Origin of the sequence: Bacteroides sp. CACC 737, assembly GCF_013874375.1 — a bacterium.
Classification (GTDB): Bacteria; Bacteroidota; Bacteroidia; order Bacteroidales; family Bacteroidaceae; genus Bacteroides; species Bacteroides uniformis.
Genome location: NZ_CP059408.1, coordinates 2938633 through 3053975 on the forward strand (window position 1 = coordinate 2938633; position 115343 = coordinate 3053975).

Here is a 115343-nt window from a genome sequence, read left to right on the forward strand (position 1 = left end):
CCATCACTCTTCGTTGAGACCATCCGCTCCAAATAAGGTATTGCGTGTTGTTATGCACGAACGTTGACGCATGTATTCCCCAGTTCCAATCTATATTGGAAATAATCGGTCCCTTTTGCTTGAATTCTCCTGTCATTGGTGTCTCTGCATCATTTTCAAGCACAAATATCTGATGGTTGTCGGTATTACCGTCATCCGCGGCATAATATATATACCATTTATTATTAATCCTATGTATCTCCGGTGCCCATAAGTTGTGCCTTCCCACATCTTCTTTCGGTCTCCACACTTCTTTGCATAAAGAATTTCCCATGTCTGTTATATCATCGGCTTCCCATAGCAATATCCTATCGTTCGTTTCATGCGTATAGTAATATTTTCCTTTATAAAAAATAGCTTGCGGATTATGCCCTGAGGATAGAATGGGATTTTGAAACGTGTTCGAAACGCAATCATTATTTTCTGAAACTTTATGCAGGCATGAAGTCACACTGCATATCACCATGATTATAGCAAAGACTAAACTTTTACGCATATCAAGATTAGATTTAATGAAATGAGTTGCTATCAATATCAAAAGACGCACACAAAAGTAATAAAAAACGTATAAATAGGGCTTTTTGAACAGTTTTTTTCTTTTATAAATCAGTATATGGCTTTACATGTTGATTCTTTGGGGAATATTTGTAGTCGAGAAATCCTTATGTGGAAATTGAAAAGACTTTCAATATGATTAATACCATTTTAAAACAATCAAGAACAATGAAAAAACTTATCGTTGTCGCCATATTCCTATTGATGGCGCAGTTTGGTAATGCTGAGACTTTACCCAGAAAAGAGTATCCTCGCCCTCAGTTCGAACGCGAGCAGTGGATTAACCTGAACGGTACATGGACTTTCGATTTCGACTTCGGGCAATCGGGAGAAAACCGCCAGTTATACAATTCCGAACATCTAGGCAAGGATATAACCGTGCCGTTTTGTCCCGAGAGCAAATTGTCAGGTGTAACACACACCGATTTCATCAATTGCATGTGGTATCAAAGAAAGATTTCAATACCGGAAAACTGGAAGGATAAAAAGATATTCTTGAACTTCGGTGCGATAGACTATTGGTCCGAGATTTACATTGACGGAAAAAGCGTGCAGGAACACTGGGGAGGCAGTTCTTCTTTTTCCGTAGATTTGACACGCTTTGTCACTCCGGGAAACACGCACAACCTTGTAGTCCATGTGAAGGACAATTTGCGCTCTGGAAAGCAAACCGGAGGAAAGCAATGCTCCCGATACCACTCCGAGGGATGTTCATACACTCGTGTTACAGGCATTTGGCAAACAGTTTGGCTTGAAGCGGTAGATAAAAACGGACTGAAATCGTCTGTCGTACGTCCCGACATAGACCAAAACCAACTTTCAATACTCCCAGAGTTCCATAACGAATCGGACAACATCTTGGAAGTGGTACTTAAAGACGAAGACAAAATCATAGCAAGAAAAGAAGTAAAATGCTCTAACTCGGCATGTATAGTACTTCCGGTGAAGAAGCCGAAATTATGGTCACCGGAATCTCCATTTTTGTACGACCTAATTTATAGGGTAAAAGACATGTCGGGTAACATAGTGGACGAAGTTCATTCATACGCGGGAATGAGAAAGGTACATACGGCAAACGGCATATTTTACCTCAACAACCAGCCTTACTTCCAACGTCTCGTACTTGACCAGGGATACTATCCCGACGGTATATGGACAGCTCCGTCCGACGAAGCACTCAAGAATGACATCATGCTTGGAAAAAGCGCAGGTTTCAATGGCGCCCGTCTTCACCAAAAGGTATTCGAAGAAAGATACTATTACTGGGCAGACAAATTAGGCTACATCACATGGGGCGAAAGCGCAAGTTGGGGAATGGACATCAATGACGAACTTGCCGTGCGAAACTTCATCAGCGAATGGAGCGACATAGTAGCCCGCGACCGTAACCATCCGTCTCTTGTCACATGGACTCCATTCAACGAGACATGGGGAAGCAGGGAAAGTACTTATCCGCGCCTGATTCGCGATGTGTATAATGTCACCAAAAGCATGGATGCCACACGGCCTATAAATGACGCCAGTGGCGATGACCACATACTTACCGACATCTGGAGTGTGCACAACTACACACAGGAGGGAAACAAATTGGAAGAACAGTTAGAGTTCAAAGACGGAAAAGAGCCATATCGCAATGCCAATAAGAATTTCTTGGCTGTGTACGAAGGACAACCGTATATGGTAGATGAGTTCGGAGGAATCGGATGGATGAAAGCCGAAGAACGTAAAAACTCGTGGGGATACGGCAACATCCCGCAAACAGAAGAAGAGTTTTACAAACGCCTTGACTCACAAATAAAGGCGCTGAAAAACTCAAAACATGTAGTAGGTTTTTGTTATACACAACTTACCGATGTGGAACAGGAAAAGAACGGAGTTTATTATTATGATCGCACTCCTAAACTGGACATGAAGCGTATCAAATCCATATTTGAACAGATACCTTCGTCACATACCAACCTTAAATAACGTGGGTTCGAAATAAAATCAAAAAATAGCAAGTTGTCCGTCATTGACAAAATTTACGTCAATGACGGACTTCTTTTCAAAAAAGCAGTATGCCGCCGACAAGGAGTTGGCTATAAAGTTATTGAATGAACGATGTCTTGAGTGTTCAATCTGTGCGATGTTTTTCAGTTCGTCATTGCCCATTTCAACCAAGGTGCTTTTTCTGAGCAGAATCTTGTCAGCAATACTCATCAGTGAGTTCCTCATATTATTTTTAACTTTAGTAACAAACTGTATGCCATTCAGGAAAAGATTTTCAAACAGAGCCTGACCTATATATCCCTTGTCTGCACATAGTTTTCCTTTGATGTTTTCCAGAAACTTACCCTGTTTCAACGGTTCCCGGTAATCCACGTTTCCAGGCGTGAACATGAAATTGAGGATCTCTCCTTTGTCATTGATTATCAGATGCAGCTTGAATCTGAAGAACCATCCTATAAAACATCTTCCACGCTCGGCAAGCCCTTCAAATGTCTTATGAATCAAGATTCTTTAGTTACGGCATACACGTAAGGGAGTGGAGTCAACGAAACTGATGCCGGTACAGGTTCCCAGCAGGACTTTTTTTGATGAAGATGGTCATGGGAAGCAATACTTCCTTCTCCAGTTCTATAAAACGGTTAGTATAAGAAACATGACGCGGAAAAAAGGTGTTTCAGATGTTTACAGACATACTCCTTGTAGTAATGCTTGAAACAACGGAAACCACCGGAGTGAAACAGGATTAGAATAACCATAATCTCTGCATCACTCATACGGTTGGGGTTGTTACGATGCTTGGTCTTCTTATCCTCAATCATATATTTTTCCTGTTGAAATGTAAATTCCTTGCAAAAATCATCGGCCATACCTGGAAACATAGTGGTAATCGTTTAAATGTTATAATTGAGCACTATAATTTAATACTTTTATCGCTATGTTTCTAATTATAAGTGAAAGATATTTATTCTTATATCGAACTCACGTTAAATTAAGGCTCGCTTAGCTATTTAGGTTACAAAAAGTATATTTTAAGTGTTACGACATCCAAGTGTCGTATACTTAAAAACAGTAAAAAAGAAAAGAAGAAGAAATAGAGAGGAGGGAAGATTAAAACAAGGTTTTCACTCCTCTCAAAGCCGTAAATAGCCGGGACATAAATCTTTAGCTGCTAATTGCATGTTGGGAAAGCAGAAATCCTCAACCTCATAGCTCCCATCGGCACAAGTTCAATATCATCAACCTGCTCCGACCTTGCCGACCACTCATCCGGCAGTACACCGCAAAGTTTGTATTCATCTACCGACCAATCTGGAACGATTCTTCCTTTTGCTTGAAAAATCAGAGGCACATTCTCTGAAGTGAATGGATTAACCTTCGGTTCCAATTTTCTGTGTTCCTTCAACATAACCCCTGAATTGATTTGCAAGGCATAGTTCCACGGAGTTTCCGGATAGATTTCGTATGAAGGCCATTTTTCCACATCCGCTCCTTCTTGCCACTGGGAATCCCAAATAACCGTTTCCGTACTATTCTTTTTTACATATTTTTCTCCTATTTTCAACGACAAAGTCAAAGGACCGTAATCTACACTGACACTGTTTTTATTTACTTGCCATGTTCTATAAGATATTTCCATCGGGAAGTCCGCTTCTATACAATCTCCGTTTTCCCACTCGCGTTGAATCCGTAAATATTCTCCTTCTGCAAAATCGGCATTTATTTTTTTTCCGTTTACTTTCACTTCCGCAGCTTTCGTCCAACTTGGTATACGAATATAAAAGGGGAAAGCTACCGTTTTATTGCTCTCTATTGTAAATGAGATGTGAGAATCGAACGGATAATCTGTCCGCTCTTTAATGAGCACCGTTTCACAATCACTCACTTTCACCGTTACATCACAACTGTTATAAAGGACGGCTGCCACTCCATTGTCTGGTGTAGCCATCATCAAATGTTCCACGTAATAGGGCCATGCGAAGCCATGATTGTGCTGGCAGCAGCGGCTACTGAACGGATTCATGGCCAAAAATGGACCGGCATTGTCAATGCCGGGCTTATGATTTTCGCTATCGCTCATCACCATGTTTGGTGAGGTAATATAACGAAGCGACCTCATATCCGGCATAAATGCAGCCGGAAAACTATTGAAAGCCACATCTTCACAATTCTCTGCCCAATAAGTATCTCCGGTAATCAAAAGCATAATTTCATCCGAAGCCATCTGCTCGGCAAAGCCACAGGTTTCAGTTCCTTGACGAGGGTCAAAGAACCCCATGCGGGCATTTTCATCTGCCCCGAACATTCCACCGGGTACCTGTCCAAATGTACGTCGAATTAAACTCTGTACATTATAGCTTGCCGACAAATACTTCCTTTCACCATTGAACAGGTAGTAAGTGGCCGGTTCACGAAAGCACTGGGCAACATTCACATTATGCCAGTTCGGGAGTTCGGTTGATTTTGTCCAATCTGCCGTATTTCGATGCAACTTTTCTGCCAATTTCAGCAAGTCTTTATCACCAGTACGGTTGTAAAGCCAAACTACACTCCAGAGATTATCACCACCACGACTGTTTTCCCAATAAGACGACAAGAACTTTTCATCCGGCACGCTCAGTTGATAGTGGAAATAACGGGTCATGAAATCAATGACTCGCTCGTCCGAAGAGTATTCATAATAAGATTGAAGAATCCATAATGCTACCATATTTGACCAAAAATCCTGAGAGCCGTTCACTTCGATATAGGGACCAAAATTCCCGTCTGCACGTTGGCTGCCCAGAATCGCTTCAATCCATGTCTTCGCCTCCTTCAACATTCTTTCATCTTCCAGCAAATAGGCCACTTCGGCATATCCCCGCAGCCAATAAGGGACTTCTTCCCAGCCCCATTTACCACCGGACTTCAGCCACGCATTGTCTTCTTTCTGCAGCCAAGCACTGATTTCGCCTAAATGTCCGTTCAGACCATCGCGTTGTAATTCCAGCATGGTTCGTACCCAACCTTCGGGACGAATGCTGCCGACTGGTAGTTTGATGAACCGCATGGGCTGTAGCGGCGCACGGTTACTGACATAATTTATATTAACTTTCTCTGTGGGAATGACATTGAGCATTTGGGCTTCATCATAGGATGTTACTGAAGAACAAGAGGCCGCACATAATACCAATGCAAGGATATATGATTTATTCATTTACTATTTTCATTAAAAACAAAACTCTATTTTTCTATGTCGCTATCACAACTAATAACACTTATTATCTGTCAGAATACGTTCATGCCAGACGAACCCAAAGAAGGGGAAAAAGGGCAAAACCGGCACCCTCTTCCCCCCTATTCAACAATCTTTATCTGACAAGACAATTATTTCAAGCGGAATACCTCGGAATAGATTCCTTGGTCAGAACCTTTAGGCCATATACAGATACGACCGAACAAAGTCCCTCTTTTCAGAGCCGTCTGAAACATTTGATGATTCGTATAATCTTTTGTAGCAAAAGTATATGTTTTCCCAGTTTCATCGTAACTGCCCATGTTATCCATTTCATCGTAACGGTCCACATTGTGTTCGCCGTCACTCAAGAATTGGGTAGTGCCCAACATAACAAACACACGGTCAATGCCTGTGCCTGCAATCTTGTTCACCGTAAACGAAGCATTCACTTTGTTGCCGTCCAAACTCATTTGCGCATTGTCCACCAAGTAATAAGGAGTCACCTCCACATCCACTTCCGCATGTCCGCGCAGGCTTACTTCTATCGTGTCGCGTCCGGCAGGGCTCCAAGGACCGTTTCCGTCCTTGGTAATCAGTTGGTACTGACCATCGAAAATACATACGGAGAACTCACCGTTCTGGTTGACGAATACTTCTACCGGATCGTGCTTCGCATAGCCACGCTGGTACAGTTGCAATCTCACCGCCTCGTTTCCGCACAGTTGCAAAGGTTCGCCTTTATAAACCACTCTTCCTCTGATAAAAGAAGTAGGTTCATCATAATTATCCTTCATACAGCTCGTAAGAGTCAAAGCCGTCAAAAGAATAGCTGAAAAAACTTTAGATATCGTTTTCATGTTCTTTGTTTCTTCTTTTTAAAGTTATTGATAGGGATTCTTCACCAACTTCGGATTGTTGTTTATCCAACCATTGTCTATTTCAGAATAGTACTGCACATCGGTACATTTCAATGGACGACGCCACAAATCCAATTTCTGCATGTCTTTCTCAATGAACGCCCATTTACCATTATTCACATCGCCCGGAGCCACTACACGGTAAGGCCACAAGCCCAGACGCTTTGATGTACGCGTATCTTCGCTTCCAGTCCAAATCTTGTCTGCTTCCATCCAGCGTTTCAGATTCCACCAGCGACCTCCTTCGAAGGCCAACTCTACACGATACTCGTGCATGATTCGTTCGTGGTCAATCATTGTCAAAGGCAATACACCTGCACGTGAACGAACCTCATTGATGTATTTCAATGCTTCCGTGTCACTATTATTGCGCGACAGCTCCCAGCTTGCTTCGGCAGCAATCAGATAAGCTTCGGCAATACGGAAATAAACATTCCACATAGCTGATCCTCTACCGATGGTACCTGCCGACGGAGTGGCATCCAAGTACTTGCGTACATAAAATCCTGTACGGTTTATCTCGCGCTCGTTTCCTCCGAACGGACCGTTATTGGCTGTAATCAGGTTGCCGCTATCATCGTGCGAATTGCGTGCACCTGTCAGTTCAACCCAGTTTCCATTCTCTTTCCTCAACTGTCCGGCTTGCATTTCAATCACTTTGCTGTCGAAAGTACTGCCCGGTACGATGATGGAGCCCATCAAACGCGGATCTCGTTCAAGGAAAAGTTCAGTGGGATCATCGAAGAAACGTGGATTATCCGGTGTACCAACTTCGAACGGCACGGTCGTTCCTCTCTGTTCTTCGGGAGCGTTTATCGGTTCGAATGCCTCTACCAAATTCAGAAGTACAGAGAGACGGTCGCTTCCGGTATCCTGCTCAATGCTTTTGGGCAGATTGTTTTTCGTAAATCCGTGAGTTTGTCCCGGTGACACGTAGTCGCGTGTCCAGATAACTTCCGTATTGCCGTCTTTCTGGCACACGGCCTTGTAGAAGTTGTCGGCATAAGCCTGCGGTGTATTGTCTTTGGCACGCATCAGAGTGTACGGACCATTCTCAATCACCTCCTTGGCAGCAGCCAAAGCTGTTTCATAATAATCCTTGGCACGCGAAGCCGGAATGCCGACCTCACCACCAGCAGTACGCAACTGAGGATGTGCTTCTACCGTGTTGTAAGTAGCAAGTGAAGCTGCAGTCAGCGCCGCACGAGCCTCAAGCATCTTCGCTACCCAATAGTTGGCGCGTGCAGAATTTCTATTGGTATCCTTAGTAAGCATCCGGGCTGCTTCCTGGCATTCTGAAATGACATAGTCATAAAGAGCCTCTTCCGTAGAACGGGGCACTTGCAGTGTCGTGATGTCCATGCCGGGCGTATAGTCGAATACCTGGTCGCCTACAATGGGCACACCGCCCAAAGTACGTCCCATACAGAAATAGAGCCATGCGCGGATGTAGCGCACTTCACCCATGTAAGCCGTCTTGGTCGCCTCATCCACAGCGGCAGAGGGCTTGATAGCTTCCAAGAACTGGTTCAGGTCGTGCACCAGCGTATAATCATAATTGCGCCACTTGTTGCGATCGATATTCTGGTCATCGTTCGTATCATAATGAATCACCTCATCCAGCATAGTCCACTGATCCCAATCATCGATGCGCTGGCCGATGGTCACCCGACCGTAAAAGTTGGCCAATACCGATTTCACCAGTTCAGGGTCACCGAAAGTCTGATCCTGTGTCAGCAACGTATCGGGCTTCGTATCCAGGAAACCGCTACAACTGCTCATTGACAACATTGCAGCAACCGCGGCTGCAAACAAATATCTTTTTTTCATTGCTTACTTAAAATTTAAGATTAACACCAAGGTTTATCACTCTCATCGGCGGATAGTCCAAACCGTTATCCGAAACACATTCCGGATCCATTACCGACAGATTGGAGAGGGTCAGCAGATTGGTACCCGAAACAAACACACGCAGGTTGCTGATACCGCTACGTCCCAGCCAATTCTTGGGTAGCGTATAGCCGAACTCCAGGTTACGGAGCTTGATATAGCGCACATTGTGTAGCCAGAAGGTACTTTTGTCGTAAGCACTGGTTTCGTCCGAATTCAGACGGAGCATCGGATATTTGCCCGGAATCAATTCACTGTTGGCATCCCAGATGTCGGACAGATGCCAGGCATCTTTCAACACTTCATCGGGGCTATTACCATCGTTTTGGAAGGGACGGGCCGTCTCATAGCATTGCTGCCACGAAGTCATTCCCGAACCGGTCCAGTCCATGGCAAGGTCGAAACCTTTCCAGGAAGCCGCTAAATTGATACCGAAGTTCAGGGTTGGCGTACTGTCTACACGATAACCGATGGGACGTTCGTCCAGATAGTTGATAACACCGTCATTATTCTGGTCTTTGTACTTGATATCGCCCGGAACTACTGTACGGTTACCTTTGCGGTCGTTGTCAATAGGATAGTTAGCAATTTCTTCCCAGCTATTGAAGCGGCCCACAGCCTCATATCCCCAGTTCACATAGCCCACACGATGCCAGATGCTGTTGCGATATTCATCCCATGAATTGCTGAAACGGGGTTTATACTGTTCCCAATCCCAGAAGCGCGAATAAGTGACATTGGCTCCCACACTGTAGTTGAAATCGTTGATATGGTCGGTCCAACCGATTGAAGCATCGAAACCACGGTGCATATCCGAACGCAAATTTTCTTTCGGCAAGCCAAAGCCCACTTCACTCGGAATCAATACATCGTAACGAGATTCGGAGATACCTTCGCGAATACGACGGAAGTAATCAAGCTGCACGTTCAGACGATTGTTAAAGAAACCAAGGTCGATACCGAGGTCCAGAATCTTGGAAGTCATCCATGACAAAGTCTGGTTAGGCAAGCCACGAGTAGACGTACCTACCACCCAGTTGCCATCAAGCACAGCACCGCCACTGTTATAGTTATAACCCGGCAAGAAATCGAAGGCAGAATAGTCGGCCACAGCATCATCACCCACTTCACCATACGAACCGCGCAACTTGAAGTTGGTAACGATATTACCTATTTTACTCTCTTTCCAGAAGTTTTCTTCCGAAACACGCCATCCCAAAGAGGCAGAGGGGAAGAAGCCCCAACGATGTCCCGGACGGAATTTCCACGAACCGTCCCAACGGCCAATCAGTTCTATCAAGTACCTGTCGGCATAGTTATAGTTGATACGTCCCAAATATCCCATACGGGCCTCCGTGCGGTCGCCATCATCATTGAACTCTACAAGTTCCTTCAAGCGAATCAAATCCATACTGTTGGAAACCGGCGTAGAGTGGAGCCACATGCGGGGACGCTTGCGCTGGCTGGCCTCGAAACCTGCCACGGCCACAATGGAGTGATCGCCAAACTTGCGGTCAAAGTTCAACTGAAAGTTAGAGAACTGATCTTCCACTTTTTCGCGGTTGCGTTCACGGTAAGGGTTAGCCATGCGGTCAGTCACGTAATACGAATCACTATTTTCGTCGTAACCATACAGTTCATAAGTATATTCCTGGTTATCCAGTTCATTATAAGCATAGTAGTAGCCCAACATTCCCTTGAACTTCAGCCCTTTCAAAATTTCATACTCAGCTGTACCATTCAATTGAATCACCCGCCATACATCGGAAACCTTACCGGTAGTTTCGTAATTCAAGATAGCAAAATTTGTTTCGGCCTGGTCTGATACCTTTTGCGGATAGTTAGGATTATCATTGGCAAACGGACGTTTGGTTGGCTGATTCTTCATCGTAGCGAAACGCGGCAACCAAGTATCATCAGCTCCAGGAACTCCCGGATGACGGCGGTCTTCAATACGTCCGTTCATGCTTGCACCCACTTTGAGGCGCTCGTTTACATTCATCTCAATGTTCATCTGGGCATTGGTACGACGGAAACCACCGTAGTTGCGGATGGTGGCATCCTGGTTGATGTGAGACACGGCTACATAGTAATTTGCCTTATCCGTACCGCCCGAGAAGCTTGTATTGACATAATATTGCGGAGCAGATACCCAGATATAATCGCTCCAATTCCATCCTTGGTAGTTACGCTCCGTACCTGCCATCCATTTGTCATACTCTTCCTTGTTATAACGGCGGTCGCCTCCGGTACGTCCCGAAAAAGTTTCTGCTGTAGTATAGGCATGTACATAGTCCTTCACACCGGCAGGGCTGATGAACTTGGAGTTCTTCTGCCAACCGTAATAAGCGTTCACCGAAACAGTATTCTTCGAGTTGCGTACCCCCTTCTTGGTAGTCACCACCACCACGCCATTGGCAGCACGTACACCGTATAGAGCTGCCGATGCATCCTTCAGTACAGAAACAGACTCGATATCGTTGAAGTCCATCTGGCTGAACTGTCCTGAGTCAGAGATGACACCATCAATCACGAAGAGCGGAGTACCCATGTTACGAATCTGCAAAGCAGTTTCGGCACCGGGACGTCCATCTTGCTGGCGTGTATTCACACCAGCAATCTTACCTACCAACGCACCACCTGCTGTAACGGCCGAAGATCGCGCAATGTCCTCCGAACGTACCGAAGAGACTGCACCGGTCAGCGTAGCTTTCTTCTGCGCCATACCAAAACCGGTAATTACAACTTCGTCCAGTACTTCCGTGTCTTCTTTCAATGTCACAGTTACCTTATTGGAAGCCCCAACGGTCACTTTTTGGGCCTTGTACCCGATGAACGAGATTTCAAGAGTCGCATCGGTTGCCACGGTCAGTGAGAATTCTCCATTGACATCGGTAATTGTTCCTGTTGTGCTCCCCACAGCTTTGACATTGGCCCCAATGATGGGTTCTCCATTTACATCCACTACGACTCCCTTTACGGTGCGCTGTTGTTGGACCAAATTCATTGCCAGTACAATTTCTTCAGACGGATTGTCCGCTGTAGCATAAACGAATGTACTTGGCAAAAAAGAAAATGCAGCCATACATAAGGATATGTTCCACATTCTCCTACTACTTGCTAAATAAACTAAATGCTCTTTTCTAGACATAGTACATTTTTTAATTAATAAGGTTATATTATCAAAATATAGCAAAAGTTTCGCTTGTAAAGTTGCTTTCTTCTATTAGTAGTATTGCAAATCAACAATAAACGACAGAAAAAACAGGGAAGTCATTGGTCAATAAACAACATAAACTGTTCTCCGATTCATTTATGGCATTCATAGAACAGGATTTGCTATTTTTTGGTATTCTTTTTTTGTGTTATTTTCAAAGAAGGGCTTTTCTTGTGATAATAACTCTTCTATGAATGCCGACACTCACATAAATAATCGCGGCTATATAGATTTTGGCGCACGCATTGACAAATTAAGATACACTACAAAAACATCTACAAGGAATATATGAACACATTTTGAATAGAAATTACTTTTTTTTGATTAACCTTTATTTATGAGCGAGTCGTGCGATGGCTACATTTGCATTGTCGAGGAATCAGGCATATCAACCTGACGAAAATAGGTATTGCGTATATAAGAATTAAGTTTATTGTCATTAGTTTAAAGAAGATAATTATGAAGAAAAGTACAACATTAACCATGCTAATGCTGACGGTTTTTTGTCAGATTAATGCTACTGACTTGTTTACCCCTGTACAAAAGACAGATTTGCGTTTGCCTTCTGTGCCATTAATTACATCAGACCCATATTTTTCTATATGGTCGCCATACGATAACTTGAACGAAGGTGTGACCAAGCACTGGACCAACGATGAAAAATCGTTGATAGGGGCAGTTCGCGTAGATGGCAAGGTATATCGTTTTATGGGAAAACAAAATTTGCAGGCTTTGCTGCCCATGGCCGGAAGCGAAGCTTGGGAAGGCGACTACACATTCCAACAGCCCGATGGAAATTGGACGAACATAGATTACTCTGCTTCAGGATGGAAAAAAGGAAAAGGGGCATTCGGCACAAACGATCAACCGGTAGCAAGAACCAAATGGGAAACCGAAGACATCTGGGTGAGACGCGAATTTACACTGAATGATGTGGATGAAAAAGCTCCGATATATATAAAGTATTCGCACGATGATGTTTTCGAGCTTTACCTTAACGGTGAAAGGCTGGTGTCAACCGGATATACTTGGAAAAACAACGTACTGCTGGAACTTACAAGCGAGACAAAGAAAAAACTGCGTAACGGAAAGAACGTGATTGCAGCGCACTGTCACAACACCACGGGCGGGGCTTATGTGGATTTCGGCATTTTCACTCCAGCCGACGATGCAGCAGCTTTCGAGAACTTAGCAGTGCAGAAATCGGTAGATGTATTGCCCACACAGACTTATTACACGTTTGCATGCGGTCCGGTAGAACTTGACATTGTATTCACTGCTCCGGTGATGATTGACGATTTGGATTTGATTTCTACTCCTATCAACTACATATCATATCAGGCAAAGTCCATTGACAAGAAGGAACACGATGTACAAGTGTACATAGAAACCACACCACAGTTGAGCATAAACGAAATGACACAGCCCACCAAGGCACAGGTGATAAAGCACAACGGAATGAATTACATTCAAGCAGGAAGCATTGACCAACCTGTCACAGAAAGGAAAGGAGACCTGATATGTATAGACTGGGGATATGCGTACATGGTCGGAAACAGTAATGCAAACATCAACGTAAGCTTGGGCGACTACAATGCCATGAAAGCTTCGTTTGCCAAGGAAGGAGAACTACTTCCGTCGAAAGGGGAAGTAATAACCAGAAAAGCCGACAAGATGCCGGCAATGGCATACTGTGATGATCTGGGCAATGTATCTGTCAAAGGAAAGAGCGGGTTCATGATGCTGGGTTACGATGATGTTTATTCCATAGAATATATGTACGAACGCCACATGGCATACTGGAGGCACGGCGGGAAAGTTACAATCTTCGATGCTTTTGAGCGCGCAAGAGACAATTATAACAACGTTATGGAACGATGCCGAGACTTCGATGCCATGATAATGAACGATGCCGAGAAGGCGGGAGGCAAGAAATATGCCGAAATATGTGCCGCCTCTTACAGGCAGGTCATAACGGCACACAAGCTGTTCACCGACAAGGAGGGAAACTTGATGTTTTTCTCTAAAGAAAACAACAGTAACGGATGTATTAACACAGTGGACCTTACTTACCCGTCGGCGCCGCTATTTCTGGCATACAATCCCGAGCTGCAAAAGGCCATGATGACTAGTATTTTCGAATACAGTGCATCAGGAAGATGGAATAAACCGTTTGCCGCACACGACCTTGGTACATATCCTATCGCCAACGGACAAGTCTATGGAGGTGATATGCCGATAGAGGAAAGTGGAAACATGGTGATACTTACTGCTGCAATTGCAAAGGCTGAAGGCAATGCAAACTATGCCAAAAAATATTGGGACCTACTTACTATATGGACTGACTATTTGGTGGAATACGGACAAGACCCCGAGAACCAACTTTGCACGGATGATTTTGCAGGACACTGGGCACATAACGCCAATCTTGCAGTGAAAGCTATCATGGGAGTGGCCGCTTATAGCGAAATGGCAAAGATGCTGAGTATGAACAAAGTAGCCAAGGAATATGCCGAAATTGCTAAGAAGATGGCTGTGAAATGGGAGGAAATGGCCCGAGAGGGCGACCACTATCGCCTTGCTTTCGACCGCAAGGATACTTGGAGCCAGAAATACAATATGGTATGGGACAAGATGTGGGGACTTAAATTATTTCCTAACAATGTGATAGAAAAAGAAATAAACTATTACCTGACCAAACAGAACGAATTCGGCCTTCCACTGGACAGCCGCAAGGAATACACAAAGTCCGACTGGGTAATGTGGACCGCCGCCATGGCTTCAGACATGGACACTTTCCAGAAATTCTCAAATCCTATCTATAAATATATTGACGAAACCGCTACACGAGTGCCTATCAGCGATTGGCACCACACCGAAGGCGGATTGTGGGTTGGCTTCCGTGCACGTTCGGTAATAGGAGGATATTGGATGAAGGTTTTGATGGACAAGATGCTTGAAAATAAGTAAAAGAAATTAGTATATTTGAGATAAAAAGATTCACAGGATAACAATAATTAACGCATCATTTACGGCACTCTGGCTGGACTTCAAACTTCTAGCCAAAGTGCTGTATCTAATTTTCAAACTCTTATCATTATGAAATCATCAGTATTATCCGTGTTCGTTTTGGGGGCATTAATGGCTTGCACAGGCAACAAAAAGGAAGAATTACAAATGACGGCTTCGGGACTGCAACCCGAAAACTTCAAAGCCGTAGTGGATGGTAAAAATACAGGGTTATACACACTCAAAAATAAAAACGACATGGAAGTATGTGTCACCAACTTTGGTGGACGTATCGTTTCTATAATGGTTCCGGACAAGGACGGAAATATGCGCGATGTAGTTTTGGGATTTGAATCCATAAAAGATTACATAGATTATCCCTCTGATTTTGGAGCAAGCATAGGCAGGTATGCCAACAGAATCGGTAACGGACAGTTTTCTTTGGACGGAGTGAAATACCAGTTGCCACAAAACAACTACGGTCACTGTCTGCATGGCGGATTTAAAGGCTTCCAATACGTGATATATGATGTCATGAAGGTTTCGGACAATGAAATCAAACTCTCATATCTCGCGAAAGACATGGAAGAGGGATTTCCGGGAAACGTGACATGTACCGTATCAATGACTCTGACGAACGACAACGCCATAAACATAAATTACGAAGCCGAGACTGACAAGCCTACTATCATAAACATGACAAACCACTCTTACTTCAATCTTGACGGAAAACCGGAGAAGGGTAACAGTGACTATCTGATGATGGTAAACGCCAGTAACTACACTCCTATAGACAGCACATTTATGACGACTGGAGAAATTTTGCCTGTGGAGGGAACACCCTTCGACTTCAGAAAACCAGTAAGGCTGGGCGACAAGCTGATCGAGGAGTGCGAACAACTGAAGAACGGACACGGGATAGACCATAACTGGATACTTGACACCGAGGGCAATTTGAACACGGCGTGCGCATCACTGGAATCTACAGAAAGTGGAATAAAACTGGAGGTGTTTACCAATGAACCTGGAATACAAGTTTACACGGGCAATTTCCTGGACGGAACACAAATCGGCAAGAAAGGGATTAAGTATAACTGCCGTGCTGCCGTATGTCTTGAAACACAAAAATATCCAGATACTCCAAACAAACCCGAATGGCCGTCGTGCATCTTACGCCCGGGAGAAAAATACAACAGCAACACGATATTCAAATTCTCAGTGAACAAATAACATTTGACATGAAAAAAGGAAAGAGGCTAATTTTACTGGGCTTTATAGCGGGCATTTATACGTTTGCTTTTTCTTCTTGCCAGGAAGACAAAGCGATAAAAGAAATATGGCAGGCTTACGATGGCTTTAACCAGTGTCTGCTTGATGAAAATAAATACATATATAAGACCAACACATCATACTCTGAAGCCAAAGACCGGTGGAACGGAGCGGCAGCCATCTGGTGCCAGCCTATCTATTGGGACATGGCCATGAATGCATACAAACTTGCCTGCAAGACCAAGAACAGCAAAAGGAAAGAAAACTTGTTGAAATTGAACCGCAGAATCTTCGAAGGCAACAAGAAACATTATGCCGGTTTCGACTTCCATGACAACAATGAGAATACGGGCTGGTTCATATACGATGACATACAGTGGTGGACAATAACCTTGGCGCGTGCATATCAACTGTTTGGCGAAAAAGAGTACCTTGACTTATCGGAAGCCAGTTTCAGCCGAGTATGGTACGGTTCCGAAAAGGTTGGCGATACAGGGTCTTATGACCCTAAGAGAAGCGGGATGTTCTGGCAATGGCATCCTATAAGAAACCCTAAGCCCAACGACAGTGAGCGCGATGGGAAAATGGCGTGCATAAACTTTCCAACGGTAGTGGCAGCCATGACTCTTTACAACTGCGTGCCAGATGACAGGCAAGAGCCAAAGGCAGATGTAAAGAGACCTCTCTACCAAACCAAAGCACAATATTTGGAGAAAGCCAAAGAAATATACGCATGGGGAACAGAAAATTTACTGGATGCCAAAACCGGAAGGGTAGCTGATAGCAAGCACGGCACAAGCGACTCGCCCAATTGGAAGGCACACATCTACAACCAAGCTACTTTCATAGGAGCATCGGTACTTCTGTATCAAGCCACCGATGAGAAGTCGTATTTAGATAACGCCATACTCGTTGCCAACTATTCCATAAAGACCATGTCGGCCCCAAAAGGGATACTTCCTTTTGAGAATGGGATAGAACAGGGCATTTACACGGCAATATTCGCACAATACATGGCCATGCTGGTTTACGATTGTGGGCAATCGCAATACCTGCCATTCTTGAAACACACCATAAACATAGGATGGAACAATAGGGATGAACAAAGGAACATCTGCGGTGGGGAATATGATGTGAAGGTGAACCCTACCGATACGATAGACAGTTACTCTGCATCAGGCATTCCGGCACTAATGTTGCTGTTCGGCAAATAAAGCCGATAGCGAAATACAGGGTACTTTTATAAGGTAGAAGTAAACAGGTAAAATTGCAAATCCTTTAAAATAGATTTGCAATCTTACCTGTTTTTTAATGAATATTTTTATAACTTTGCTGGTATAAATAAAATACAATGACAGTGCCTTAAAAACATTCTTAGTATTATGCACATAAAATACCATACAAACACTATTGGAAGACGAACGGAAAACGTATTAATGGTCATATTTTTGTTTTGTTGCGTGGTGTCTAGTCTGAATGCGCAGGATTACAGGAACTACATAATAAATATTTATCAAGACAAAGACGGACTGCCGCATAATTCGACAAAGTGCCTCTTGCAAGACAAGTTTGGTTTCGTGTGGATAGGTACAAGAAACGGTTTGTGCTGTTTCGATGGTAAAAGGAACATTCCACTGAAGATTTCGGATAACAACTTAGGAAACGTTTCTATACACTCCCTCTTTGAAGACAAATTAGGCAGGATATGGATGGGCACTGACTACGGGGTATACGTTTATGACAGAATCGGCACCCTTGAGAAGTTCGACAAAATAACCAGATACAGCGTTTCCATAAGCAGCGAGGTAAGTAAAATCGTACAATTGGACAGCAATAAAATACTTGTCGCCACAATGGGACAGGGATATTTCGTGTACAATGTTGACAGTGATGTGCTTGAACAGTACAATTCACACTACTCGTTCATCTTGGACGTATATACCGATGGGAAAGATTTATATTTGACCACCTTGCAGGAACAGTTCTTACACTTTGACCTCAACGGTAAGCTTGCAGACGCTTACAATTTCTCGGAAAATCGCCTGAACCTTGAGACTCCTTTGCTAACGAACAGGTTCATCTGCAAAGGGAAAAATTCGCTCTGGATAGGAGGAGGCGACACAAACGACTTGTTTGAGTTTTATCCGCAATCGGGAGATATTGTGCATCATAAACTGGAAAATGCGACCTTCAAGTCTGTAAAATGCATCATTCCGCTCGGTAACGAAGAACTGCTGTTAGGGACAAACAAAGGATTGTATATATTCACTCCCCACGATGAGGCGATTTCTGAATTTGAATATTCAGAGAAAGTGAGCATTTATAATCTGGACATAAACGAATTGGTAAAAGACAATGAGGGGGGGATATGGGTGCTAACAGAACATTCGGGGGTGATGCACATAAGCCCTAGAAATAAGCGATTCTACAATCACAACATACCAGGTAACTACATGGTAAATGCTTTCTGTCAAGGCATGGAGGACAACACTATATTAGTAGGTTCGCAGAATGGATTGTACAAATACGACATAGAGAAAAATCTACTGGAAGAATCCCCTTCAGGGACGAACCTGAAATATGACATACGCTCGCTATGCAGGAATAATAATGAATTGTGGATAGGAACATTGTCGGACGGAGTGATTGTTATGGACCTTACAACTGGGAAAACAAAGCACTACGTTAGTTCATTTAACTCACCAAACACCATCACCAGCAATAATATAAAAAAGATATTAAGGACTAAAGGTGGAGACATCATAATAGGCACCAATTGGGGCGTGTGCTATTATGACAAAAAACACGATAACTTCAGGACTGAAACAATCTTGGGAGCTATGATGGCTATAGCCGATATATATGAGGATGGCAAAAATAATATCTGGTTTGCCACAGATAACGGAGGAGTGTACAGGCACAACCTTAACACCCAAACATGGAGATACTACAAACATAATCCGGAAAATCCTTATTCCTTGCCTAATAATTCTGTAATAAAAATCTTCGAGGACAAGGAAGGTAAACTCATATTAAGTACGAACGGAAACGGGCTTTGCTTGTTTGACTATGATAAGGATGGCTTTATCGGGGAATATGGCAGGGGACATGGGTTGCATTCAAATATAGTGGTGAACTCCATGGAGCAGGACATGGAAGGAAAGTTGTGGCTTTCCACCAATTCTGAATTGTGTTGTCTCAATACGAACGACAGCTTAAATCATACCCATTTCACATCATTGGATGGATTGCAGAGGAATTTCTTCTGCGAAAGTGCATCGTACACCACAAAAAACGGAACTTTGATGTTTGGTGGAAGCAATGGATTCAACGTGTTTAATCCATTGAATTTCAAGCAAAACAAATTTATTCCTCCTGTTTACATCACTGACATTAATTTCTTAAAAGTCAAGGAAAATGCCGAAAAAGAAAAGATAATCGGTAATGATAAACCTTTATATTTGTCTGGGAAAATAAGAATACCACATTCGTACAATAGCTTCACTGTGCATTTTGCATCTTTAAGTTATGTGGAGCCTGAAAAGAATTTGTTTTCATATAAAATGGAGGGGCTGGACAAATCGTGGATGAATCAGACGAAGAGCAACTCCGTAACGTACACCAACCTCGCTCCCGGAAAGTATTGCTTGTACGTGAAAGGCTCGAATAACGACCAAGTATGGAACGACAAGGTTGCCAAGCTGCAAATCATCATTACTCCACCCTGGTATTTATCAGTATGGGCATATTGCGCTTATTCTATTTTGACAATATCCATGCTGACGTATTTGTTGATTAAGCGAGACAGGCACCTCAAGAAAAGGTACAACTTGCGCATGGAAAGGTTCAAGGAAGAGAAGGAAAGGGAATTGTACAAAAACAAAATCAATTTCTTCATAAACTTGATACACGAAATAAAGACTCCGCTCACGTTGATTAAACTTCCGCTGGACAACTTGATGAAAGACTCTGCGGTCAACAGCAAGGAGAGAGAGTATCTTTCAGTAATGAGCAGGAACGTAAACTATTTGATTGGGGTGACAAATGAGCTGCTCGATTTTCAGAAGATTGAATCGGGGGAAATGAAACTTAATTTTGAAACCACCGATATAGGTTCACTTATCAAAGTGACTTATGAACAGTTTATAGGGATAGCGGAAATAAAGAACATCAATCTACAGAACGATGTGGGCGCAGATTTCCAGCACGAAATACGGGTCGATAAGGATAAAATAAGGAAAATACTGGTAAATCTCCTTAGCAATGCCATGAAATATGCGGAAAAGAGTGTCGTGTTATCATCGAATGTTGATGGCGATTATGTCAATATCTATGTTGCCGATGACGGACCGGGCATAGACAACCAAGAAAAAGAGAAGGTATTTCAGGTCTTCTATCAGTCGAAAGGGGAAAAGCACCAGCCCGGCACAGGCATAGGGCTTGCTTATGCGCGTACGTTGGCGGAAAACCATCATGGGAAACTCTATGTGCAGGACAACGAGCAGGGTGGAACAACATTTGTTTTATCACTGCCTTTATACAAAAACGAACTGATACCAGAAGATGAAAGGCTTGAAGTCCTATCAGATTCTGCAATGATGAATGATAAAGAAGCTATTTCCGATGATGACGTACTGCTGCAACAGAACCACATAGTCCTGCTGGTTGAAGACAATCCGGACTTGCTGAAAATGGAATCGGCAAATTTGAAGAAGTGGTTTAAGATACTGAAGGCAAAGAACGGGGAACAAGCTCTTAAAATAATAGACAATCACGATGTGGACATTATAGTAAGCGACGTGATGATGCCTGTCATGGATGGATTGGAATTATGTCAGAGGGTTAAGGACAACATAGAATATTCGCATATTCCCGTCATCTTGCTTACGGCAAAGACATTGCCTGAGTCGAAGACCGAAGGCTTTTGCCACGGAGCGGATGCGTATGTGGAAAAACCGTTCACGATATTGCAATTATGTATGCAAATAAGGAACTTGCTGAGGCTACGCCGTTCCTTGCAGAAACGTATACAACCGTTGGCTAACATAGAAAATAATCTACATCCAACAGAAGCTTTCTTCTCCAATAAAGATATGGAATTTCTTAAAATGCTGAAAGAAAACATTAGCAACCAGTTGTCAGACGAAAACTTCTCAATAGATTCTTTGACTGCGATAATGAACATGAGCCGTTCTAATTTCTACAGGAAGCTTAAGGCTCTTACAGGTATGTCTCCCAACGAATATTTGAAGAATTGCAGGTTGAATAGGGCCGCCGAGTTGTTAAAAGAAGGATACCGCATAACGGAAATCTTTGAGCAAACAGGATTCTGTTCCTCATCTTATTTCGCCAAATGCTTCAAAGCTAAGTTTGGCGTACTTCCCAAAGATTTTCAGAATAATAAAGAGGTATCATAGTAATCACAGGTTACATCAAGGAAAAAATAACCACATTTTTATGACTTTATGACAGAATTAAGAATCAAAAGTTTGATATGATTTTCATACCTAAATTGACGAAGGACCAACAATGATTGAATTCGCTTTCATCGTAAGCACCTGAATAATAACGCCTTATACTTTCATTTTCCTCCTTACTTTTGCTGCAAAAAATAATGTCTATGATGCAGCGACGTAAACACATGATGAGCAGAGAAAAATTTATCTTCGTTCTTTTCCGTTAGCAACAGAGTGAAGTGGAGACGTGTTCATTTTCTACAACCGTTTCCGGACCAAGATAAAATTGCTCCATGCCGAACCGGGAGGTCTGGTCCTTTATGAAAAGCTGCTTGAAGAAGGCACCTTCAAGATACCCGCCTATGATCCTACCACCCATTCTTACCCCACGACCTGGAGTGACCTGATCGTTATGGTGGAAGGCATCAATGAAGATGTCAGTAAAGGCAGGCAGAGACGGCTTTCCAATTTGAAAAAGTATTGGTAAACGGTTGTAAACAAACAGCTTGAAGGCTTGTTTTTCTTGTAGCTTTTCGCTATCTTTATATCATCAAAAAAGATATTGAATGGCAAAAGAAGATGCAATCGGACAAGCTGTGGAATACTCAATGGAACAGCTGCTGGATATCAACCGCAAACAGAGTGAGATCATCTCAGCCCAGGTAAGGACCATAGAAGAACTCCGGGGTACGATCGTTGAGTTGAACGCCTCCCTGGCATGGCTGAAGAGAAAGATGTTTGGAAAGATGAGTGAGAAATGCAAACCTGCCGATAACGGAGCCCCGAAGCTCCCTTTTGACTATGCGACCTGGAACAGATAGAGGCGGCAATCGAAGAGACCCGGAGCAGGGCGACAGAACAAATTACCGTCCCCCCAGTCCCAGGCCACCAATAAAACGCCACACCGTAACCGGGTCGCCATGGATAACCTTCCCGATTGTAACAGTCGTCATCGAACCGGAGAATGTCGATTTAAGCAGATACGTCAAGATAGGCGAGGAACATACCAGGACCCTTGAGATGAAACCCGGCTACCTCTATGTGAAAGACACAGTACGTCTCACATACGCCCTGAAGAATGAAATGGAGGCCGTTGATAACGGAGAAAAGGCTGTAATAACCGCTCCCATGCCACTGACACCCATATATAAAGGTATGCCCAGAGCTTCCATGCTCGCTGAGGTCCTTTTACAGACAGATTCTCCGTCTGCCTCATCCAAGGGAAATGTGTAAGTATGCTCGGCATTCACAACCAATTTGTCAACAGCTATCTCCGAAACGTCAATGATGTGATAACTCTTACCGAACACGATTTTCGGACTGAACTCATCAGAGAACAGCATACCCTTACATACCTTTTCTTGATTGTGAATTTTGAGAGTAATCTCATCCTGCTTCAGATTGAAAGCTATCTTCACCTTGAACCAATGCCTCCGCCTTACTGACAGGCAAGGCTATCAACACGCACTTCCCCTCCTAGTTCAGACGGAACAAGATGTCATCGCCACAAAAATCAAAGAAAAGATTGAAAATCTGTCCTTCGTCAGCTCCCTTAACCCGCAACACATAGCCGATACTCTCGGTAGAATACAGCGCCATGTTGAACTCCAAGTCAAAGTAGTCTTTGAAAGAGGAACAACTGTGGGCAAACACATCATAGGATGTTCTTTCGTCAATAGAGCTGGCTGCGCCACGAAATCTCAATCCGTATACGGAAACTATTTGGGTAGTGCAAAAGCTAATTATTAAAATAATATATCTATATAAATGTATCATTAGGTTTTCATTTAAGGTTATGCAATACCATCATAAAACATTAGCCAACATTTATTAAGAAATGAAGGGAAGATTGATATGCAATATATAAAACATTAATAAACGAATAATATTTTGCTTAAATAAAGTAAGTTCCTATACAGCTATTATAAAAGCCTAAAAGTCCGTATCATCTCCGCTCCTATAGAGGCGGAAGATGTACGGACTAGATGAGAAGTAGATACGGAGATGTTATGAAGACTACATGGAAAAGTTATGACGCAGGTACTCCCGTCACAATTCCCCGACCATGTGTCCCTATATAGACCCGCCCATATTCCTGCATGTCACCGCAGATATGCAATACCAGGCCATATTGATGGACATCATCATTGATACGTACCCAAGAGTTCGCCGCATCGTCAGAACGGAAGAAACCGTATTGCCCGTTGACTACGCCTATCAGATAGATGGCAGGATAATCATTGCCCGACTTTGCCTTGCCGAAACCAAAAGCATAGATGGTACGTACCTTATCCAAAGCACGGAAATCAAATTTTTCTGAAGCAGCAGAGCGGTACAAACCATCATAAGCTGCAATCCACAAATCTTTTTCATGACCGGGAGTAGCGTAGATACGGTCTTGTCCTCCACGCGGATCTCCTCTTCGTACGGCGGTACCGGCATTACCCCGTTGGAACCGTTTAACAGTTAAATTCAATGTGTCGGCATGAAAAGTCGCCCCACCATCCTCGCTGCTATACAATATTTCGGCCACAGCATCTACAGCATAAAAACGTTGGGGGTTCACCTTGTCTGCAATGACGCGGATATTCTTAGGCAAACCACGGCAAGATAGCCAAGAAGCCCCCTTATCACGGGTCAGATAAGCCTCCGAGCGGTCGGGTGTCCAAATCCAAGAAGAGCCGTCTGCTGCCACGGCGATATGCCCATTACGAGACTTTTCCGTCGGAACAGTGGCACACATAGTCCAGTGCCTGCCCCCATCTTCTGAATATGAAATGGTCTTTGCACCCGGCTGATGGCCGAACAGTGTACCAACTCTGACTATCAAATCCTGCTTCAGCCAGGCACCCGTCACTCCATTCGTATTTCCGAAATGAGGATTGGCATGGCTGCCCAACGAATCGGGCCGATTGAGGTCGAAATGCGTAAAGCCACCATAATCACCGATACCGGAAATCAGACGCGCCCCTTTTTCGGGAGCATAGAGTTCGAGAGGCACGGTCTCTTCGATACCGGCAGACATGATACTCCATTTCACCGGTTCCCCACGTTCCACGGCAGAGAGGTTGAAAGTTTCCCAACCGCCGAAACCGGTGGTAAACATGGCATGTTCAGCGTCGGTAGGGTCTATCTCTATGTCGAACATCCAGTGTAGGGGCGCTACCTTTGTATAGGGAGCTTTGGAATAATCATACTCATATCCCGTCTTGAAAATCGGTTTCCAGCTCTTGCCACCGTCAGTCGTACGGAACATCTCATCACTTTTATAACCGTGCTTGCCCCCTAGACTGTGTGTACTGGCAATCAGATGCTTCGGATTACGAGAATCTACAGATACGGCTGCATAGCCAAATCCTGCCTTTTCGCCACCTGGCAGTCTGACGGGAGAAATGTCTGTCCATTTGCCTTTACGGATATCGTATTTCCACACACCTCCATCCCCCATCTGGCTTGGACCGGGAGTATCCCCATACGTCAGAATCAATTGCCCGTCACCGGTCAAGACCATATGCGTGGGGCGATACTGCACCGGCTGCCCCTCAACCGGCTGCCAGCTTTCACCATAGTCGTGGCTCACGAACAGATTTTCCCTTCCCATCAATGAAGCCGCCACATAAATGTCACGGGTACCACACCCATCTTGAGTACCTTGTACATCGTAGACTATGCAGACAATGCCACTACCGCGATTCCCCCATGCAGCACGGTCGGCAGGATTGAACTTCTCGGAGACATCCGGGAAAGACACCACCCGTGCCCAGCTCTGCCCCTTATCCATACTGCGCCACAAACCATGCAAACGGGTTCCCATATAAATGATATTCCCATTCTGCGGGTCCACCATCATCCGTTCCCCATTACCACGCCCGTTCTCGTTGCCGCCCATCGTAAAGGGCACATCGACACGGGCAAAGGTTCTGCCGCCATCATAAGAACAAAGTATGGCCCCATTGGAGCTACTGGTATACGTACCGCAGGCAATATACACGTTCTGCGGATTCTGCGGGTCGATGGCAATGCTCTCCACCCCCTGCAGATTGCTTTCATCCAGACTTATCCAGTCCAGCAAGGGCGTCCACTGGTTGGAAGCAGCGTCCCACCGGTAGGCTCCTCCCATATCGGTGCGGCAATAACGGACACCGGGAGCTTCTGGGTGAAAAACAATACCGTCCACAAAGCCTCCTCCCACTATCGGTACACTCTTCCATTCGTAAGAAACGGAATTCACCGGAGATATATCTTGAGCAAGCATCGGCATGCCGCCCAGCATCAAACTTATTCCTGCTAAAAACAACTGTCTTTTCATAAGCATCAGAGTTCTAAAACAAACGTTCTTGATATTTTCTTCAAAGATAGGAATATTTCATTGATATTTCAGACTGAAACTTTTGCTACAGTGCACATATAATCCTAACAACCAACGTTTTAATAAAAGCAAGAAACTAAATCAAGCCATAAAAAGATTAAAACGGCACCTATCACAGTTCTTCTCGCTAACAGTTTTTGTAACAACAATGCAACATATATGACACAAAAACACAACACGCATGTCCGAACTTTGTCACCGACAAATCATTCGACAACAACAGATTATGAAAAAAAGTGCATTGACAGTACTAATTGCCCTGATGCCGCTGGCCGCAATTGCTCAAACGCCCTCCATCAACGAGGACGGAAAAAAGATTGAAAAGGAGAAGATGGAAACCAAAGACTACCTACCGGAAGTCCACGGAACCATCCGCGCCAAATACGAATATCAGACCACCATGGGTGCAGGACGTTTCGAAGTACGCAATGCCCGCATCAGCGTGACGGGTAACGTATTGCCTAGCGTAGCCTACAAAGCCGAGATAGACCTCTCCGACGAAGGTCAAATCAAGATGCTGGATGCCTACGCCCGGCTTTTCCCGACAAAAGGACTGACAGTCACCGCCGGACAAATGCGCGTCCCCTTCACCATCGACGCCCACCGCTCACCGCACCAGCAATACTTCCCCAACCGCTCGTTCATCGCCAAGCAAGTGGGCAATGTACGGGACGTGGGGTTCACAGTAGGATATACCCTGCCTACCGGTGTACCTATCACTGTGGAAGGAGGACTTTTCAACGGTTCCGGACTGACTAACCAGAAAGAATGGCACAAGGAAGTGAACTACTCCGCCAAAGCCCAATTTCTCTTCACCAAAGGACTGAACCTAACACTGAGCGTGCAGAGCATCCAGCCGGAAGAAGTACGTATGCAATCCTACGACATCGGTGCCTACTATGAAACCGGCCGTTTCCATATCGAAGGCGAATATTTGTACAAGCAATATTCCGACAACGCTTTCAAAGATGTACACGCTGTCAACACCTTCATCAACTACGATCTGCCGTTACGGAAAGTATTCAACAAAATGTCTTTCCTGCTGCGCTACGACATGATGACCGACCAGAGCGACGCCAAAACCGCCGATGAAGAAACCGGCAGATTGACGGTGACCGACTACAAACGCCAACGCCTAACGGGCGGCATCACCTTCAGCCTCAGCAAAGCATTCCGCACAGACCTCCGGTTGAATTACGAGAAATACTTCTATGCCAAAAACAGCATAGCGAAGGAGTCGGAACAAGACAAAGTAGTATTGGAATTGATGGTACGCTTCTGATATTTCTTGGCTTCCCCTTGTTTCTTTCATTCCAAAAATGTATATTTGGAATAAATTATTCCGAGCTATGGCAAATCCAATCATACCCGGTATACCGCAGACTGAACAAGACTTATTGTATAGTAAACTGAATGCATACAATCAAGGGAGAGCCTCTTATAAGGAAGTAGGGGCCTATCTTATCGTACTGCCCCGGCCTGAGTATCTCCAATATACTTTGTGGATTTACTCTCCACTGCCCGGGAGACAGTCCATCTTCTACATTTGCGACCTTTCCACCGACATTCACGAAACGTTGCGGATGGCAAGCACGCTATGCTTCTACTCACCGCGCAGCCTGCTGCTTGTGGAGTACAATGCCAAAAGAATGCAGAGCAAAGGGGACGACATTATCTCCATAGGCAAATACCACGGACATTTCCTGCACGAAATTCTCCGTATAGACCCTGCCTATCTTACGTGGATAGCCTTCAAATTCCAGCCACGCATCCCCAAGCAGGAACGTTTCGTACAGATTGCCAAGATTTACCATTCAGTCCACCTCGACATACAACGAAGAAAAACGTACCAAACCACCGGCGGACGTTTCCTGGGGAAGGAAGGGGAAAAAGTGGAGAACCTGACACTGACCGTACTCAGCGTGCGACAGGAAGACAACCCCTACAAGACGCAGCTCAAAGGGACCACTCCTTATTTCTATGTACGCCAAGTGTTGAAACTGAAAGACTCCATCGGCAACTTCGTCAGCATCCGGCTGAATGCACGCACGGCAAGCCGGAAATCATGCCAGCTGCCCGCCGTGGAACATGCCTACCAGATGGGAGAAGTAATGAAGATAGCATCGGCACGCATCGCGCGTACCTATATAATAGGAAGTACGAAATACACCCGATTGACACATGTAAAGTTACACGTCCCTACCGGGTAAAAGATTTTCTATCAGATACGAACCACACGCTGCATACGGCTGCTTTCCCAGGCTGCCTCAATCAAGCGGATGACTCCGACCACCTCGCGGGCATCGCTCTGCAAAGGTTCGCCGTGGTGGATATGCCGATAGATATTCTCATAAAAAGCTGCATAATCACCGGGAAGACTTGGATAGGGTTCATAAACAATTCTACCGTCTTTTTCCGTATAAAGCAGTCCCCAAGAGGATTTGTCCTCCTCGCCCCAGTGCGAAGTGCCGGGCAATACGCCCTCGGTCAAGGCGGCTTCCTGCGGGTCGAAACCATATTTCACGTAAGAACCTTCCCTACCGTGGAGGACGAAACGGGGTTCGCTCGCACACATCAGATAGCTGGATTTCAGCGTTATCTTCACTTCGGGCGCCTTTGAGGGACGTAGCAAATGGATGATGAAATAGTCGTCTACCTTGCTGTCCTTGCGCAACGTGGCAATATCTGCAAAGACGGCTTCGGGCATACCGAACAGCTGCACAGCCTGGTCTATGACGTGGGCACCCAGGTTATAGGTCAAGCCGCCCCCATCTTGTCCGGTTTCCTTCCAAGTATTCGGCTTGATAAAATTACGATAACGGGGGAAGGTGGATTCAAACTCCACCAGATGCCCCAGCAAGCCTTTGGACAGTATTTGCTTAACTGTCAGGAAATCGCAGTCCCACCGGCGGTTCTGGTAAACGCTCAAGGTCAGCCCCCGGCTTGCGGCAAATGCCACAAGTTCCTCAGCTTCTGCCACGGTGGTGGTGAAAGGCTTCTCCACAACCACATGCTTACCTGCTTCGAGGGCGCGGCGGGCATACTCATAATGAGTGCTGTCCGGCGTGTTGATGACAACCAAATCCAGCTCTTCCACTTCGATAAGTTCCTCAAAACTCCGCACAATACAAGCGTCGGGATACTTCTCCCGAGAGAGTTCCTTACTGCGCTCCGTAACGGCAGTCAATTCAAAATGAGGGTTAGTGGAGATGAAAGGGGCATGGAAAACACGTCCCGACATTCCGTAAGCGGCTAATCCGGTCCTTATCTTGTCCATATCGTTCTTTTTAAGTTCACCATTATTCCGTCACCAACGGACGCTTACGCCAATCGTCCTTCATATAGCTGTCGGGGTAGACCGTCTTATCAATAATTTCGCCACCTTTCAGACGAATCCAGGTGGTGAAAGTACGGGCACCTTCCTTCATCAAAATGACACGTGCACCGTTGGACAAATGGTTGTACTCGGTATTACCACCGGTGAAACGGCCGTAAGCCAGCAGGATACCTTTCCACATTACGGCATAATCGTTGTCATGATCGTGCCCGACAAACATACCCATCACATCACCAGCCTCTTTCATGGCAGTGAACATGCCCGTATTCAGTTCCGGAGCGCAAGCCTTTTCCATGCGGGTACCTATCAGTATGGCGTTCTCGTCGGAAGCGGCTTCGTTATATTCCGGCAAAGGAATATGGAAAAATGCTAGTGCAGGCAAAGGTTGCCCACCGTTCTTTGCTTTATAAGTGGCACTCTGCTGGCGGTACCAGTTCACCTGGTCGAAAGTGAGCCAGTCGTACCCCTTTACGTCGGGTAGTTTGGAGTAGGAATGGGAATCCAGACAGTAAAGCAGGGCTGCATCCTTCTTGCCGTCCGAGGATTTCAGTGTGAGGACATAGTCGGGAGATTCTACTCCGCCACGGTCGGGCTGGATATTGAAAGGCATGGAACGGATAACGTCATAAAGCTCAGCACGTGTTTTTCCCTGCTCGTTGTCGTGGTTGCCAAAGGTTACGACAAAAGGAATCTTACGGTCCGTAGCATAGGAAAGCACCTTGCGCATGGCTGTATCGGCAGGTGCGGCATAAACCACATCGCCGGTAAAGACTACTAAATCGGGGCACTCAGCATCAAGCACCTCGCCAATACGCTTCAAAGCAATATCCGAAGCCGGATTGCCATACTTGAAGTGGATGTCTGTAAACTGGACGATTTTAAACTCTCCGTTCTTGTTGAACTGCAAAGGCGATACTTGTGCCGGGCAGAACAAGGAGGATAAAAGTGCCAGACAAAAGGCCAAGGAGATTTTCTTCATATAAGTGGATGATTAAATTGAGTTGATATTATTATTCCTTCACTATCAATACAGTGGCATAGGCGGATATACCTTCCTCCCTGCCCGTAAAGCCGAGTTTCTCCGTGGTGGTGGCCTTGATGGAGATGGCATCCTCGTCTATTCCCATCACCGCGGCAAGCGTACGCTGCATTTCGGGAATATAGGCCTTCAACTTAGGCCGCTCAGCGCAGATGGTGGCATCAATGTTACCTACCGAATAGCCTTTGGTAGCTATCAATTCTATTGTTTTCTTTAGCAGAATCTTGCTGTCTATGTTCTTAAACTCACCGGCAGTATCAGGAAAATGATAGCCGATGTCACGCATATTCGCCGCTCCCAGCAATGCGTCACAGATAGTATGGATGAGCACGTCCGCATCCGAGTGCCCCAACAATCCCTTTTCATGTTCCAGGCGGATACCGCCCAGCCAAAGTTCGCGCCCTGCCACCAGTTGATGGACATCAAAGCCAAAACCTACACGTATCTTCATATCGTTGCTTCTTTAAGTTGACACGAAAGTACGGAAAAAAAGCGAGGTAACAAGAAAAAACAAGACGAAGATAATCAGCGAATATTGAAGTCAAGTACTTTCCCTTCCCCAAGATAACCCTGCAAGTGCTGTCCGATGCTGACGGGAGCGACTCCCGCGGGTGTTCCCGTGAACAGCAAGTCACCGATTTTCAAGGTCATGAAGCGGCTGACATAGGCAATGATATCATCTACCCGGAACAACATGTCCGCTGTATGGCCACGTTGAACCTCCTTATCATCAATCGTCAGACGAAAGTCCAGATTCTGTACATTGCCGCCCACCTGTTCCAAAGGAACAAAGGTACCGATAGCTGCCGAATTGTCGAAACCTTTGCAAAGCTCCCACGGATTACCCGCCTCACGGAACTTACGTTGCAAGTCGCGTGCCGTGAAGTCGATGCCCACCGTCACCGCATCGTAATAGCGATGGGCAAAGCGAGGAGCAATATTCTTGCCCAAACGGCAGATGCGTACCACCACTTCCGCCTCATAATGCACTTCGTTGGAAAAGTCGGGGATAAAGAAAGGTTTGCCATCTTTCAGTATAGCTGAATCGGGTTTCAAAAAAATAACCGGTTCCTTATTCTCGTGTGTATGTCCCAGCTCTTTGTTGTGCAGAGCATAGTTCATTCCTACAGCAATAATCTTCATTACTTGATTTCGTTAAAGTTTAGTCTGTTAAACATCACGGCCAGATGGGCATAAAGGGAAGTGTTCTGCACGACAATGTTCTCGGGAACGCGGATACGGAACGGGGTGAAGTTCCATACGGCCTTGATACCACCCTCTACCATGGAATCCGTTATCTGCTGGGCTATTTCGATAGGTACCGTCAGCACGCCTATATTGACATCGTACTCCTGCATCTTCTGCTTGAACTCATCCGAATGATAGATGGGGATGCCGCTCAATGTCGTACCCACCAATTCAAGCTTCACATCAAAAGCAGCCACTATCTCCAAACCGAAATGGCTCAGACCCGAGTCGCGCAGCAAAGCACCTCCCAAGCTTCCAACACCGAACAGAAATGCTTTGTGTATATTGGTAAATCCCAGGAAATCCTCCAGTACAGCTATCAGCGTGTCCACCTCATATCCCACACGCGTACGGCCCGAGATATTAACATACGAAAGGTCTTTGGCAATCTGTGAAGCATCAATATTGATTTCCTTGGAAATCTGGGTGGATGATACGAATCGTTCCCCCTTTTGTTTCAGCAACTTTACATTGGAAAGGTACCACGGAAGCCGGCGCAAAGTAGGTTCCGGCACCTTCATGGTTTCTTTTTTCTGTAACGGACTGCTCATAGTTTCTTATTTAAGTTCTCAATATTGCGATTGACAAAAGTAGTGCTTTTTTTCTAATCAGTAACACGGATGCAACAAAAGCTTAACATAATTTCTAATTGCATAATTCCACATAATATCGTACTTTTGGGAAGTTTTTTAAAAAAAAGTATGAAGAATAATGATTGGAAAGAACGGTTGAATATAGTCTATTCCACCAACCCGGACTACAAATATGAGATGAATGACGATGAGGAGCAAGCTACCCTCCCCCCTGCACAACAACGCTTGCGCGTGCAGCTGGACCGCAAGAACCGGGGCGGCAAAGTCGTCACTCTTGTCACCGGTTTCGTGGGCACCGACAATGGCCTGAAAGAACTGGGCAAATTGCTGAAAAGTAAATGTGGAGTGGGTGGAAGTGCCAAAGATGGAGAAATCATTGTGCAGGGCGACTTCAAACAGCGTGTCATTGACCTGCTGAAAGCTGAAGGATACACGCAAACTAAGCCCGTAGGATAAACCAAACCATCATCCGTCTCACTGCAACTGTAGAGGCATAAAAAAAGTGACCGTTTAGGAATTCAACTCCATATACGGCCACTTCTTTTTATAGAATCGTTTCTAAGCGGAATTATTCAGCGCGCAAAGTAAAACGCTTGAAGTCAACAACCTTCAATTCAGGATCAGCTTCTTTCAAGACTTCTCTAACTGTCTTCTTGCCATCCATGATGTCTTCCTGGTTCAGCAAGCAAACTTCTTTCAAGAACTTGCCAAGACGACCCTTAGCAATATTCTGAATCATTTGTTCAGGCAGATGTGCAGCCTTCTCAGCAGAAACAGTAGCAATGATTTCCTTTGCCTTTGCCACGTCTTCAGCAGTAATCCAGCCCTTGGCCATGTTGCTTTCCATGTGGTCTTCGCTGTCCACGTGAGCCGGGTTGATACCAGCCTTCTTCAAAGCGGCCTCAACAGCCTTCTGTACCTGTTCAGCTTTTGTCTTCTCTATAGCAACATCTATTTCCTTCTGCTTGATTTCTTCAGATACACCATCTTCGTCTACCGCAATCGGATTCATGGCAGCAATCTGCATGGCAATCTGCTTAGCCAGTCCTTCTTCAACAGCCTTGTTGAAAGCAACAATAGTGCAGAGACCGTTTCTGTTCATGTGGTTATAAACCACAGTGCTTGCGCCTTCTACAGTCATGTAACCATCCAGCTCCATCTTCTCGCCAGTGATACCGCTACGGTCTGTTACAGCATCCTGTACAGTACCGTTGCCCATCGGCAGAGCTTTTACTTCGTCCAGAGTCTTGCACTTGTTAGCTACGGCAAGGTCCAGAATGTCCTGAGTCAGTTTCACGAAATCAGCATTCTGAGCCACGAAGTCAGTTTCGCACTTCAAAGCGATGATAACGGCAAAGTCACCCGTAGTCTTAGCCAGCACACAGCCTTCAGAAGCCTCGCGATCTGAACGCTTAGCTGCAACAGCTTGTCCCTTCTTACGGATAATTTCCATTGCCTTGTCGAAATCGCCTTCAGCTTCAGTCAAAGCATTCTTGCAATCCATCATACCAGCACCGGTCATCTTGCGGAGCTTGGTTATATCAGCCATACTTACAGCCATAATATCTTTTTATTTTAATTGTTAATAATATCCTTATAAAGTAATTGAGAGTTGAGAATAGAGAATTGAGAATTGCCGTAAAGTAACTCTCAACTTTCAATTCTCAACTCTCAACAGTATGATTAAGCCTCTTCTTCCTTCATGAAAGCAGCAGCCTTAGCGGCATTGATTGCTTCCTCGTCGGACTTGTCGAGTCTTGCTTTTGTAGCTTTCTTCTTGCCTTTGTTGGCAGGAGCTTCACCGGCAGCTTCCATGTCTACCTTTTCGGCCTTACGTTCTTCCAGACCTTCCTGCATAGCAGCACAGCAGGCATCAAGAATAACTTCTACTGACTTAGTAGCGTCATCATTTGCCGGGATTACGAAATCGATATTCGTAGGATCAGAGTTTGTATCAACGATACCGAATACTGGAATACCCAAACGGTTAGCTTCACGAACTGCGATATTTTCCTTCATTACGTCGATAACGAACAGAGCAGACGGCAGACGAGTCAGGTCAGCAATAGAGCCCAAAGTCTTGTCCAACTTTGCACGTTGACGTGAAATCTGAAGAATTTCTCTCTTGGAGAGGTTTGAATAGGTACCGTCGCTTGTCAGCTTGTCGATGGTAGCCATCTTCTTGACAGCCTTACGGATAGTCGGGAAGTTAGTCAACATACCACCCGGCCAACGCTCGATTACATAAGGCATATTTACAGATGCAGCCTTATCGGCAACCACCTGCTTAGCTTGTTTTTTAGTAGCAACAAACAGGACTTTCTTTCCTGATTTAGCGATTTGCTTCAAAGCTTCAGCAGCTTCGTCAATTTTAGCAACCGTCTTGTTGAGGTCAATGATATGAATACCATTGCGCTCCATGAAGATGTAAGGAGCCATTGCGGGGTTCCACTTTCTTTTCAAGTGACCGAAGTGGCAACCGGCTTCCAATAATGTATCAAAATTTGTTCTAGACATTTTCTTTTAAATTAATCGTTTACTTTCTTTTTTGTTTCTTCTAAACCAACCGCCGGGTAGTCTGAATCTGAAGAGTCCCGGTAGTTTAGATACTAAACGCTTTTTCAGTTGAGAGTTGAGAGGTGAAAGTCGAGAATTAAGCAACTTGTCCGCCCCAACCGTTCTCCAACTCTTAACGTTTACTGAACTGGAATCTACGACGTGCTTTCGGTTGTCCCGGTTTCTTACGTTCAACAGAACGAGGATCACGAGTCATGAAGCCTTCAGAACGGAGAGCAGCCTTGTCCTCAGCATTGATTTTCACCAGTGCGCGGGCAATTGCCAAACGCAAAGCCTGAGACTGTCCAGTGAAACCACCACCGCAGAGGTTCACTTTGATATCGTACTTTTCAGCAACACCCAGCTTGTTCAACGGCTGTTTAACTACATACTGAAGAATGCTTGATGGAAAGTACTCTGCGAGGTCTCTCTTATTAATAGTAATCTTTCCGGTACCTTCGCTTACGAAAATACGTGCAATTGCACTTTTACGTCTGCCTAATGCATTTACTACTTCCATTATCTCTTATTTAAGTATGTTAATATCAATCATTTTCGGGTTCTGAGCATCGTGTTTGTGCTCGCTACCGGCATATACATACATATTGCCCAGCAATTTTGCGCCCAACTTGTTCTTAGGCAACATACCCTTTACTACTTTTCTCAGTAACTTGTCATCACCGTTCGGTTTTGCCTGCAAACGGGCAGGAGTGATTTCTCTCTGGCCGCCGGGATAACCTGTATATGACAGATATACCTTGTCATTCCACTTGTTACCGGTTAATTTTACTTTGTCGGCGTTGATAATGATTACATTATCGCCACAATCTACGTGAGGGGTAAAGTTAGGTTTATACTTTCCTCTCAACAGTTTCGCAACTTTTGCGCCCAGACGGCCCAATACCTGGTCTGTAGCGTCAACAATGACCCATTCTTTAGTCACTGTAGCTTTGTTTGCAGAAATGGTCTTGTAACTTAAAGTATCCACTCTTAATTGTTTTTTAAAATGTTACTACTAAAATGTTTTTCTTCACCGCAAGCCAGTCATCCCGGACAATGGAAGATTAACTCGCTATGAATTAAATGCTTATCCTTTCGAGATAATAATCGGCTTGCAAAGGTACGGTTTTTCTTAGAACTGGCAAAAGTTTTCCACTTTTTTTTAGAGAGCCACTTGGCTGATATACAACAGACAAAGTTATCCTGCGGAGAAAGGGAAGAATCTCCGCAGAACAACTCTTTATGATGCGGCCTTCATCGGTCGATGCCGTCATAGAAGGCTTTCAAAGCTGCATGAGAAAGAAACGGGAAAGAGAAAGAAATATCAACGGACAAGGTCTTCGGGGAATTTTGCAGGCATGCCCACCCGCTTCCATGTTTCATGGAACCATGTATTCAGTTCATTACCATTCAAGTCCTTAGCTATAAAATACTTCAGGTACATTACCCCGTCGTCCCCTATTTCAAACTCCAGTATATTGTCTTTATGGTCCAACATGGGCAAATGGATGTTTTTCTCAATGCTTTCCTTATAGGAATTATCCGTCAGCTGCTGATAAGTCCCATATCCAGTGATGATGGCATCTTTGCCTGGAATAATTGTAAAATTGACAATACGGCCGTCATCACTCAGCACTTTAAAGGTGTTACTCGGTTTCAATATCCCGGGAACATCCGGGATTTCAGACACATAATGACATAACTGCCAAATTCCTGCCAGTTCCGCAGGCCTAAACTCTGCGCTCTCCTGCGCATTGGCTCCCGCTACCGCAAGCAGCACCGCTGCCAGCATGGTAAAGAAATAGTTCCGTTTCATATTCGTATGATGTTGGTTAACGTTATGTCGTTCCGTTAGACACAAATATAAAGATTTATTTTGAGATTATAACATTTTTAGATATAAAAAAACCGCACAAACAACAGAATGTTTGTGCGGATGATTTTATCCAGTTTGTATATTCCAAAACCTAGAACTCGGCGTTACGCGGCGTACGTGGGAACGGTATAACATCACGAATATTCGTCATGCCCGTCACGAACAGCAACAAACGCTCAAAGCCCAAACCAAATCCGGAGTGGGGACATGTACCGAACTTGCGGGTATCGAGATACCACCACATATCCTTCATCGGAATGTGAAGTTCGTCAATACGCGTCATCAGCTTGTTGTAATCCGATTCACGTTCGGAACCGCCAATGATTTCCCCAATCTTCGGGAAGAGCACATCCATGGCACGCACGGTCTTGCCGTCTTCGTTCTGCTTCATATAGAACGCTTTGATTTCCTTCGGATAGTCAGTCAGGATAACCGGACGCTTGAAGTGGTCTTCCACCAGATAGCGCTCGTGTTCGGAAGCCAAGTCAACTCCCCAGTACACCGGGAATTCAAACTTATGTCCTTTGGCAACAGCCTCTTCCAGTATCTTGATACCTTCCGTATAGGGCAGGCGCACGAAGTTTTCTTTCAAGACACCTTGCAGACGTTCAATCAATCCCTTATCAAACATGTCATTGAGGAACTTCACATCGTCGGCACAGTTGTCCAAAGCCCACTGCACACAATACTTGATGAAGTCTTCCGCCAGGTCCATATTGTCCGCAATATCATTGAACGCCACTTCCGGCTCAATCATCCAGAACTCTGCCAAGTGGCGGGGAGTATTGGAATTCTCGGCACGGAACGTAGGACCGAATGTATAGATGGCTCCCAATGCAGTAGCGGCAAGTTCGCCTTCCAACTGTCCGGAAACCGTCAGGCTGGCCTGCTTTCCAAAGAAGTCATCATCGTAAATAATGGAACCATTCTCGTCCTTCTTCAAGTCATACAGATTCTTTGTAGTTACCTGGAACATCTGGCCTGCGCCTTCGCAGTCGGAAGCCGTGATGATCGGAGTATGAAAATAGAAGAACCCTCTGTCATGAAAGAACTTGTGGATGGCAATCGCCATATTATGACGAATACGGAACACAGCCCCGAACGTATTGGTACGGGGACGCAGATGGGCTATCTCACGGAGGAACTCCATGGAATGACCTTTCTTCTGCAACGGATACGTGTTATCGCAAGTTCCCAGCACTTCGATTTCGCGGGCCTGCACTTCGGCCTTCTGACCGGAACCGACAGATTCTGTCAGCACACCGTTTACGCTCAAACAAGCACCGGTAGTAATCTCTTTCAGCATCTCCTCATCGAAGTTACCCAAGTCTACTACAATCTGCACATTATTTATTGTAGAACCGTCATTCAGCGCGATAAAGTTTACTTGCTTACTACCTCTGCGGGTACGAACCCAGCCCTTCACGTTGACCATAGCGCCAAAATCTTCACGCTTCAGCAGGTCAACAATCTTTGTTCTACTAATCTTTTCCATAAAACAGTTATTATACCTTATTATATATTACTCAAAAGAACCCATGCGCAGGAAGTTCACCTCTTGTTCCGTGAGGTAACGCCATTCGCCGCGGCGCAGGCCTTTCTTGGTTAAACCGGCAAAATACACACGGTCCAGTTTCATCACCTTGTATCCCAGCGATTCGAAGATACGACGCACGATACGATTCTTGCCGGAGTGGATTTCAATACCGACATCATCTTTCTTGAAGTCATCCGTATAGCTGATGGCATCTGCATGGATTTCCCCATCATCCAGTTGAATGCCGGCTGCAATCTGCTCCATATCGGCTTTTGTCAGGTTCTTGTCCAAATGCACATGATATATCTTCTTCTTCAGATACTTGGGATGCGTCAGCTTGGAAGCCAGGTCACCATCATTTGTCAGCAGCAACACACCTGTAGTATTACGGTCCAGACGACCTACCGGATAAATGCGTTCGTTGCAAGCGCCTTTCACCAAATCCATCACCGTGCGACGTGCTTGGGGGTCATCCGAAGTAGTCACAGTATCCTTCGGCTTGTTCAGCAGGACGTAAATCTTACGTTCTATGCTGACCGTCTGGTCGTGGAACTTCACTTCATCACCGCGTTTAATCTTGGTTCCCAATTCCGTCACGACCTCTCCGTTTACAGAAACAACTCCGGCAGTGATGAATTCATCAGCCTCGCGACGGGAACAAACACCGGCATTGGCCAGAAATTTGTTCAGACGGATAGGCTCGTTCGGGTCCACAAACTGCTCCTTATACTCTATCTGTTTCTTCTTGCTGTACTTAGCATTGGGGTCATAATCGGCCGAACGACGGACAGGACGACTATAGCTATCTCTGTTACCATATCCGCCAGGCCTTCCACCACCCGAATTGAAGCGTGGACGATAAGGACGATCACCACCCTCATTATTGTAGCGAGGACGCTGCAGACGGTCGCCATCTTCACTGTTATAGCGCGGACGATAGGGACGGTCTGTATTATAAGAACGGTCGCTGTTGTAGGAGCGGTCGCCGTTATAAGGACGTTGCGGACGGTCACCACCCTCATTGCCATAACGCGGGCGCTGCGGACGGTCACTATTATAAGGGCGTTGCGGACGGTCGCCACCTTCGCTGTTATAGCGCGGACGGTAAGGACGGTCACCCGAATTGTTTCCATAAGGGCGTTGCGGACGGTCGCCGCCTTCGCTGTTATAGCGCGGACGATAGGGACGGTCGCCATTATCGTTATTGTAACGAGGACGCTGCGGACGGTCACCATTGTCCGCACCAGGATTAAAGCGCGGGCGATAAGGGCGGTCACTGTTATAAGGACGCTGCGGGCGGTCCCCGTTTTCACTGTTAAATCTGGGGCGATAAGGACGGTCGCCATTATCACGGTTGTAAGACGGACGGCTGTAGCCACCTTCCTTGTTAAATTGGTTACCATCGCGGCCGGCACCTGAGTTCTCCTCTGCGGAAGAAGCATCACGCCAAGTTTCGTTTTCTGTACTCATTGTTTTTTATTCGAATAAAATTAAACCTTGGCCTCACGGCCATTCATTGTCTCTATTATACCTTGAATTTTATATGTTTCTATAACAATTGCCGGAGTAAAAAGTTGAAATTCCTCCGGTACACTTCTGTGGTTGCTTAAATTCCCGTATAAGTATGGGGGGTAATCACCCGCAATTCTTTCTTTATCTCTTCACTTACATTCAGTCCCTCTATAAATTCCTTGATAGACGCTTCCGTAATGGCCTGATTGGTACGGGTCAACGCTTTCAACGCTTCATAAGGATGCGGATAGGCCTCGCGGCGCAGAATGGTCTGGATAGCCTCGGCCACCACGCTCCAGCAATTGTCCAGGTCACGGTAGATGGCCGGTTCGTTCAACAGCAACTTACGCAAACCCTTCAAAGAACTTTGTATGGCAATAATGATATGCCCGAACGGCATACCCACATTGCGGAGCACGGTAGAGTCCGTCAAGTCACGCTGCAAACGGGAAACCGGCAGTTTTACCGCCAAGTGCTCAAGAATAGCATTCGCCATGCCCAGGTTTCCTTCCGCATTTTCAAAGTCAATCGGGTTCACCTTGTGCGGCATCGCGCTGGAGCCCACCTCACCGGCTTTAATCTTCTGCTTGAAATATTCCATAGAGATATATTGCCAGAAGTCACGGTTCATATCAATCATCACCGTATTGATGCGCTTCATGGCATCAAAGATGGCAGACAGATTATCGTAATTGGATATCTGGGTAGTATACTCCTCGCGTTCCAAGCCAAGCTTTTCGGAAACGAACTTATTGCCGAATGCCTTCCAGTCATATTCCGGATAAGCCACATGATGGGCATTGTAATTACCCGTAGCGCCACCGAACTTTGCTGTCACCGGACAAGCCTTCAGCGTTGCCAACTGGCGTTCCAGACGGTAGACAAACACCATTACCTCCTTGCCCAAACGGGTAGGCGAAGCCGGTTGTCCGTGTGTCTTGGCAAGCATGGGGATAGCGGCCCACTCTTCCGCATAAGCACGGAGCTGCGCTATCAGTTCCTCTATTTGAGGATAGTACACCTGCTCCAACGCCTCCTTTACAGACAAAGGAACAGACGTATTGTTGATATCTTGTGAAGTCAGGCCAAAATGGATGAACTCCTTATAGTCGTCCATACCACCCAACTTGTCAAACTCTTCTTTCAAGAAATACTCCACAGCCTTCACATCATGGTTCGTCACGCTCTCAATATCCTTGATGCGTTGCGCGTCGGCTTCGGAGAAGTTACGGTAAATGTTTCTCAAGGTTTCGAAAACGCCCTTATCCACCCCTTTCAGTTGCGGCAAAGGCAGCTCACACAGCGTGATAAAGTATTCTATTTCAACTTGTACACGGTATTTAATCAGTGCAAATTCTGAAAAATAGGCAGCCAAAACATCCGTTTTGCCTCTGTATCGACCGTCAATCGGAGAGATTGCGGTAAGTAAATCAAGTTTCATACGTCGTATTTATGATGATAATTATCGGACTGCAAAATTACTGCTTTTTTCTGAGTAACAAGACATAAAGGATAAAGATTTTAAGAAAAGGAAGTTAACGGATAAAAAAATGGCCTTACAATCACTTGCAAGACCACCTTCGAATGAAAATTTCCAGTGGGCGTTGACGGATTCGAACCGCCGACCCTCTGCTTGTAAGGCAGATGCTCTGAACCAGCTGAGCTAAACGCCCTTTTGATGAACGAAAGTGCTTGGATTTTGTGTGGGCGTTGACGGATTCGAACCGCCGACCCTCTGCTTGTAAGGCAGATGCTCTGAACCAGCTGAGCTAAACGCCCGTACACTTCCGTTTCAAAAGCGATGCAAAGGTACAGCTTATTTTGACATTACCAAAACTTTTGCATAATATTTTTCGATATTTTTTTAGTCATTTAGCGACACGCTCTGTTTCTCAAGCATTTAGTACGTTCACTTTTTTGCCTCATTTTTCCGGATAACCTTTGCCGGATTGCCAACGGCTATGCTATCGGATGGAATATCTTTCGTCACCACACTACCCGCACCGATGATACAACGGTCGCCGATGGTGACGCCTGGACACAAAATGGCACCGCCGCCAATCCAGCAATCCTCTCCTATCGTCACCGGATAGGCATATTCCTTTTCCGTACGACGCTCGATATAATCCATCGGATGATGGGGAGTGTATATCTGTACGCATGGACCGACCAACGTATGGGCACCAATCGTGATATATCCCCCGTCCAGGAAAGTGCAATTGGCATTGACAAAGACATGTTCACCCAGCCGGATACCATCCCCATGGTCGCAATGGAACGGTGGACAGATGACGGACGTGGCGGGAATGCCCGGTACCAGCTCCTCCAGCAAGCTCCGGTAATCCTCATCGTAAGTACTCATCACACGCATTTTTGCCAGCAAGCGCTTGGCATGCTTGAACTTCACCTGTATCTCCGGAACGGACATATCCGCCAACTGGGAGCTACGCATTTTTTCCACTTCATTCATATTATTTCTTCTTTTGATTCATACAGAGACTCAGTCCCGAACAAAAATACGGAAATAAACGCAGTATACCAAAAGAGCGGAAAACCTTTCGGCTTTCCGCTCCTGCAATCGTTTATAGAGCAAACAATTTATTTGTACTCCTGCCAGCTCTTAATCTGGATATCTTCCAGCTTCATTTCGCAGAATGCCTCGATAAAGGCACTTGCCAGGCGGGCATTGGTAATCAACGGAATGTTGTGGTCGATGGCACCGCGACGAATCTTGTAGCCATTGGTCAGCTCGCGTTTCGTATGGTTCTTCGGAATGTTGACAATCAGGTCGAAGGCATGGTCGGCAATCATCGTCATCACGTTGTTTTCCGCATCCGGGCGTTCATCCGGCCAGTAAACGGCTTCCGTCGTCACGCCATGGGCGTTGAGGAAAGCGGCTGTACCTGCCGTAGCATAAATCTTATAGCCTTTGGCAAAGAGCATGCGGCTGGCATCCAGCAAATCCACCTTGGACTTCATGGCTCCGGAGGAGAACATCACGCCCTTCTCGGGACGGGGGATTCTGAATCCGGTAGCAATCATGGCATTCAGCAATGCTTCGGAGAAGTCGTCGCCAATACAGCCTACCTCGCCCGTAGACGACATGTCCACACCCAATACCGGGTCTGCCTTGTGCAGACGGGAGAAGGAGAACTGGCTTGCCTTCACACCGATACGGTCGATGTCGAATGCCGACTTGTCCGGTTGTGTATAGGGAGCGTCCAGCATGATGCGGGTAGCAGTCTCGATGAAGTTACGCTTCAGCACCTTGGATACGAACGGGAAGCTGCGCGATGCACGGAGGTTACACTCGATAACCTTCACCTCGTTGTTGCGTGCCAGGAACTGAATATTGAAAGGACCGGAAATATTGAGTTCCTTCGCAATCTGGCGGCTGATTTTCTTGATGCGGCGTGCCGTTGCAAAGTAAATCTTCTGTGCCGGGAATACCAGCGTAGCGTCACCGGAGTGTACACCGGCAAACTCTACGTGCTCGGAGATGGCGTATTCCACCACTTCACCGTTTTGGGCAACAGCGTCGAACTCAATCTCCTTAGTGTTCTGCAAGAACTGGGATACCACCACCGGATATTCCTTAGATACCTCAGCAGCCATCTTCAAGAAGTTTTCCAGTTCTTCTTCATCGTAGCATACGTTCATCGCAGCACCGGAGAGTACGTAAGACGGACGCACCAGTACCGGATAGCCCACCTTCTCTACAAAGCCTTTCACATCTTCCAGGCTGGTGAGTTCCTGCCAAGCCGGTTGGTCGATGCCCAGCTGGTCGAGCATGGCAGAGAACTTGTTACGGTTTTCGGCACGGTCGATGGAGATGGGGGAAGTACCCAACACGGGAACTGACTGGCGGTGAAGCTTCATAGCCAGGTTGTTAGGAATCTGTCCACCCACGGACACGATGACACCGCGCGGCTGCTCCAGGTCGATAACGTCGAGCACACGTTCAAAGGAGAGCTCGTCGAAGTAGAGACGGTCGCACATGTCGTAGTCCGTAGAAACGGTTTCGGGGTTATAGTTAATCATGATGGACTTGTAGCCCAGCTTGCGGGCAGTCTGGATGGCATTCACCGAACACCAGTCGAACTCTACAGACGAACCGATGCGGTAAGCGCCCGAACCAAGCACAACCACTGATTTTTCATTCTTATAATAGTTCACATCATAACCCTGAACGGCATACGTCATGTAGAGGTAGTTCGTCAGTTCCGGATGTTCGGAAGCCACCGTATTGATGCGCTTCACGGCGGGCAGGATGCCCAGCTCCTTACGACGGGCGCGTACGGCAAGGTTTTCCTTCTCCATATTGCCTTGCGGATTCAGCACGAAGCGGGCAATCTGGAAGTCGGAGAAGCCAAGCACTTTGGCTTCGCGCAGCACGTCGGCGGGGATGTCTTCCACCTTATTATACTGGGAAAGTTTCTGCTTGTAGTCTACGATGTTCTTCAGCTTGCCCAAGAACCAGGGGTCAATCTTGGTCAGCTCAAAGATGCGGTCGATGGCATATCCCTTTTCCAGAGCCTCGGCAATGGCAAAGACGCGCAGGTCTGTGGGATGTGACAGTTCGTAATCCAAGTCATCGAACTCCACTCCCTCATTGCCCACAAATCCGTGCATTCCCTGACCAATCATACGCAAGCCCTTCTGGATAATTTCTTCAAAGGAACGTCCGATAGACATGATTTCGCCTACCGACTTCATGCTGGAGCCGATTTCGCGGCTGACACCTACGAACTTCGTCAAGTCCCAACGCGGAATCTTGCAAATCAGGTAGTCAAGCTGCGGAGCTGCGTATGCCGAGTTGGGAGTTCCCATTTCGCCGATTTGGTCGAGCGTATAGCCCAACGCAATCTTGGCAGCCACAAATGCCAGCGGATAACCGGTAGCTTTGGAAGCCAATGCGGAAGAACGGGACAGACGGGCGTTCACCTCGATGACACGATAGTCGTTTGTCTCGGCATTGAAGGCATACTGGATGTTACATTCGCCCACGATGCCCAGGTGGCGGATACATTTGGTGGAGAGCTCCTGCAACATTTTCACCTGCTCGTCGGTCAATGAGCAAGTGGGAGCCACTACGATGGACTCACCCGTATGAATACCCAGCGGGTCGAAGTTTTCCATGCTTGCCACCGTGAAGCAGTGGTCGTTGGCATCGCGGATTACCTCGAATTCAATTTCCTTCCAACCCTTCAGAGACTCTTCTACCAGAATCTGCTTGGAGAAAGTGAAAGAGCTTTCGGCCAATTTAATGAAGGCTTCCTCGTCCGGACAAATACCGCTTCCCAGTCCGCCCAGAGCATAAGCCGAGCGCACCATCACGGGGTAGCCAATCTCGCGGGCTGCCTTCAGTGCGTCCTCCATGCTCTCCACAGCGTGGCTCTTCGGAGTCTTCATCGGAATCTCGTCCAGCTTCTTCACAAAGAGGTCACGGTCTTCGGTGTACATAATCGCCTCAACGGAAGTACCCAGCACGCGCACGCCATATTTCTGAAGAATTCCGTTCTGATAGAGTTCCGTACCGCAGTTCAGCGCCGTCTGTCCGCCGAATGCCAGCAAAATGCCGTCGGGACGTTCTTTCTTGATGATTTCTTCCACAAAATAGGGAGTCACCGGCAAGAAATAAACTTGATCGGCGATACCTTCCGATGTCTGGATAGTAGCAATGTTCGGGTTTACCAAAACAGAACCGATACCTTCTTCGCGCAACGCCTTCAGCGCCTGCGAACCGGAATAGTCAAACTCTCCGGCCTGACCAATCTTGAGCGCACCAGAACCCAAGACAAGCACTTTCTTTAAATTCTTTTCCATATTCTCTTGTTGTCTATTAAGTTACGAGTTACAAGCTACGCACTACGAGTTGCAGCTATTTCACAAAAAAAATGCGTCACCCAATAAAGGATTAACGCATTACCAAAGAACTAAAAATATCTTTCTCGAAAAAAGAGAAACTGACGGCTCCCGAATGAAATTCATTCGAACGGAGGTTATATTTGCTTCTCATTTCCTGCGATTGCATAGTCTCTTTAAAATTTGTGCAAAGTAACGACTTATTTACGAAAAGAGCAAATTGTGGCATGTTTTTTTGCATAAAAGAAACGTCATCTCCCATAATAGAAGAGCAACCGCCGCCCACAACCGAAATCTTTTTCCGTAAAATGCGATTCCATATAAAAAAGAAAGACTATATCTCAGTAAAGGCATTTGCGGATAAATATGAAGATTCTCCCCACCAAAACTTGCTTTTCTCGCCACGGAAACTTACCTTTGTGCCTATACAAAAATAGAACAAGGATTCTGTTTCTACAAACAAAGCCTTTATTCTTAAAAATAAAATTTCTATTCCTTGGAATAAAGGCTTTATTCTAAGATTTCTCCGCCACCAAAAGAACTTTGCTCCGCAGGGAAAAGGACTTTGCAACGAAGGAAAGAAAAGAAAGGAGAACGCAACAATGACCACACGCTACCAAATGAAAGAAATGCCCGACTTGCAAGGCACGGGCGAACCAATCACCTACCCCAAGATGGTGATGACCGGACAGACCGGCACGCGCGAACTGGCGGAATACATCGCCATGACCTCGGGATTCTCGAAAGGCGTAACCGAAGGAATTATCTGCGAGCTGGGCGAAGCCCTGGCCCACGAAATGGGAATGGGACGCTCGGTGAAGATAGAAGGATTGGGCGTATTCACCCCCGCACTGTCCATCTACCCCGACAAGGAACGCGAACAGCCCCAAGAAAGCACCACGAAGCGAAACGCGCGGAGCATCTACGTAAGTGGCGTGAACTTCCGCACAGACAAGGCCTTGATTAGAGAAACCAACCATTGGTGCGAACTGGAACGTGCCTCCTGGAAACCCGCACGCTCATCGAAGAAATACACTCCCGAACAACGTCTGGCTCTGGCGCATCAGTATCTGGACAAGCATGCCTTCCTTACTGTCAGCATCTACCGGCAACTGACCGGACTCGTCCGCTCCACCGCCACCGTGGAACTGCGCAAATGGGCACATACTCCCGGCAGCGGAATCGATACAAGCGGCATCGGAAGCCATAAGGTATACGTGAAAAGGAAAGAAAGCGCCATCCCTTGAGGTTTCGATAATTATAGGTATCTTTGCCGGTCCTAATGGCTTTTATACAATGAAGAAACTAAAAAATACATAATATGGCAAAAGAAAAAATCATCCTTACGGGCGACCGCCCCACAGGACGCCTGCACATAGGACACTATGTAGGCTCATTGAGAAGAAGAGTGGAACTGCAAAACTCCGGCTTATACGACAAGATTTTCATCTTCATCGCCGACGCACAAGCGCTGACGGACAATATGGAGAACCCGGAAAAGGTGCGCCAGAACGTCATCGAGGTGGCATTGGACTACCTGGCTTGCGGACTGGACCCGACGAAGAGTACTATCTTCATCCAATCCCAGATACCGGAACTCTGCGAACTGACCTTCTACTATATGGACCTGGTGACCGTGAGCCGCCTGCAACGCAACCCGACGGTAAAGACCGAAATCCAGATGCGTAATTTCGAGACAAGCATCCCCGTAGGCTTCTTCACCTACCCCATCAGCCAGGCAGCGGACATCACCGCTTTCCGCGCCACCACCGTGCCCGTGGGCGAAGACCAGGAACCGATGATTGAACAAGCTCGTGAAATCGTACGCCGTTTCAACTATATATATGGTGAAACCCTTGTGGAACCGGAAATCCTGTTGCCCGACAATGCAGCCTGCCTGCGCCTGCCGGGAACGGACGGCAAAGCCAAGATGAGCAAGAGCCTCGGCAACTGTATCTATCTTTCGGACTCTGCCGACGAAGTGCAGAAGAAAGTGAAGAGCATGTATACCGACCCCGACCACCTGCGTGTGCAAGACCCCGGAAAATTGGAAGGCAACACCGTATTCACTTACCTGGATGCTTTCTGCCGTCCGGAACACTTCGGCCTTTATCTGCCCGAATATCCGAATCTGGACGAACTGAAAGCCCACTACCAACGTGGCGGTCTGGGCGATATGAAAGTGAAGAAGTTCCTCAACGAAATTATGCAGGAGACACTGGAGCCTATCCGCAACCGCCGCAAGGAGTTTGAAAAAGACATCCCTGCCATCTACGACATGCTGAAGAAAGGTTGCGAAACTGCCAGAGAAACTGCCGCCGCAACTTTGGATGATGTACGCAAGGCAATGAAAATAAACTACTTTGATGATGCGGAACTGATTGCAGAGCAAATAAAGAAATTCGGAGGGGAATAAGGGAAGAGCACATAAGTTAATAAGAAAAGGGGCATGCGTCACGGTAACGCATACCCCTCGTCTTTGATAGCTAGCAACTTGTAGCCTATCTCTTGTATCTCATCTCCTAGTTGGCTGATTTTACCAATACCACACGGTTCAGAATCGGTTGTCCGAACTTGTCGACACCACCACCGGCATCCACTTTCAGGCGGTCGGCAGGAATGCCATATTGTTTTACCAATACATCGACTACGGCTTGTGCACGCTTCAAACTCAACTCTTTATTGAATGCCGGTGTACCGGTTGCAGAGTCAGCATATCCGTTTACGGTGTAAGTGGCGTTCGGGAATTGCTTCATCTGGTCTGCCAGATAAGACAAATTCATTGCTTCACGCGGAGAAACCTCTGCAGAACCAATCTTGAAGAATACAGTACGCGGTGCAATGTCCGGATCGGGAACAATCACTTCTGTTTCTGTAACTTCGGCCACCGGCTGGTTCTGTGCAGCAACCAGTGCATTCTGCAATTGCTGGTTGGCAGCTCCCATTTCGGCAAGCTGTGCCTGCATGGCAGCCAGCTCTACCTGAGAAATCAGCTGGGGCATCGGGCGACGGAATCCACGGGCCGGGAAACGGTATGTCAATCCCACCGTTGCACTCAGCACGCCATCATATCCATGATCACCGCCAACTTCACCATCGAACTTGTCTTCAACGCCCATTGCGCTAAGCTCCAGGTTAATATCTATCGCATTCGAAATACGGAAGCGGTTGATGATACCTGCGTTTACGGACAAAGCTTCGCGATGAGGCTTTGTGTAGTTGTGGGTGAACCCCGCACCTACATAAGGAATAATTTCATATACACGGTGCTGGTTGTATCCTCCAAAGAGTGCATTCAGATTGAACATCACGTCTCCGTGCAAGTTCATATAGTCGAAACGCTGTTTGTAGTAGCCGTCATCCATCTGAGTACCCCTCACGTAGTCTGCACCTGCATCATACGTATATCCTCTTGCCTGAAGGCCGCTATATTGCAGACGTACTCCCAGTCCCGGGGTGAACCATTTGCCGATGGCAAAATTCAGCGTCGGACTGATACGCTTGCCAAAACTTCCTGCCTTATCATTATCTCCAAAAGTTGCTTCGGCACCACCGCCTATAGAGAAAAACCAGTTACTCCAGAACGGATTAGTGATTACCTGATATTTATCCTGAACTTGGATAACTCCAAATTCTTCCACAACTTCAGTCTTTTGCTGCGCCATGGCAACAGAAGACACACCGGCTAAGGCCAGTAACATTAGAATCTTTTTCATATACCTTAAAATAGTTAAGTGGTTAATTAAATCCTTTATCATTCAAACTGTCTAATTAACGCCAACAGAACTAAAAGGTTCTGAATATTTGTACTTTTTTTGCCTTGATGCAAAAGAAAGCACTCTCCCTTATTTGGAGAAAAGCTTTTCTATGTCGTCTTCTTTAATGGTCGCCAGCACCGTCTTTCCGTCCGGAGTATAATTCGGGGATGGGCATGCAAACAGATTGTCCACGAGATTGGACATTTCCTCGTTGCTCAGCACTTGTCCGTAGACGATGGCCGCAGCACGCGCCAAGGTCGATGCAAGAATTGTCTGCACCTCTTCCTTAACATCATTTCCTTTTTCCATAGCAGTATGTATCATATTCCGGACCAATTCCACCGGGTTCAGTCCCTCTATGCCCGAAGGTATGCCGTTGATGGCATAGCTGCCGCCACCCAGCGGACTCAAATCGAAGCCTACGGCCGACAAATCTTCCAATATACTGTCCAGCACGGCAGCTTCCGAAGCCGGCAACTGGATAATCTCCGGAAACAATACCCCCTGCGATACGCCTTGTTTCTGTCGAATCTGACTCATATAGCGGTCGAACAATACCCGGACATGCGCCCGGTGCTGGTCTATCAGCATCAGACCCGATTTAACGGAAGTCAGAATAAAACGTCCCTTGAACTGGAAGTGTTGCGCTCCTTTCTCTACCGTTGCCTCATTGCCGTAGAAAGAGGCGCTTGCCCCGGAAGGAACCGTTTCCTGGAAATAAGGAGCCCTCTCCTCCTCTCTTGGAGCCATACCGGTAACCGCATCCTCTGCAAAAGGTTCTTCCTCCATCGGCTCGTTCATCCTGCTGGCTTTTTCCAAACCGGAATAAAGCCCCTCCCACTCCACTTTGGGACGCGAATAATTGCCACCGCCTCCATAGGAAGAAGCGGAAGACGTCTTGAAGGGATTGAAATCCGTGTTATAGTGTACCTTCGGAGGCTCTATCGGACGAGCCTGCTCGAATGCAGGAATATCCGGCATGTCCTCGGTATCAAAATCGATAGTAGGTATAGCGCTGAACTTGCCCAAGGATTCCTTGACCGCAGCCGACAGAATCTGCCAGATAGCCTGCTCATTCTCGAACTTAATCTCCGTCTTCGTCGGATGGATGTTCACATCGATATTGGCAGGGTCTACCTCGAAATAAATAAAGTAGGAGATCTGCTCACCGGCAGGAATCAGCTGCTCATAAGCGTCCATCACTGCTTTGTGGAAATAGGGGTGACGCATATAGCGCCCGTTCACAAAAAAGTATTGGTGCGCTCCTTTCTTGCGCGACGTTTCCGGCTTGGCTACAAAACCGGAAATCTTTATCATGGTCGTATTGACGTCGACGGACAGCAACTGCTGATTCAGCTTCTTTCCGAAGACTGCCATGATGCGTTGCCGCAAAGGCATTACCGGAAGATTGAACAATTCCGTATCATTACTATACAGATAGAAGGCTACCTCAGGATGCACCAACGCTATACGCTCGAATTCCGTAAGGATGTTGCTCAACTCCGTAGAGTTCGCTTTCAAGAATTTGCGCCGGGCAGGAATATTGAAGAATAGGTTCTTGATGGAAAAATTGCTTCCCTTAGGGCAGGAAACGGCTTCCTGGCTTTCGACTTTAGAGCCGGCAATCAACAGCCGCGTCCCCAGCTCCTCGCTGGCTGGGCGTGTTTTCAACTCCACTTCAGCTACCGCAGCAATGGAAGCCAACGCTTCTCCACGGAAGCCCATGGTGCGTAGGGCAAACAAATCGGCAGCTTCGCGTATCTTTGAAGTCGCATGACGTTCAAAAGAAAGGCGCGCATCCGTTTCGGACATACCCTTCCCGTCATCAATCACCTGGATGCAGGTCTTGCCCGCATCGGTAATCAGCACATGTATTTCCTCTGCTTCGGCATCAATTGCATTTTCCACCAATTCTTTCACAACAGATGCCGGACGCTGAATCACCTCTCCGGCAGCAATCTGATTGGCAACCGAATCGGGCAGCAAATGAATGATATCGCTCATGATAATGTTTAATGATTAGGGATTAATGATTAATCATTATTAAATGATTCCGTTACTGATGGCATACCACAGATAAATCAACACAGCCATGACAACAAGGATTATGCCCAAATGCATCGGCTTACGTCCGCTCTCCTTACGCCGCTTCAGGTGAGTTGTTCCTTCTATGAATTTGCCCCGTATATCCTCGGGCGAGAATTCCTTTTCCGGCAGCATACCCAGGTCACGCTTGGCGTTTTCTTCCATCTTCGCCAACTTCTCTTTCCGCTCATCCACATAGATATAGCTATGATTGAAGCCACGAGGCTTCCGCATTGCAAACATTCCCATGACGCTACTTATTATTTCGTTTAATATGCATATTCCTTGGCGAAGTTACAGGTTTCCGGTCACTTTTCTTCAATACTTCACCTGCTTTTTTAGCCCTCCACTCGAAGATATCCTCCTTGTTGAGCGGACGGATGTAGTCGAACCAGACAAAAGAAGGCAGCTTGCTCTTATCTGGTGGAATCTGGTCCAGAGGATAGGCTGTACCGGTAGTCTTTCCAACAAAGACTCCGCGCTCCATCCTTCTCTCCTTCAAGTACATTTTCAAAAGTCCGCCTTCCGAATAGTTCATCATAATCAGCGAACTGTCCTTCTCCTCTACCGGATAATACACCACCAGTACATTGCCGTTTACCTCCACCAGACGCATGTCTCCATCTATGAAGAAAGCCTTCATCTCCTTACCGGAAACTTGGTTATAGTGAATACTGTCCTTTTTCTCTACCGTCAGGGCCTGGTTGATGATATGCGCCCAGTCGATGGTACTATCGTTCATGTAAATTTTAATTTCCTCGCCCAACAACTGCTGTTCCCCGTGCCACAATATAGGGTCGGTATACATCGTCATGCAAGAGTCCTTGGAATTATACACCAACGAATCGCATACGGCCTGCACATCCGTGCGATAAGCACGCACCTTATGATAGGCACGCATCTCCCGGTACATGGAATCGGTATTCATATGGTAGGTAATCAGCCTCAAAGTATCACCGTGCATGAACAGACTGTCGCCCTGCGAATAGTCGATAGCTACGGCACGTTTGGTGGCAACGGCGCTTCCGGTCAGTTCGTTGTAGAAACAGTAGTCGCCAGTCAACATGTTCCGGTTGACCGTATCATTCATCTGTACATTGTCAAAAGCCTCGCCGTATCCCAAGATGCGGTCGTAGAAAAGGCTGTCACCGGTCAGTTTCTTGCCTTCGTTAGTCAGTACGGAACGGTCGAGCAGTTCTGCCTGCTCAGTAGTCGTATTGTACACGCCACGTTCGGAATAAATATGATTTTGGTCACTCACAATGTCGGAGGGTCCTAAAATTGTGGCAATCTTAGTAGCTGTACTATACTTCAAGGTATCCGAAGTCAAAACAAACTTCGGGTTGACCAGCTTCACGTCGTGGTTGAAGACAGCCAACTTAGTGGCAGGGCTATATTCTCCCCACTCGGAAGTCAGCACATTATCCTCGTCGGTCAGCGTACCGCCTTCGAAGTAATAGCCCAAATCGTACAGACGGTCATAGTTCAAACTGTCAGTTGTCAGCACCGTATTACGATTTATCATACGTACATTCTCACGCAGCATGGCCAACTGCGACATGCCGTCATAATACAGATAGTCTCCATAGATAAACAAGGTGTCGCCCTGCTCCATACGCACATTGCCGAATGCCTCCACAGAATTTATCTTTTCGAATATCAGCGCACTGTCACAGAACATGTACATACTGTCATGCTTCATCCTCACCGAGCCGATGAGTACCTGCACATCAGGACGCAACTGTTTGTCCGCCTGCGCCTCATCTGCGTACAACAAATCGACGCGCGTCTTCTTCTTTTCCGGCGTCTCCGTCTTTTTCTGTTCAATTGAGTCCACTTTCTTCTTCTCCGGTGCACCAGTACTCTTCTTCTTGTCCTGCGCACTCAGCAGACAGATGCCAAACAAGCATAGAATACCTACCAGGAGGTATCTATGCTTGTTCAGGAAATGATTTTTTGTATTCTTCTTTTGCATACAAATCTATGTAAATCCTTCCGGATTATTCTTTAATCCAGCCCGGATACTTGAACGTACAGTTATTCTTCCAATTATCCTTGATACGGACATACGTGTGCTTCTGCTTCTCACGAATCCACTTGTCCAGCACTTCGTCGCGGCGTTTTTCCAACACAATCTCTTTCAAGTTCTGATAGTCATCGGCAATGGTAGCCTTGTGTCCCATCGTACGGCTCTTCAGCTTCACAATCACGCACTCTTCCTTTCCGGTCTTTTGCGGAATCATGGTGAAGGCTTCGGAGATTTCGCCCACTTTCATCTTATCCACCACCTTGGCTATTTCAGGGGGAAGTTCCTGCATCTCAAAACGGGAAGTGTTCGTATTAGGATTCGGCAACAAACCATGATTGTTGCGCGTATCCTTATCCTGCGAAAGCACGGAGGCAGCCTCTTCAAAAGAGAATTTGTTATTGCGGATATCATCGGCAATAGAGTCCAAACGGGCACAACCGGCAGCCAGAGCTTCTTCCGGAATATGCGGTTTCAACAGAATGTGGCGTGTTTTAATACGGTCACCGCGCTTCTCTATCAACTGAATGATATGGAAACCATATTCAGACTCTACAATCTTGGAAACCTTGCTGGGGTCTTGCAAGTTGAAAGCCACATTGGCATAAGCGGGGTCCAGCATACCGCGTCCTGAGAATTCAATCTCACCGCCACGCATGGCCGAACCACGGTCCTCAGAGTACAGACGAGCCAACATGGAAAAGCTTTCACCCTTATTGACACGGTCGGTATACTCACGCAAACGTCTCTTTACATCTTCTATTTCCTCCAAAGGGACCTTAGGCTGCTGAGTGATAATCTGCACCTCCACCTGGGTAGGGATATAAGGAATGCTGTCCTGCGGCAAATCCTTGAAGTAACGGCGCACCTCGGCCGGAGTTATCTTAATCTCGCCCACCAGTTTCTGCTGCATCTTCTGAACCTTCAATCCTTCACGGGCATTCTCGCGCAGCGTTTCACGAATCTGGCTGGAAGTCTTGTTGAAGTATTCCTCCATTTTCTCACGCGAACCGATATTGGCGATATACATATTCGTCATATAGTCCACACGCTGGATAACCTCACTCTCGGATACTTCGATACTGTCGAGGGCAGCCTGGTGAAGATACAGTTTCTGCACGGCTATCTCCTCAGGTATCACGCAATAAGGGTCACGGTCAAATTTGCGTCCTTCATACAATGCACTCATGCGTGCCTCTTCCACTTCGGACTTCAGTATAGCCTCATCACCTACTACCCACACTACCTCGTCAATCACGTTGTCTTGTCCATAAACGGTAGAACCGACTAATAGCGTCAAGGCAAATAAAATTACAAACTTAAAGTTCATACACTGTTTCATTCTTGGTGTCTTATTCTAAATAATATTTAATCTTGTCTCTTTTCACCGCCCGTTGATACAAATCATCCTTCACTTGCTTCATGAATTCCACCTGCTTCACGTTCAGCAGCATATCCTTCACTTGGGTACGGGCAAACTCATAGGGTTCCTGCTCTCCCACCGGGCGATAATCGCTCACATTCAGGAAATAATGGAAAGCCGTATCCTTCAGCTCTACATGGCGATTCTTGTCCAGATACTCGTCCACATCAGAAACCTTCAAGGGCAGCATATCCAGTACTTCCGATACCGGCACCCATTTATCATAAAAATACTCATACTTCACAGCATTCTGCAGACTGTACTTTTCCAGATGTTCCACCGCCTCACGGGTTTCCATCTTGTACCAGCGACGAACATTGCCCAGCTGTGGGGCTGTCAAAGGAACTTTGATGAACAAGCCTTTCATCAACGGACGTTCCACTTTGAAGAGCGCCTGATTCTTCTCGTAATACTCCGTCAAGTCTTGTTCTGAAATCTCCTCTGATAGTCGCTGATGTATTAAAGCCTGCTGATAGGTATGCATTATCAATGCTTTGCGATAATTCTCCACAAGTTTATCAATCTCACCGTTATTGGGAATATTGCTCTGCGCTTTATCGTACAACAAAATATCTTCCACCCAATTACGGATATAATGTTCTGCAAACAACAGACTGTCGTCTTTGGACAAACCGGTCGGAAGTACCGATTGCAAATCTTCCCGGTAAAGGAAATTGCCGTCCAACTCCACTAACGGTGTCCGCCCTTTATGGTCGTGCCGCTCGCTGCACGCCACACAGAGAAGGAAAATTAAAAGCCCAAAGCAGGTTGTTCGCATCACCAACTGATATTTACTTCGTTTTGAGGTACGAAGATAGTGTTTTAATCGGTTGCATCAGTGATTATTAACGGTTTTTAAAACCTCTTGGTCAATTTCAACCTTACCGGCAGCACGCAACTTTGCCACCCAATGCGTTTCCAAATAGTTCCGATAAGCGGTTACGAGCGGCTCTCGCACCTCTTGCCAACTGTCCGGTCCCTTCTGCTTACGACCTTGTACAGCAGTAAAGGGAAATGACAAAACCGGAGTCGCATCCTTCCTTTTAAACACCAAATCATCCACATATGCATTATCACCGGGGGCAAATAATCCTTGCTCTGCCTGCACCTTGGGAGTATCGCCGGCATTGAAAGTGAGACGGATGGCATCCATCCACTCCTCTTCCGGAATCTGTTTCAGAAATTTCCGTACTTGCTTCGCCACTCGCTTGGTAGTACAATGCAGCACAATACCCCTATAACGCGGTTCGTCCCAATGGAAGTCCGAACGGTGCGCCTCAAAATATGCTTTCAATCCCGCTTCATCCACCACACTCCTCTTTCCCACTTCACGGTCAGTGATTTCGGCAAGCAACATGCTGTCACGATGCCCCTGCACCAACGCACAAAATTCGGGATGCTTCCATTCCAGACGGGAGTTTTCATAGTCCAGAATCGTTTTTACTGTAAAAGCCTCCAACTGTCTGCGCATCCCTGCCGGATAAGCAGCGGCAAATCCGACAAATTCTTTTCCACCGTATGCCTTGCCATCCAATGTAAACAATGTACGGGAAGTGCTTCCTTTAGCCAGCAGTTCGTCGATACCGGCTTTATCCGGCATATAGTGATACTCTTTCTTCAGTTTCTCCACAAAAGCCCGCGTTCCTTTATCCATTCCATGACGACGGGTTTGACAACGGATGATTTTGTTCTTCATCCTCTCAAAAGGAAGGATTTCCTGCTGTTCGAGTACTTTCACGATATGAATGCCCTGAGGAGTGAGGAACGGACGAGAAATCTCTCCGGCATTCAACCCGAATACAATATCCTCAAACTCCGCCGGCATCTGCAGCCAACCCACCCAAAACGCTTTCTTCTCATCGGAAAATTGCTCGACGCAAGCATCGAAAGACGGCGTACTTTCCCCTTCCTTTGCAAGAGCCCTATAGATAGAATCCATCCTAAACTCCACCTCACGCAAGGTATGACCGGAAATATTCTGGGGGAGATATTTAAAAATATGCTTCACATATACCCGACCTGCACGCCGGTCGGATTTCATCTTGTCATAGTACTGCCGTGCCGCCTGCTCTGCCGTCTTCTCATCTGTCAGGTATGATTTAATCAGACAACGGCGATATTCATCCTGCTCCTTCTGAAAGACACAGGAAGTATCCAATCCCGCAACTTCGGCAGCCTCTATTTTCAGCCTGAAGTCTATAAACTTATTCACATATACATCCAATGCCTTCCGGCCTGCACCGACAGAGGTACCGTCCTTATTATAGCTACGTTCGAATTCAGAACGGAGGACCTCCTTTCCATTGATACGCATCAATACCGGATCGTCCTGAGCCGAAACAGCCAATCCGAACCCAAGGAAGACAAACACCCAAAGCAATCTAACCATAAGCACCATCCGTTCTTTTTATACGGCTGCAAATATAAACAAAATGCCCGGAAAGCGGCAATCTCTCTCCGGGCATTCACTATTATTTTGTTATTATCTTACTCAGGACGGCTATAGTTCGGAGCCTCACTGGTTATAGATACATCGTGCGGATGACTTTCGAGTACACCTGCATTAGTAATGCGGGTAAACTTGGCATCGTGCAGTTTCTCTATATTGGCTGCACCGCAATATCCCATACCGGCACGCAGACCGCCAACCAACTGATAAATCACCTCATACAAAGTGCCTTTATAAGGAACGCGGGCGGCAATGCCCTCCGGAACCAATTTCTTCACATCACTGGTACCGCTTTGGAAGTAGCGGTCCTTGGAACCATTTTCCATAGCTTCCAGCGATCCCATACCCCGATAAGACTTGAACTTACGACCGTTGAAAATAATCGTATCGCCCGGAGACTCTTCCGTTCCGGCAACCAGCGAACCGATCATCACGCTGTAACCACCGGCAGCCAACGCCTTCACTACGTCGCCCGAATAACGCAAACCGCCATCAGCAATCAAAGGAATACCCGTGCCCTTCAGTGCCTTTGCCACATCATAAACGGCAGACAACTGGGGAACACCCACACCGGCAACTACACGGGTAGTACAGATGGAACCCGGACCGATGCCCACCTTTACTCCATCAGCACCAGCCTCGACCAATGCCTTCGCAGCTTCACCGGTAGCAATATTACCAACAACAATGTCAATATGAGGGAAATGTTCTTTGGCCTCTTTCAATTTTTCAATAACCCCTTTAGAATGTCCGTGAGCCGTATCAATGACAATGGCATCCGCCCCTGCATCCACCAAAGCCCGCATGCGCTCCAAAGTATCATTCGTCACTCCCACTCCGGCAGCAACGCGCAGACGACCTTTGCTATCCTTGCACGCCATAGGTTTATCCTTTGCCTTGGTAATATCCTTATAGGTAATCAGACCTACCAATTTGTTGTCTTTATCCACTACCGGCAACTTCTCGATTCTATGTTCTTGCAGAATTTGAGAAACAGCCTCCATATCCGTCGTAGGATTGGTAGTAATGATGTTCTCCTTGGTCATCACCTCGTCGATACGCTTATTCATATCTTTCTCAAAACGAAGGTCACGATTGGTAACAATACCTACCAAATATCTTTCATCATCTACCACCGGAATACCACCAATCTTGTATTCAGCCATCAAAGCCAGCGCATCAGCCACCGTAGAACCTCTCTTGATAGTTACCGGGTCATAAATCATACCGTTTTCGGCACGCTTCACAATAGCTACCTGACGTGCCTGCTCCTCAATGGACATATTCTTATGAATAACTCCGATACCACCTTCACGGGCAATGGCAATAGCCATCTTCGCTTCGGTAACCGTATCCATGGCAGCAGTTACAAACGGGATTTTTAACTCAATGTTTCGTGAAAACTTAGTCGAGAGTTCGACAGTTTTGGGCAAGACTTCAGAATAAGCGGGGATTAACAGTACGTCGTCATAAGTTAATCCATCCATTACAATCTTATCAGCAATAAATGACATAGGGCTATGCGTTTAAAATTTATTGCGTGCAAATATACGGTTTTTATTCCATTCCGTATACTTGCACGCAACATTTTTTTCTTTTTTATCAACTAAAGCCAATCAATTTGCCATCTCTGAAATAAACTTGATGCGTACCAAACGTACCTCTTCTTCCGTAAAGTCATCACCCAATTCATCCAGAGCATCGTCAATCTTATCAGTGGTAGATTCCTTGAAATAATCATAGATATCCAGCAAGTGGTCTTCATCCATAATATCCTCCAAGAAATAGTCAATATTCAATTTCGTTCCGGAGTAAACGATAGCTTCTATCTCATCCAGTAACTCTTCAAACTCAATACCCTTTGACATGGCAATGTCATCCAACGCCACCTTACGGTCAATAGCCTGAATGATGGCCACCTTCATTTTTGACTTATTAGCTACAGTACGCACACGCAAGTCCTCAGGACGTTCAATCTCATTCTCTTCACAGTGACGCTTAATGAGTTTGCAGAATTCCTCGCCGTAGCGTTTTGCCTTTCCGGCTCCTACACCCGGTATGTTCTGCAACTCGTCCAAAGTCACCGGATATATGGTCGCCATTGCTTCCAAAGACGGATCCTGGAAAATAACATAAGGAGGCACTTCCAACTTCTTGGACAACTTCTTTCGTAAGTCCTTCAACATGGAGTACAATGCCGGGTCTACCGCACACGCACCGCCTCCACGTGCAGGTGCTTCTTCTTCCACATCCTCAAAGTCATTGTCTTCCACTATCTTGAATGATTTAGGATGTTTAAGGAACTTCCTACCGTCATCCGTCACTTTCAGCAAGCCATAGTTTTCGACATCCTTACTCAGATAGCCGGCAATAAGCGCCTGACGGATCACAGCATTCCACGTTTTGTCTTCTTCGCCCATGCCAGAGCCGAATACTTCGAGATCTTCGTGCAGATGCGCCTGCACTTCTGAAGTTTCCTTACCTTGTATTATGTCTATAATATAGTCCGCTTTAAAATTTTCTTTCACCGCGAGAACAGCTTCAATCACGGTACACAATAATTCTTGAGCTTCCACTTGTTTTTTCGGATTTAAACAGTTGTCACAATTACCACAATTTTCTTCCATATATTCTTCGCCGAAGTAATGAAGCAACGCCTTTCGGCGGCATACGGAAGATTCGGCATACGCAGCAGTCTCCAGCAGAAGCTGCTTGCCAATTTCCTGCTCTGCTACAGGTTTGCCTTGCATAAACTTCTCGAGCTTCTGCAAGTCTTTATTGGTATAGAAAGTAATACACTGCCCTTCTCCTCCATCTCTTCCGGCACGTCCGGTCTCCTGATAATATCCTTCCAGACTTTTGGGTATATCATAATGGATGACATAGCGCACATCCGGTTTGTCAATCCCCATACCAAAAGCAATGGTAGCTACAATCACATCAATTTTTTCCATCAGGAAATCATCCTGGTTCTGTGTTCGTGTAGCCGAATCCATTCCAGCATGATAGGCACGGGCATTGATTCCGTTTGCCTGCAGGATTTCAGCAAGTTCCTCCACTTTCTTCCGACTCAGGCAATAGATAATGCCTGACTTTTCGGGATTGTTCTTAATGAACTTGATGATGTCCCGGTCTACATTTGCAGTCTTGGGACGTACCTCATAATAAAGATTCGGGCGGTTGAACGATGACTTGAACACCTGCGCATCCACCATACCCAGATTCTTCTGGATGTCATGTTGCACTTTCGGTGTGGCCGTCGCAGTCAACGCTATCAGAGGGGCTTTTCCTATTTCATTGATAATGGGACGGATACGGCGATACTCAGGACGGAAGTCATGGCCCCATTCAGAGATACAATGGGCTTCGTCCACGGCATAGAACGAAATCTTCACCGTTTTCAGAAACTCCACATTCTCTTCCTTCGTCAGTGATTCCGGAGCCACATACAACAGCTTTGTCTTACCACTGAGTATATCAGACCGAACCTGGTCTATCGCACTCTTGTTTAGGGAAGAATTGATGAAGTGGGCTATCCCATCCTCTTCGCTGAAGTTACGCATCGCATCGACCTGATTCTTCATCAAGGCAATCAGAGGAGAAATCACGATACCCGTGCCCTCCATCAACAAGGACGGCAGTTGGTAGCACAAAGATTTTCCACCACCGGTAGGCATCAACACGAATGTATCATTACCCGCCAACAGATTCTCTATGATTGCTTCCTGATTTCCTTTAAATGTATCGAACCCGAAGTATTTCTTCAGCTGGTCTGTCAAATTAATCTTCTTCCCTGCCATGATTCATTAGGTTGTTGTTTATTGAGTTAACTTTTAATAGTGGTACTCCGCCATGTTTTCACAAAGCACCCTAACAAAGTTATAAACAACTTCTTAAATTTCAAGCATAATCCATCGAATATTTTTCAATAAAAAGCAAAATAGTCGGTTTTACCCCGTATTACCATCTGATTCTTAAGCACTTTGCAGTCGTGCCATATTTGCCTTTTCAAGCTGGCGCTTGGCGTAGTCCAACGTCACAACAAAATGCCCCTTCTGTTCTGACGGAATTTCGAACATGGCATCCATCATAATTGTCTCCACAATGGAACGCAAGCCGCGGGCCCCCAACTTATATTCTACTGCTTTATCCACGATATATTCAAATACAGCATCTTCAAAAGTCAGCTTCACATTGTCCATCTCAAACAGTTTGATGTATTGCTTGATGATGGAATTCTTCGGTTCCGTAAGAATGGAGCGCAATGCCGCACGATCTAACGGATTCAGATAAGTCAGCACCGGAAGGCGGCCGATAATCTCGGGAATCAGTCCGAACGACTTCAAATCCTGCGGAGCAATGTACTGCATCATGTTGCTCTTATCAATGGTTGCCGTATTGCGTACAGCACTATACCCGACAACATGTGTATTCAGCCGCTGGGCAATCTTCTTTTCAATGCCATCAAAAGCCCCACCGCAAATGAACAGAATATTCTTGGTATTGACCGGAATCATTTTCTGGTCGGGATGTTTGCGCCCACCCTGGGGAGGAACATTCACCACAGAACCTTCCAGCAATTTCAGCAATCCCTGCTGCACGCCTTCACCACTCACATCACGCGTTATGGAAGGATTATCACCCTTGCGTGCTATTTTGTCTATCTCATCAATAAACACAATGCCTTGCTCTGCCTCGGGTACGTTATAATCCGCCACCTGGAGCAGACGCGTCAAAATGCTTTCAATGTCCTCGCCTACATAACCTGCCTCTGTCAGAACTGTTGCATCTACAATAGTAAAAGGAACACGCAGCAACTTGGCGATAGTACGCGCCAATAACGTCTTTCCCGTACCAGTACTGCCTACCATGATGATATTCGATTTTTCAATCTCTACATCATCACCGCCGTCCTTCTGGAGCAGGCGTTTGTAATGGTTATACACCGACACAGACAAGAAACGCTTGGCATCGTCCTGACCAATGACATATTGGTCGAGGAACTTCTTTATTTCTACGGGTTTAGGAAGTTCTTTCAGATTCAGCTTCGTGGCACTTGCCTTCTTGCCAGCCCCCAAAGCCTCTTGAGTAATTTCATAAGCCTGGGTGGCGCAACTGTCGCAGATATAGCCATTCATCCCCGTTATGAGAAATCCGACTTCATCTTCTGTGCGGCCGCAAAAGCTACATCTATTTTTATTTTTTCTTGAATCTGCCATATTATTTTTTAATCAAAACCTCATCTACCATACCATATTCTTTGGCTTCCTGGGCTGTCATCCAGTAGTCACGGTCAGAATCCGCCCATACCTTGTCAAAGGGAGTGTGGGAGTGGTCAGCGATAATAGTATAAAGTTCTTTCTTCAGCTTTTGGATCTCACGTGCCGTGATTTCAATATCCGAAGCCTGCCCCTGGGCACCTCCCATCGGCTGGTGTATCATCACCCGGGAGTGGGTCAATGCGGAGCGTTTGCCTTCAGCACCGGCAACCAGCAGTACGGCTGCCATACTTGCAGCCATACCTGTACAGATAGTAGCCACATCACTGCTGATGAACTGCATGGTATCATAAATACCCAGACCGGCATATACTGAACCGCCCGGCGAATTGATATAGATGGAAATATCCTTGCCCGGATCCACCGAATCCAGATAAAGCAACTGAGCCTGCAAAGTATTGGCCGTATAGTCATCAACCTGCGTACCGAGGAAGATGATGCGGTCCATCATCAGACGGGAAAACACGTCCAACTGTGTTACATTGAGCTGGCGTTCCTCGAGGATATAGGGATTTAAATAGCTGGCTTGTGATTTAATCACATCGTCCAGTACCAAACTGTTCATACCAAGATGCTTGGTAGCGTATTTTCTAAAATCATCCATTTCTTTCTATTTTTTTAATTTATAAGGATACAAAGAAACAAAAAAGAACACAGAGACACAAAAAAACACAGAGTTATAGTTTGTCAAACTCTGTGTTTCTTTATAAATTTTAGCCGTAGGCTCACATTGCTCTTACGCAAACATCTTATTGAACTCTTCAGCAGAAACATTCTTGTGCTCCAGTTCCACCTGAGACTTCAATGCTGTAGCCAATTTAGATTCAACCACACGATTAACCAAGCCTTCTACACTCTCTTTCTTCTTAAGCATTTCCTTTGAGTAATTCTCCAGGATTTCTTCAGGTACACTCATCATACCATATTGTGCAAACTGTGCGCGAGTAGCTTCCTTAGCCATGTTTGTGATATCTTCCTGCTCAACCTTGATATCATTGGCTTTCACCAGCTGTTCTTTAATCAGGTGCCAAGTCAGCTCTTCGATGCTCTTGTCATAGTTGTCCTCTACAAAGCTTTCTTCCTTGTCAGGATTGTTCAGACGCATAATGCGCTTCAGTAATGCATCCGGGAATTCCAACTTGCCTACTTTCTCAGTCAGCATCTTACGTGCGTCAATCAAGAACTTATAGTCACTGTCTGCCACGAACTGGTTAGCAATAACTTCCTTCACTTTGGCACGGAATTCCTCTTCCGTTTTCACATTGCCTTCGCCAAATACCTGATCGAAAATTTCCTGAGTCAAGTCACCCGGAACGAAGCGTGTGATTTCTTCTACCTGGAAGCTGAAATTGGATTTCACTTCGGGAGCAGCTTCCTTGTCAATCTTCAATAAAGAAGACAATTCGGCAACATTTCCGTCCCAAGCAGTATTCGGGTTGAATACAAGCACATCATTCACTTTTGCACCAGCAAAAATAGCTTTCTGTTCATCATTCTTCATGTACGAAGGCATCATTACAGCGCCTTCCACCTGAATGCCACCCTCTTTGGTATTACCTTCTTCATCCAGTTCAGCAAGCAAACCTTTCAGCATGTCATTGTCCTCGTAAACGTCTACCTTGTCATACTTGCCGTTACGTTGAGTATAAGCCTTGACCTGGTTATCCACCATCTCGTCTGTAACCTCAATAGTATAGTAATCTACCTTATCTTTTGCACTGACTTCTGCTTTAAATTCCGGAGCCAAAGCAATATCAAACAGGAATTCGAACTCTTCCATAGTATCGAAATCTATTTCCTGCTGCTTGTCTTCGTTGGGCAAAGGCTCGCCCAATATATTTACCTTATTGTCCTGGATATACTTATATACTGTTTCTGAAAGCAGTTTGTTCACCTCTTCGGCCAATGCAGACTTACCATACATTTTCTTAACCAGGCTCATAGGAACCATTCCCTTACGGAAACCGGGAATCTGTGCCTTCTGACGGAAGCTCTTCAACGATTTGTCTACTTTTTCCTGATAATCTGCTTTCTCAAGCTTTACAGTAAGCAGTGCGCTTACTTTGTCAATGTTTTGTAATGAAACGTTCATTCTGACAATTATTTATTTGATTTATACTTTGTTCCATATCTCAAATGAGCGTGCAAAATTAGCGTTATTCTTTCAATTATCAAAAGAACATTGCCGATTTATTTCAGTTTAATTCTTGGATAGAGCGGTAGAAGAGCCCAACAATCGGGCTGACAACAGAGGAAGTTTACTGGAAAGATACTCGAGGAAAAGACGATGATAAACCGAATCGTCCGGTTTCTATGAGGAGAAACGAGAGTTGCCCGAAGACACGACAATCCACAAAAATAATTAAAGAAAAACATTGTTTATCCGAATTTTATGCGTTTCTTTGTCGCGGAATGATGGCGCATTAGTTTTTCGATTTCCATTACATGGTTTTTACTTCCGTTTTCAAGAACGCTTTTGTAAACTCTCTGTCGTTGTAATCCATTTATTATTCAGCCTTCCTTCCAAGAGAGTTTTATTCATTATATTTATTTTATCATTTTCATTATGAACATTTATGTTGGAAACCTTAACTACCGCGTTAAGGAGAATGACCTGCAGAAGGCAATGGAAGATTACGGCACAGTATCTTCTGTAAAATTTATCAATGACCGCACCACCGGACGTTTCAGAGGCATCGCTTTTGTAGAAATGGAAGATGACGCTGCTGCAGCTAAAGCTATTGCCGAACTAGACGGTGCTGAATTCTTCGGCCGCCAGATGGTAGTGAAAGAAGCAAGACCTCCAAAATATTAATCATAGAGATTTAAGGAGAAATGAAAAAGACCACTGAATGAGTGGTCTTTTTTTATTTCTATCAATGGCAGTATTCGGATCACTTCATAAAATCCTTGCGACGAAGCACGAAACTGTTACTCAGATACTTTTCACGCACAATCTTATTCTCGGCCAGCTCTTCGGGCGTACCCTGGAACAGAATCTTTCCTTCAAACAACAGATAAGCACGATCGGTAATACTCAGCGTCTCCTGCACATTGTGGTCAGTAATCAAAATGCCGATATTCCTATCCTTCAACTTCCACACAATCTGCTGAATATCCTCCACTGCAATCGGGTCTACACCGGCAAAAGGCTCGTCCAACATAATAAATTTGGGGTCAATGGCCAGACAACGGGCAATTTCTGTACGGCGCCGCTCGCCACCTGACAACTGGTTACCCTTGTTCTTCCTTACCTTCTGCAAGCGGAACTCTGCAATCAGGCTCTCCAGCTTGTCTTTCTGATACTCCAAAGGCTTGTCGGTCATTTCCAGTACAGATGCAATATTGTCTTCCACACTCATTTGACGGAATACGGAAGCCTCCTGCGCCAGATAACCGATACCCGTCTGTGCACGCTTGTATACCGGATATTTCGTTATATCCAAATCATTCAAGAAGATACGTCCCTCATTGGGAGTTATCAGCCCTACGGTCATATAAAACGAAGTTGTCTTACCGGCGCCATTCGGTCCCAACAAACCAACAATCTCCCCTTGCTTCACATCAATAGACACATGGCTCACTACCGTACGCTTTCCGTACTTTTTCACCAAATCCTCTGTACGCAGCACCATGCTACCTTCCTCCCGTGGCTCTGCCCCGGCAGTCAAGCCTAGTCCGACCTGCAGATTTTCCTTAACTTCCTCTACATTGTCCTTTATGCCTTTTTCTTCTTCCATACTCTAAAGGTTTTCGCCGCAAATGTAGCAAAAATAAGCCGAAATAGTGTACATTTGCATTCAAATACTTATATGTTATGTTTAAAGCACTTAAGACAGTGGGACAATATATCATACTAATGGGGCGCGTATTTGCCCGTCCCGAACGTATGCGTATGTTTTTCCGCCAATATGTCAACGAGTTGGAACAGCTCGGCGTGAACTCTATCGGCATCGTATTGCTGATATCCTTCTTCATCGGAGCTGTAATCACCATACAGATAAAGTTGAACATTGAGAGTCCCTTCATGCCCCGTTGGACAGTGGGATATGTAACCCGTGAAATCATGCTGCTGGAATTCTCTTCCTCCATCATGTGTCTGATTCTGGCAGGAAAGGTCGGATCAAACATCGCCTCGGAGCTGGGCACCATGCGGGTCACCCAGCAGATAGACGCCCTTGAAATTATGGGTGTCAATTCTGCAAACTACCTTATCCTACCGAAAATTGCTGCTATGGTGACAACCATTCCACTGATGGTGACGTTCAGTATATTCGCTGGTATCATAGGTGCCTTCTGTACTTGCTGGTTCGGCGGCATCATGTCGGCAGTAGATTTAGAATACGGCTTGCAGTACATGTTTGTCGAATGGTTTATTTGGTGCGGCATCATCAAGTCGCTGTTCTTTGCCTTTATCATTGCCAGTGTATCGGCATTCTTCGGTTACACCGTCGAAGGCGGTTCCATCGAAGTGGGTAAGGCGTCCACCGACTCCGTAGTATGCAGCAGCGTACTTATCTTATTCGCCGACCTAATATTAACTCAACTTTTAATGGGATGATTGAACTGAAAGGACTTTGCAAATCATTTGAAGAAAAAGAGGTACTGAAAGATATCAATGCCACTTTCGAGAATGGAAAGACCAACCTGATTATAGGGCAGAGCGGTTCGGGAAAAACCGTACTCATGAAATGTATCGTGGGTCTGCTGACACCAGACAAAGGAGAACTGTTGTATGACCACCGCAACTTCCTCGCCATGGGAAAGAAGGAAAAGAAAGCGCTCCGCCGGGAAATGGGAATGATTTTCCAAAGTGCCGCGCTGTTTGATTCCATGACGGTACTGGACAATGTAATGTTTCCACTGAACATGTTCAGCAACGATACCCTGCGCGACCGGACTCGTCGTGCCATGTTCTGCCTGGAACGTGTAAACCTGATTGAAGCCAAAGACAAATTTCCCGGAGAAATCAGCGGCGGTATGCAGAAGCGCGTAGCCATTGCCCGTGCCATTGCCCTAAATCCGCAATACTTGTTCTGTGACGAACCTAATTCAGGACTTGACCCCAAGACCTCGCTTGTCATCGACGAACTGATACAAGATATAACCCGGGAATACAATATGACTACTCTCATCAACACTCATGACATGAACTCTGTAATGGGCATCGGAGAAAAAATTATCTATATTTACGAAGGACACAAAGAATGGGAAGGCAATAAAGACGACATCTTCACTTCCACCAACGAGCGGTTGAACAGTTTCATATTTGCATCCGACCTATTCCGGAAAGTCAAAGAAGTGGAGATACAGAACCTTGAAGGATAAAACTGCACCTCATTTTCTAACCTATTACATAAGAAAGCGTCCGGAAACTATATTCCGAACGCTTTCTCTTCATAAAACCAGTTAATAGAATCGACTTATATCATCACGATATATTTTACTTCTGCCGGATATAGATATTTATCGGAGTTCCGGTCAACTTCCATTTCTCACGCATCTTATTTTCCAAGAATCGTCTGTAAGGCTCTTTCACATATTGTGGAAGATTTGCAAAATAAACAAATGACGGCACCTGGGTATTGGGCAACTGCGTAATATATTTTATCTTGATATACTTACCCTTAATTGAAGGGGGTGGATACGCCTCAATAAGCGGCAGCATTTCCTCGTTCAAACGAGCTGTCGGAATACGCGTCATACGATTTTCGTACACATCACGCGCCTCCTCCAATACCTTCAGAATACGCTGTTTGGTCAGTGCCGAAGCAAAGATGATAGGGAAATCCACAAACGGAGCGAAACGGTTGCGGATAGCATCTTCGAAAGTCTTCATCACCTTCACAGTCTTGTCCTGCACCAAGTCCCACTTGTTTACCACAACCACTAGCCCCTTGGCATTCTTCTGAATCAAAGAGAAGATATTCAAATCCTGGCTTTCGATGCCACGCGTAGCGTCTACCATCAAAATACATACATCTGCATTCTCAATGGAACGAATGGAACGGATTACAGAGTAGTACTCCAAATCCTCATTCACCTTGTTCTTCTTACGGATACCCGCCGTATCTACCAGGTAGAAATCAAAACCGAATTTATTGTAGCGGGTATAGATAGAATCGCGCGTGGTACCGGCAATCTCCGTCACGATGTTGCGGTCTTCTCCAATAAAGGCATTGACTATGGAAGACTTTCCGGCATTCGGGCGTCCCACTACTGCAAAGCGGGGAATATCCTCGTCCAGAATTTCATCAGATTCCTTTTTGAACTTGCTGACGATAAGGTCCATCATATCGCCCGTACCGCTACCCGTTACAGCAGAAATACAGTAAGGATCACCCAAACCCAGGCTATAAAACTCAGGGGCATTATATTGTAGTTCATGATTATCGGTCTTATTGGCAACCAGCAGCACAGGCTTCTTGGCACGACGCAAGATGGCAGCCACCTGCTCGTCGAGGTCTGTAACTCCGTTCATCACATCCACCACAAACAGAATCACGTCGGCTTCGTCCACCGCCATCAATACCTGCTTACGAATCTCTTCTTCGAAAATATCATCAGAGTTCACTACCCAACCGCCAGTATCTACCACTGAGAACTCACGTCCCAACCATTCGGTCTTTCCATATTGGCGGTCACGGGTGGTTCCCGCTTCCTCATTCACAATTGCCTGACGTGTCTTGGTCAGGCGGTTAAATAATGTAGACTTTCCCACATTGGGACGTCCTACGATTGCAACTAAATTTCCCATAGCTCACTCTCTTTGTTTTTTGCGACTGTCACAGTCGTATGAATAACTCTTAATCCAACTGATAACCAAAATTACGCAGTTCTTTGTCCGAACTCCGCCAATCCTTATCAACTTTCACAAACGTCTCCAGGAATATCGTTTTCCCGAAAAACCTCTCCAAATCACGGCGCGCTTCAGTAGCCACTTTCTTCAAAGCCTTTCCTTGCTTGCCTATGATAATACCTTTTTGCGAATCACGCTCCACATAGATTACGGCACTGATATGAATTTTCTTTGCCTCCTCCTTAAACTGTTCTACCATCACCTCCACCGAATAAGGGATTTCCTTATCATAGTACAACAGAATTTTCTCACGGATTATTTCGGTCACGAAGAAACGCGCCGGCTTGTCCGTCCACTGGTCCTTGTCGAAATAGGGAGGAGAGTCGGGTAACAGCTCCTTCACCCGCTTCATGACATAATCCACATTAAATTTCGAAATAGCAGAGATAGGAATAATTTCTGCCTTCGGCAGCAATTCCTTCCACGCTTCCACCAGTTCCACCAGCTTTTCCTGGTTGGTTAAATCAATCTTATTGATAAGCAGCAATACCGGAACGTCCAACTGTCCTACTTTCTCCACAAAATCATTATGCTTGTCGGGAGTCTCAACCACATCTGTCACATACAGCAACACATCCGCATCCGCCAATGCCGAAGTGGAGAAATTCAGCATGGACTCCTGCAACTTATAGTTTGGCTTCAATACACCCGGAGTGTCCGAAAACACAATTTGCATGTCATCCGTATTATAGATGCCCATAATCCGATGACGGGTGGTCTGCGCCTTGAAAGTGGCGATAGAAATACGCTCACCTACCAAAACATTCATCAATGTGGACTTGCCTACATTCGGATTTCCTACGATATTTACAAAACCTGCTTTGTGCATGACTTCAGTATTTGAATTGAGACAAAAAAACGCATCGAATCGAGATAGGATGCGTTTTTATCATATTATATTCAGCAATAGCATGTTACTGCTTCTTTCCGTCGTATCCCCACTTCACATACACAGCTCCCCAGGTAAATCCTGCGCCGAATGCAGTGAAAATAAGGTTGTCGCCTTTCTTCAGCTTATCTTCAAAGTCCCAGATGCAAAGAGGTAACGTAGCAGCACTAGTATTGCCATAACGTTCGATATTAATCAGCACTTTCTCACGAGGAACTTCCAGACGATGTGCCACAGCATCGATGATACGAAGATTGGCCTGGTGCGGAATCACCCAGTCAATGCTATCCTTTGTCAGACCGTTTTTCTCGGCAATGGCCGCGCTAACATCCGACATATTGGATACGGCATACTTAAACACAGTACGTCCTTCCTGATAAATGTAATGCATGTGATTGTCTACAGTAAAATAAGAGGGAGGACAAACCGAACCACCCGCTTTCATATGCAGGAAAGGCAAACCTTTGCCGTCGGTTCTCAGAATAGCATCCATAATACCTACATCTTCTGTTGTCGGCTCGAGCATGAAAGCTGCAGCGCCGTCTCCAAAGATAGGACAAGTAGCACGATCTGTATAATCAACCATTGACGACATCTTGTCGGCTCCCACAATGATAACCTTCTTATATCTACCAGAACGGATAAAATTGGCCGCAGTCTCCATCAGATAGAGAAATCCGCTGCAGGCTGCCTGCAAGTCAAAAGCATATGCATTTTTCAGCCTTAGCTTATCACACAAAATAGAAGCTGTAGAAGGGAAGTGGTAATCCGGAGTAGAAGTAGCTACAATCACCAGATCTATATCATCCGGGTCTGCGCCAGTACGTTGCATCAGCTGTTTGGCAGCTTTACGCGCCATATAGGAACTACCTAGCCCCTCTTCATTCAGGATACGTCTTTCCTTTACTCCGATACGAGTCATAATCCATTCGTCATTGGTATCCACCATTCTTGAGATTTCGTCGTTTGTCAAGACGTAATCAGGTACATAACCGCCGACTCCTGTAATTACTGCATTTATTTTTTCCATTAAAATCTTGTTTACTTATAGAACTACTGAAACAACGGTAGTCTAAAAAGGTTTGCTTATTAAATTACAAATCTTTTTAGACGCCCGATATTCAAGTATAAGTTTTAGTCAAACTGACCGTAATTATACGGCAGCTTCCTTTTCAACTGCAAGCTTACCTCTATAGTAACCGCATGCACTACATACAGTATGATATACATGCCACTCACCACAATTCGGGCAAATAGCCAGTGTAGGAGCTACTGCTTTATCATGAGTTCTTCTCTTCGCAGTTCTTGTTTTTGACTGTCTTCTCTTAGGATGTGCCATTTTCTTTAATCTTTAATTGTTATCTAATATTTTCTTTAATTCGTCCCAACGCGGGTCTACCTGCGTTTCTTCTTCATTCATCAGCTCCACCTCTTCTTCCGGAGCAAATGTATCCTCAGCCATATCATCATCCGGAGTGGTGCGCATATGCTTACTCAATTTGCTGGTCATTGCCTTGTTACACTTACCCGGAGCATGCACATGCTTCATGGGGATGGCCAAAGCTACAAACTCGTACATAAACCATGCTACATTAATCTCACCTTCCTCTTCGGGAATTACTATGAGATTGTCACCTTCTTCGGCATATTCATGACCGAACTTAACCAGCAGCTTATCTGTCGAGCTGACAAGCTGTTCCATATCGTCCAAACAACGGTCACATGGCACCCACACCATTCCGTCTGTCTGGAAGTTCAATTCGAAAGCACGAGATGTTTTCTTTACAACTAACACCACATTGACTTTACCCTTCTGCACTTCCGGTCCATCAATATTGGCAAAGAAAAGGTTGTCTAGCACAAACTCATATTTGCATGAATCTGCTTGCATACCTTTCAGGTCTATTTTGTATTTATCAAACTTTCCCAAAGCTTCTTTTGTTTATTCGGGCGACAAAGATACGAATAATTATCCTCATTATGTAGTATTTAGAGTAAAATATTCATTTTTTTATGTTCATTTCACCCAGATATCACTACAAATCAGCAGAAAACTCATGAACTAAAACACAAGAACAATCCATACCAGCATCCAAGTATATGTAAAGAAAACGAACTAAGCGTTTTTAATCATTATTTAGCACCTTAATTCGGGAATTAATCTGATGAACATGCGATGAATAATTATATATAATAAGGTATAGTGATTAGCGGTAGAAACGGAATGTTAGAGGAGATATATGTAAACGAACGAAGCCTCCGTATCCTTATCAGACACGGAGGCTTCTTCTGAAAAACGGCGACTACCTACTCTCCCACTGTTACGCAGTACCATCGGCGTGACCGGGCTTAACTTCTCTGTTCGGAATGGGAAGAGGTGGAACCCCGGTGCTGTAGTCACCTGAATAAGGTAGACATGATGCGAAAAAAGCAAAGCATTCATTTATGGCTGAACGTATATACCTCCATACAAGGCAAGGCAAAAAGTGAACGGGCAATTAGTAACGCTCGGCTATGACATCGCTGCCTGTACACCTGCGTCCTATCAACGTTGTAGTCTACAACGACCCTGAGAAATCTAATCTTGTGGCTGGCTTCGTACTTAGATGCTTTCAGCACTTATCCAATCCCGACTTAGATACCCGGCAATGCACCTGGCGGCACAACCGGTAAACCAGAGGTCAGTCCAACACGGTCCTCTCGTACTAGTGTCAGAGCCACGCAAATTTCATGCGCCCACGATAGATAGAGACCGAACTGTCTCACGACGTTCTGAACCCAGCTCGCGTGCCACTTTAATGGGCGAACAGCCCAACCCTTGGGACCTTCTCCAGCCCCAGGATGTGACGAGCCGACATCGAGGTGCCAAACCCCTCCGTCGATATGAGCTCTTGGGAGGGATCAGCCTGTTATCCCCGGAGTACCTTTTATCCTTTGAGCGATGTCCTTTCCATACAGAAACACCGGATCACTATGCTCTAGTTTCCTACCTGATCGACTTGTGAGTCTCCCAGTCAAGCGCCCTTATGCCATTACACTCTGCCGACGGTTACCAATCGTCGTGAGGGCACCTTTAGAAGCCTCCGTTACGCTTTTGGAGGCGACCACCCCAGTCAAACTACCCACCAAACAGTGTCCCCGCAACAGCGGGTTAGAACTCAAATAATCAAAGGGCCGTATTTCAACAGCGGCTCCACGAACACTGGCGTGCCCGCTTCAAAGCCTCCGGCCTATCCTACACATCAATTACCCAAATTCAATGTTAAGCTATAGTAAAGGTTCACGGGGTCTTTTCGTCCCATCGCGGGTAATCGGCATCTTCACCGATACTACAATTTCACTGAGCTCACGGTTGAGACAGCGTCCAGATCATTACACCATTCGTGCAGGTCGGAACTTACCCGACAAGGAATTTCGCTACCTTAGGACCGTTATAGTTACGGCCGCCGTTTACTGGGGCTTCAATTCAACGCTTCTCTTGCGATGACGTCTCCTCTTAACCTTCCAGCACCGGGCAGGTGTCAGGCTGTATACTTCATCTTTCAATTTTGCACAGCCCTGTGTTTTTGTTAAACAGTTGCCTGGACCTATTCTCTGCGCCTCAATTGCTTGAGGACCCTTTATCCCGAAGTTACAGGGTCAGTTTGCCTAGTTCCTTAACCGTGAATCACTCAAGCGCCTTAGTATATTCAACCCGACTACGTGTGTCCGTTTGCGGTACGGGTACCGTAAGGATTAAGTTTAGCGGATTTTCTTGGAAGTATGATTACACGCACTATTGGATTGTCCAGAAGGACGCTCCATACTGTCAGGTTCGACTCTCATTCCGGATTTGCCTGGAACAATCAACATCTACACCCTTCAACGGACTATTCCGTCAGTCCGCGGCGCTGTCACGACTCCGTCTCCACGTCACTCCTTAAGGTAGTACCGGAATATTAACCGGTTCTGCCATCGGCCTCGCCGTTCGGCTGAGCCTTAGGACCCGACTTACCCTGATCCGATTAGCGTTGATCAGGAAACCTTAGTCTTTCGGCGAGGGGGTTTCTCACCCCCTTTATCGTTACTTATACCTACATTTGCTTTTCCACACGCTCCAGCAAGGCTCACGCCTTACCTTCGACGCAGAGTGGAATGCTCCCCTACCGATGATTTCTCATCCCAAAGCTTCGGTAGAATACTTATGCCCGATTATTATCCACGCCAAACTCCTCGACTAGTGAGCTGTTACGCACTCTTTAAATGAATGGCTGCTTCCAAGCCAACATCCTAGCTGTCTTAGCAATCTGACTTCGTTAGTTCAACTTAGTATTCATTTCGGGACCTTAGCTGTTGGTCCGGATTGTTCTCCTTTAGGACATGGACCTTAGCACCCATGCCCTCACTCCTGACATAGAACTGACACGCATTCGGAGTTTGTCAAGACTTGATAGGCGGTGAAGCCCTCGCATCTTATCAGTCGCTCTACCTCATGTCAGTATAAGTCAAGGCTGCACCTAAATGCATTTCGGGGAGTACGAGCTATCTCCAAGTTTGATTAGCCTTTCACCCCCACCCTCAGGTCATCCAGAAGCTTTTCAACGCTTATTGGTTCGGTCCTCCAGATGGTGTTACCCATCCTTCAACCTGCCCAAGGGTAGATCACTTGGTTTCGCGTCTACTCCTTCCGACTATACGCCCTGTTCAGACTCGCTTTCGCTTCGGCTGCGGATCTGAGATCCTTAACCTCGCCGGAAAAAGTAACTCGTAGGTTCATTATGCAAAAGGCACGCCGTCACACTAAAAGTGCTCCGACCGCTTGTAGGCACATGGTTTCAGGAACTATTTCACTCTTCTGTTCGAAGTGCTTTTCACCTTTCCTTCACAGTACTGGTTCACTATCGGTCTCTCGGGAGTATTTAGCCTTACCGGATGGTCCCGGCAGATTCACGCAGAATTCCTCGTGCTCCGCGCTACTCAGGATACCACTAGGCTTCGGTTGGCTTCGCATACGCAGCTATCATGCTCTATGGCTGTACTTTCCAGAACATTCTGCTCACCAACTTTCTTGCCACAACGTGGTCCTACAACCCCACACATGCCGTAACATGGATGGTTTGGGCTGTTCCCCGTTCGCTCGCCACTACTGGGGGAATCATTATTTATTTTCTTTTCCTGCAGGTACTAAGATGTTTCAGTTCCCTGCGTTAGCCTCCCGCATTGCGGGATGATATCCCTTCAGGATATCGGGTTGTCCCATTCGGAAATCCGCGGATCAAAGGTCATTTGCACCTACCCGCGGCTTATCGCAGCTTATCACGTCCTTCATCGCCTCCGAGAGCCAAGGCATCCGCCATGTGCCCTTACTTACTTTTTGTCTTACCGATCACGTATGGTCGATATATACTTTCAGCTTTCAACTTTACTTTTTTGGTCACATCATGTCAAAGATCGTTGTCAAGGATTAAGGATTAAAGATAATTCCTAATCTTGAGAAGTGGAGAATAACGGATTCGAACCGTTGACCCCCTGCGTGCAAAGCAGGTGCTCTAGCCAGCTGAGCTAATCCCCCTTCACCATTGATGAAAGACCCGCTAAATCGTAACCGGTCGGTCACCAACTGAGAAGTAGTCCCAGGCAGAGTTGAACTGCCGACCTCTACATTATCAGTGTAGCGCTCTAACCAACTGAGCTATAGGACTGTCAGTCAAACCCTCGCCTTACGGCTCGGCTTCTACTTTTCTCGTATATTTTAATAAACAAGTACGCGCAGTACAAGAGGTTCTTATGGAAGCATAACTTCAAGAACCAACGATCGAGTCGAGACGTCACTCCAGAAAGGAGGTGTTCCAGCCGCACCTTCCGGTACGGCTACCTTGTTACGACTTAGCCCCAATCACCAGTTTTACCCTAGGGCGCTCCTCGCGGTTACGCACTTCAGGTACCCCCGGCTTTCATGGCTTGACGGGCGGTGTGTACAAGGCCCGGGAACGTATTCACCGCGCCGTGGCTGATGCGCGATTACTAGCGAATCCAGCTTCATGGAGTCGGGTTGCAGACTCCAATCCGAACTGAGAGAGGTTTTAGGGATTAGCATCACGTCGCCGTGTAGCTGCCTTCTGTACCCCCCATTGTAACACGTGTGTAGCCCCGGACGTAAGGGCCGTGCTGATTTGACGTCATCCCCACCTTCCTCACATCTTACGACGGCAGTCTCGACAGAGTCCCCAGCATAACCTGATGGTAACTATCGATAAGGGTTGCGCTCGTTATGGCACTTAAGCCGACACCTCACGGCACGAGCTGACGACAACCATGCAGCACCTTCACAAATGCCTTGCGGCTGATCTGTTTCCAGAACATTCATTTGCAATTTAAGCCCGGGTAAGGTTCCTCGCGTATCATCGAATTAAACCACATGTTCCTCCGCTTGTGCGGGCCCCCGTCAATTCCTTTGAGTTTCACCGTTGCCGGCGTACTCCCCAGGTGGAATACTTAACGCTTTCGCTTGGCCGCTTACTGTATATCGCAAACAGCGAGTATTCATCGTTTACTGTGTGGACTACCAGGGTATCTAATCCTGTTTGATACCCACACTTTCGAGCATCAGCGTCAGTTACAGTCCAGCAAGCTGCCTTCGCAATCGGAGTTCTTCGTGATATCTAAGCATTTCACCGCTACACCACGAATTCCGCCTGCCTCTACTGTACTCAAGACACCCAGTATCAACTGCAATTTTACGGTTGAGCCGCAAACTTTCACAACTGACTTAAGCATCCGCCTACGCTCCCTTTAAACCCAATAAATCCGGATAACGCTCGGATCCTCCGTATTACCGCGGCTGCTGGCACGGAGTTAGCCGATCCTTATTCATACGGTACATACAAAAAGGCACACGTGCCTAACTTTATTCCCGTATAAAAGAAGTTTACAACCCATAGGGCAGTCATCCTTCACGCTACTTGGCTGGTTCAGACTCTCGTCCATTGACCAATATTCCTCACTGCTGCCTCCCGTAGGAGTTTGGACCGTGTCTCAGTTCCAATGTGGGGGACCTTCCTCTCAGAACCCCTATCCATCGATGGCTTGGTGGGCCGTTACCCCGCCAACAACCTAATGGAACGCATCCCCATCAATGACCGAAATTCTTTAATAGCTGAAAGATGCCTTTCAGATATACCATCGGGTATTAATCTTTCTTTCGAAAGGCTATCCCCGAGTCATCGGCAGGTTGGATACGTGTTACTCACCCGTGCGCCGGTCGCCAGCAAAGAAAGCAAGCTTTCTTCCTGATGCCCCTCGACTTGCATGTGTTAAGCCTGTAGCTAGCGTTCATCCTGAGCCAGGATCAAACTCTTCATTGTAAAAGTATCGTGACTGCGCAAATTAAAAAATCAAAATGCGACAGCTTGTTATCTGTTCAGGACGCTCGAATTCAAAAGTTTATCTTTACCTATATAAAATAAGTATTGACGGTTCTCTTGTTTTACCCAAGGCTTTCCCCATTGATAAGGAAAAACCTTGCTCTTGTACTACTTGTATTGTTTATGTAAATCTGTTCAAAGATCGCTCGTTTCACGATTGCTGTTCTTTTCAGAAAGCGGATGCAAAGGTAAGAACTTTTAAGTATATCCTCCAAATATTTTCGGAAGTTTTTTTTTCTTTTTTTCTCTCTTTTCTCTTTCCTCGTCGTCTCTCTTGTCGAAAGGGAGGCAAAAAGAAAAAGAAAGAAGAACCAGGCACCGTTTCTTTTAAAAGAATGTCAACTCGCGCTGCTTTCATTTTCAAAAGCGGGTGCAAAGGTAAGAACTTTAAAGCATAACTTCCAAATATTTTCAGAAGTTTTTTTTCATTTTTCTTTTCCAAGGCCGAAGTTCCAGAAGAAACCGATGGCAAAGAAGAGAAAAAATGGAAGCTTACCGCTCCGTTTTACTGTCAGAATGTCAAAACATCGCCGCCTTCGTTCCCGAAAGCGGATGCAAAAGTAGGCCTTTTATGGACATCTGCAAAATTTATACACGGTTTTTTTTGAGAGATTCCATGAACTTTTTCATAACTCACTGATTGATAGATATGTTTTAAAGCATGTTTTTTAAAGGAAACTGGGATAAGGAAAGGAAGGGACACATTATATATATACGCGCGCGCAATACAAGCTCCAATTCATACCTTGACATAGACCACTGAACGACAGGCACCGCGCTTGCGGAACACAAAGAGAACTGACAATAAACCTGCGAAAGGCTACATCCGGAAAGCACGGAAACTAAACGGGAACTAATGAACAACTTTTCTCACCACAGATATGTTGCTTTCTTTCCACACCCGTGTTTCTTTCTTACCACAGCTGTGGTAAGAAAGAAACACGGGTGTGGAAGGATTAGTTCTTAGGGAAAAATAAGGTGGTACATCGCAGTTTGTATCCTAATTCTTAGCTACCATCTATACGTCATACAGCGACAATCAGTAGAAGCCTTTATCAAGTCCACTTCTGTGCCCTACCCAAAGAACGCACAGCGGCAGCAAACTCTTCCCGAGGAATGATAGCCTTATTACGTGTCTTCAAACGATTATTATAAACGGTCTGAGGTGAATAATGCAAGAATTCGGCAATCTTCACACTATCAGTGATACCTAAACGCACCAAAGCATAAATGCGCAATTCCGTATTCAGCAACTCACCATCTTTTAGCACAATCTGCTCGTCAGGATGGAGCAAGGCATTGAAGTCACTTACAAAATCCGGATAAATGTGCAAGAAGATAGCATCAAAGTTATGATAGAACTCTTTCAGCTCATTCTGTGCCATAGAATGAGTATCGGTTAATGCTTTCACATCCTCCAACTGATTTGCCTTAAGCTTACGATTGATATTTTTCCGATACTCATCCAGCTTGCTGATATAATTGGAACAAATGGAAAAAACATAACCTATGTATTCCTCCTTCACATAGTTGGATTCACGAAGCTGATTATTGGTATCTCTCAGCTGTTCATTCAAAGAAGTAAGCTGTACATTCGTTTCTGCCACTTGTCCGTGCATTTTCGAAAGTTCTTCCACATGCTTATTCAAGCGGTTGTTTGCCTCATTCAGCTGTTGGCGCGACTGCTTCAACCGCTTCATCTGCTTATATATATACAGAAAAGCAAACAAGGATATCAAGGACAAGACACTGACCAATACCAAATACATACGTAACCGCGCTTCTTGCTTCTGATTACGTTCCTGATAAATCTGATGAATGGTGTCCTGCACCGCAGAGATGCCTACTACTCTCACCCGGTTCCGATATGCCAAGGCATTCTGCAAGCAGTAACTCATGTAGACATAGGCATGGTCAATATCACCCAAACTAAAAAGCACCCCCGCCAGCTCTTCCAGCGAAGCAATATCTTTATTGGAGATACGTACATCGGCCATAGCAGAATATATCAGGTAAGTCAGATAATTTTCTTGCTCATCGGACTCGCGATAAAAGCAAGCCAGCACGTAAGCATTCATGGCATCACGCCGAGTATCGAATGCAGAATTAAAGATTCCCTTCTGCAAACGCTCCTTAAAAACATACATACTGTCCGTACCTTGCACTACCTGCCCCTTATACCACAAGAACAAGGGATGTTCAGGGGTAAGAACCATATTCAAGGAGTCTTTGTAAACACGTTCCAACTGTGCATAATGTTCATGCAAAGTGGCCATTTCACTACCGGTATACTGATTGAAATGCGAATACAGATACAGCATTTGTCCATAATAGTCCACTAACAATTCTTTGGGGAGCGAACCGCCTGAAACTCCGCGCAATTCATCCTGGGCTTCTTTCAACAAACCGGTGGCAGCCAACAGAAAAGACTTTTTTATCTTCCACTCCATCTGCCGGTATTTATCATTCTGCCTATAAACTATATCCAAATTATCTACCACATAATTCATTGCAGAATCGGCATTATAGACACAATACTCATCATAAAGATTTTTATTCAGCCAATATCTCTCCTCCAAAGTACGCACATCCTTTTGAAGCTTGTGCAACTGAGCAATCTTCGCCTCTTTAAGCATAACAAACGTGTTTTTCTGCGCAATCAGAGAGTCAAGGCGTACCAGTAGTTCTTTTATCTTTTCACTGTAAGGTGCCGCATTCAGGAAAGTACACCCCACCAGCAAAAACAGCAAAGCTATGATTTTTCTTTTCATTTCTATTATTTACATAAAGCAGAGAGCACAAAGATAAATTAATCTATCTAAAGATAAGCTACTTCTACCCTAAAAAAGTACACTAAAATTAAGAGCTATTTCGATCGTTTGAAGTAATAACACAGTATGTCCAAACCTACTTCCATAGTAGCAAACCTTTACTTTACCCACTAACCACAAACATTATAATACACTGATTTTATGATATTTAAATTTTATACAGACTTACTTCCACACATTACCCACCTATCAGACAAATAGGGTTGTCCACTATCTTTGCAAACAGAAAGGAAAGTGTACTATGGAAAAACAACTAATCCCTATTAGAACATACTTTTCTAAATAAATCAAATCTTTTAATAAAAGTACTATGAGAATGATTACAAGAAATCTTCTTACGCGGAGTTACAAGCTCCTTCTGACATTACTCGTACTGCTAATGTCAACAAATGCATTTGCCCAACGATTGACAGCTACGGGTAAAGTAGTAGATACCGCAGGCCTGGAGGTCATCGGCGCATCTGTATTGGAAAAGGGAACAACAAACGGTGTTGTCACCAATCTAGACGGAGAGTTTTCCCTAAGTGTAGAACAAAATGCCACACTGGTAATATCTTTCATCGGCTATAAAACGATGGAGGTAAAAGCAACCACCAACATGAATGTCACATTGCAGGAAGACAACGAACTGCTGGACGAAGTGGTAGTCATCGGCTATGGAAGTGTAAAACGCAAAGACGTAACCACTGCCGTATCTACGGTTTCTACAAAGGATTTGGATCAGCGCCCCATTGTATCGGCCGCCCAAGCCCTACAAGGCAAAGCAGCTGGTGTGTCGGTTATGCAGCCCAGCGGCGAACCGGGCGGTGGTATGAGTATCCGTGTACGTGGTACCACCTCATTCAATGGTAGCAACGACCCGCTCTACGTAGTGGATGGTGTACCTGTAGACAATATCAACTTCTTATCACCCAATGATATCGAAAGCCTCTCTATCTTAAAGGACGCTTCATCGGCAGCCATCTATGGTTCGCGTGCAGCCAACGGTGTAGTACTAATTACGACCAAAGCCGGAGCAGAAGGCAATGCCAAAGTAGCACTGAACGTACAATATGGTATGACGAAAGTGGCCAAAAGCATGGAGGCTTTGAATACAGAACAATACCGTGAATTACAGAAAGAGATTGGCGCCGTCAATCCCGCTGACCTTGAAGGTTTAACAGACCAAACAGACTGGTTTGACGAGGTTTACAAAACCGGACAGACTCAGAACTATCAAGTGTCCGTGTCTAACGGAAACGAAAAGATGAAATACTTCCTCTCTGCCGGTTATCTGGATGAAAAAGGAATTTTGGAAGGTACGTACTTCAAACGATACAGCTTCCGTGCCAATATCGACAACCAAATACGCAGTTGGCTGAATGTAAGTGCCAATATCTCCTACTCCGATAACATCGGAAACACCGGCATCATTTCCGGAACAGGTGCCAACCGTGGAGGTGTAGTCCTTTCGGTTATCAATACACCGACCTATGCTCCTATTTGGGACCCTGAAAAGCCGAATCAATACAATAAGAACTTCTATGGGGTAAATATCATGAACCCGATGGAAAACCTAGCCCGCCAGAAAAACAACAAAAACAAGGAAAACCGCCTCATCGCATCCGGAGCCGCTACCATCAGCTTCCTGCCCAACCTGAAGTTGAAATCATCTGTAGCACTGGACCGCCGCAACGGTGTAAGCACTACATTTCTCGATCCAATATCAACTACCGACGGACGCAACAGTTTCGGAACAGCCTCTGACAACCGAAACATGAATACCGTATTGGTTTTCGATAATGTATTGACTTACAACACCAACATCAAGAAACATGGCATCGACGTCATGGCAGGTTCTTCCTACACCAAATCAGACTATACCAACAGCTATATTAATGGTTCACACTTCCGGGACGATAAAATACACACTCTGAATGCCGCCAATAAAATTTCATGGGACGGTACCGGATCAGGAGCCTCACAGTGGGCTATCTCTTCCTATTTTGCCCGTGTGTCCTACAATTATGACAGCAAGTACATGCTTACCATGAACATGCGTGCCGACGGTTCATCCAAGCTGCATCCCGACCATCGCTGGGGCATTTTCCCCTCCTTCTCGGCTGCCTGGCGTATTTCGTCAGAGAAATTCATGAAAGACATTACTTGGATTGATGACTTGAAGCTTCGCGGCGGCTGGGGACAGACCGGTAACCAAAGCGGCATAGGTGATTACTCATATCTGCAACGCTACAACATCAACCGCATACCGTGGTTTGAAGAAGGCAACGACCATGCAGTTCCCGGTATCAGCCAAGCCAACCTTAGAACAAGTGACCTGAAATGGGAAACCACCAGCCAAACCAACATCGGTCTTGACTTAACTGTGCTGAACAATAGACTGACCTTCAGCATGGATTACTATTACAAGAAGACAACAGACATGTTGATGAATGTAAGTCTGCCTGCAGGTGCAGCAGCAACTACCAGCATCACCCGTAATGAAGGCGAGATGACCAATAAAGGATTTGAATTCTCACTCAATTCTCACAACCTGACCGGCGAATTCTCTTGGGACACAGACTTCAACATATCTTTCAACAAGAACAAGCTGACTAAGCTATCATTACAAAAAGTCTATACAGCAGCAAGCAGTGCCGAGGTAGTAAAGGAAAACATCGTACGCAATGAACCGGGACGTCCTTTGGGTGGCTTCTACGGCTACATCAGTGACGGTGTAGATCCCGAAACCGGTAACTTGATTTATCGCGACCTCAACGAAGACGGCAAAATTTCCACTTCTGACCGTACCTATATCGGCGATCCGAATCCCGACTTCATCTACGGATTGACGAACACTTTTACTTGGAAAGACCTTAGTCTGAGCATCTTCATTCAAGGAAGCTACGGAAACGACATCTTCAATGTGTCCCGCATGGAAACCGAAGGTATGTATGACGGTAAAAACCAATCAACAGAAGTTTTGAAACGATGGAGGATTCCCGGACAGATTACCAGTGTTCCGAGAGCCAACTTCAACATCAAGAACTCCACTTACTTTGTAGAAGATGGCAGTTATCTGCGTGTCAAAGACATCTCACTCTCTTACAACATCCGTTGCCGCCAGTTTAAGAAATGGGGTATCAGCCGCGTACAACCCTACTTCACTGCAAGCAATTTGCTAACCTGGACCAGTTATTCCGGTATGGACCCTGAAGTAAACCAATATGGCAACAGCGGTTCCGTACAAGGTATCGACTATGGAACCTATCCACAGAGTAAAGCATTCGTTTTCGGTATCAATGTTGAATTCTAAAAAAAAGAAGAAATAACTTATGAAATCAAAGCATATATATAAAAGTATAGCTTGCGGTGTACTGTTGGCACTAACCGCAACCTCATGTGATCTGGACTATAATCCGGTAGACAGCTACTCGGATGTAACGGAAGGAGTGGACAAAACAGATGAAAAACCTATTTTCAACAGTGTGCAAGATGTGGAAACCTCAATGGTAACCCTTCATAAAAAATTCCGCGACCAGCAGGAGCACTGGTATGTCGACAAACTGCTTATCGGTGACGCCCACTCCGACAATGCATACGCCGGAACAACGGGTGCAGAAGTAGTACCTTATGAAACCAATTCCATTGAAGGATCTAATTCCGTACTAAAACGTGACTGGGACCGTTTTCTGGGTGATATTGCCGAAGCCAACCGTATCATCGTAGGCTGTGAGCAACTCAAGGCCCTCAGCGACAGTGAACGTGGCAAATATCAATCACAAGCCAAGATATTCCGTGCCATGGTAATGTTCGATATGGTACGTTTATGGGGGAATTTCCCTGTCATCACTACCGTGGGTGGTGACATCACCGAAGACAACGTAGAAGAGATGTACCCGACCTACTTTCCTCCACAGAATACAGCTGAAGAGGCTTATGCCCAAATAGAAAAAGACTTGACTGAAGCTGTGGAAAACCCCAACACACCGACAAACGATGCATCCGACAAGAGCATACTTACCAAATCGGTGGCACGTGCCATGCTTGCCAAAGTCTATGCAGAAAAGCCTCTGCGCGATTATGCAAAAGTTATCAAATATGCCGACGAATTGGCTGCCGACGGCTTCGACCTTGTAGAAGACTTCAGCGACCTTTGGGCTTATGATACAGAAAAAAAAGACTGCCGGGTACGCAATACTAAAGAAGCTATTCTCGAAGCTCATTTTCCTCCTGGTTCAGGTAACTGGTGTACGTGGATGTTTGGCCGCAACTTAAGCAACTGGGATGAAAGCTTTACCTGGGCCAAATGGATTACCCCTTCCCGCGACCTTATCCGCCTCTATGAGGAGCAAGGAGACACGAAACGCTACAATGAGTCTGTTGTATGGTACGAGTGCGGATGGAGCAACTATTATCCGGCAGACCATTATGCTTTCATGTACAAATGCCGCTCTGCTTTCAACAGTATCATTTATCTGAGATATGCCGACATCCTACTTCTTAAGGCTGAAGCCAAAATTATGGGAGAAACTCCCGACCTGAACGGTGCAGCCGACATTATTGACCGCATCCGTAACCGTGCCGGACTGGGTAAACTTCCACAAAGCACCCGTAGCAGTAAAGAAGCATTGCTCCAAGCTTATATGGACGAACGCCGTATGGAACTTGCTTTTGAGGGACAACGCTGGTACGACCTTTGCCGCCTCAATAAGGTAGAAGAAGTGATGAACGCCGTTTATGCCAAAGACAGTGGCCGCCTTGCACAAGAGAATTTGTTTAATGAAAACTCTTATCTACTCGCAATCCCTCAGGGAGCCATTGACCAGAATGAGAATTTGGTACAGAATCCAGGCTATTAACAATAAAAAGTAATATAAAAATCAATAGAATATGAATTTGAAAAATATATTCACTACCGCATTAGGCTGCTTCGCTGTATTGGCAGCCTGCGGCAATGATAATGACAGTGACGTCACTCCTACACCAGACCAACCTACAGAAGAGGCAAAAGATGTTACTATCTATGTGACGAACACCAGCCGTACTTACGACTTGAAAAAGTCTGGACTGGCCTTCGGCACCGGAAGCAACATGTCACCTTCTACCGTGACACTCGACCCCACCACCCGTTATCAGGAAATGGACGGTTTTGGCGCAGCCATTACTGGCTCTACCAGTTACAACCTGATGCAAATGACACAAGAGAACCGCACGAAGTTTCTGACTGAGACATTCTCGGATAAAGAAGGCTACGGCTTCAGCTATGTACGTATTGCCATCGGTTGTTCCGACTTCTCATTCAGTGAATTTACTTGCTGTGACGAAAAGGGACTTGAGCACTTTGCCCTTCCGATGGAAGACACCAAGTATGTAATTCCTATATTGAAGGAAATTCTAGCAATCAATCCTACTGTCAAAGTGATTGCTGCTCCATGGACATGTCCGAAGTGGATGAAAGTGAAAAGCCTGGAAGAACGTGTACCCTTTGACTCATGGACCAGCGGACACTTGAACCCCGAATATTACAGAACGTATGGCGAATATTTCGTAAAATGGATACAAGCTTTCGAAAAGGAAGGTATCAAAATCCACGCTGTGACTCCGCAGAACGAACCGCTGAACCACGGTAACTCAGCATCCTTGTTTATGGGATGGGAAGAAGCCCGTGACTTCATCAAGACCGGCCTGGGTCCCGCTTTCAAAGAAGCCGGAGTTGCCACAAAGATTTATGTTTTCGACCATAACTATAACTACGACAATCTGGCCGATCAAAAAAGTTACCCCACCAAGATTTATGATGATGCGGAAGCCTCACAGTACATTGCAGGTGCTGCCTACCACAATTATGGCGGTAACCGTTCCGAACTGCTGAACATCCATAAGCTTTACCCCAACAAGGAATTGCTTTTCACAGAAACATCCATCGGCACCTGGAACTCCGGCCGCGATTTAGAAGCACGTCTGCTTAACGATATGGAAGAAATAGCATTGGGGACAGCCAACAACTGGTGCCGCGGTGCCATTGTGTGGAACCTGATGTTAGACAGTGACCTGGGACCGGTAAGCCCTTCAGACGGTTCTTGCAAGACCTGCTACGGTGCAGTAGATATCGACAATACAAACTATTCTAAAATTGTCCGCAATTCCCATTATTACCTTATCGGCCACATGTCTTCAGTCGTGAAACCAGGTGCTGTACGTATCGGAACGACTGGTTACACTGCCAATGGGGTCACCTACTCGGCCTTTGAAAACACTGACGGCACTTATGCCTTCGTATTGGCAAACAACAATGCAGATGCCAAACGAATTACTGTAAGTGACGGCACTCACTACTTCTCCTACGAAGTACCGGCTAAAGCAGTCGTTTCTTATCGTTGGAAAAAATAAGACTAACAAATTAAACAGAAGATTATAATGAAAAACTTTAAATACTATCTGATGGCATTGGCAAGCATAGCCATGCTGAATGCCTGCAGCGATGACGATCCGGTTCCCGGCAACCCGACAATGGACTTTCAGGCAGAACCTTCTTCAGCCTTGTTCGGCGACAGTCTGCCTTTTACAATCAAAGCTTCGGACGCAGATGTACCTCTTTCTACACTGAAAGCACAGTTATACTTCAGTGACGAAATGGTTTCCGAAACTGTAATCCGTACCAAAGTTAGCGGACAAGAGTATAACGGGAAAATATATGTTCCCTATCTGGCAAACATTCCCAACGGAACAGCTACACTGAAGTTTATCCTGCAGAACATCAACTTTACGATTACAGAAAAAAGCTACGACGTGGCGCTGAGTCGTCCGGACTTCCCCTACCTGACTCTGATTTCCGGAGACCAAGAATACCGCATGGAAAAAGTCGCAGCCAATCAGTATAGTGTGACCAGTGAATTTGCACAAAAAGTGAAAGGTTACATCAAAGCTCCTAAAGTAGGCGCCAACGGCAATGAAATCAATTTCGGATGGAGTAACGGTGCCATCACACAAGGTACTTCCAGTGAGATTACTTTCTCCAGTCTGTCAGCCGGGAAGTATTCCATCTCCTTCAACACGCTGACTTATGCGGCCGCCCCTTTCGTGAAATTGTTACTGAACGGCTCTGAAATGGAAATGGTGGATGATAACCATTACAGCATCGACCTCAACCTGAAACAAGGGGACAACATCACCGCAGATATTCCCAACTTCAACCAGTACTGGATAGATCCCGACTTCTTCAAAAAGAATGAAGACGGTTCACTGAAATTTTTACCCATCGACGGAACTTACCGTATCATTGCCAATCTGGACCTAAATTATTTGGAAGTATTGAAAATGAACGGAACAAGTACCGATACACTGAACGATGACGGAACCGGTGCCCTTTGGATTATCGGTGATGGCATCGGTAAGCCCTCAGTAGCAACCAATGCCGTAGGTTGGACCACAGAGAAAGGGCTCTGCATGTCACAGATTGAAGCAAAGAAATATCAGGTGACGGTAGTAGCGGGAGAGCAAATCAAATCAGATGACATCAACTTCAAGTTCTTCCACCAGCAAGGTTGGGGAGGTGAATATAAAAACGATGCCTTGTCTACCACCAGTGACCTAGTATTTATAGGTGACGGTACCAATGGACGTGATGCCGGCAACTTGGGACTCGTAAAAGGCAAAAGTTTGGAAAACGGTGTTGCTTACCGGTTCACTGTTGACGTAACGGCAGGTATCTCTTCGGCAGTTCTGACAGTAGAAAAGGTAAAAAGATAGACGGATAACGCAGAAGATTAACTAAATGAGAAAGGGGCTGGCTCTATAAAAGAGTTCAGCCCCTCTTGTTTATGCAGAATATATGTTCCGGATTTAGCTTAAACCTTCTTTCGCCTCCTCTTGTGGAATACGTACCGAAGTGTAAAGCTCAAGAATGGCGGCTATCGTCAGAGACACAATCCATTCATTGCCCCTTGTAAAGAGCATGAATGCCCCCGTAAGCACCAGCAAAAGTGCACCGAATATTTGCTGCCGACGCAGGCGTTTGACGGTGGGACTTTTACACTTGGACGGAAAATTGATTTGTGCCAAAGCAACCATCGTAGCACCGACAGTATATATATAAGGTGAAAGAGGCCAGCCCGTAATATAAACGGCAGCTCCAGCCAGGAGCATCACGGCCCCTACTGCAAAAAGGGCGGGTATCAGTTGTTTCATTCTTCTATATCTTCTTCAAATACATAAATATCCTCATTGGGCTTTTTCATCAGATACTTCTCACGGGCAATCCGTTCGATGGCACCGGAGTCGACGGCAAGTTCATTGAGCCGTTCGGTATTCTCCTCGTATTCCTTGCGGTACTTTTCTATTTCATCGCGCAGACGACTTTCTTCCCGGGCGTAACCCAAACGGCGTACAACACTGTTCTCATCCAGGAACCCGATAATTACAGCAAACAACGCAAGCGTAATCAAATATTTATGCTTGCGGACAAAAGACCAGAGAGAAGCAAGTTTATCCATCTCGTTATCTACTATTTAGCAATTTATCATTCATGATGGAACTTGCCCATCATATAACTTCACGTCACAAAGATAAGAGGAATAACCGAAAGATTTCTTTTTTTTGTGTACATTTGCACAAAAAGCAAAGAATATCCCGAATATGGAAAACTATATCGTATCTGCACGGAAATATCGTCCCTCGACCTTTGAGTCTGTGGTAGGCCAACGTGCACTGACCACTACCTTGAAGAATGCCATTGCCACCGGAAAATTGGCGCATGCCTATCTTTTTTGCGGTCCGAGAGGCGTGGGAAAAACGACCTGTGCCCGTATCTTTGCTAAAACAATCAACTGCATGAGTCCCACAGCAGACGGTGAAGCATGCAACCAGTGTGAATCCTGCACTGCCTTCAATGAGCAACGCTCCTACAATATCCATGAACTGGATGCCGCCTCAAACAACTCTGTAGATGACATCCGCCAATTGGTGGAGCAGGTACGCATACCACCTCAGATAGGTAAATACAAAGTATATATCATTGACGAGGTACATATGCTGTCCGCCTCGGCTTTCAATGCTTTCCTGAAAACACTGGAAGAGCCTCCACGCCATGCCATATTCATCCTTGCCACTACCGAGAAGCACAAGATACTGCCCACCATCCTTTCACGCTGCCAAATATATGATTTCAGCCGGATTGGTGTGGAAGATACCGTAGCACACCTCGCATATGTCGCCTCCAAAGAAGGTATCACTGCTGAACCGGAAGCGTTGAATGTCATTGCCCTCAAAGCAGACGGCGGTATGCGCGACGCACTATCCATCTTCGACCAGGTGGTAAGCTTCACCGGAGGACACATCACCTATAAGAGCGTGATTGAAAACCTCAATGTGCTGGACTATGAATACTACTTCAAACTAACCGGATTCTTTCTTGAGAACAAAATCAGTGACGCGTTGCTATTACTGAATGATGTGCTCAACAAAGGCTTCGACGGCAGCCACTTCATCACCGGACTTTCATCCCACCTGCGCGACTTGCTTGTCAGCAAAGACCCGGCGACACTGCCGTTGCTTGAAGTGGGCGCAAGCATCCGCGAACGTTACCAAGCACAAGCACAGCAATGCCCCCTCCCTTTTCTTTACCGTGCCATGAAGCTCTGCAACGATTGTGACCTGAACTACCGTGCCAGTAAAAACAAACGGCTACTGGTAGAGCTTACTCTGATACAAGTGGCACAACTGACCGCCGAGGAGGACGACGGTACCAATGGGCGCAGCCCTAAACAAGCTATAAAACCCATATTCACGCAGCCTGCCGCCGTTCAGCAGCCACAAGCCACTGCTGCCATGCCCCAACAAACTGTACAGCCGGCAGTACAACCAAACAGAACTCCTCAACCTGCTGCTACGCAGCATGGCAATACTCCAACTCCACATGCTACACCTGCTGCCATATTAATGGCACAAGGGAGAGAAGAGAAAAAAATTCCGGTCATGAAAATGTCCGGATTAGGGGTATCCATCAAACGCCCCCATATAGAAGAGGAACAAAGAAACCCTTCATCCAACTCTACTGCCGCCCACCAAGCAGCACAACCAGAAGAGGACTACATCTTCAATGAAAGGGATTTGAACTATTACTGGCAGGAGTATGCCGGACGTATGCCCAAGGAGCAAGTAGCCATAGCCAAGCGCATGCAGAACATGCGCATCACTTTAATAAATGACACAACTTTTGAGGCTGTAGTAGACAATGAAATCATTGCCAAGGAATTTACCGGCATGATACCCACTCTGCAAAATTACCTACGTACCCGGCTAAAGAACCGCAAAGTCACCATGACTGTCCGGATTAGTGCTCCTACTGAAAAGGTACGTGCCTACGGACGCGTTGAAAAATTCCAGATGATGGCACAAAAGAACAGTGCCCTACTACAACTAAAAGAAGAGTTTGGTTTGGAACTGTATTAATTCCTTCCAATCGACTGCATAAAGTTGCTAACAAATTGAGTATAAAGGAGAAAAAAGCATCTATTTAATTTTTTATTTACTCATTTATATTTATTTTTGCCAATAATAAACAAAAGAGGCAAACAAACATTTGAGAACAAAAATGATTATATGGATGCTATTGGGGCAGCTATTGTATACTTCTGTCTTATCAGCACATACAATAGCCAATCAAGAAAAGCAGAGTATTCTGCAATCATTGGTCAAAAGACAAGTTCTCTATGATGACTCCATATCCATAGACAGCGTCATTACGTGGAGTGAGCAACTTCTTCCCACCCTACAATCAAATGAAGATAGAACGACGTATTTTCTATTACAACTTCAATTGGCCAATGCCTACACATTGCGCGGCGATATCAGCTTAGCAACGAACCGGGCACAACTTATGTACGAAGAAGCCAAAGCTACAGACTACCAATTTGGTATGGTAGTGGCCAACCAGGCCATTGGAGACGCCTATAACACAATAGCCAACATGGGGGATAAAGCCCTGGAATCATACCAGGATGCTTTGACTGAACTATCCAACATTTCAGACCAGCATCCATATAGGGCACAGCTTCTTTTAAAAATGTCCAACGTTCTGCAACGGAAAGGACGTCTGGAAGAAGCAGAGAAAATCCTGGAAGAGCTGGAAAAAATATTATATCAAGAGCCTGACTACCCGACAGACTTCTTTTTCTGCATCGAAAAGACGAATTTTGCCATTTCCCATGGGCACCTCTCACAAGACTATCTTGATGAAGCAAACATCTGGCTCCACAAAATAGACTCCATTTACCAACTGCACCCAGAAAAGTTCTACCGGTTTCACTTGGATTATACCACTGCTGCCTACTATAGAGCCATGGGAAATTTGGACAAACAATACTGGAAACAAGCTCTGGACATCTACTCCAAATTGCAAGCAGAATACTCCGGTAATAAGCGCTCCACGTATTACTGCTGGACTTCGCTGGAAAAAATCTATCTCTGTAAAATACAAGGCATGGCCATGGAAGCCTGCCGAATCTACCAGGAATTGTATCCTCCTATAGATACACTCGCTTCACAAAGCTATATCCGGCAAATCAATACGATAAAGGCAAAATACCAGGTAGATAAGGCAGAGACGGCCAGCAATAACGAATACAATAAAATCATAACCAGCATATTGGTAGGAACGATGGCATTAGTAACGTTATTTGTTCTACTTGCCATCCTACTCAAAAGGCAGCGGGAAAAGGTGAAGCTCTCCACCCAAAAACTAGCAACATCACGGATAAATGCCGAAAATGCCATGCGTGCAAAAAGCGTGTTCCTCTCGAACATGAGCCACGAAATCCGTACCCCGCTCAATGCGTTATCGGGCTTTTCATCCCTATTGACGGAAGAGGGACTGGACGATGAGACACGCCGTCAATGCAATGAAGTTATCCAACAGAACTCAGAACTATTGCTGAAGCTTATTAACGACGTGATAGATCTATCGAGTCTTGAATTCGGCAAACTGCAATTCTGTATTGTACAACATGATGCCGTAAGCATATGCAGAAATGTGATAGACACTGTGAATAAAGTGAAACAGACACAAGCTGAACTTACATTCACCACCGAGCTGGAAGAAATGCCCATCGAGACTGACGACTCACGCCTGCAGCAAGTCCTGATTAACCTACTGATAAATGCTACCAAATTTACCCCACAAGGCAGCATTGTCCTAAAGCTGGAAAAAGAAACGGACGATACCGTACTATTCACCGTAACAGATACCGGTTGCGGCATTCCCAAAGACAAGCAAGCCAACATTTTCCAACGTTTTGAAAAGCTGAATGAGAATGCTCAAGGCAGTGGGTTGGGACTCTCCATATGCCAACTTATCATAGAGCATATCGGCGGACAAATATGGATTGATTCAGAGTATACCGAAGGCTCACGTTTCTGTTTCACCCACCCCATAAGCCAGACAGGCAGAAAGGAGCATAAGAAATGAAACAGATATTTACATTGCTCATTGCCTTATGCTGGCTATTACCGTCCGCACACGCAGATGTGCGACGGGCAGAAGTCAAGGATAGCCTGCTACGTATATATCTAGCCTCTCCAGCCGATACCACCAGATTGAGAACTCTATATCAGATAGCACTGCTTGACCAACTGTCACCGACATTCATCTATTACGAGAACAAATTACTGGAAGAGGCCATCGCTCAGAAAAATGTACATTACCAGAGTGCCGCCATATATGCGCACATTATTTATTACTACAATCTACTGGACCAAAAACGTGCAGAACAATGGCTGAGGAGGCTCGAACAGTTGTCTGAAGAGCACAACTACTACCGCCATTACTTCAGAGGCAAAAAGATGATGATAGAATGCTATATCATCAGCCAGAAGATTGAATTAGCCCTCAAACAAGCACAAGACATGTACGACAAAGCTCAAAGTCTCGGCAACCATGACGGTATGCGCGAAGCATGCCTATGCCTGATGACCGGATATTTCAATACCTTACGTTACAAAGAAGGAATCACCTACCTGAACAAGGCTTTTGAACTGACAAATCCGGACTCCTCCCTTGCCACTCAGATTGATTTATTGACAAAAGCGGTACTGGCTTACTCATATCTGCATGACAATGGCAACATGTTCCGGTATCTGGAGGAACTCAACAATGCCAAAAATAGATTGCAGGAAGAAGGCACCACCGTACTGACAAACGGCTATACCAATTTGTATCTGCTCATAGATTTACAATACGCCCTTTACTATACCCGCCTTCAACGGCCTGCGGAAGCATGGGAATATTTGCAGCAATCAGAACGGCATCTCAGTACATCTTCATTTCTTCCTTATCGGTTGATACGTTTGGCAGCATATGCCGAATATTACCAACTGACAAAAGAATACGACAAAGCGTTGGCTTATTTAGAAGACGCCATTGAACTTGTAACCCCTATTTCACTGGATGATGCCATGATTTATGGACTTCAGAAAGCGGATATACTAGTAAAGATGGGGTTTCCGGACGACGCACTTCCTATCTATAAACAAATAACCAAGGCAAGAGATTCGTTATATACAGTATTCTCCACCTCACAGATAGAACAGATACAAAGCCTATATAATATGGACCAACTGCTTCTCCAAAAAGAACAGCGGCAAGCCAGTTTTCACCGTATCTGTCTGGTCACCTCCATTATCATCATTATAGCCTTGTTACTTTTCAACCTACATATGTATAGAAGCAGGAAGCGGCTGCAACAAGATGAGAAGGAAATGCGTAAATTGGCAATTATTGCCGAAGAAGCCAACGAAGTAAAAAGCCGTTTCCTTGCCAATATGAGTTATAATATCCGTATTCCACTGAACAATGTAGTCGGTTTCTCCCAACTGCTTTCCACCGACAACGAGCTGGATGAAGAAGAGCGAAAAGAGTATTCCGGTATTATCCAGGCCAATTCGGGTGAGCTTATCCAACTGGTAAACGACGTATTGGACCTCTCACGCCTGGAAGCGAATATGATGAAATTTCAATTGCAGGATTGTTATGTAAAAGAATGGTGCAACGAACTAGGTTTTCTAATACAAATGCGCAGTGAAGGCCATATCCTCCTGAAACTACAAGTGGAGGTAGGAGATGCGCGTATCCATACCGACGTCAACCGCCTTACACAAATAGTGACAAGTATGCTGCTTTATCCAAACGACTGTAAAGAAACGCGCAAAGTCAGCATGTTCTTGGTCAACCATCCGGACAAACACATCATAGCATGCCGGATAGAGAACAGCCCGATAGCCGATCCCAGGTTTGCCTCTCAAAAAGTATCAGTGCAACAGAAAATCAACCAGTTGTTCTTTGAACATTTCAAAGGTACCTATCAAACCGAGAATGTCGAAGAAGGAGAAATCGCAGTGATTACTTTTACCTATCCGACTCTTTCTTAAAAGCTGAAAACCTGCTTAAGTTCCAGCTAAAGCCAATAGTATCAGAGCAATTCGTTTACGAAGTTCAAAAATGAACATTTTTCAGTCTCTGCGGTATGCTATGCCGCTTTCTCGACTCCTTATTTAGACGACATACAAATTATACGTTTTTAATCAAGATTGATAGCAAGTAATAAAGAAAACCACTATTTTTGCCGAACGAATTAGTACTAATAATAATTTAAATCTAAAAGAAAATGGCTTACGTAATTAGTGACGATTGTATTGCTTGCGGAACTTGTATCGACGAGTGTCCGGTTGGCGCTATCTCTGAAGGTGATATCTATCATATCGACCCTGAGACTTGCACAGAGTGTGGTACTTGTGCAGATGTTTGTCCTTCTGAAGCAATTCATCCGGGAGAATAATACAATCCCAGTATCAAAAACAAAAGCGTGGGCAGATAAACTGCCTGCGCTTTTTTATATCCCCCACGTAAGATTCAGTACCTTCAAACCCTTCATTGTTATTTTCTATATACGGATAACACATTAGTTCACAGACATGAACACTTTGTTCCATAAGTAGAAAACAAAGTGTTCATACTGTAGAAAACAAAATGTTCGTACAGTATAAAACAAAGTGTTTATACTGTATGGAACAGAGTGTTCGCTATAATGAAACAAAGTATTTGCCATAATGAAGCAGAGTGTTTGCCATAACAAAACGAGCAGTCCGCTTTGATGAAACGAACTGCTTGTGACAGCATGACAGATGTCTTGCTAAAATAAGTTTGTAGAAGAAGTTAGAATCACTCCAGATTAGCCAGTGCTTCTTTTATACGACGGATAGCTTCAACTATATTTTCATCGCTGGTTGCATAACTCATACGAATGCATTCAGGAGCTCCGAAAGAAGCACCGCCTACGCAAGCCACATGAGCCACTTCCAACAGATACATGGCCAAATCATCTGAATCATTGATTTTACGTTCGCCGGCAGATTTACCGAAGAATGAATCGCATTTAGGGAACAGATAGAAAGCACCTTCCGGTACATTCACCTCGAAACCCGGAACTTCCTTGGCCAACTTTACAATCAAATCACGACGACGCTCGAAAGCCTTGCGCATTTCCTCCACCGGAGCTTGTGTACCCGTATAAGCAGCCTCAGCAGCCTTCTGAGATACAGAACAAGGACCGGAAGTATACTGTCCCTGCAATTTATTGCAAGCCTTCACAAGCCATTCCGGACCTGCAATGAAACCGATACGCCAACCAGTCATTGCATATGCTTTGGAAACACCATTCACAATGACCGTACGCTCTTTCATTTCGGGAAATTGCGCTATGCTCTGATGCTTGCCGATATAGTTGATATGTTCGTAAATCTCATCGGCAATCACAACAACCTGCGGATGCTTTGCCAATACTGCGGCCAGGCCTGCCAACTCCTCCTTGCTGTACACCGAACCCGTAGGGTTAGAGGGAGAGCAAAGAATCAGCGCCTTTGTCTTCGGGGTGATGACAGCCTCCAGCTGTGCAGGTGTTATCTTAAAGTCCTGGTCGATACCGGCAGGTACGATAACCGGCGTACCCTCAGCCAACTTTACCATTTCCGGATAACTGACCCAATAGGGAGCAGGCACAATTACTTCGTCACCCGGATTTACCAATACCAGGATTGCATTGCAAACCGACTGCTTGGCACCATTGGCGCAAGAAATTTGTGCGGCGGTATATTCCAGACCGTTTTCCTTCTTCAACTTCTCTACAATTGCATTACGCAAGGCAGGATAACCCGGCACTGGAGAATAGCGAGAAAAGTTATCGTCTATCGCCTTTTTCGCAGCCTCTTTAATGTGGTCGGGAGTATTGAAGTCCGGTTCTCCCACACTCAGGTTAATTACGTCTACGCCTTGAGCCTTCAGCTCTGCGCTCTTTTGAGACATAGCCAGTGTCGCAGAAGGCGACAAACTGTTTAAACGATCTGATAATTGGTTCATTTTGTTACTATTTAATGATTGTTACGCAAATCCGGTTGCAAAATAAGCGATTTTCTTTGATATAAGAAAACAAAAAGACAGTTACTTATTGAAATGAAGTGTATGTCCCATACGTTCTTTCTTGGTACGGAGATAACGCTCGTTGTATGGATTCGGAGTAGTCTCAATAGCTACGTTCTCCGTTATTTCCAAACCGTAAGCCTCCAACCCCACACGCTTCACGGGATTATTGGTCATCAGCCGCATTTTGTGTACTCCTATCTCACGAAGAATCTGGGCACCTACACCATAATCACGCTCATCTGCCAGATGTCCCAGGCAAATATTAGCTTCTACAGTATCCATGCCTTCTTCCTGCAATTTATATGCTTTCATTTTTTCCATCAGACCAATGCCGCGACCTTCCTGATTCAGATATACAACTACCCCCTTACCGGCTTTCTCTATCATCTCCATTGCCTTATGCAGCTGCTCGCCACAATCACAGCGTTTGGAATTGAATATATCACCAGTGGCACAAGAAGAATGTACACGCACCAGAATCGGTTCATCCAATTCCCAAGTACCCTTGAACAAAGCTACATGCTCCAAACCGTTCGACTTCTGGCGGAAAGGAATCAAACGGAAATGACCGTGGTCTGTAGGCATATCCACTTCCACTCCTTTTTCTACAATAGACTCCTGCTTCAAACGGTAGGCAATCAAGTCACGGATGGAAATCAATTTCAAGCCAAATTCATCTGCCATTCTACGCAATTCGGGCAAACGAGCCATTGTACCATCCTCATTCATTATTTCCATAAGGGCTCCCGCCGGATAAAGTCCAGCTAAACGTGCCATATCAATAGCCGCCTCCGTATGTCCAGCACGGCGCAACACACCTTTCTCCTGGGCATACAACGGATTAATGTGGCCAGGACGCCCGAAAGTGGCCGGAGTAGAAGCCGGATCGGCCAACGCCTGGATAGTAGCAGCGCGGTCTGCCGCAGAAACGCCGGTACTACAGCCTTCCAATTTATCAACAGTAACTGTGAAGGGAGTACCCAATACAGAAGTATTATCCGATACCTGATGCGGCAAATCCAGTTCCTTGCAACGCGAAACTGTAATTGGAGCACAAAGCACACCGCGGGCATGCTTCAACATAAAGTTTACTTTCTCCGGTGTAATCTTCTCTGCTGCAATTATCAAATCACCCTCATTCTCACGGTCCTCATCATCCACAACAATCACAAAGTTACCGGCTTTGAAGTCTTCAATGGCCTCTTCTATCGTATTCAACTTTACATTTTCCATAATCTATTTTGTTTTTATTTATTCTGATCTCTTTCTATGATTCCAATCACATCTTCATTTGTCTTGATAATCCGCTCCATATCCTTATTCAGACGGATACGGAATGCCCAGATACGGAAATAAAAGAACAAGCCTATCGGGAAAACAATACCGCAGAGCAAGTTTAACCAATAGTTGCGGAACGGACGGACATGCGCATGGACGGGGATGACCGGATAGGTGTTCAGTGCAGTCAATAAAGTAACGGATCTTGTATTCGACATCTCATCTATCAGACTCTCCAAACGTTCGTTAATATCTTCCACTGCCTCATCCTGGCTATCAGTCATCCACAATTTAAAGTAATTGGGAGCACGTTTCAACCCCTTTCTATCAGCATATTCACGACAGTCTACGGACAAAGCCTTCAGTTCTTCCGGAATACGTGTATAATCAGGGTCATGGATGATTACTTCCTTACGGAACAGATGGCGTACACTGCGAATGCCCACAACCTTCTTGAACCAATTTATATAGGCATCAGCATTCAATACCACTGAATCATTGTTGGATTTATATGTTAGGAATGCACCCAATGGGGCCAAGACAGCGGTACTGGTCCACATACCCATCCAGACAACCCACTGCCCGTCACGGGCCATCTTATACCCTGTATTGTTGATGATGTAATAGATAATAAAAATCAATACAGAAACCACCACCGGCATTCCCAAGCCTCCTTTACGGATAATTCCTCCGAGTGGCGCGCCAATAAAGAAGAAGATGAGACATGCCAGAGAAAGAGTCAGTTTCTCATGCCAGGAAGTCATGTGCCGTCGAAGGCTGCTTTCAGTCTGCGATATATTAAAGCTCTTAAAACTCCAGTCACTCCCCGCACTCTCTGCACGGCTGACGGCCGTGGATATAACCTTCTGTTTCTGCATCAGTGTAGCCACATTGTAGAGGCTGTCTACATTGTACTCCCCTAAATAAGCCTTTTCAATCTTCAATGTATCCTCTTTAGACAAGCCGGCTGTCACCTTATAAGTTCCTGCCATAGCTTCTTTATAATAACCACGCCCCACACTGTCATTCTGCAATTTCATGGAGTCAATGTCCGCCTGCAGCATTTTCATATCCTTACTGTTGGACTGATTACTCATGATACCTGCATCCACCATATTGAAATCCGAATTGAACTCAATGATTGCATGCTTTTCGCGGAATGTCTCACGCCGGTAAGGCACATTCCTTTGGTTCATGTTCTGCGATTTCAAATTCTCAAACTGCTCACCACTGTATAAATGCAAATATAAATGCTGTTTGTCAGCCGTCATCTCCAGACGTCCCGAATCAGACTTGATAATTTGAGCATTCTCAAAACCTTTCTCAAAATTATATATCAGTACGTCATACAGCATACCAGTTTTGCGGTTCTTATGCTTCACATACAGATTATAACCATCTATTTCATCGTAGAACACACCTTCAGGAATATCCACTTCGGGAGATTTCTGCTTCATGGAAATAAGCAAAGTCCATAATTTTGTTTGGGCTTTTGGTCCTATGACATTTTGGAAATAGAAAGAGACACAACAGATGAAACAAATAAAGATAATCAGGGGCCGCATGATTTTCAATAAAGAAATACCGGCTGCCTTCATGGCAAGTAATTCAAAACGTTCTCCGAAATTTCCAAAGGTGATAAGGGCAGCCAGCAGAATAGCCAGCGGCAACGACGCAGGTACCAACGAAAGCGCAGAATAAAAGAAAAACTGTGCAAGGACAGTCATCTCCAATCCTTTTCCTACCATTTCGTCCACATACCTCCATAAAAACTGCATCATAAAGATGAAGAGGCAGATGAAGAAAGTACCCATAAAGAGCATGCAAAAGCTCTTCAAAACAAATATATCTAACTTTTTTATGCGCAGCATTTTACTCGTTTCATGCAATGAGAGCACAAAAGTAGTACAAAAAAGGGAGTACGGGAAATTTTTAATCTAAAGTTAACTAAAAACCACAAGTTCTTCGCAAAGTATCCACTTGCGATTCCCATAATTCACGCGAATCACCCACCTCGTCTATATCGGCAAAGTCTGTTATCTCCAATACGAAATCATTGGTCAACTCATTGTTTGTCATCTTCAGTTCAAAGTATTCTCGCTCGTTCTCATCGTCCAGCCAGCGGAAGCGGATGAATGAATACGCCCGCACGGCAATAATCTCGGCATCACGTTTTTCTGTTTTTCCCCAAAAAAAGGTTACTGTTTTATCGTCTGACTGAACCCTATCAGCAAACCAGCCCTCCAAACCAGTAGGGGTACTTATCGCTGCCCAAAGAATACTTTTAGAAGTCGCATTCAAGAGATATTCCAAATGTATTTTCTTTCTTTCCATAGTCTATTCTGCTTTTTATTGCGCCAGCCAAGATAAATACTTTTTTCTAATTACAGAAAATAAATCATCAAATTTATTTATATCTCCCTTTCCATACACCCCTAATTCATTGATAATGTTATACAAATACGTTTAATAAAAAGTACTGCAAACCACTTCAGCACCCTATCAGCAAAAGAAAAAGCAGAAAATATCCATAAAAGTTTTGGCAATTTAAATAAAAGCTATATCTTTGCACCCGCAATCGAGAAATGATGGCGGGATAGCTCAGCTGGTTAGAGCGCATGATTCATAATCATGAGGTCCCCGGTTCAATCCCGGGTCCCGCTACAAAGAAGATTTAGACTGTTAGGAGGCTTCCACTCTTGGCGGTCTTTTTTGTTTTTAGTACTCGGTTTGCGCCAGCATCAAAACGGGTCAACGTAACAATCTGAGGGATTTTATATTTAAGCCTATAATTTAGCAAGTCTATGTAAGAAAAAAGCTCTATCTCTTACTCCTCTGAACTGTGCTCTAAATGCTTTGATTTTAGCATTGAATGACTCTACTGCGGCATTGGTTGCCCTCCTTTCAAAAAAATTGATTATATTCAGATAATGTGTTTGTATAGAACGTGCGACCCTTCCAAAGGTGAGGAACCCTGATTTATCTACTTCATCATACCACCTTGCCAGCCTTGTCAAAGCAATATCCTTAAACTTACACTGATGATAGATTAAGCCTAACCGCATAGACAGATAATATCCTTTCTTTATATCGGGATATTCCTTGAAAAGAATTTCAGCTCGTATTCTTTGAGACTGAGTCCATAAGGATTCCTTCTTGTAAAGCAGATAAATGCTTCTCGCTAACAACTGCTTTCTTGTATCTCCATTAGCGAAAACAGGTGCATGATACATCTTTCCACAGGCCTTTGCATAAGCAATCTGAGTGGACTCTTCATCCAAAGCCTCCCAGCGAGCTTTTACACGCATCTCCTGCACCGCTTCATAAGCTAACTTCTGTACGTGAAAGCGATCGGTAACACGTTTGGCCGCAGGAAAGCAGATGCGGGCAATCTGCTCCATGTTAGGAGCCATATCCAAAGTAATCTCGCGCACTTGGTAACGGCGGCGACGGGATAGCTTAAGCAGGACAGAAGTGACCGTATGAACGTCCGTACCTTTAATGATAGCAATCATACTACCTTTACCACCGTGAGCTTCTTTATTGATCAGTACAGTATAGAGTTCTCCACGCGAGAGGGCTACCTCATCAATACAGATATAAGCACCGATATTCTTTTCGAATAGTAGCCAATCCTCTGCATGAACAAGTTGGTCCCAATGGAGATAACCACTTAGATGGTTACGGTATTGACGCTCCAATAAATCTCCGTCAACTCCATATAAAACACCTAAGAGCTTGCAACTGATCGGATAGCTATCAATATAGTTCTTTTAAAAAAGACGCAAAATCTTGCGTCATACGAGTACCTTCAGCCACCATACGCCAGTTACGAGAGATATACTCATTATGCTTCTTTAAGAGCCAGCGACGACGACGAATATTAAGGAAGACCTTCTTGCCACGAAGAGGAAAATCCTGAACAATAACAGGATCATAAAAGCCTTTACTCTCAGTATCCTGATCTGTATACTTCTCAGGAACGATATTTTTTTCCTCAAGGTAGATCACAACTTCATTCACGCTTTCCTTCACATCAACAAGAGCAAAGTACTCTAAAGTGCCTTCAGGAAGAAGAAGGCGATAACCGTTTAACTCCATAAGCTATGAATTTGGAGACAAAGATAATAATTGATAAATTTACCCCTCAGGTTTTTAACATTGACCCATCAAAACGGGTCAATGTTCTGACAGACCTTCAGAACCGTGGAGTTGAAGATATTCTTATAGCCTGTATAGACGACTTGAAAGGTTTTCCTGAAGCAATCCAAAGCGTTTATCCCAATACAGCCGTACAGCTTTGTGTTGTACATCAGATTCGTAATTCTATCAAACATGTAGGCTCCAAAAATCAAAAGGAATTCCTGAAGGATTTGAAATGCTTTTATCAGGCTGTAAATAAAGAATCGGCAGAAAATGAATTTCTTAAGCTGGAAGAAAAATGGGGCGAACAGTATCCTATCGTTATCAGGTCCTAGCAAGACAATTGGGATAAGCAGTCCGAATATTTCCAGTACACTCCGGCTATTCGTAAGCTCATATATACAACAAATACTGTTGAAGGGTATCACCGTCAGATCTGTAAGGTAACAAAAAACAAGGGCGTGTTCCCGTCGGATACAGCCCTTGAGAAACTGGTTTATCTTGCATACCGTAATATACGGAAGAAGTGGACTATGCCACTTGCCAATTGGACTACAATCTCACAGCAACTGGCCATAAAGTTTGGAGAACGATTTAAATTATTGTAATTTTACACTCGTCGGGACGGGTGGTCCCGTCCCTTGGTGCTGGCCGTTCCCCGACCGATGAGTTTTCTAATAGGAAATAATGCGTGACACAGTTTATTTTACACTACCTAATCTCAGCGTCATTCATACGGTTGGGTTTGTTGCGATGCTTCCTCTTCAATCATATACTTTTCCTGTTGCAATACAAATTCCTTGCAAAAATCATCGGCCATACAATAAATCTCTGTAACTTTAGACTCTGGAAACATAGTAGTAATCGTTTAAATGTTATAATTGGACACTATAAATTTAAAATTTTTATAGCTATATTGCTAATTACTAATAGATTACACTTGACTTATATCGAACCCACGTTACTCATATCAGTCAGCCTAACAGCCTATACATTGGAGACTTCTGTAAAGGACTATATTGTCAAGAGGACTTCGCACTAAAACATTACTGGTAAAGCACGCCTCTTTAAGCTACTATTGACGGAACAATAGATTCAGGCATAGTACCGAACAATTACTTGTACAACTTCTTGTCGCACAGTAAGAATGAATTAGTTGACTAATTTTATAGGATTTACTGAATATCCCTAAACAACTAAAAAAAACATAACACTTTACGTGAGTTCGGGATAAGTTTAGAACAAAGTCATTTGTTTTGATTGCTCGATTGTGTATCCTTGCAATGCCTCCGGCTTGTTATCAAAGAAACAATAAGCTCCCAGTGCTGCAATCAGATTCATCAGAAAATTATTAATAGATCTGTGTCTGTAGTGTACCGGTTTCTTCAGCATATCATTTATGCACTCTATGATATACCTTTTACGCAGCATGATTTTATCAAAAAGAGGCATAAGTTTGTTCTTCATGTTGACTTTGATTCCCGTAACAAGATATACCTCGTCATTGAAAAGCGAGGCAAAGAGTTTTGGCTATATATATCCCCTATCCACAAACAATCTGCCATACAACTCTTTGGCAAGCACATTCCATACTTCAGGATTTCTGTCGTCCACATTCGCCATTGTAAGACAGAATGTAATGATTTCTCCACGGTCGTTACATGTGATATGCAGTTTGAAACCATGACACCATTCCATGGTTCCTTTTCCATCCGTGGCATATCCCTTGAATACCTTGTTGGCATACCATCTGAGATTATAGCATACCAGAATCATGGTACTGTCTACAAAACTTATGCCCGTACATCTTCCAAAGGCGTACAATCTAAGAAAGGACATGAATTTGAAGAACACCTTGCTTTCAAGCTCCACAAGCCTGTTATATGATACGGCATCAGGAAACTCTTCATGAAGATGTACCTTTATGTAATACAGGTAGTAATGCTTGAAATTGGCAAACGTCCCGAAATGGGACACAGTCAAGATAGTCATGATTTCACTATCGGAAAGGGAGGCTTCTCGATCCCTACGACGTGTGCCGTTTGAGGAAATCAGTTCTCCTTTTGCGACTTCCGCATCAATTTTTTTTGCTGAATTCGTCCAATATACAGAAAATATCCGTAATTTTGTCTATTGTTAGGTTCCGATTTACCACTTAAGTTTTCTTTCTACCACTTGAAGCATTGAAGGAACCGCTTTTACAGTTGTCCGTATGGTATCTCGATTGGCAGGAAAAGAATACCACTCTAAAAAGTATTGACAATCAGCAGTTTTCCGATTCCCTGCATCAGGAACGATACATTTATTCATTACTAAAGGAACTTCCGTCTCTGTTGTCGGACCATATCCTTCAGACTTCCCTGTTACATATTCTTGCATTGGAGATAGCGTCTTTTCATCTACCAACCAATAGCCTTTTCCCTCTTTTATATGTTCAAAGTTTATTTTCAGAACACCTAAATCCTGGCAAAACGGAGCACCTATCACTACATACCCTTTTCCAATACTCCCTCCACCTTGAAAATTCCATCGATAGTTCCATTTGCTGAGAGGAACAATTTTCCAACCGTTGTTCTCATACCTAGTTATATAGCCTTGTGTATTACCAGCTTCATCATACTTATGATAAGTTATTAATAAATTGTTATTACTATCAAACCCCATCTTAGCAGCTCCATTAATAATTCCACCTTTGACGGGAATAGGATCAACCCATGTACAAGTATCCGAAATAGTTATTGGCAATTCTACACTTTTATCAGCTATATTTACCCAATGAACAAGGTCCTTGCTCTTGGCGTAGCTTAGATGATGGTTAGTAGAACAATCATAAGTATCCCTCCAGACCCATAATAAATGATAATATTCGTCAGGACCTAAAGTTGGGCCATCCATATATGCATTCATAAGCCCTTCACCATCAGTCAAAGGACAATCTAACAATTTACTCCAGGTTTGAGTATTGTAATCATAAACATTGTATATTTCATTTCCATTTCCACTACCTCCATCTCTGTAATGGAATATTAGTTTACCTTCCGGACCATCCATAAACTGAGGATATGTTGTATACCTTTCATTTTCTCCGGTCATATAGTCAATCCTTTTAAGTGTAGTTATGTCCAAAGGACTTTCTGTACGGTAATACACCAAAGGACTCACATGCATATTCCCGCTTAAATGAAGATAACCCTCCTTATCAACCTTCATCGTGATATTGTTATGGCTATCCCATCCAATAGAAGAATCTAAAACCTTATATACCCATTTGTCTTCTCCCAAATGCCGTGAAGCAACTGTCATCCGATGTGCAGTATCATAATAGGCAACAAATTGCATTTCATTATAGGTTAACAATGAGAAGTCTACAGGAAAATCAGATACAACTTTTGCAACATCAATTTTACGCTCTTTTATCCGAGATAGATTTTGACATGAGACTAAACATAAAATGAACAATATAGAATAAAGTATTTTCATGGTATATATAATATTTTAGTAGTCGTTATTTATAGATTTTATATTACTCTGAGTAATAACTATTCAGAAAGCTCTTCAAGTTACATTCATCCAACTGACCAATTCCCTCAATAACAGATTCTGCATTCATAATAGCTCCTTCCTTAGAAGTATGCACTAAATCCTTATAATATCTCTTGGCATCCTCCTGCCCTATAAGATCAAATTTTCTAGCTGTAAGGTCATTTAGATCCACAAAATTCACATTCTCTTGTTCTGCCAACTCTTTAGTCCATTTACGGTAAGTTTGCGTACAACGTTTCATTTTCCCATTTTCCCATTGATTGGCAGGAGTGTGGGAAAGTAGAATTACTTCAACACCTTTTGCCTTTGCCTGACGTATATAAATACGCATATAATGACCATAGGTGAAAAGTTCCTCCGTACTTCCATCACGTTCAATCACCATTCTTTTTGATTCGTGACCGATTCCAGGAAGTGTTCCTCGAGCCAATCCCGTATTCAATGGATTATTGTCATTATGCCCAAAATCTATTATCAAATAGTCACCTTTACGTAATGCCGGCAAAAGTCTGTCCCACAATCCTTCGGTAATATAGGTACGACTACTTCGTCCCTCCACTGCACAATTTTCAACAGTGATACGTGAGGGATCAAAATAATCTTGTAAAAAACCTCCCCATCCCCATCGATCGGCTTCACCTTTGCCTGAACGGTATTTCACTGTAGAATCACCGATAACAAATACCACTGGAGCCTTTGAATTCAAACGACTGGTCCCAGCCACAAACTGGAGATAATTTTCCGGTTCCGAATATGTAAATATAGGCGCATCACTCTGTTGTAGAGTCGGATAAAGGCATACTGCACCACCATTCATTTTCAAACAATTACTCTCAAGTAATTTACACATTTCAGCACCAGCACCTATCACTGCTCCATATCCTGAAAGCACATTATCAGCCGTAGGTCGTCGGACATAATAGGCGGGATCGTAAGCAACGCACGCAGAAGAACTGACGCCGGACAATCTGCCATCATTCCCTATAGCAGACGAAAGGGCCTGCCATCCAAGTAAAACTACCGGACCATAAGCTATTGCATCTACCCATCCACGATTGATGGCATGTGCTATCGCATACACAAAAAAGGCTGTAGAAGCAGTTTCATAACCAGAATCGCAACGGTCGAGCAAACGATACCAAAAGCCATCCTTGCTTTGACAAACTGCGACTCCCTCAATATGCCTTCGCAACAACTCTATCAATTTATCTCTTCCCTCATAATTCGAAGGTAATGCATCAAGTACCTCACACAACGCAAGCATAGCCATTCCATTAGCGGGTCCCCAATAGTAAGAAGGATGTACTTTCATACCCTCAACCCATCCATGCCGGAAAAGCCCCTTCTCCGGAACAAATAACCTATCGACAAATCCATCAATCTGAGCAAGAGTCTTTTGGTAGTATTTAGTTTGGATATACTTCGAGAATGTCCCCATCCAAGCCAATACGGGAATACCTTTATACATATCATCCAAACACAATGTGTGCTGAAAAGGACAATCACGTGAGAATGTACCATCAGTCAAACACGTAGTCCTATACATGACTGTATTAACCCAATCTTCTATCAACGGACGACTTCCGGATATTTCCTCTGCCAAACAAGCCTTTATCATAGCTGCACACATCGTACCGCAATCATCCAAAGCACGTGGAGACAGCAACTGAATCACCTCACTATCGGTTACACCATATTTTTCGTACACCCTACCGAAAGAAGGAAGCACTTCTGCCAAAAAGCTAAGACGGTTATACGCATAGTCCCGATAGGCATCATCACCAACGAGTTCAGCAGCGGTAAACATAGCAGTATAGGTCATTCCACACCCATTATCCACCAGGCTGAAAGTCCCCCGTTCAAGCTGTGCTTCTCGGTTAAGTTCCGCACCAGCCGGAACATGCCTTCCTTTTTTCCCATCTATCACTTCATAAGGAGTATTCCTTTCCAAATACTCCAATACACATTTCATATCTTTCTTTATCTCGTCAGGGGATACTATGCCATAATTCACACCATCGGCATTCTCCGATATCCCTTTCTCCCTTTCTGTTACCGAATATCTTTCAGCTTTCTTTTGGGCTATAGCTTGATTTCCTATTGCCAACAAACATGCAGCTGTTACAATTAATGCTATTCTATTCATCATTATAAATAAATCTATTTATTAGACTCCTATTCAATCATCCCATAATAGGACCTAATTAATCAAGTCTCTCTACGCCCCAACTCAAATTGGGATTCTTGCCCATCCATAACTCTAAGACTCCACCTTGTGCCAATTTATCATGTGGTATCAAAAAAGAATTATATGGTTTCCCATTTAAAGAAGCATGTTGTATATAACAGTTTTCTGACGAGTTGGAATATGTTTTTATTTTGAACGTATCTCCCTTATAATAATCAGAATCAAGATGTATTATTATCTCGTCAAAAATAGGACTTGTTATTTCGTAAGAAGGATATTGAGCCGACCCACCATTAATGCAAAAAAGCCCCATCTGCATCAGCGCATGAAGTGCCCCCATTTGTCCTTGATCCTCATCCATGCCCCCATAACCCTCATAAGGCGTAATTCCGGCAAATGTTTTCTCGCATACCTGTCTAATCCAATATTGTGTTTTCCAAGGTTGCCCCATATGCGAAAACACATGCCCTGTTGAGAGTCCTGGCTGGTTAGAATAATCAACATAAGAGTGTCTAAAGTTAGATACAACAGATTGTTTAAACGCATAATCCAACTTCACACATAAAGAATCTTTTCCACCCATCAAGGCTGACAATCCTTTTAAGTCATGCGAAACCCCAAAAGAAGCTTGCCAAGAAGAAGCCTCAACGAATCCTTGACCATTAAACGGATTCAAACTCATCCACTGTCCTTTTTCATCTTTTGGGAACAACAACTTTATCTGAGGATGAAACAGTTTCCTCCACCCCAAGGAACGCTTAGCAAAGTGTTTTGCATCTCTTTTTTGTCCTAAGCTCTTAGCCATTTGAGACAACGCCCAGTCCTCCAAAGCCCATTGTATAGTAAATCCCGCTCTTCCTGGAACATAGCCACATTTCTCATAGAAAGGTTGTAGATGAGATATTTCAAAGGACTGCATTCCCCCTTGTCCATGATTCCTTTTCATAGCTTCATATCCCTTCCAAATATCCCATTTTTTTGTTATCGAGCGTTGGAATGCACTTGTTATCAACAAAGTAGCAGGACATCCATCCATTATATATGAATAACCACCCATAGAAGGACCTCTCGGCAATAACCCTCCATTAGTATCATATTGAATCAACGAAGCTGCAAAATCATCAAGCACATGCGGATATGCAAGCCCCCACAAAATATTCAAATTCCATTGGCTTCCCCAAAACGCATCCGAATTATACATATTGAACTTCGACCTTCCCAACCTATCCTTAGGCAAAGTCTTTATATTAAAATCAGATATATATTTAAATTGGGCTCTGGGACCAGAAAGAATTTTTTTACCATGTGTCAAATCAGGATAATCACCACTAAAATCATTAATTTTGTGGCGTCCCAACAATACATGCCACAAATTTGTATAAAATTTTATTTTTTGCGCATCTGTTCCACCCTTAACTTCAATTTTTCCTAACCAATCATTCCACTCATCCTGAGAGTTCTTACGGACTTCATCGAAATTCCAATGCTTGCAACTATTCAACAGATTATTCCTTGCATTCTCAATGCTCGTAAAAGAAATTGAAGCCTTCAACTGCAATAGCTCTCCTGCACACATTTTATAGTTTAGGATAAGTCCACCTTCTTCTCCTAAAAATGAAGAACTATCCCTAAGCAGCATATCACGGTTCCACGCTTCTACCTCCTCAAACGGCTTATCCAATTGAACAACAAAAAAAACCTTAGCATTTTGAGGTCCTCCCCACAAACGATCTTTTGTTACAAAGCTGCCTTCTATTTCATTTTTAGAAACGACTCGTGCATCATAATCCGCCATGACTACACTTCCAAGTTTACTTCCCAAACTCAATATAACTCTTGCATTGTCATTCTCTGTAAAGCGATACCTATAAAAACTTGAACGTTCTGTTGCTGTTTGTTCAACCCAAATTTTATAATCTTGCAAAAAAAGTCTATGATAACCAGGTTGCACTACTTCATCATCATGACTGAAAGTTGATGCCCATCCCAGCATTCCTTTTCTAGGGTCAATCTCACCTGTCGTAGGCATGATATTCAAACCAGACTGCATCCAACAGTGCAGTTGGCCAAATCCCAAAACTTGATTCGAGTTATAATTATATCCACCTCCACCTTGATTTTTATTTCTAGTAATAGGAGCAGCTCCAATCATTCCGTACGGCTGATTACCCGTTATAAAATAAAAGAAACGAGTAGGAACTGTTTCAATGTAAGGGTCAACCCAAGAAACATAATCTACATAATCCTCTGGAGAAGGATATACTTCTATTTCCGAAAAGCCTAAATTTTTCCCATCTCCATCAACTGCATAAAACTTCATCCATGATACTTTCATTTTAGGAATATTTATAACATAGGGAAGCCCATGGTTAGGAAGTCCGTGGTAGACTTTTGAAAAACCATTTGACCCTTCCACTCTAACTGCCGCTATATGATCGTACCTATTTACCCTATCGTACAATATAATCTTGTTAATCCATTGCTCTTCATCCCATTCCAATTTAATCCATGGAAATATGCAATGCCCCCAATAATTATTCTCACCTTTTTCGGCCCATTCCCCTATATTGCCAACACCAATCACACCATCAACAACATTTGCAGGCAAATATTCCTCTGACAAAGTGGACGATGCCGTTACATGGGCTTTGGGAGCAATATTATAAGGATTGCTCCAACAATATGCACAAATACAAGCAATGATACAGCTAAAACGAAATCGCAACATCTTTTTTAGTAAAATATTTATAACAATTCAGAAATCATTCTTTATTCAAAAAGCCTTCTGCCGATGGTGGTACATCCTCTTTAGCAGCTCCCCATGCTTTATTAGGATATTTACCCATTACGAGAATTAGTTTACCACCATCTTTTATATCATCATGTTCAAACCAAGGTTTATTCCAACTCCTGCCATTCAATGTGGCCGATTGAATATATTTATTTTCGGTTGATGCCCCCTGAGCTTCTATTTCAAAAATTTTACCATTACTTAAAGTCAGTCGAACACGGTTGAATATCGGGCTTCCAATATTGTACGCAGGCATTCCTGGAGTAACAGGATAGAATCCCAACGCAGAAAATGCGACAAAAGCGGACATGCCCCCTCCATCTTCATCTCCCGGCATTCCCATTAAATCATTGCGAAACCACATACCAAGCAATTGCCTAATACGTTTCTGGGCTTTCCAAGGTTGTCCCGCATAATTATACAAATAAGGGACATGCATACTTGGCTCATTCGCCATTGAGAACTGGCCGACATTACCTGTATGATCCGGTAATTGCGCATAAAATGCGTATTTACTTCTCCCTAATGATTCACTAAACGTCTGGTCCAGATTGGCAATGAATTGCTCGCTCCCTCCCATTAAATCAATCAAATCAGCTACATTATGAGGCACGTCCCAACGATATACCCAACCGTTGTTCTCACCATAATATTCACGAGCTCCCATTCCTCCAGCAAAACGATAATCGAATGGCTCAATCCATTTGCCATTTTTATCTTTCGGGTGAAAGAAAGCCGTTTTATCATTATATACATTACGATAATTATAAGCACATTTCAGATAATGGGCAGCATCCTCTTTCTTACCCAGCATATCTGCAATCCTCGATAAACACCATTGATCATACGAAGTACCCAATGTCACAGCAATCGGCTGCCGTTTCTCAAACGGGTGTACATTCGGATCCGTTTCCTGCTCTCCTTCTTGAAGTGCCGGAATATATCCGTTCTTCTTGTAGAAATCATCGATCCAACCGGCAGGTGCTCCAGACCATGGAGCCAGTGTCTTCTCCTCTATACCCTTACGACAAGCCATATAAGCTTTTTCAAGATCAAATTGCAAGCCCTTAGCCGCCGCATCAGCTACTGTTGCCACTGCATGATTGGAGTTCATCCGACGCGAGTCACCTGTGATTTCAGGAAATGTGGGCATCCACAGGTTACCCATCTGCTCAGCCATCCGCAAATAAGATTCTATAATGTCTTTTTCAACTGTTTCATCAAGAAGTAAACGCAATGGATGTGCAGCGCGGTAAGTATCCCAAATCCAGTCATCGGTATAAAAAGGAGTACCATCATCCCCATGCACCTTTCCATCAAATGCACTAAAATAATTTCCATCCTCACTAATACACACCGGACGTTCAAATACCCGATAAAGTGAAGTATAGAAAACCGACTTCTCATCCTCACTTCCTCCATCTATCTCTATCTTTCCCAAAGCCGTATTCCACACATCTCTGCCCTGTTCAGCCAAACGGGCTATGTCGTAATCTTCTATTTCCCGTTTCAAATTCTTCTCGGCCTGCTCTTCACTGATAAAAGAAATGCCATAGCGGACATTTACCATTGCAGTTCCCGCAGGAAAACGCAATACTGCACAAGCATTCTCTCCGGCAACTTCTTTCTCTGCAATTTCCACCTTGCCTTGTTTCAAAATACCTGCTTCCTGAAAAGGGACATCAGTTTCCATATACAAATAGACTTGAGTATTATTTGCCAAACGCTGGTAACCACTTACATTTCCTTCACAAATGCGGATAGCACCGTTTCGTGAATTAACAAACAATTTCGGCTGTTTATCGTGACACCCAAACTTAATGCTATATAAAGCCGACTGGTGTGAAGGAGCATATTCCACATCTATTTGTTCATCTTCTAGACGAACGCTATAATAATATGGTTTTATTACTTCATTATCATAACTATAAGCCACAACCGGTTTATATTCTTCTCGCAATGAAGGACTCAAATTAAAAGCCGAACTTCCCCGGTGACTAGTTACCACAACAGGAAGCCCATTAAGTAAATCACTTGTATAGTCAGCACGTTCAGGATACACCCTAAGCATACTATTGGGAAGATGGACTGTCGGGAATGTAGGCACCAGCAAATGACTAATATTACCCATATAAGGATTAACGTAATCAACCGGTTTTTTCACAGTATCTATATCTTCCCTTGTCCGCATAACACATCCCACTAACAAGGCCATCCCCAAAAGGGAAACAAGAAAACTGATTTTCTTCATAACACTTAAATTATTCATTATACACTTGACAAACAGCGCATATCCGGCATTAACACCGCATATCCACTCTTCTACAAACTAATTTATTCTCATCTCATATTTTCTTAACAAGTGACGGGCACACTCTTGCAAATCCCCCTTTGTCAAACGCTTTGTCATTGTTCTGGAAGCGACCCAGTCTTCCTCAAACTTCTTCAATCTATTATCCAGTTCTTTCTGATTAAATTCTTGGTTATTTTCCACCGCTTGCAAAACTGCATCGATGTACATATCCCAACGCACAGCATAATATCCGGCTACCAGCCCCGACCACGTCCGACTGGCATAATCGTTCAATGTTCCTCCCCACGTAGTTATCAAATTACGTGCGTTTTTCTCATAATAGTCCTGGATAACTGGATCGCAACTATAAGCTCTGGCATCGTCAATCCACTTATCAAGAGAAGTATACTCATGGTAAGAAGTCAACACATCAATATCGTGCAGAATCTCACGCATCTCTGCAGCACGCATTCTTAATGCCAATAGGTCTCCAGTCGTATACACCCGGTCGAACTCATTTTTAACTGCCAGAAAATAATTCCCCAATAACTGTCTGCCAACGGATATCACATCCAGGCGCAACGCATTCCGATTCAATTCAGAAACCTCCAACAACATTTTCCATGCTTTTAAAAGCTGCCGATTAGAATAATCTATTTTTGCACGCCCACTGTTCACTCCCATCACAGGTCTATAATTAGGCAAAATCCCGACAGTTTTAGGTACTTGAACATATATATCATTAAATAGAATCTTCCAAGCTTCACGGACCGGTTGAATCACCTTACCTGCATGACGGTCTGCCAAAGCATTTACCCAAGTATCATCCCCTTTATCTATTGTCCAGGCTTTTTCTAAAATATATTCATACGGAAATTGAATGACATCAAGACCTTCCAGTGTGGAGCCGATTCCCTTCAAATTATCTCCTCCTTCCTTCAGTGCAATATCCAATCTTCGCCCACTTTCTTTTACATTTCCCGTGATACCCGTGTTTCCACCAAAATTTCCTAAATAACACCAGATATAAGGCTGACCATGAAAACAGTTTGTCTGTTTCCACAATTCCACATTCTCACAATGATAGTCCAATAAAGACAATTTGTTTTCAGGGGCTCCTTTCAAAAAAGCTTCTATCCGAGGAGCTGTCCATTTTTCCCGGTCAAAATAAAACATCCAGGTCATCTGCAACCACTCAGCCTCTGAATCAGCTTCTTTTAAAGTATGATACAAATCAGAAGAAACCTTATTCAAATAATCCGGTTTCCAAGAAGGAGGCTCACCTTCATTAAAAGGGTCAATGCCATAAATATGTTCTGTTCCGAATAATTTTCTCTGTTCTTTAAGAAATTTCTTTTGCAACAGCGCAAACAAAGGTTCTTCCGGATTTAAAAAAGAACAATGATACTCCTTGGTAAATCCAGCCCATTTTCCTAAAGTCTGAATATCAGCCTCAGGATAGATCCTTTTTAAGGCCGCAGGAACATGTCCGTTAAAAGCAGGCAGCACGGGTTTCATATTCAGTTCACGCTCACGCGACAAAATCTGTTGCTGAAGTTTTGACTGATTTTCGAGCCATTCCATTGGCAAAGGACCGTTCCATGAATCGATATTGGCCATTCTATGCCAAGGAAGATAAACTGGTCCTGTAAAATATGAAAGGATATCTTGGTCTTTCAAACCGATATCTTTCCAAACTTTATACCATACAGCCTCTTGTCCCGTTATGGCTAAAGGCATATTTATGCCATTAAGTGCCATCCAGTCTATGAACCTTTGCCAATCATCCCAGTCCCAAAAGGCCATACTATAACCAAAAGTGCAATAATTCAAGAAAAAACGTCTTTTTACCTTTGCCGTTATCTCTATGGGCGAGAACACTTGTGGCAACTTCGCGGGCATCTCTACCGGTTGGTCCGCATACCAAGAAACTGTAGTCAAACAATAATATTTCAAATAGTAGTTCAAACCAGTTGCCATTGAATTAGCATTATTCCCGCTAATCATAATTCTGTCATCAGCCGTAGATTCAATTCTAAAAAGATCTTTCCCATTACCATCTACTTTCTTAAACAAGAAACTATCCGCATAAGCAGGAATCAAACGTTTTAACATAGATTTTGCGACTTCAACATCCCTACAATTTCCTGCCTGCATAGCTATTGCCC

General features: G+C 44.8%; 79 protein-coding genes, 5 tRNA genes, 3 rRNA genes and 4 pseudogenes (2 of these 91 only partly in view). 25 read left to right on the plus strand and 66 right to left on the minus strand.

Translation table 11 applies throughout. From position 1 onward, the window contains the following. On the minus strand, positions 1–535 hold the 5' end (the start) of the coding sequence (locus tag H1A11_RS12650; RefSeq protein WP_138344907.1) for a family 43 glycosylhydrolase. It extends 563 nt beyond the left edge of the window; 535 of the gene's 1098 nt are visible here — the first part of the coding sequence; it begins with the start codon at positions 533–535; its stop codon lies off the left edge, out of view. A gap of 227 nt (positions 536–762) precedes the next feature. Here H1A11_RS12650 and H1A11_RS12655 point away from each other — a divergent pair, with 227 nt between their 5' ends. Further along, the gene (locus H1A11_RS12655) at positions 763–2562 is read left to right on the plus strand and encodes a glycoside hydrolase family 2 protein (protein WP_138344905.1); all 1800 of its coding nucleotides are present in this window, start codon (positions 763–765) and stop codon (positions 2560–2562) included. 18 nt (positions 2563–2580) lie between these two features. Here the strand turns inward: H1A11_RS12655 and H1A11_RS12660 are convergent. The 5 genes and pseudogenes from H1A11_RS12660 to H1A11_RS12680 all read right to left on the minus strand — a co-directional run bounded on the left by H1A11_RS12660 (position 2581) and on the right by H1A11_RS12680 (position 11755). Then, positions 2581–3449, minus strand: a pseudogene (locus tag H1A11_RS12660) (IS982 family transposase). Between the two features lie 302 nt (positions 3450–3751). Further along, positions 3752–5776, minus strand: coding sequence for a beta-L-arabinofuranosidase domain-containing protein (locus H1A11_RS12665; protein ID WP_181757294.1), 2025 nt, complete (start codon positions 5774–5776; stop codon positions 3752–3754). A gap of 170 nt (positions 5777–5946) precedes the next feature. After that, positions 5947–6654: a DUF3823 domain-containing protein gene (locus H1A11_RS12670; protein ID WP_174647254.1), complete on the minus strand. Its 708-nt coding sequence runs from the start codon at positions 6652–6654 to the stop codon at positions 5947–5949. Positions 6655–6678: 24 nt separating this feature from the next. Further along, entirely contained in the window at positions 6679–8544 is a 1866-nt protein-coding gene (locus H1A11_RS12675; protein WP_138344899.1) for a RagB/SusD family nutrient uptake outer membrane protein, read from the minus strand. Positions 8545–8551: 7 nt separating this feature from the next. Next, positions 8552–11755, minus strand: coding sequence for a TonB-dependent receptor (locus H1A11_RS12680; protein ID WP_181757295.1), 3204 nt, complete (start codon positions 11753–11755; stop codon positions 8552–8554). A gap of 525 nt (positions 11756–12280) precedes the next feature. Between H1A11_RS12680 and H1A11_RS12685 the strand changes: the two genes are divergently transcribed. The 6 genes from H1A11_RS12685 to H1A11_RS19195 all read left to right on the plus strand — a co-directional run bounded on the left by H1A11_RS12685 (position 12281) and on the right by H1A11_RS19195 (position 22376). Next, the gene (locus H1A11_RS12685; protein WP_181757296.1) at positions 12281–14791 is read left to right on the plus strand and encodes a glutaminase domain-containing protein; all 2511 of its coding nucleotides are present in this window, start codon (positions 12281–12283) and stop codon (positions 14789–14791) included. Between the two features lie 129 nt (positions 14792–14920). Next, a complete protein-coding gene (locus H1A11_RS12690; protein ID WP_138344894.1) occupies positions 14921–16060 on the plus strand; it encodes an aldose epimerase family protein in 1140 nt (379 codons plus the stop codon). 8 nt (positions 16061–16068) lie between these two features. After that, the gene (locus tag H1A11_RS12695) at positions 16069–17313 is read left to right on the plus strand and encodes a glycoside hydrolase family 76 protein (RefSeq protein ID WP_138344892.1); all 1245 of its coding nucleotides are present in this window, start codon (positions 16069–16071) and stop codon (positions 17311–17313) included. A 222-nt stretch (positions 17314–17535) separates the two neighbouring features. Further along, the gene (locus H1A11_RS12700; RefSeq protein ID WP_370528670.1) at positions 17536–21516 is read left to right on the plus strand and encodes a two-component regulator propeller domain-containing protein; all 3981 of its coding nucleotides are present in this window, start codon (positions 17536–17538) and stop codon (positions 21514–21516) included. Between the two features lie 286 nt (positions 21517–21802). Further along, positions 21803–22042: an IS66 family insertion sequence element accessory protein TnpB gene (gene tnpB / locus H1A11_RS12705; RefSeq protein WP_138344888.1), complete on the plus strand. Its 240-nt coding sequence runs from the start codon at positions 21803–21805 to the stop codon at positions 22040–22042. Positions 22043–22121: 79 nt separating this feature from the next. After that, positions 22122–22376, plus strand: a complete 255-nt coding sequence (locus H1A11_RS19195) for a transposase (protein ID WP_226791225.1) — start codon at positions 22122–22124, stop codon at positions 22374–22376. A 216-nt stretch (positions 22377–22592) separates the two neighbouring features. Here H1A11_RS19195 and H1A11_RS19200 read toward each other — a convergent pair whose 3' ends face one another. The 3 genes from H1A11_RS19200 to H1A11_RS12720 form a co-directional block, all read right to left on the minus strand. After that, positions 22593–22973 carry a hypothetical protein gene (locus tag H1A11_RS19200; RefSeq protein ID WP_226791227.1) on the minus strand — a complete coding sequence of 127 codons (381 nt, stop codon included), beginning with the start codon at positions 22971–22973 and terminating at the stop codon, positions 22593–22595. Between the two features lie 58 nt (positions 22974–23031). After that, a complete protein-coding gene (locus H1A11_RS19205) occupies positions 23032–23331 on the minus strand; it encodes a hypothetical protein (RefSeq protein ID WP_249361790.1) in 300 nt (99 codons plus the stop codon). Between the two features lie 253 nt (positions 23332–23584). After that, on the minus strand, positions 23585–25864 hold the full coding sequence (locus H1A11_RS12720; protein ID WP_226791231.1) for an exo-alpha-sialidase: 2280 nt from the start codon (positions 25862–25864) through the stop codon (positions 23585–23587). Positions 25865–26150: 286 nt separating this feature from the next. Here H1A11_RS12720 and H1A11_RS12725 point away from each other — a divergent pair, with 286 nt between their 5' ends. Further along, complete coding sequence (locus H1A11_RS12725) at positions 26151–27206, plus strand: porin (protein ID WP_138344884.1); 1056 nt, start codon at positions 26151–26153, stop codon at positions 27204–27206. Between the two features lie 67 nt (positions 27207–27273). Further along, on the plus strand, positions 27274–28134 hold the full coding sequence (locus H1A11_RS12730; RefSeq protein ID WP_181757298.1) for a hypothetical protein: 861 nt from the start codon (positions 27274–27276) through the stop codon (positions 28132–28134). An 11-nt stretch (positions 28135–28145) separates the two neighbouring features. Here H1A11_RS12730 and H1A11_RS12735 read toward each other — a convergent pair whose 3' ends face one another. The 5 genes from H1A11_RS12735 to H1A11_RS12755 all read right to left on the minus strand — a co-directional run bounded on the left by H1A11_RS12735 (position 28146) and on the right by H1A11_RS12755 (position 32099). Further along, positions 28146–29201 (minus strand): Gfo/Idh/MocA family oxidoreductase, encoded by a 1056-nt coding sequence (locus H1A11_RS12735; RefSeq protein WP_057097605.1) that lies wholly within the window; start codon positions 29199–29201, stop codon positions 28146–28148. Between the two features lie 22 nt (positions 29202–29223). Then, positions 29224–30240, minus strand: coding sequence for a metallophosphoesterase family protein (locus H1A11_RS12740; protein ID WP_098032195.1), 1017 nt, complete (start codon positions 30238–30240; stop codon positions 29224–29226). 31 nt (positions 30241–30271) lie between these two features. Next, positions 30272–30751: a 2-C-methyl-D-erythritol 2,4-cyclodiphosphate synthase gene (ispF, locus tag H1A11_RS12745; RefSeq protein WP_005829658.1), complete on the minus strand. Its 480-nt coding sequence runs from the start codon at positions 30749–30751 to the stop codon at positions 30272–30274. 74 nt (positions 30752–30825) lie between these two features. Next, complete coding sequence (locus H1A11_RS12750; protein WP_061411220.1) at positions 30826–31443, minus strand: fumarylacetoacetate hydrolase family protein; 618 nt, start codon at positions 31441–31443, stop codon at positions 30826–30828. Beyond that, complete coding sequence (locus tag H1A11_RS12755) at positions 31443–32099, minus strand: redox-sensing transcriptional repressor Rex (protein WP_061411218.1); 657 nt, start codon at positions 32097–32099, stop codon at positions 31443–31445. The genes H1A11_RS12750 and H1A11_RS12755 overlap by 1 nt, the downstream gene beginning before the upstream one ends. Before the next feature lie 150 nt (positions 32100–32249). Between H1A11_RS12755 and H1A11_RS12760 the strand changes: the two genes are divergently transcribed. After that, complete coding sequence (locus tag H1A11_RS12760; RefSeq protein ID WP_061411216.1) at positions 32250–32597, plus strand: translation initiation factor; 348 nt, start codon at positions 32250–32252, stop codon at positions 32595–32597. Positions 32598–32709: 112 nt separating this feature from the next. On the opposite strand, the gene tsf is transcribed toward H1A11_RS12760, so the two are convergent. The 12 genes from tsf to carB form a co-directional block, all read right to left on the minus strand. Further along, complete coding sequence (gene tsf, locus H1A11_RS12765) at positions 32710–33702, minus strand: translation elongation factor Ts (protein ID WP_005829605.1); 993 nt, start codon at positions 33700–33702, stop codon at positions 32710–32712. A 122-nt stretch (positions 33703–33824) separates the two neighbouring features. Further along, complete coding sequence (gene rpsB, locus H1A11_RS12770) at positions 33825–34658, minus strand: 30S ribosomal protein S2 (protein WP_005829604.1); 834 nt, start codon at positions 34656–34658, stop codon at positions 33825–33827. 172 nt (positions 34659–34830) lie between these two features. Then, a complete protein-coding gene (gene rpsI / locus H1A11_RS12775; protein WP_005829603.1) occupies positions 34831–35217 on the minus strand; it encodes a 30S ribosomal protein S9 in 387 nt (128 codons plus the stop codon). A gap of 6 nt (positions 35218–35223) precedes the next feature. After that, the gene (gene rplM, locus H1A11_RS12780; RefSeq protein ID WP_117600785.1) at positions 35224–35685 is read right to left on the minus strand and encodes a 50S ribosomal protein L13; all 462 of its coding nucleotides are present in this window, start codon (positions 35683–35685) and stop codon (positions 35224–35226) included. Between the two features lie 336 nt (positions 35686–36021). Further along, positions 36022–36513, minus strand: coding sequence for a DUF4488 domain-containing protein (locus H1A11_RS12785; RefSeq protein ID WP_035450126.1), 492 nt, complete (start codon positions 36511–36513; stop codon positions 36022–36024). A 151-nt stretch (positions 36514–36664) separates the two neighbouring features. After that, positions 36665–38068, minus strand: a complete 1404-nt coding sequence (gene asnS / locus H1A11_RS12790) for an asparagine--tRNA ligase (protein WP_174647264.1) — start codon at positions 38066–38068, stop codon at positions 36665–36667. A 27-nt stretch (positions 38069–38095) separates the two neighbouring features. Then, positions 38096–39580, minus strand: a complete 1485-nt coding sequence (locus H1A11_RS12795) for a pseudouridine synthase (protein ID WP_174647265.1) — start codon at positions 39578–39580, stop codon at positions 38096–38098. 136 nt (positions 39581–39716) lie between these two features. Continuing rightward, entirely contained in the window at positions 39717–41063 is a 1347-nt protein-coding gene (gene purB, locus H1A11_RS12800; protein WP_005829591.1) for an adenylosuccinate lyase, read from the minus strand. A 157-nt stretch (positions 41064–41220) separates the two neighbouring features. Beyond that, positions 41221–41295, minus strand: a tRNA-Val gene (locus H1A11_RS12805). A 31-nt stretch (positions 41296–41326) separates the two neighbouring features. Then, positions 41327–41401: transfer RNA gene (locus H1A11_RS12810), tRNA-Val, on the minus strand. A gap of 130 nt (positions 41402–41531) precedes the next feature. Beyond that, positions 41532–42092 carry a sugar O-acetyltransferase gene (locus H1A11_RS12815; protein WP_009037825.1) on the minus strand — a complete coding sequence of 187 codons (561 nt, stop codon included), beginning with the start codon at positions 42090–42092 and terminating at the stop codon, positions 41532–41534. A 128-nt stretch (positions 42093–42220) separates the two neighbouring features. Then, positions 42221–45448, minus strand: coding sequence for a carbamoyl-phosphate synthase (glutamine-hydrolyzing) large subunit (gene carB, locus H1A11_RS12820; RefSeq protein ID WP_005833447.1), 3228 nt, complete (start codon positions 45446–45448; stop codon positions 42221–42223). Positions 45449–46089: 641 nt separating this feature from the next. On the opposite strand from carB, the gene H1A11_RS12825 reads away from it, so the two are divergent. Together H1A11_RS12825 and trpS are read left to right on the plus strand one after the other, a co-directional pair. Continuing rightward, the gene (locus H1A11_RS12825) at positions 46090–46734 is read left to right on the plus strand and encodes an HU family DNA-binding protein (RefSeq protein WP_120138120.1); all 645 of its coding nucleotides are present in this window, start codon (positions 46090–46092) and stop codon (positions 46732–46734) included. 74 nt (positions 46735–46808) lie between these two features. Next, a complete protein-coding gene (trpS, locus tag H1A11_RS12830; RefSeq protein WP_016274446.1) occupies positions 46809–47903 on the plus strand; it encodes a tryptophan--tRNA ligase in 1095 nt (364 codons plus the stop codon). 106 nt (positions 47904–48009) lie between these two features. On the opposite strand, the gene H1A11_RS12835 is transcribed toward trpS, so the two are convergent. The 12 genes from H1A11_RS12835 to tig all read right to left on the minus strand — a co-directional run bounded on the left by H1A11_RS12835 (position 48010) and on the right by tig (position 64599). Next, entirely contained in the window at positions 48010–49203 is a 1194-nt protein-coding gene (locus tag H1A11_RS12835; RefSeq protein WP_181757299.1) for an OmpA family protein, read from the minus strand. Positions 49204–49332: 129 nt separating this feature from the next. Then, positions 49333–51249, minus strand: coding sequence for a DNA mismatch repair endonuclease MutL (gene mutL, locus H1A11_RS12840; protein ID WP_181757300.1), 1917 nt, complete (start codon positions 51247–51249; stop codon positions 49333–49335). 39 nt (positions 51250–51288) lie between these two features. Then, entirely contained in the window at positions 51289–51579 is a 291-nt protein-coding gene (locus tag H1A11_RS12845; RefSeq protein ID WP_016274449.1) for a hypothetical protein, read from the minus strand. A 4-nt stretch (positions 51580–51583) separates the two neighbouring features. Beyond that, positions 51584–53305 (minus strand): OstA-like protein, encoded by a 1722-nt coding sequence (locus H1A11_RS12850; protein ID WP_117600776.1) that lies wholly within the window; start codon positions 53303–53305, stop codon positions 51584–51586. A gap of 25 nt (positions 53306–53330) precedes the next feature. Next, the gene (locus tag H1A11_RS12855) at positions 53331–54698 is read right to left on the minus strand and encodes a peptidylprolyl isomerase (protein ID WP_117600775.1); all 1368 of its coding nucleotides are present in this window, start codon (positions 54696–54698) and stop codon (positions 53331–53333) included. Between the two features lie 10 nt (positions 54699–54708). Further along, a complete protein-coding gene (locus H1A11_RS12860) occupies positions 54709–55557 on the minus strand; it encodes a peptidylprolyl isomerase (protein ID WP_181757301.1) in 849 nt (282 codons plus the stop codon). 57 nt (positions 55558–55614) lie between these two features. Further along, positions 55615–57177, minus strand: coding sequence for a peptidylprolyl isomerase (locus tag H1A11_RS12865; protein WP_174647268.1), 1563 nt, complete (start codon positions 57175–57177; stop codon positions 55615–55617). Positions 57178–57266: 89 nt separating this feature from the next. Next, the gene (guaB, locus tag H1A11_RS12870; RefSeq protein WP_117600772.1) at positions 57267–58742 is read right to left on the minus strand and encodes an IMP dehydrogenase; all 1476 of its coding nucleotides are present in this window, start codon (positions 58740–58742) and stop codon (positions 57267–57269) included. Between the two features lie 102 nt (positions 58743–58844). Further along, positions 58845–61028, minus strand: coding sequence for a DNA helicase RecQ (gene recQ, locus H1A11_RS12875; RefSeq protein WP_117600771.1), 2184 nt, complete (start codon positions 61026–61028; stop codon positions 58845–58847). Positions 61029–61202: 174 nt separating this feature from the next. Then, complete coding sequence (gene clpX / locus H1A11_RS12880; RefSeq protein ID WP_117600770.1) at positions 61203–62447, minus strand: ATP-dependent Clp protease ATP-binding subunit ClpX; 1245 nt, start codon at positions 62445–62447, stop codon at positions 61203–61205. Position 62448: 1 nt separating this feature from the next. Continuing rightward, positions 62449–63111 (minus strand): ATP-dependent Clp endopeptidase proteolytic subunit ClpP, encoded by a 663-nt coding sequence (gene clpP, locus H1A11_RS12885; RefSeq protein WP_117600769.1) that lies wholly within the window; start codon positions 63109–63111, stop codon positions 62449–62451. Between the two features lie 132 nt (positions 63112–63243). Next, positions 63244–64599: a trigger factor gene (tig, locus tag H1A11_RS12890; RefSeq protein WP_117600768.1), complete on the minus strand. Its 1356-nt coding sequence runs from the start codon at positions 64597–64599 to the stop codon at positions 63244–63246. A 474-nt stretch (positions 64600–65073) separates the two neighbouring features. On the opposite strand from tig, the gene H1A11_RS12895 reads away from it, so the two are divergent. After that, on the plus strand, positions 65074–65322 hold the full coding sequence (locus H1A11_RS12895; protein WP_117600767.1) for an RNA-binding protein: 249 nt from the start codon (positions 65074–65076) through the stop codon (positions 65320–65322). 79 nt (positions 65323–65401) lie between these two features. Here H1A11_RS12895 and lptB read toward each other — a convergent pair whose 3' ends face one another. Beyond that, a complete protein-coding gene (gene lptB / locus H1A11_RS12900; protein WP_034523256.1) occupies positions 65402–66142 on the minus strand; it encodes an LPS export ABC transporter ATP-binding protein in 741 nt (246 codons plus the stop codon). Between the two features lie 182 nt (positions 66143–66324). Here lptB and H1A11_RS12905 point away from each other — a divergent pair, with 182 nt between their 5' ends. Continuing rightward, complete coding sequence (locus H1A11_RS12905; RefSeq protein ID WP_117600766.1) at positions 66325–67068, plus strand: ABC transporter permease; 744 nt, start codon at positions 66325–66327, stop codon at positions 67066–67068. Next, complete coding sequence (locus tag H1A11_RS12910; RefSeq protein ID WP_005829539.1) at positions 67065–67835, plus strand: ABC transporter ATP-binding protein; 771 nt, start codon at positions 67065–67067, stop codon at positions 67833–67835. The genes H1A11_RS12905 and H1A11_RS12910 overlap by 4 nt, the downstream gene beginning before the upstream one ends. Positions 67836–67950: 115 nt before the next feature. Here the strand turns inward: H1A11_RS12910 and der are convergent, their stop codons facing one another. From der to H1A11_RS12970, 12 genes are all read right to left on the minus strand, one after another. Beyond that, on the minus strand, positions 67951–69264 hold the full coding sequence (gene der, locus H1A11_RS12915; RefSeq protein ID WP_117600765.1) for a ribosome biogenesis GTPase Der: 1314 nt from the start codon (positions 69262–69264) through the stop codon (positions 67951–67953). Positions 69265–69313: 49 nt separating this feature from the next. Next, entirely contained in the window at positions 69314–70195 is an 882-nt protein-coding gene (gene era / locus H1A11_RS12920; RefSeq protein ID WP_178284839.1) for a GTPase Era, read from the minus strand. An 85-nt stretch (positions 70196–70280) separates the two neighbouring features. Continuing rightward, positions 70281–71285: a beta-ketoacyl-ACP synthase III gene (locus H1A11_RS12925; RefSeq protein ID WP_005829534.1), complete on the minus strand. Its 1005-nt coding sequence runs from the start codon at positions 71283–71285 to the stop codon at positions 70281–70283. Between the two features lie 123 nt (positions 71286–71408). Then, the gene (rpmF, locus tag H1A11_RS12930; RefSeq protein ID WP_072546213.1) at positions 71409–71594 is read right to left on the minus strand and encodes a 50S ribosomal protein L32; all 186 of its coding nucleotides are present in this window, start codon (positions 71592–71594) and stop codon (positions 71409–71411) included. Positions 71595–71606: 12 nt separating this feature from the next. After that, the gene (locus tag H1A11_RS12935; RefSeq protein ID WP_005829530.1) at positions 71607–72185 is read right to left on the minus strand and encodes a DUF177 domain-containing protein; all 579 of its coding nucleotides are present in this window, start codon (positions 72183–72185) and stop codon (positions 71607–71609) included. Positions 72186–72549: 364 nt separating this feature from the next. After that, positions 72550–72660 (minus strand): 5S ribosomal RNA (gene rrf, locus H1A11_RS12940). A 73-nt stretch (positions 72661–72733) separates the two neighbouring features. Beyond that, positions 72734–75611: ribosomal RNA gene (locus tag H1A11_RS12945) — 23S ribosomal RNA — on the minus strand. 121 nt (positions 75612–75732) lie between these two features. After that, positions 75733–75806: transfer RNA gene (locus tag H1A11_RS12950), tRNA-Ala, on the minus strand. Positions 75807–75862: 56 nt separating this feature from the next. Next, positions 75863–75936 (minus strand) — tRNA-Ile (locus H1A11_RS12955). Between the two features lie 135 nt (positions 75937–76071). Beyond that, positions 76072–77598 (minus strand): 16S ribosomal RNA (locus H1A11_RS12960). The 16S, 23S and 5S rRNA genes sit together here with 2 tRNA genes alongside, the layout of an rRNA operon. A 229-nt stretch (positions 77599–77827) precedes the next feature. Beyond that, complete coding sequence (locus H1A11_RS12965; protein ID WP_181757302.1) at positions 77828–78100, minus strand: hypothetical protein; 273 nt, start codon at positions 78098–78100, stop codon at positions 77828–77830. A 613-nt stretch (positions 78101–78713) separates the two neighbouring features. Then, positions 78714–80429, minus strand: coding sequence for a DUF6377 domain-containing protein (locus H1A11_RS12970; RefSeq protein WP_117601289.1), 1716 nt, complete (start codon positions 80427–80429; stop codon positions 78714–78716). A gap of 439 nt (positions 80430–80868) precedes the next feature. Here H1A11_RS12970 and H1A11_RS12975 point away from each other — a divergent pair, with 439 nt between their 5' ends. From H1A11_RS12975 to H1A11_RS12990, 4 genes are read left to right on the plus strand one after another with little or no spacing between them, the layout of a single operon-like run. Further along, positions 80869–83784, plus strand: coding sequence for a SusC/RagA family TonB-linked outer membrane protein (locus H1A11_RS12975; RefSeq protein WP_370293446.1), 2916 nt, complete (start codon positions 80869–80871; stop codon positions 83782–83784). Between the two features lie 19 nt (positions 83785–83803). After that, entirely contained in the window at positions 83804–85330 is a 1527-nt protein-coding gene (locus H1A11_RS12980; RefSeq protein ID WP_117601291.1) for a RagB/SusD family nutrient uptake outer membrane protein, read from the plus strand. A gap of 31 nt (positions 85331–85361) precedes the next feature. Then, positions 85362–86861, plus strand: coding sequence for a glycoside hydrolase family 30 beta sandwich domain-containing protein (locus H1A11_RS12985; protein WP_117601292.1), 1500 nt, complete (start codon positions 85362–85364; stop codon positions 86859–86861). Positions 86862–86888: 27 nt separating this feature from the next. Beyond that, positions 86889–88220 carry a DUF5125 domain-containing protein gene (locus H1A11_RS12990; RefSeq protein WP_138346495.1) on the plus strand — a complete coding sequence of 444 codons (1332 nt, stop codon included), beginning with the start codon at positions 86889–86891 and terminating at the stop codon, positions 88218–88220. 93 nt (positions 88221–88313) lie between these two features. Here H1A11_RS12990 and H1A11_RS12995 read toward each other — a convergent pair whose 3' ends face one another. Further along, positions 88314–88658, minus strand: coding sequence for a hypothetical protein (locus H1A11_RS12995; protein ID WP_181757303.1), 345 nt, complete (start codon positions 88656–88658; stop codon positions 88314–88316). Then, on the minus strand, positions 88655–88963 hold the full coding sequence (locus tag H1A11_RS13000; RefSeq protein ID WP_005824736.1) for a septum formation initiator family protein: 309 nt from the start codon (positions 88961–88963) through the stop codon (positions 88655–88657). Before H1A11_RS13000 ends, H1A11_RS12995 begins: the two co-directional genes overlap by 4 nt. 142 nt (positions 88964–89105) lie before the next feature. Here H1A11_RS13000 and H1A11_RS13005 point away from each other — a divergent pair, with 142 nt between their 5' ends. From H1A11_RS13005 to H1A11_RS13020, 4 genes are all read left to right on the plus strand, one after another. Further along, positions 89106–90920 (plus strand): DNA polymerase III subunit gamma/tau, encoded by a 1815-nt coding sequence (locus tag H1A11_RS13005; RefSeq protein WP_181757304.1) that lies wholly within the window; start codon positions 89106–89108, stop codon positions 90918–90920. Between the two features lie 142 nt (positions 90921–91062). Further along, entirely contained in the window at positions 91063–92934 is a 1872-nt protein-coding gene (locus H1A11_RS13010) for a sensor histidine kinase (RefSeq protein ID WP_252195269.1), read from the plus strand. Then, complete coding sequence (locus H1A11_RS13015; RefSeq protein ID WP_138346504.1) at positions 92931–94892, plus strand: HAMP domain-containing sensor histidine kinase; 1962 nt, start codon at positions 92931–92933, stop codon at positions 94890–94892. The genes H1A11_RS13010 and H1A11_RS13015 overlap by 4 nt, the downstream gene beginning before the upstream one ends. Positions 94893–95128: 236 nt before the next feature. Beyond that, complete coding sequence (locus H1A11_RS13020; protein WP_005834872.1) at positions 95129–95299, plus strand: DUF362 domain-containing protein; 171 nt, start codon at positions 95129–95131, stop codon at positions 95297–95299. 383 nt (positions 95300–95682) lie between these two features. Here H1A11_RS13020 and H1A11_RS13025 read toward each other — a convergent pair whose 3' ends face one another. From H1A11_RS13025 to H1A11_RS13040, 4 genes are all read right to left on the minus strand, one after another. After that, the gene (locus tag H1A11_RS13025) at positions 95683–96876 is read right to left on the minus strand and encodes a pyridoxal phosphate-dependent aminotransferase (protein ID WP_181757305.1); all 1194 of its coding nucleotides are present in this window, start codon (positions 96874–96876) and stop codon (positions 95683–95685) included. A gap of 81 nt (positions 96877–96957) precedes the next feature. Further along, positions 96958–98172 carry a bifunctional 3,4-dihydroxy-2-butanone-4-phosphate synthase/GTP cyclohydrolase II gene (locus tag H1A11_RS13030; RefSeq protein WP_117967010.1) on the minus strand — a complete coding sequence of 405 codons (1215 nt, stop codon included), beginning with the start codon at positions 98170–98172 and terminating at the stop codon, positions 96958–96960. A 14-nt stretch (positions 98173–98186) separates the two neighbouring features. Next, positions 98187–100088, minus strand: a complete 1902-nt coding sequence (locus tag H1A11_RS13035; protein WP_119962286.1) for an LptF/LptG family permease — start codon at positions 100086–100088, stop codon at positions 98187–98189. Between the two features lie 76 nt (positions 100089–100164). Then, positions 100165–100551, minus strand: a complete 387-nt coding sequence (locus H1A11_RS13040) for an START-like domain-containing protein (RefSeq protein ID WP_005824726.1) — start codon at positions 100549–100551, stop codon at positions 100165–100167. A 256-nt stretch (positions 100552–100807) separates the two neighbouring features. Between H1A11_RS13040 and H1A11_RS13045 the strand changes: the two genes are divergently transcribed. After that, a tRNA-Met gene (locus H1A11_RS13045) sits at positions 100808–100881 on the plus strand. Positions 100882–101003: 122 nt separating this feature from the next. Here the strand turns inward: H1A11_RS13045 and H1A11_RS13050 are convergent. Further along, positions 101004–101918, minus strand: a complete 915-nt coding sequence (locus tag H1A11_RS13050) for a transposase (RefSeq protein ID WP_181757306.1) — start codon at positions 101916–101918, stop codon at positions 101004–101006. 58 nt (positions 101919–101976) lie between these two features. Next, positions 101977–102318, minus strand: a complete 342-nt coding sequence (locus H1A11_RS13055) for a hypothetical protein (RefSeq protein ID WP_181757307.1) — start codon at positions 102316–102318, stop codon at positions 101977–101979. Between the two features lie 77 nt (positions 102319–102395). Here H1A11_RS13055 and H1A11_RS13060 point away from each other — a divergent pair. Further along, a pseudogene (locus H1A11_RS13060) lies at positions 102396–102968 on the plus strand (transposase); the annotation flags it as partial. Between the two features lie 109 nt (positions 102969–103077). Here the strand turns inward: H1A11_RS13060 and H1A11_RS19210 are convergent. The 7 genes and pseudogenes from H1A11_RS19210 to H1A11_RS13090 form a co-directional block, all read right to left on the minus strand. Further along, positions 103078–103216: pseudogene (locus H1A11_RS19210) on the minus strand (IS982 family transposase); the annotation flags it as partial. Positions 103217–103596: 380 nt separating this feature from the next. After that, positions 103597–104515: pseudogene (locus H1A11_RS13065) on the minus strand (IS982 family transposase). After that, positions 104509–105840, minus strand: coding sequence for a BNR repeat-containing protein (locus H1A11_RS13070; RefSeq protein WP_181757308.1), 1332 nt, complete (start codon positions 105838–105840; stop codon positions 104509–104511). Before H1A11_RS13070 ends, H1A11_RS13065 begins: the two are co-directional and overlap by 7 nt. A 43-nt stretch (positions 105841–105883) precedes the next feature. Next, positions 105884–108052 carry a glycoside hydrolase family 88 protein gene (locus H1A11_RS13075; protein WP_252195259.1) on the minus strand — a complete coding sequence of 723 codons (2169 nt, stop codon included), beginning with the start codon at positions 108050–108052 and terminating at the stop codon, positions 105884–105886. Positions 108053–108107: 55 nt separating this feature from the next. Further along, a complete protein-coding gene (locus H1A11_RS13080) occupies positions 108108–110819 on the minus strand; it encodes a GH92 family glycosyl hydrolase (RefSeq protein WP_181757309.1) in 2712 nt (903 codons plus the stop codon). 34 nt (positions 110820–110853) lie between these two features. Beyond that, positions 110854–113097, minus strand: coding sequence for a GH92 family glycosyl hydrolase (locus tag H1A11_RS13085; protein WP_252195262.1), 2244 nt, complete (start codon positions 113095–113097; stop codon positions 110854–110856). Positions 113098–113211: 114 nt separating this feature from the next. Next, on the minus strand, positions 113212–115343 hold the 3' portion of the coding sequence (locus tag H1A11_RS13090) for an alpha-N-acetylglucosaminidase (protein ID WP_181757311.1). 40 nt of this gene lie beyond the right edge of the window; 2132 of the gene's 2172 nt are visible here — the last part of the coding sequence; the start codon falls outside the window, past its right edge — the gene reads right to left on this strand; it ends in the stop codon at positions 113212–113214.

Excerpts from the sequence above, each read along its gene's own strand:
- H1A11_RS12655 (WP_138344905.1), top strand. The coding sequence starts at position 763 with ATGAAAAAACTTATCGTTGTCGCCATATTCCTATTGATGGCGCAGTTT.
- H1A11_RS12665 (WP_181757294.1), bottom strand. The coding sequence starts at position 5,776 with ATGAATAAATCATATATCCTTGCATTGGTATTATGTGCGGCCTCTTGT.
- H1A11_RS12670 (WP_174647254.1), bottom strand. The coding sequence starts at position 6,654 with ATGAAAACGATATCTAAAGTTTTTTCAGCTATTCTTTTGACGGCTTTG.
- H1A11_RS12675 (WP_138344899.1), bottom strand. The coding sequence starts at position 8,544 with ATGAAAAAAAGATATTTGTTTGCAGCCGCGGTTGCTGCAATGTTGTCA.
- H1A11_RS12680 (WP_181757295.1), bottom strand. The coding sequence starts at position 11,755 with ATGTCTAGAAAAGAGCATTTAGTTTATTTAGCAAGTAGTAGGAGAATG.
- H1A11_RS12685 (WP_181757296.1), top strand. The coding sequence starts at position 12,281 with ATGAAGAAAAGTACAACATTAACCATGCTAATGCTGACGGTTTTTTGT.
- H1A11_RS12690 (WP_138344894.1), top strand. The coding sequence starts at position 14,921 with ATGAAATCATCAGTATTATCCGTGTTCGTTTTGGGGGCATTAATGGCT.
- H1A11_RS12695 (WP_138344892.1), top strand. The coding sequence starts at position 16,069 with ATGAAAAAAGGAAAGAGGCTAATTTTACTGGGCTTTATAGCGGGCATT.
- H1A11_RS12700 (WP_370528670.1), top strand. The coding sequence starts at position 17,536 with ATGGTCATATTTTTGTTTTGTTGCGTGGTGTCTAGTCTGAATGCGCAG.
- H1A11_RS19195 (WP_226791225.1), top strand. The coding sequence starts at position 22,122 with ATGGCAAAAGAAGATGCAATCGGACAAGCTGTGGAATACTCAATGGAA.
- H1A11_RS19205 (WP_249361790.1), bottom strand. The coding sequence starts at position 23,331 with ATGATACATTTATATAGATATATTATTTTAATAATTAGCTTTTGCACT.
- H1A11_RS12720 (WP_226791231.1), bottom strand. The coding sequence starts at position 25,864 with ATGAAAAGACAGTTGTTTTTAGCAGGAATAAGTTTGATGCTGGGCGGC.
- H1A11_RS12725 (WP_138344884.1), top strand. The coding sequence starts at position 26,151 with ATGAAAAAAAGTGCATTGACAGTACTAATTGCCCTGATGCCGCTGGCC.
- H1A11_RS12730 (WP_181757298.1), top strand. The coding sequence starts at position 27,274 with ATGGCAAATCCAATCATACCCGGTATACCGCAGACTGAACAAGACTTA.
- H1A11_RS12735 (WP_057097605.1), bottom strand. The coding sequence starts at position 29,201 with ATGGACAAGATAAGGACCGGATTAGCCGCTTACGGAATGTCGGGACGT.
- H1A11_RS12740 (WP_098032195.1), bottom strand. The coding sequence starts at position 30,240 with ATGAAGAAAATCTCCTTGGCCTTTTGTCTGGCACTTTTATCCTCCTTG.
- ispF (WP_005829658.1), bottom strand. The coding sequence starts at position 30,751 with ATGAAGATACGTGTAGGTTTTGGCTTTGATGTCCATCAACTGGTGGCA.
- H1A11_RS12750 (WP_061411220.1), bottom strand. The coding sequence starts at position 31,443 with ATGAAGATTATTGCTGTAGGAATGAACTATGCTCTGCACAACAAAGAG.
- H1A11_RS12755 (WP_061411218.1), bottom strand. The coding sequence starts at position 32,099 with ATGAGCAGTCCGTTACAGAAAAAAGAAACCATGAAGGTGCCGGAACCT.
- H1A11_RS12760 (WP_061411216.1), top strand. The coding sequence starts at position 32,250 with ATGAAGAATAATGATTGGAAAGAACGGTTGAATATAGTCTATTCCACC.
- tsf (WP_005829605.1), bottom strand. The coding sequence starts at position 33,702 with ATGGCTGTAAGTATGGCTGATATAACCAAGCTCCGCAAGATGACCGGT.
- rpsB (WP_005829604.1), bottom strand. The coding sequence starts at position 34,658 with ATGTCTAGAACAAATTTTGATACATTATTGGAAGCCGGTTGCCACTTC.
- rpsI (WP_005829603.1), bottom strand. The coding sequence starts at position 35,217 with ATGGAAGTAGTAAATGCATTAGGCAGACGTAAAAGTGCAATTGCACGT.
- H1A11_RS12785 (WP_035450126.1), bottom strand. The coding sequence starts at position 36,513 with ATGAAACGGAACTATTTCTTTACCATGCTGGCAGCGGTGCTGCTTGCG.
- asnS (WP_174647264.1), bottom strand. The coding sequence starts at position 38,068 with ATGGAAAAGATTAGTAGAACAAAGATTGTTGACCTGCTGAAGCGTGAA.
- H1A11_RS12795 (WP_174647265.1), bottom strand. The coding sequence starts at position 39,580 with ATGAGTACAGAAAACGAAACTTGGCGTGATGCTTCTTCCGCAGAGGAG.
- purB (WP_005829591.1), bottom strand. The coding sequence starts at position 41,063 with ATGAAACTTGATTTACTTACCGCAATCTCTCCGATTGACGGTCGATAC.
- H1A11_RS12815 (WP_009037825.1), bottom strand. The coding sequence starts at position 42,092 with ATGAATGAAGTGGAAAAAATGCGTAGCTCCCAGTTGGCGGATATGTCC.
- carB (WP_005833447.1), bottom strand. The coding sequence starts at position 45,448 with ATGGAAAAGAATTTAAAGAAAGTGCTTGTCTTGGGTTCTGGTGCGCTC.
- H1A11_RS12825 (WP_120138120.1), top strand. The coding sequence starts at position 46,090 with ATGACCACACGCTACCAAATGAAAGAAATGCCCGACTTGCAAGGCACG.
- trpS (WP_016274446.1), top strand. The coding sequence starts at position 46,809 with ATGGCAAAAGAAAAAATCATCCTTACGGGCGACCGCCCCACAGGACGC.
- H1A11_RS12835 (WP_181757299.1), bottom strand. The coding sequence starts at position 49,203 with ATGAAAAAGATTCTAATGTTACTGGCCTTAGCCGGTGTGTCTTCTGTT.
- mutL (WP_181757300.1), bottom strand. The coding sequence starts at position 51,249 with ATGAGCGATATCATTCATTTGCTGCCCGATTCGGTTGCCAATCAGATT.
- H1A11_RS12845 (WP_016274449.1), bottom strand. The coding sequence starts at position 51,579 with ATGGGAATGTTTGCAATGCGGAAGCCTCGTGGCTTCAATCATAGCTAT.
- H1A11_RS12850 (WP_117600776.1), bottom strand. The coding sequence starts at position 53,305 with ATGCAAAAGAAGAATACAAAAAATCATTTCCTGAACAAGCATAGATAC.
- H1A11_RS12855 (WP_117600775.1), bottom strand. The coding sequence starts at position 54,698 with ATGAAACAGTGTATGAACTTTAAGTTTGTAATTTTATTTGCCTTGACG.
- H1A11_RS12860 (WP_181757301.1), bottom strand. The coding sequence starts at position 55,557 with ATGCGAACAACCTGCTTTGGGCTTTTAATTTTCCTTCTCTGTGTGGCG.
- H1A11_RS12865 (WP_174647268.1), bottom strand. The coding sequence starts at position 57,177 with ATGGTGCTTATGGTTAGATTGCTTTGGGTGTTTGTCTTCCTTGGGTTC.
- guaB (WP_117600772.1), bottom strand. The coding sequence starts at position 58,742 with ATGTCATTTATTGCTGATAAGATTGTAATGGATGGATTAACTTATGAC.
- recQ (WP_117600771.1), bottom strand. The coding sequence starts at position 61,028 with ATGGCAGGGAAGAAGATTAATTTGACAGACCAGCTGAAGAAATACTTC.
- clpX (WP_117600770.1), bottom strand. The coding sequence starts at position 62,447 with ATGGCAGATTCAAGAAAAAATAAAAATAGATGTAGCTTTTGCGGCCGC.
- clpP (WP_117600769.1), bottom strand. The coding sequence starts at position 63,111 with ATGGATGATTTTAGAAAATACGCTACCAAGCATCTTGGTATGAACAGT.
- tig (WP_117600768.1), bottom strand. The coding sequence starts at position 64,599 with ATGAACGTTTCATTACAAAACATTGACAAAGTAAGCGCACTGCTTACT.
- H1A11_RS12895 (WP_117600767.1), top strand. The coding sequence starts at position 65,074 with ATGAACATTTATGTTGGAAACCTTAACTACCGCGTTAAGGAGAATGAC.
- lptB (WP_034523256.1), bottom strand. The coding sequence starts at position 66,142 with ATGGTGCTGCGTACAGAGGATTTGGTGAAAAAGTACGGAAAGCGTACG.
- H1A11_RS12905 (WP_117600766.1), top strand. The coding sequence starts at position 66,325 with ATGTTTAAAGCACTTAAGACAGTGGGACAATATATCATACTAATGGGG.
- H1A11_RS12910 (WP_005829539.1), top strand. The coding sequence starts at position 67,065 with ATGATTGAACTGAAAGGACTTTGCAAATCATTTGAAGAAAAAGAGGTA.
- der (WP_117600765.1), bottom strand. The coding sequence starts at position 69,264 with ATGGGAAATTTAGTTGCAATCGTAGGACGTCCCAATGTGGGAAAGTCT.
- era (WP_178284839.1), bottom strand. The coding sequence starts at position 70,195 with ATGCACAAAGCAGGTTTTGTAAATATCGTAGGAAATCCGAATGTAGGC.
- H1A11_RS12925 (WP_005829534.1), bottom strand. The coding sequence starts at position 71,285 with ATGGAAAAAATAAATGCAGTAATTACAGGAGTCGGCGGTTATGTACCT.
- rpmF (WP_072546213.1), bottom strand. The coding sequence starts at position 71,594 with ATGGCACATCCTAAGAGAAGACAGTCAAAAACAAGAACTGCGAAGAGA.
- H1A11_RS12970 (WP_117601289.1), bottom strand. The coding sequence starts at position 80,429 with ATGAAAAGAAAAATCATAGCTTTGCTGTTTTTGCTGGTGGGGTGTACT.
- H1A11_RS12975 (WP_370293446.1), top strand. The coding sequence starts at position 80,869 with ATGTCAACAAATGCATTTGCCCAACGATTGACAGCTACGGGTAAAGTA.
- H1A11_RS12980 (WP_117601291.1), top strand. The coding sequence starts at position 83,804 with ATGAAATCAAAGCATATATATAAAAGTATAGCTTGCGGTGTACTGTTG.
- H1A11_RS12985 (WP_117601292.1), top strand. The coding sequence starts at position 85,362 with ATGAATTTGAAAAATATATTCACTACCGCATTAGGCTGCTTCGCTGTA.
- H1A11_RS12990 (WP_138346495.1), top strand. The coding sequence starts at position 86,889 with ATGAAAAACTTTAAATACTATCTGATGGCATTGGCAAGCATAGCCATG.
- H1A11_RS12995 (WP_181757303.1), bottom strand. The coding sequence starts at position 88,658 with ATGAAACAACTGATACCCGCCCTTTTTGCAGTAGGGGCCGTGATGCTC.
- H1A11_RS13000 (WP_005824736.1), bottom strand. The coding sequence starts at position 88,963 with ATGGATAAACTTGCTTCTCTCTGGTCTTTTGTCCGCAAGCATAAATAT.
- H1A11_RS13005 (WP_181757304.1), top strand. The coding sequence starts at position 89,106 with ATGGAAAACTATATCGTATCTGCACGGAAATATCGTCCCTCGACCTTT.
- H1A11_RS13010 (WP_252195269.1), top strand. The coding sequence starts at position 91,063 with ATGATTATATGGATGCTATTGGGGCAGCTATTGTATACTTCTGTCTTA.
- H1A11_RS13015 (WP_138346504.1), top strand. The coding sequence starts at position 92,931 with ATGAAACAGATATTTACATTGCTCATTGCCTTATGCTGGCTATTACCG.
- H1A11_RS13020 (WP_005834872.1), top strand. The coding sequence starts at position 95,129 with ATGGCTTACGTAATTAGTGACGATTGTATTGCTTGCGGAACTTGTATC.
- H1A11_RS13025 (WP_181757305.1), bottom strand. The coding sequence starts at position 96,876 with ATGAACCAATTATCAGATCGTTTAAACAGTTTGTCGCCTTCTGCGACA.
- H1A11_RS13030 (WP_117967010.1), bottom strand. The coding sequence starts at position 98,172 with ATGGAAAATGTAAAGTTGAATACGATAGAAGAGGCCATTGAAGACTTC.
- H1A11_RS13035 (WP_119962286.1), bottom strand. The coding sequence starts at position 100,088 with ATGCTGCGCATAAAAAAGTTAGATATATTTGTTTTGAAGAGCTTTTGC.
- H1A11_RS13040 (WP_005824726.1), bottom strand. The coding sequence starts at position 100,551 with ATGGAAAGAAAGAAAATACATTTGGAATATCTCTTGAATGCGACTTCT.
- H1A11_RS13055 (WP_181757307.1), bottom strand. The coding sequence starts at position 102,318 with ATGGAGTTAAACGGTTATCGCCTTCTTCTTCCTGAAGGCACTTTAGAG.
- H1A11_RS13070 (WP_181757308.1), bottom strand. The coding sequence starts at position 105,840 with ATGAAAATACTTTATTCTATATTGTTCATTTTATGTTTAGTCTCATGT.
- H1A11_RS13075 (WP_252195259.1), bottom strand. The coding sequence starts at position 108,052 with ATGATGAATAGAATAGCATTAATTGTAACAGCTGCATGTTTGTTGGCA.
- H1A11_RS13080 (WP_181757309.1), bottom strand. The coding sequence starts at position 110,819 with ATGTTGCGATTTCGTTTTAGCTGTATCATTGCTTGTATTTGTGCATAT.
- H1A11_RS13085 (WP_252195262.1), bottom strand. The coding sequence starts at position 113,097 with ATGGCCTTGTTAGTGGGATGTGTTATGCGGACAAGGGAAGATATAGAT.